Below are 103,521 nucleotides of genomic sequence, written 5' to 3' on the forward strand. Positions count from 1 at the left end.
GCCGCGGCACCGGGTGGTGCGGCGGCCCTCGCCGTCGTCCTCGGGCAGGCCCGTCGCCGGGCGCTGTCCTACCGGGGCTATCCGCCGCCCCCGAAGAACCCGCCGTTTCCGTTGCCGTTCCCGCCGTTCCCGGTACCGTCCGTCGTTCCGTCGGTCGTGCCGGTGGTATCGGTTCCTTCGGTGGTCCCGGCCGTATCGCTTCCGTCGGTCGTCCCCTCGGTGGTCCCACCGTCGTCCGTACCGGCGTTGGTTCCGCCGTTGTCCTTGCAGTCCGGCGAGCCCCAGATGCCGCAAGTGGTACTCGGCGTGGGGGTCGGGGAAGAAGGCGTCGGCGACGGGGACATGGTCGAAGGTTCGGCGGAGGGCGTCGGGGAAGCGGTGATGGTCGGCGTCGGCGTCGGGCTGGCCGCACCACCGCCGTACATCTTGTCGCCCCACGGCTGCGGCTTCGGGAAGTTCTTGACCTTCTGGCCCTTCATGGCGGCGGCCATGTAGTCGTGCCAGATCTGCGCGGGGAACGAAGCACCGTGGATCTGCTCCTCGCCACCCGTGCCGTACATCTTGAGGAACTCGCGCTCCTTGTTCTTCTCGTCGTCGTCCAGACGGAACATGCTGATGGCGGTGGACAACTGCGGGGTATAGCCGACGAACCACGCCGACCGGTTGCCGTCCGTGGTACCCGTCTTCCCCGCCACGTCACGGCCGGGCAGCTGCGCCGGCGTACCAGTACCGTTCTCGACGACGTTCTTCAGCACATCGGTGACGTTGTCCGCGATGATCGGATCGAGCGCACGATTCGGCTTCGAGTCGTGCTGGTAGACCGGCGCGCCCTTCTTCATGACCTTGGTGACCGAAAAGGGGTCGCGCTGCATACCACTGGTGGCGAACGTCGCGTACGCGCCGGCCATCCGGATGGCGCTCGGCGAGGACGTACCGATGGAGAACGACGGAACGGTCGAATCAGCCATGTAGTCGTCGTCGCGCAGCCCGACGGCCATGGCGACGTCCTTCACCTTGTCGGTGCCGACGTCCATACCGAGCTGTACGTAGGGGGAGTTGGCGGACTGCTCCATGGCGTACCGCAGATCGATGTCGCCGTATGACTGATCGCCGTCATTGGTCTGTCGCCACTGCTCCCCCTTTTCGTTCTGCCACACCTCGCCGTTGTACTGCGTGATCTTCAGCAGGTTGTCGCCGTTGTAGATGCTCTTCGGGGAGACCGGCGTGCGTTCCGACTCGCTCTGGTCCGCGTCGAGCCCGGGGTTGCGCTTCCCGTACTGCATCGCGGCCGCCAGCACGAACGGCTTGAAGGTCGAGCCGACCTGCGCACCGGTCGGATCGGCGTTGTTGGTGTAGTGCTGCGTCGCGTCCCGGCCGCCGTACGTGGCGACAATGGCACCGGTGCTCGGGTCGACCGACGCGCCGCCGAACTGGACGTGGGTGTCCTTGGTGGGGCGCTTCTTCGCGTCGATGTTCGCGGCGTCCACGTCCTCGACAGCCTTCTTGAGCTGCTTGACCTTCTTCTCGACGAAGGTCGTGTGGATCTCGTACCCGCCCTGGGCGAGTTCGTCAGAGGTGATGTCGGTGTTGTTGAGTACGTACGACTTGGCGAGGTCGACCAGGTATCCGGTCTGACCGCCCAGCTGCGCGTTCTTACGGGGCGACACCGGCATGGGGAACTCGTCGTACGTGGCGCGCTCCGCCTCCTCCATCCTGCCGTCCTTGACCTCCTCGTCAAGGATCCACTTCCAGCGGTCCTCCGCCCGCTTCCGGTTCTTCTCCTTCGTGGCCTTCACAGAGTCGACTTCCGGGACACCGGCCGGGTCGAAGTAGGTCGCGCCCTTGAGCAGCGTGGCCAGGAAGGCGCACTGGCTCGGGTCCAGGTCCGTGGCGTCCTCTTTGTAGTACGTACGGGCCGCGGCCTGAAGTCCCCAGGCGCCACGGCCGTAGTACGAGACGTTGAGGTAGCCGGCCATGACTTCGTCCTTGTCCATCTCGCTGCCGACCTTGAGCGTGATGAAGAGTTCCTTGAACTTCCGGCTGAGGGTCTGGTCCTGGTTCAGCCTCGAGTTCTTCACGTACTGCTGGGTGATGGTCGAGCCGCCCTGGGTCTCACCGCCCTTGGCCATGTTGAACACGGCTCGGGCGATACCCATGGGGTCGATGCCCTTGTCGTCGTCGAACGACTTGTTCTCGGCCGAGATGACGGCATCCCGCATGGCCTCAGGGATCTGCGCGTAACTGATCTCCTGGCGGTTGACCTCACCACCGGTGGCAACCAGCTGCGTGCCGTCGGCCCAGTAGTAGACGTTGTTCTGCGCTCTGGCCGCGTCACTGACCTTGGGCGGCACGACCATCGCGTACGCGACCCCGGCCACGCCCATCAGAACGCCGAGGAAGCTGAGACACACCCCGGAGACGAGCTTCCACGACGGCACCCAGCGGCGGAAGCCGTACTTCCCGTAGCGCGGGTAGTCGATGAAGCGCTTCTTGCCCGGGCGGCCTCCTGCGCCACCCCGGCCGCGGCCGGGGCCTTCGTGGCCGCCACCGCCGCCTCCACCGCGACGGCGGCCACCGCCGCCGGCTCCGGAGCTGAGCTCTTCGGCGTCTCTGCGGCGTCCGCCGCCGCGCTGGGCGGCGCGGCGGGCCTCGGCGCGGCTGCCGTACTGGCGTTCCTCGCCGTACGAGTCGGAAGGTGATTCATTGGCAACTCTGCGTGACGGTGTTTCGCGACGTCCTGCAGGCTGGGCGGCTCGTCTGGCCGCGGCGCGTCCGCCACCTTGCGGTTGCGACGTTTTGCGACGGTGCTCGCTCATGGAACGACTACTCCTCGGGCAGGCGAGAGCGCCTGGAAGCGGCAGTTGAGATCCGGTCCCCCCGAATTACGGACAAACCCTGCGGAGGGCTCACCCGCAGCGCATCCGGCAGTCCGCGAAGACTGACGCTCGGGAGCGCCGCACGGTTCCCGGTGGTCTGCATGCCGCCCAGACTACGCACGGCCAAAACGCATCTAGCGCCGAAGTTCACCCCAAATGACGCAAGTCGCTTCCTACGAATTGGTGATGTGACGCCGCTCACGAAGGCTGCCCTTGTCGAAGCAGGCCGACCGATCTATCGTGCTGATGTATCGAGTCGATACATCAGCACGGCATAAGTTCCACTCAAGAGCTCCGCGGGAGCGTCCGGAGAAGGAAGAGGAGGCGAAGGTGAGCAGACGCTCAGGCATCCTCGAATTCGCCGTACTCGGCCTCCTCCGCGAATCCCCGATGCACGGGTACGAGCTGCGCAAGCGCCTCAACACCTCGCTGGGGATCTTCCGCGCCTTCAGTTACGGCACCCTCTACCCCTGCCTCAAGACGCTGGTCGCCCATGGCTGGTTGATCGAAGAACCGGGAAATGCTCCGGCAGAGCTTCCTCCCACCACGGGCCGGGCGGTCGCTCCCGCGTCTTCACTCGCAGGGCGCCGGGCCAAGATCGTCTATCGGTTGACGGCAGAAGGTAAGGAGCACTTCGAGGAGCTGCTCTCGCACACCGGCCCGGACTCCTGGGAGGACGAGCACTTCGCCGCTCGTTTCGCCTTCTTCGGGCAGACGGAGCGAGAAGTGCGGATGCGTGTGCTGGAGGGCCGCCGCAGCAGGCTCGAGGAGCGTCTCGAAAAGATGCGCGCCTCGCTCGCCCGCACCCGTGAACGACTCGACGACTACACGCTTGAGCTGCAGCGACACGGCATGGAGTCCGTGGAGCGCGAAGTGCGCTGGCTGAACGAGCTCATCGAGAGCGAGCGCTCGGGACGGGACCAGCGAAGGTCCCCGACCGAGGGTTCGCCTCAACAGGACACATCAGGAGAGACGGGCGGCCTGCCCCGGCACCGGGATTCCACCCGGCCGGATCCGTCCGACGACACCACCAAGTGAAAACCCCGCAGGTCCGCAAGGTCTCAGCGGGGAACACCGAGAACACACAGGGAGCAATCGGCATGGGTTCGGTTCGCGTAGCCATCGTTGGTGTAGGCAACTGCGCCGCCTCGCTGGTGCAGGGCGTCGAGTACTACAAGGACGCCGATCCGGCCGGCAAGGTGCCCGGTCTGATGCACGTCCAGTTCGGCGAGTACCACGTCAGCGATGTCGAGTTCGTCGCCGCCTTCGACGTCGACGCGAAGAAGGTCGGCCTCGACCTCGCGGACGCCATCGGCGCCAGCGAGAACAACACCATCAAGATCGCCGATGTGCCGAACACGGGCGTGACCGTTCAGCGCGGCCACACCCACGACGGTCTGGGCAAGTACTACCGCGAGACGATCGAGGAGTCCGTCGAGGCCCCGGTCGACATCGTCCAGATCCTCAAGGACAAGCAGGTCGACGTCCTCGTCTGCTACCTGCCCGTCGGTTCCGAGGTCGCTGCGAAGTTCTACGCGCAGTGCGCCATCGACGCCAAGGTCGCGTTCGTCAACGCTCTCCCGGTCTTCATCGCCGGCACCAAGGAGTGGGCCGACAAGTTCACCGAGGCCGGTGTCCCGATCGTCGGCGACGACATCAAGTCCCAGGTCGGCGCCACCATCACGCACCGCGTGATGGCGAAGCTCTTCGAGGACCGCGGTGTCATCCTGGACCGCACGATGCAGCTGAACGTCGGCGGCAACATGGACTTCAAGAACATGCTCGAGCGTGAGCGCCTTGAGTCCAAGAAGATCTCGAAGACGCAGGCCGTCACCTCGCAGATCCGCGACCGCGAGATGGGTGCGGACAACGTCCACATCGGCCCGTCGGACTACGTGGCCTGGCTGGACGACCGCAAGTGGGCGTACGTGCGCCTCGAGGGCCGCGCGTTCGGCGACGTTCCGCTGAACCTCGAGTACAAGCTCGAGGTCTGGGACTCCCCGAACTCCGCCGGTGTCATCATCGACGCCGTGCGTGCAGCGAAGATCGCCAAGGACCGCGGCATCGGTGGCCCGATCCTCTCGGCGTCCTCGTACTTCATGAAGTCCCCGCCGGTGCAGTACTTCGACGACGAGGCCGCCGCCAACGTCGAGAAGTTCATCTCGGGCGAGCTCGAGCGCTAGTCCGAAGCTCTCTGACCTGCTTGTTTGCCCTCATCGGGCATCCATAGCGAGCAGCACCAAGGCGCCGCCCCCACCTATCCGGTGTGGGCGGCGCCTTGGTATGCGTCGGTCTTCTGCGCTCTTCGGCGGGCTGAGTTCCTTGATCATCTCCCAGATTTCTCCCCGCCTAGGTGGACGGTCTCCCGATTCGGCCAGGCTCGTACCGCGTGCCGGCGGCGGCCGCGCGCACCTGCCGCTGCTCCTCCTCGCGCAGCACGCAGCTGCCGCACATGACGAGGACGACCCCTCGGATGGCGGCGATGGGAGTGACCATCCGCTGATCGTCGTGGCATCGGAAGCACGTCCCGCCGGGCTGCCAGTCGTACGGCTCGAGGATCGCGCCTGGCGAGTACACAGCCGGTTCGGGATCCGCCTCACCGCCACCTGCCTCCGGATGTGGGGAGTGGGGCGTAGTCGGTAGCCACGCAGGCCGCGCCGGGCCATCCCGGGTGCGATGCGGGCGCCCGATCCAGTCGGGCTGGTCCGTCACTGCTGAGCTCTTTCGTTGAAGTCGGGCCTATTCGACCCATCCTCCAGTATCGAACGTTTATGCGATAACGCAAGATCAAGCAATTTGCCTGGCCAGGCAATGACAATACGTGACGATCGGGATTCCTTGGGCAAATGCCGATCAAGCCGCAGCCCGAGTGGGTGCTCTCCCAGCGGCGCACAGTCGGCGACCGCATCCGAGCCGCTCGCCTTGCTGCGAACCTGTCTCAGATGCGCCTCGCCACCATGCTCGGCGTAGACCACCGCACGATCCACCGCATCGAGCACGGCACCAGTGATCCCGGCCTCGGCCTGCTACTGATGCTCTCGAATGCCGTCGATGTCCCTCTGGCCGAACTGATGCGGGAGTAGCCCCGCCCGCGGCTGGCCGGCGTCAGCCACGGGCGGGAGTTTCAGCGGTCGCGCCGTGCCGCAGCCAGCCGATCCGCTCGGGTTCGCTGGAGCCAGATCAAGTTCTCCAGGACCGAGTTGCGCTCCGCTCGCCGAGGTGCTGCGGGCCGCTCAGGTGCCGGGGTGTCAGTCGCGGTGGTCTTGGTGGTGGTCATGAGCTCTCCCGGTGGCAGCGGCAGGCGCAGTGCAGGCGCTCGATCACGCGGCCGCCCACGGTGACGGTGTGCGGCCCAGCGCAATGCCGGTGCCCTCCCGCCCAGTCGGAGGCCGTGGCACTCCGGCACTCTGGAGACCGGTAGGCAGCCTTCGGCCGCTCGTCCAATGTGGTCACCGAGCTCATCCGAAGTGCTCCGCCCCGATACGCGGACCCGTCTGCGGGCCATACAGGTGGGCGTGCTCACGGCAGGCGTACACGCTGGTCCCAGCCCCGGACGAGGAATGCACCTCATCGACGGCGACCGGGTCGCGGGTCAGCTGTCCGTCGTGGCAGCAGTACTCAAGCTGTGGCAGTGCCTGTTCGCTCATGGTGGCCTCTTTCCGACCCGACTCGGCTAAGAGCACCATCGTCTGGAGGACATCCGACCGATCCGATATGCAGGCCCTATCACCCGGGCATATCGTGCCGGGATGAGTAGTCGGGGACTCTGGGCAGACGTCAAGCTGCGTGCCGCATGGGCACGCCAGGACTGGGCTGCCATCCTTCGCGAATACCGGCGCGCCGCGGGCTTATCGCAGCGCGGCTTGGAGCCGCTCGTTGGGCTTGCGCAGCCTGACATTTCCGCGATCGAGTCGGGCCGCAGGCAGGTGACGTCAGCCGAGGTGATGGCCCGCATCACCGAAGGACTCTCCGTGCCCCCAGAGTTGACCGCGGTTGCCAGCCGCCCCGATCTCGATGACTGGGCGCCGCCCGTAGAGCTTCGCGAACGGATCGCGCACGGGCACGCAACCGGCCGCACCGACCTGCGAACCGCCGACTGGATCGGCGAAGTCCTCGCCCAGCACCGTCGCGCCGAGGACGAGATCGGCGGACTCGACCTCTGGCCGGTCGTCCGCTCCCAGCTCGATGCCGTCACCCTGCTTATCCCCGGAACCACTGGGCCGGCCGCCGATCGGCTGATGCTCCTCGCCGCAGAACACGCGCACTGGCTGTCGTGGGTGGCGTGGCAGCAGGAGCGCACCGGGCCAGCGCTGGCGTGGATCGATGTGGCGCACGGGTGGGCGGTCGACGGCGGGCACACGGACATGGCGTCGTGGGTGCACCGCATCCGCTCGTACTACTCGCTCAAGCACGGCGACCCGGTGCGGGCGCTCCGTACCGCCGAGGCCGCCCGGCACACGGTCGGTCTGTCCCCGGCGGCAGCGTCGGTGGCCGCGCACCAGGCCGCTGCCGCCGCGGCTGCGCTGAGCGAGCGAAAGCGCGCGCGGCTCCTGGCCGACGAAGCGCTCGAACTAGCCCTCCAGGTACCCGACGAGGGCGACCGTCCGGGCTGGCTGTACTGGCTCGACCCTGTCCGCGCCATGCTGCAATCCGCAGACGCGGCTTACACCTGCCACGACTGGCAGGCCGCAGCAGACGGCATCCGTGCGGCCCTGCCAGGACTCACCGGGTACCCGCGAGACCAGGCGTACTACCAGGCGCGGATGGAAGATGCCCAGCGAAGGATCTAGTCCTCGACCGGGTCCATCTTGAGGACGCTGGGTGCGGCACCCGGTTCGAGCGTCTTCTGAATGGCGGCGTACACGTGGCCGAGTGCCGGCCCGAACGACACCATGGTTCCGCCGATCTCCCGGGGCTCCTCGGGATGGGGGTCCTCGATCTCGAAGACCTCTGTTCGCTTTTCGAGGTCGGCCGGCTCGTAGTCGTCCGGGCCGACACCGGGCGGGATGATGCTGTACGTGATCATGTACTTGAACGTGGCCATGGGTCCTGATCGTAGCGGCGGCCTCGGACATGGGGCGGCCCTCCGGGGAGTCGGGTCCGCGGAGGGCGCTCCGGCCAGAGTAGCGGCCCGAGTTGGGCAGCACCCCCTGGACGCACGAATATGCCCCCTGCCCAGCCCGAGGGCCAGACAGGGGGCAGCGCTCTATCCGCTGAGCATGGTGGCGAGGATGCCGCCGCCAGCACCGAGGGCGGCGGCCACGCCCGATGCCGTCCACACCCGACGCTCCAGCGCGGTGACGCGGATCGCCAGAGCGGCAGCCGCGGTCTCCGCCGCGAGGAGCCTTTCGCCGGTGTGCATGTTCCGCTCGACCAACACATCCAGTTTGCCGTCGAGCTGAGTCAGACCTTTGTCGAAGGTGCCGCGCATTCGCTCCAGCTCTACAGCCACCGACGGCCCCACAGTTGGGGCCTCCGGCGGCATCACTCGCGGTTCCGTACGGTCTCGGTGATGCCCGGTCCCTCCGTCCCGCCGGACGTGGCCACGGCGGTCAGCACCGCCAGGAGCGCGGCTCCACCAGCGAGCGACAGGCCATCCCCCCAGTCCGCGTGGATGAGTCCTACGGTGTCGAGACCGAGAGCGGCCACCAGGGCCTGCGCGCCGGTGCGGAGCGAGCGTTCGCCGGTCGCTGTCCAAAATGCCTTTGTGAACATGGTGTCGTCCTTTCAGGACCAGAGGAGGTGCCAGGTGAGGGGGCCGGGGTAGCCGTCGGCGTCGCCCCGGAGTTGCTTGTGGGAGCGCTGGAAGTCGGCGACGTTCTTGCGGTCGGCCTCGCCCCAGGACGTGGAGGGGCCGACGCGGTAGTGCCGGCCGAAGCCGCGGCGCACCAGCTGCTCGCCGAGCCGCTTGATCGCGGTGCTGGACTTGCCGGGCCCGAACGCGGCGCGGCCGGGGTACGGCGGCCGCGCGGGCGGTGCGGGCTTCGGCGGCTTGGGCTTGACCGGCGGGGCAGGCTTGTCGTCGTCCAGGCGCTCGTCGATCCGGTCCCGCATGTCGTCCATGGAGAATCCGCGCGGGTCGATCTTCCCGGGCTGCCACTCCCGGTGGCCGATCACCGACGGGGCGTCCCAGCCCATGAGGCGGCAGACTGCGGCCGCGGCCCGCTCGATCGCTTCGAGTTGGGCGGCGGGCCAGGGGTCCTTTCCGTCGCCGAAGTTTTCGCACTCGAAGCCGAAGAAGTGTCGGTTGCCGTCGGTGTTGGCCTCGTTGTCCTCGGGCGTCGGCTGCTCGGCGATGACGGCCTGGAGGACGTCGTCGTCGCCGAGGCCGGCGTGGTTGGTGCGGCCGTAGCCGACGAGGTGGACCCGGCCGTCCTTGGCGATCACGCCGTGGCAGAGCGGACCAGGCAGGCTCGCGTGACCGTCGCGGCAGAGTTCGACGGTGCGGGCGGTGCCCTTGGTCACGGTGTGATGGATCATCACGCCGTGAACCGGACCGAACGGGCCCTTGTGGTTGCGGTTGTGGGTACGCCAGTCGCCGACCTGGACGACGGTCAGGCCCTCATCCTGCAGGGCTCTGAGGAATGCGTCTGCGGACGGTGGTGCGGCCATGGGCTGTCTCCAGACATGGAAGAGGCCCCGGCCGTGTGGCTCGGGGCGGACAGGGCGGGGCAGGTCAGACAGGTGCAGGCGCAGGGACGTAGCGGCGGACAGTAAGGCGGCCGACCTGGTCGACGGTCAGGGTGTCGCCGGTCTGCCACGCAGTGCTGTGCGCGTCCGCGCGGAGAGCGACGACCATGCGGTGCCCGGCCGGCCAATCAGCAGGCACCTGGTACGGAACAGCGACGGGCAGGACGAGGTGGTGCAGGTCCCGGAAGACGTTCATGCCGACGCTGCCCGCCTCCTCGTCGAGGCGCCACCACGGGCCCGCAGTTCCCTCCCCGGAGTCACAGTCGTAGGCCCACAGGTGCGCGCCGACACCGACGGGGTAGGCCACGGGCGTGATGTCGTTGGTGACCTTGAACCAGGCGTCGACGTCCAACAGATCGCCTGCGTCCACAGGGACGACGACGCGCATGATGGTGACCCAAGTTGCTGCGGACAGGTCGACCTTCAGGCTGGTGGGGACAACCTCGTTCGTCGAGTGGAACCCGGTCAGTGCCAGGTCGGACGTGCTAATGATCGTCATAAGGCAGGCTCCACAATCAGCTCTCGGAGGACGATGGGTGTCAGCTGACGGGGCTTACCGAGATGGACCGGGCGAAGAGGTTGCCAGTCCCGGCAGCGACCATGCGGTGGCAGACGACGGCGTTGTACGTCGAACCCGGGGTCAGGCCGGAGACGATGAAGAACATGCCCGCCTGGACCCTGCTGGCAGCGCCGCTGACGTTGGGTGACTCCAGGCAGTTCTCGTTCAGCCCGTCCTGAACGACGGTGCCCGCGCCGAGCGTCCCCCCCGTGCGCAAGGCGAAGCCGACCTGCGCAGCGACCGCGGACGCCGGTTGGAAACGGGCGTGCCAGTCAACCCGGACCCGGCCCGTTGTAGGTGCGGTAAAAACGACGCCCACCACGGGAGTGCCGGACACGAACACGATGTCGGTGAAACCCGAGATGTCCGACGCGTCGTTGGCATACGGCACGGGTGGTGTGTCCAGGGCCTGGACCGTCGTCCCGGCCAGCAGATCAGGCATTGCGCCCCCTTCTCATAGTGCTCGAACCGTGGGCCGGGCCAGGCTGATTGGAGTCCCTGCCGCCTGGGCCTTGACGATGCCGTTCCGGGCGCGAACCACCGTGAACGTCTGCGGAGATGACGCCCCGCTGATCGCGGTGACAGACACCGTCTCCCCACCCACCGTCATCAAGATCGGCATGTTGCCCGCCGCCGTCGTCCACAACGGCCCCAGCGTCGTCGCCACCGACAGTGAAGTCGCCGACGATGTTGCAGACGAGGCCAACTGGCTGCCTGCGGTGTCCCGCTTGCCGCGCGCCGCGTCGTCCCGGATACCGATCTCCCAGGGGCCGGCGGGCGAACAGTTCGCCGCGATCGTCCACTCGTAGAGATCGAGGACCTCGGTGTAGCCGCGCATGTGCTGGTCAATCAGGCCCGGTGGCAGCCAGGGCGGCAGATCGGAGATGGTGAGCCGGTCGCCGATGTCCAGTTCGAGGACGTCGTCGATGAGGTGTGGTGCGGCGTGCAGCCACAGCATGATCGTGGGGTAGCGGGCCTCGTCCCAGGTGCCCAGGTGGACGCGCCAGGCGGCGATCTGATCGGGCTGTCCGTCGCTGTACAGGGCCAGCGTGATGGACTCGTCGTAGATGCCGACCCCGGCCGGGGGTGGCTGAGCGGACAGGGGCCCGGTTTCCGCGACGGTGCGCCCGGAGCTGCCGCCCAGCCTCGTGACCGTGACGTCGTTGCGTACACGCTGGTCGTCCTCGGTCGGCTCCAGAGGCGGCGGCACCTCACCCTCCGCCGTGTAGCTGAGGGCCAGGCCGACGCCCTGGTTGTAGAGGGACTGCCGGTCCCGGTACACCAGCCCCGTCCGGTCCAGGTGCTCGTACAGGACACCACCGTCGGCGGCCGCGGCCTCCTCGACCAGATCCAGGAGGGTGCCGGGGCGCTGAGGGCCCATGCGCTCCGAGGGCGTGGTGTAGTCCTCGCCCCGCCAGGAGAGATTGACCTGCGCGCCCTCCTCGGCGGCCAACCGGGCCAGCCGTGCTAGTGCGGTCTCGCCGTTGAAGCCGTCATCGGCGTCAGCGAAAATCCCGCTGCCGGGCGGTGCGGTCAGGGCGGCAGATGTGGCCGGGACATCGAACACCGCGAGGTGCCCAATGACCATGTCAGCCGTGCCGGCACCCCAGCCCCCAGACACCCCGCTCACCGCGCCCTGCGCCCCCACGAACCCGGTGCGTGCGATCCACAGACCGCCGTCCACGATGTTGCGCCAGGACACGTACAGGCGGCACGTGCCCGCGTCGTTGGCGGTGTAGACCGCCAGGCGATTCCACGTCGCCGAGAAATCGGCGAGCGCTGCGGCGTCGGTGTACGTGAACGCGGCGAGGACCGCACCGTCCGCGCCCTGCGCCTCGATCCGGACACCGGCAGTGCTGGCGTAGACGACGGCGGTACGCATGACGGACCCGGTGACGGCCACGCGCAGCAGCTCGGTCTGCAAAGCGGGCAGCGTCGGCAGCAGGTAGACGTGCTCGACCTGCCAGCCGCTGGCCGTGCTCTGCGGCACCGTGCCGCGCATCGACGATGGGCTGCCCAGTCGTGGCAGTGCCGATGAACCGCCGAGCGAGTCGTCGGCGGCGAAGTCGAAGCCAGTCACATTGAGGGGCGTCACCCCTGGCAGCGGGGAGTAGGCCGCCGTTGCCTCGGCGCCGTCCTCCATCGGCCAGTAGGCAATGAGATTGGGGTCGGACGGGATGCGCCGACGCAGCGTCGAGTCCAAAGCCTTCCGGCCCTGGCCCAGGCGCCGCGTCACCCCGGCCGCTTCGAGCGGTGTGTAGACGTCCTTCCCGGACACGTCCCATCGGGGCGGCCAGGAGGAGACCTCTCCGTGGAATCTGAACCGGCGGTCGCTGATTTCGGCGTCGGCTCCGAGAGTCCAGGTGCGTCCCGCAGTGTCCGTCCATCCGGTGACGCCCTCGGCCAGGGCCCGGACGTCAGGCGACGCAACGACGGTACCGCCGATCCCGGAACGGACCTCGGCCCGGTGCACTCGCCCCGCCACGGGTGTTACCCCCGTGGCGGCGACCGGTGCGATTTCCAACGTGGCTGTCCCGGCAAAGATGCTGGTCGCTGGGGTGTTGCTCAGCGAGTCGCCGATCTGAGTCCACGGACCGTCCATGGATGCGGCCCAGTAGAACCGGACGGTGAACCCGCCAGCGCCGTTGTCCGCGTCCAGGGTGGCCCGCAGCGCTGCGCGTTTCGGCAGCGCGGGAAGCGGCACCTGGGCAAAGATCGAGGCGCTTCCGGCGGGCGACCAGTTGAGGATGAGGACACCGTCGAGGAGCCGGAGCAGGTACGAGCGTTGGTTCGTGGCGGAGACCCACTTACCGATCAGAGACTGTGAGCCCGTCGAGTACCAGTCCACAGTTGCCTCGATCCGCAGGTCGAGATCCCCCACGATGTCGAGGGCAGCCGCATCCGGCGTGCGGGCGTAGGACGTGGCGCTGCCCTCAAGCGACAGGTAGGACTCCGGACCCTTCACCGACACCCGGATCGGTGTGTTGCGGCCGATCAGCCCGTAGTGCGGGCCCATCGGATTCTTCGGCGTGTACCGGCCGTCGCGGTTGTTCACGGTGAGGGAGCATCCCGACGGTTCGGTGCTGCTCGCCTCGTCGGGAGCTCCGCGGGCGATGGTGATCGGGTCGCGGGTGTAGACGTCCGTGCTGATGTCCGTCCACACCCCGCCGATCTGCAGCTCGGTCCGCACGTCCAGCGGTGTCTGGGGGAACGTCACGCCGTCGCCTCCTTCCCGTAGCCAAACGCCTTCTGCACGCTGCCTCGTCCGTCCTTGCGGACGATGCCGCGGATGAACCGCTTGCCCTCTTCCGCACCCACCAGCTCGATACGCACGGTCTGCGCACCGCCGCCCGCCATGAGGAGCGGGGCAGCTGGCCGGGCCAGCATCGGGCCGCCGGCCCCGGGTGGCGGCGGCGGTTTCACGCTGTCGGCCATGGCCTTGTCCAGCGGGGCCTGGCCGTCGGCCATGCCCGTGATGATTCCGGCGGGGATCATCGCCCCGACCTCGTCCGCCATGAGCGTCGACGGCGAGTGGATACCCAGGGCTTTTTTGATGCTGGCGGCCATGCCCTTGGCGATGCTGGCCATCTGCTTTTCGATGGCCTTCTGCTGGGACTTGAGTCCCTTGACCAGGCCACGGGCTGCCTGGATCCCAGCCCCGTACATGGCGGTCCCGGCGGTTGCCCCGGCCTGCCCTGCGGCGCCGACCAAGGCCCCCTGGGTGGCGTTGATCTGGCTGATCTGGCTCTTGGACGCGAGAGCCAGCGCGGTCGCTGCGCTGGAGCCTTGCTCAACTCCGGCCTGCGCGATCTGCGCGATCAGGTCGCTGCGGACGCCCTTCTTGCGGAGGGTCGCCAGCTGCGCGGCGAACTGCTTGGCCTGCGCCATTTTCTGCGTGAGGGTTGCGAGGATCGTCTGCGCGGTGACTGGACCACCGGTTGCGCCTGCGGTGATGTTCGCTGAGTCGAGGACGCCCTTCTTCACGTCCGCGGCGAGCTTGTCCCGTGCCTTGAGCTGATCGGACAGGGCCTTGGTCGCCGTCTTCATCCGGGCAGCGACCCGCACCTCCTGGTTGGCGAGCGCCACCAGGCGCTTGGATCCGGCGCCGATCTTGTCGAGCGCGGCGGACCGCTTCTTCCCCGGGGCCAGGCCGTCACGGACGATGTCCGCGAGTTTCTGCGCTGCGGACTTGACCTGCTTGGCCGACCCGGTGAGGCCTACGACGAGACCGCGCGCGATCCAACGCCCTTGTGCGGCGGTGACCTTGGACGGAGATGAGATCCCCAAGGCCTTGGCGATCGGCCCGGGAATCACCGACTTGGCGAACCCGATGACCTTGGACTTGATCCAGCCGCCCATGGCTTGGATGCCCTGCCACAGGCCCTCTACGACGTTCCGGCCCTTCTCCACGAGAAGCGCACCGAGGTCGCCGACGGCTCCCTTGATCTTGCCTGGGAGCCCGGACACGAACGCTGCGAGCTGCACGATCTTCAATGCGATCTGGAGCTTGAGCCGGTCCCAGGCTTTCAGCAACGCGGCAACGAAGTTGACCACCGTGTCGCGGATCGAGGTGCCAACGCTTTTGATCTTGCCCCAGATCCAATTCCACACTGCCCCCGTCATCGATTTGATCCGGTCCCAGTTCGCGACGATGAGGATGACCAGGCCCACGATGATGGCGATGACCCAGCCCACGGGGCCCATCGCGATCAGCCACTGTGCGGCCATGACGACGGCCCAGGCGACTGCCCGGGCGGCCATCATCAGGAACTGCGCGGCCGCGACCAGACCGGCACGGACCACCGCGGCGATCCACGTTCCGATCGATACGAGGGCGCTGCCTACCCACGCGGCGGCGGTCGTTGCCGCGGACAGCACGGCTGCCCCGGCGATACGGGCGTAGGCCATCAGTCCCATCGCCATCATCCGGGTCCAGTTCCCAATGACGGTCCAGCACGATGCGGAGATCACGGCGTGCGCGGCCGCGACCGCGGACGCGATCGTGGTGTAGGTGAACATCGCGACTTTCGTGGCGACGACCGCAACGGCCAGGGCGACGAACGCGTAACCGAGCGGCTTGACGACCGCCTTGTTGTCGGAGGCGAACGAGATGATCGCGCCGGTTGCCTGGCCGAGCTCCACCATCACGGTTCGTTTGAACTGCTCGAGCTGGGCGGCGTTCGTGCCGCCCATCGACTCCATCAGCCGGTCCATCGCACCGTCGGTCTTGTCCATGCCAGCGGCCGCCGCTGCAGCAGCGGGATCCAGCGCGTACAGGGCGTCGCCCATCACGTTCGCCGGGTCCCCGAACAGCGCGGCGGCCGCGTTGAGCTTGGTCTGTTCGTTCGACGTCCCGCGCAGGGCGTCGAGCGTCATCGACAGGGCCTCCTCGGCGGAGGCGCCCCCTGCTCCGATCTTCCGCGCCATGTCGCTCGCGCTCAGCCCGATCGACGTGTACGCGGCGTCAACTGCTGTGCCTCCGGCCAGGGCCCGCTCGCCGAACTGGCCGATGGCGTCGGCGACCTGGTCGGCGTCGCGCGCACCGCCCTGCAGGCCCTGCGCGATGAGCCCGGTGGCGGTCTGCCCGTCCAGGCCCACCCGGCGGAACTGGGTGGAGTACTCGTTGAACGTCTCGAGCAGGTCGCCGCTCTTGTCCGCGGCTGTGCCCAGGCCAACGGCCAGGATGTCCAGTGCCTCGTCGGCGTCGTCGGCCAGCCCGGTGCGGACCATCTGGCCGGCGGCGGCCGTCGCCATGGTCAGGTCCTGGTCGAAGGTTTTCGCCAGCGCCAGGGTCTTGGACGTCAGTCCTTCAAGCCCGCCCTCGGCCTGCGAGGTGTCGCCGATGTTGGCGTACACGCCCTTGACCGCGAGGTTGACCTCGTCGATCGTCTCGCCCCACGCGTCTTTGTAGACAGACGCGGAGACCTGTGCGACCTCGGCGGCCTCGGCCGGGCCGAGCTGCAGCTGCGCGGACAGCTTGGCCCCGGCGGCCTCCATGTCCAAGCCCTGCACGACGCTGGCGCCCAGGAGCGCAGCGAACCCAGCGCCGATGGTCGCGGCCGCCGTGTTGAACTTCTCGCCCATCGCGGACACTTCGGCCGAGGCGCGGTCCCGCGCCACGAGGTTGAACACCAGTGACGTGTCGCTCATGGCGGGCCCCGCTCTCTGTTCAGTTGTTCGCGGCCTCGTCGGTGGCCTGCTTGTATGCGTCCAGCCAGGACAGCACTGCGTCGGTCTGTTCTACGGTCATCAGCTGCCATTCCCACGGCCTGATCTTGAGCAGGTGGGCCGCGTTGCCGAGCTGCGCTACTCGGCGATCGGCAGCCCCGCTTTTCCCTCAGTCGAGGTGTCGTCGTAGGCGGTCTCGATCGCGGCATCGATCTTGATGAGCGAGGCCGCGAGTTCGTCACCGTGCTGGGTGTCGACGATGTTCTTGCGGATCTCCTCCCACTCCTGGCGGGAGTACTCCAGAGACAGTTCGTCCCACGCGAAATCGACGTCCTCGAACTTGGTCTTGGGGTGATCGCGGCGCAGGAAGGTGAAGAGGAGGGCGCGCCTGCATCGGGAGTTGCCCTGCAGGACGTCCTGGGTGAACTGGCTGAAGTTGCGTTCGGTGCGGCGCTCGATGTCCTCGCGCTCCACCGACATGAGCTTCTTCGGGTTGTAGTGCCAGCGGGTCGGCTCGTTCTGTCCGTCGGGCTCGTAGACGAGATACATCAGGCGTTTCCTTGTCGTGCTCGGGACGCGAGGCGGGCGGCCATGTCTTCCATGGCGTCGAGGACCGCGCGTCGGTGCTGGTCTGCGTCGTTCTGAAATGCCTCGTCGAACCACTCCCGTTTGCCGGTCTGGGTTCGCCACGGTTCGCGACCGTAGGAGAGGGTGCGCCATCCGCCGGAGCGGCGGTTCGTGCGCTTCGGGGCGTTCGCGAATCCACGCAACCCTGGTGTCTTGAAGGCTTTGACCCTGGCGCCAGACCACCGGCCGCCGAGCTTGACCTCGGGGCGGATCTTCTTGGCGATGGCTGACCGCAGGCCGGGCCCGGTGCTGGTACCGGATGAACCCATGGCCATGATTCCGGACTTGGCCTGCGCGGCGCCCGGGCGCAGGGCGTCGCGCATGTTCTTGGCCAGGTCCTTGCGCAGGGCTTTGCCGTCGGCCTCCTGGCGGATCGCTCGCACCAGGGCGTCAAGGCCCTCGTGCGTGACCTGCAGGTCGAACGGCGGGCCGGCGGCCATCAGACCGTGGCGCGGACCACCGCGCCCGAGGTGGGGTATCCGACCGAGACGGACGCCTCGTCGCCCACGCCGCCCTCGATGGGGTTCCATCCGTTGACGAGGACGTTGCCGGTCCACTCCGGGTTGGACGTGGACTTCACGGCGTTGTCCAGGCGGACCACGAACGGAACGACGGTGCCGAGCAGCGGCCACATGATCGAGTCGATCTTTGTTGCGGCGACGTCCTGCAGGAACTCGAGGCTGAGTTCGCCGCTCTTGAGCCCGCCGAGGACTTCCTTCCAGCCGAGGCTGGCGTAGGTGGTGACGTCCTTGTCCTCGACCTCCACCGTCACCTCGGCTTTGCGGGCGTACGCGCTGAGGTCGTTACCGCCGAGGCTGACGAACGCCGCCAGCAGAATCATCTTTGCCATGGTCGATCACCTGATTCCGAGAGAGACAGCGAACATGAACGAGGGGGTGGTGCCGGTCACCGTCCAGGCGATCCGGTAATACGTGTCCGTGATGGCGAGGCCGTCGGTACGCAGCGCCTGCCCACCGGGCGCGGTGGCCGCGGCGAACGAGCCGCGGGTGACCGGCGTGGTGAAGCCAGGCGCGTCGTCGGATTCGACGGTCACCGTGATGGAGGGGGCGGCAGTGCCCGCCACGGACAGGACGTGCAGGGCGGCATAGAGCCGCTTACCGGCGGGGACGGCGCCGAGCTGCAGCGCGGTGCCGGACCCGGCGGCGGTGCGGGCGAGGCCGGGCGGGTGCGCGATCTGTCCGCGCACCAGCGGCCACGAGGATTTGACCGTCCCGGACCACGGGGCGATCTCGCCGACGGCGTCACCGACCTTGTAGTCGGCGCGCATCCCCTGCACCAGGTAGGCCAGGGCTCCGACCACCGAGTCGGTGGGGCACACGGTGTACGGGCCGACTCCGCCGAGGTTGGCCCAGGAGGAGTTGTCGACCTTGGACGGGTCGCCTGCTTCCCACTGGCCCTCGGCCGAGATCTCGGCCGAGCCGAGCCCGCCGAGGACCTCCTTCCACCCGCCGCTGCGGTAGTTGGTGGAGTCCTTGTCTTCGATCTCCGAGGTGAGTTCGATCTTGTTGGAGGCGCCGGACAGGTCGGCGCCCGGAGCGAACAGGCGGGCGTCGAGCAGCACGAACTTAGGCACGGCTACCCCTCTCCGATGATCTTGATAATGAGTTCGGCGCCGATGTAGCTGGCGCCCTGGTGCTCGTACCAGCGGTAGCCCTGGACCCGCATCACGTGCAGGTCGTCTGCCAGGCCGCCCAGCGCGAGCTCGCCGGGCGCGCCGCGCGCGGCCTCGATTGCCGCCTTGAGGGAGCCGGGGCCGGAGCCGGACAGCATGGCGTCCAGGAGACGCTGCGCGGCCTCGTCGTCGGCCAGGCCGACCAGGACCCGGCACGTCAGCTCGACCACGTCCAGGCCCCGGTTCATGGCCCGGTCGAACTCCACCGAATACTCGCCACAGAAAAAGTGCGGTTCGGTCACCGCGTCCGGGGTGAACCCGGTGCACGTCAACTTGGCGGACACCGGGAGCACGACCGTGCTCGCAGCCTCCGCGATCGCCCCCCGCACGGCGGACATCTGCATCGGTTGCCCCTCCCTAGCCGAAGCCGTCGAGCACGTACTGCTCGATGAGATTCCAGACGTCCGGGTCGCGGCGGGACAGGCGCACCACGCCCCACTCGGCCGAGCCGGTCACGCCCTCCGGGCTGTCCTTGCGACGGAAGAGGCGGGCGGCCTGGATCAGCGCGGCCTGCTCGATGTCGTGCGGTACGGCCGGCCATCCGTAGCGGGCGGTGACCCGTACCCGCGATGTGCCGCCGCCCCAGCTGCCGCCCAGCCGGACGAGACCGGTCACCGGCCGCTCGTCCAGGAGGGCGTTGTCCGGGGTCGTCTCGTAGCCGGTCACCGGGGACCAGGAGGCACCGGAGCCGGTCTCGACCACGAGGCCGTCCGTACTGCCGACGTCGTCGACGAGCAGGACCTCGCCGTCGTCCTCGCAGACGGTGCGCCCGCCAAGCCGGTACGTGCGGGTGACCGGTGTCGGGTCGAGCCAGAACCTGCGGCCTGTGGTCTTGTCGATGCTGCGCGACGCTGAGGTCAGCGCCCGCTGTACGAGCGACAGCCGCGGGTCGTCGTCCTCGAGCTTGAGCATCAGGCGCAGCGTGGCCACGTCCGCGTAGTCCTGGGCCACCGGGGTTACCCGGCCTGGCGGCGCGCGGCAGCCGTCTTCTTGGCCGGCGGCTTGTCCTTCGTCTCCTGCGCCTCCTGCTCCAAGGTGGCTGCGGGAGCGGGCGTCTCAGCCGCGGTCTGCTGCGCCGGGTCCTCGGGCGTGCGGCCGGTCGGCTCGCCCTCGCCCTGGTCCTCGTCGTCGGTGTGGCCCAGGCGGTGCAGCTGGTCGTTGACCTGCTCGACCCGGTCGGGCTTCTTCTGCTGCTCGTACGAGGCGCGTTCGCGCAGCAGCGCGGCGATCATCGTCTGGTCCGAAGTGACCATGGTGTTTCCTCTCAGAAGATCGTGACGTCAGCGGTGTTCGTCACCGCGGTGTTCGCCGAGTACGTCAGGCGAAGGAAGCGCCACGGCGAGCCGGGGCGCAGGAGGCGGTGCGTGGTGCCGGCCGTCGTGATGGCGAACGTGGCGACCGACGGGGTTTCCGGGGTAGCCGGATCGGCGTACGCGGCGGGGAACCAGTTGGTGCCGTCCGCGCTGCCCTCGATCGCGTACGTGCACGTCGGGGTGGCGGCCACGGTGGTGGTGATGGTGAGCAGCGCGGGCCGCTCTGTGGAGGCGCCCCGGTCCACGATGTGGGTGGAGGCGCCGTTGCCGGTCTGGCTGGCGGAGATCCGGGCGGAGTTGGGCAGCCGGTCTCCGCCCAGTGCCTGCAGAGTTGCCATGGTCGTCCTCTCCCAAGGAGCGGCCCACGCGGACAGGCCCGGCCGCTCCGGGATGGGAGCGGCTGGGCCTGCCGTGTGGGGAGGGTCAGAACGCCGGAGTGACCAGGCCGGTGCCGGTCACCTTCTGCATACCGTTCGAGTACCGCCCGAAGGTGTACGCGAAGTAGGAGTAGGCGACCAGGAGCACGCCGAGGGTGGCGGCCTTGGCCTGCTCGGCGCGGATGAACATCGGTGCGCCCTCGTCCTCCCAGACGTGGCACTCAGCCGACGGGACCACGAACAGTTCGTCCTCGTTCGTGCCCACGCCGAGGTTCGTGGCGATGTTGTTGTCGACGACGACCTCGAGTCCGCAGGGCAGAACGCCGCGCGGACCGGACGCGTACGAGGACTGGGAGTTGGCCGTGCCCGCGGCCTGGACCGGGACGCCCGTCCAGTTGATCATCGGCCAGACCGACGACATCTGGCTGGACAGCCAGTACCAGCGGCGGCTGCTCATCACCGCGTGGGACGGCCGGCCCATGGCGAGCAGCGCAGCCTCCACCCCGCTCGCCGCCCCGAGGATCTTCGGGTACAGCTCGGCGCCGGTCGGGGTGCCATCGGTGTACGCGGTGGCCTGCGCCACGGCGGACAGGCCGGTGGATGCCTGGTTGATCAGGGTGTTGTCCATGACGGTCGCGACCCGGTTGAACAGGTCCTGCATCGTGACGTCCTCGATGCCGGTGCCTCGGTCGATCGCCTGCCGGGAGACGGTCTGCTGACCGGCCGCGGTCTGCACCGGGACGGTCAGGAGCGTGTCGTCCATGTTCGTCTCGGCGGTCGGGTCGTTCTCTGCGGCCTGCAGGGCGGCGGACGACGCGGTGGTGATCCGGCTGATGTTCACCGACATGCCGGACTCCGGCAGCGGGTGCCGGTTGCAGATGTCCGCGAACGGCCGGAGGTTCGCCGTGGCCGGGGCGTACATGTCGGTCAGGTACTGCGGCACGGTCAGACCGCTGAATGCGGACGTGCCGACGGCGCGCTGCAGGTACTCGGCCCGCTCCACACGCTCCTCGGCCATGTGCCTCGACAGCCTGCTCGAGGACTCCACGTCCTGGTAGAGGAACTGGCGGGAGACATCCATCAGGAACGACTTGCCGTGCGGGTCCTGGTCCTTGCGGTAGGTCCGCTCCTCGTTGCCGACCCGGGCGACCTGGTCGTACGAGGGGCGCCGCGCCTGCGTCGGCGTGACCGTCTTCGCCTCGGCCTGCCGCTCCATCTCCTCGGCCTTGATCTTGTTGGCGTTGGCCAGCTTGTTCTCGATGCCGGTCACGTCGCCCTTGGACTGGTCGCGGGCGGCGAACAGCTCGGCGACCCGCTCGTCCTCCTCGACCGTGAGCGAGGAACGGCCGTCCTGCTGGGCCTTGTCCAGGATGAGCTGGATCTCGGCGCCGCACTTCTTACCGCGCTTGTGCGCGGCCTCGAGCTCGACCTCGATCGAAGCGATCAGGTCGTCGATGGTTCCAGGCATGGTGGTGCCCTTCCGGTAGATCGGTGGAGTGGTGGTGTGCGGCGCGACCAGGTGGCCCGGGCGATCTGCCGGGCATGACGAGGTCCCGCCTCCGGGCGATCTGCCGGAGCGCGTGCCGTCGGTGGATCGGGGGTGGTGCTCAGTCCTGGCCGGCGTCGACCAGGAGCTGGGTGCGCAGCATGGTGATGGAGCGCCCCTGCGCGGAGGGTGCCGCCGGGGCCGGCGCGGGCGTCGGCGGCGGAGTGAAGGCCGGGGGCTTGGCGCCGAGGTCGGCGCGCGCGGTGAGGCGGGCGAGTGCTTCGCGTGCCATGAGTGGCGGCATGTTCGGGATCGACGCGAGGAAGTCCCCGGACCGGGCCGACACCGACGTGTGCGGGTTGGCTCCGTACGTCACCGGTCCGACATCACCGCGGTTCAGGTCGAATGAGTTGATGCGGTACTCGGTGTAGTCCGGGGACCACTGGCCCGAGGTGATGCGGAACATGAACGACTGCTCTCGCACGTCGTCGTCCTCGAGGGCCTGGACGAGCAGCTGCACATCGGCCCGCTTGGGGTTGAGCCACGCGCGCTGGCCGAGGCCCGCGTCGTCGGCCCACAGCTGCAGCCGCTGGTTCCTCGTCCCCGCCATGGGAGTGCCGGCGTGGTTGAACCGGAACACCACCTCCGGGTCGGCGGCGAGCGTGGCGTCTGCAGCGCCGTGGCTGACGACCTCGGTGTACGGCCCGTAGAAGTCGTACATCTCGTAGCCCTGCTCGAACGCCGAGGCGTAGCCCGAGACCTCGTACCACTCCTGATCCTCGCGCATCACCTTCTTCGCACGGAGCTGGGAGCGGAACCGGATCTCGGGGGACTCGGGCCGGTCGCGGGGCAGGGCGGTCGCCGGGGCGTTGGTGTCTGCGGCGGCGGACCGCGCGGCGGCGGCCTGCGCGCGCAGGGCGGTCATCGTGCTCATGGGGTCGTCCCTCCGGGGATCGCGGGTTGCGGAGCGGGCGTGGTGCCCTTGCCGAACAGCCGGTCGAACTCGGCCAGCTGGGAGTCGGTGAACGGCGGCCGGTCCTCGAGCTCGCGGGCCTCGGAGGGGGCGAGCTGCCGCGACTCGATCTGTGTGCGGAACATCGCGGCCCGGGCCTGCGGGTCCATGCGCAGCAGCGCGTCGCTGTTGAGCTTCACGAACCGGGGCCGGGAGGTCAGCGACGACAGCGCGTCCTCGCGGCGGATGATCGCCGGGCCGAGGCTCATCACGAGGAACTGCAGGTTGCGCTGCGTCATGTTGGCGTACGTGACGGAGCTTCCCGAAACGGCCGCGTCGATGAGGTCGCCGGGAGCGTCGAAGAATCTGGCGATGTCGCCGATGCCGTACCGCTTGGCCTCGATCCATTCCGGCCCGGCCGCCTCGGCCTGGATCATCTTGTATTCCCAGTCCTGCCCGGTCACGAACAGATCTTGGTTCGCGGTCGCCGCCTTGAACCGGCGCTTCGTCTCCTCGGCCTTCTCCGGGCTGACGGTCTTGGCGGTGTTCTTCAAGTGGGCCGAGGGCACGGCACCGTTGGAGAACCAGTCCAGGGCGAACTGCTGAATGGACAGGTACTCGCCGATGGACCAGGCGGCGAACGCCACCGGGGACAGCCCGACGTGCAGGCCGGACATCGTGTACTGCTTCTCGTGCCAGATGACCGACGGGTCGTACTCGGTGCTCCCGATCCGGTACTTGGCCAGCTTCCCCTTACGGACGATCACCGTGACCTCGGCGACGGGCACCAGCTCGATCCGGGACGGGAAGCCCAGCCCGTCCTTTGCGGTGATGATCCCGAACGCGTTGCCCGACCGGTCCAGGTCGAACTGAGTGCTGTACATCCACTCGAGCATCCCGACGTTCTCGCCGCCTGGGTTGACCAGCACGGGCGGCTTGGGCACCTCGACCTGGATGCCACCGACTCTGCGGTACACGTCAACCGGCATCGTCGACACGAGGTTGGCCCGCAGCCGCAGGCACGCCCACACCGCCGAGTTCCGCAGCGCGGTATCCGGCGTCACGGTCGCCGAGCCCGCACGCTGCGCCTGCCTCGTCGGGATCATCTGGTCAGCGGTCGGCGACGGCGTACTGCGGCGCGAGAACAGACTCACGTGTCCTCACCCCGCTTGCGTACGGCCGTGCCCTGCCGGGCGGCCAGGGACGAGCCGCCCAGGATGATGGCTCCGGCCACGGCCAGGCCCGCCCACCCGATGAGCGGGTATATCCCTGCGGCCGCGCCGGCCCCGATGAGCACCAGGCCCAGCACGTCCAGCCACGTCGTCATCCACTCACGCACCGTGCTGCTCCTCTCTGTCATGTGTCAGCCGATCGAGTCGAGGACGTCGTAGTCGTCCAGGACGAGCGGCCCCTTGGTCAGCAGCGCCCAGCGGGCCCACGTGACTGCGGCGAACGGTGCGGCGTCGGTGAGGCTGTTGGTGCGGTCGATCGTCCACGCGTCTCCGATGCGGCGGGACCTGGCTCCGTTGACCGACGCGGTCAGCGGGCTCTGGTCCAGGTGACGGGCGGTGTTCTGGTTCATGGCGTCGGCGATCTGCCCGCACGCCTCGGAGGCGTCACCGGACCGCAGGACCACCAGGTGCCCGCGGTGCGGTTGGTCCTTGTCCTCCGGCACCGTGATGCCCGCGGTCTGCAGGTCATCGATGAGCGAGGCCGCCGGAGAGCCGGACCCGGCCACCGCGACGACCAGCGGGTCCCACAACTCGGCGAGACGCTTCACCGCGGGTACGACCCAGGCGGTACCCGCCCGGCGGTCCATGACCTCCAGGTGCACCAGGCCGTCCTCCCGTACGGACGCCATCCCGATGGACGACCAGGCCCGGTCCTGCGACACGTCGATGGAGAACGCCATGTCCTCGCTCGACTGTGACGCGGTATCGACCAGGCCGGGCCACATCTTCTTCGGCACGTTCGGGTCCACGGGCGGCGTGGCCTTGCGGGTCCGGTTGAGATAGGCCCGGTCGAACGCGCCCGGGTCGGCGGCCATCTTCTCGAGCTCGGCGGCGATGATGTCCTCGCTCACCGTGTAGCCCAGCGCGGGCAGGCAAGCACGCCACGTCGCCGGGTCCGCACGGTCCATCTCCTCTGGGGCGAACCACTCGAAGTAGGCGGTACGCGGCCGCAGGCCGTTGGCCCACAGTGCCTCGATCAGGGCGCGGCCGGTCTTGCGCTTCCCGTTCAGCCACACCGACTTCTCCGTCCCGCCGGCGGACGCCCACCACAGCTGGGCCTTGAGCCGGGTCAGCATGGCCGGGCTGAACGCCTGCTCGAGCCGGTCGTCCTCGGCTGCGAACGCCTCGTCGATGACACCGAGATCCAACGCCGGACCGTGCCCAGCCGACTCGGTGTTCGCCGTGATCCCCAGCCGGGACCGGGTCCGCTTCCAGATGATCGCCTCGCTGCCGTTGGCCTTGCGGGAGGTGACCCGGCGGCTGAGCGGCGACGTCTCAATCGTGGCGAGGAACTCGTCCTCCCACCGCTTCCGGGCCATGATCCGGTTCTGCGCGGCGTAGATGATGTTCTGCCGCTGACCGGCCGCCATGCGGTGCACCATCAGCCCGAGGATCTGCTGAGTCTTGCCCTGCTGCCTCGGCACCGACAGCCCGACCTCCCGGTGGGCGAACACCCCGGTGGCCGGGTCGATCTCGAGCGCGACGTCCAGTACGTACCGCTGCCACGGCATCGGCGGGTAGCCGAGCTTCTCCATCACTCGCCATGCGGCCGGGCCGAGGGACTCGAACTCCGGGCGTCGCGGCGTACCCCAACGGGGCGGGCACGTCAGGCCGTACAGGTCCAGGCACTGCTGGGCGAACTCTGCCGGCGGCGCCCAGGTCTCAGATTCCTCCGAGGTCACCGAGGTCGTCATCGTCGTCGTCATCCACGGCACGCCCCTCTACCAACGCCGCCACCGTGGCCCGCAGCTCCCGCGCGAGCTGGGGGAGGATCTTGGCGTCGTTCGGTACGTACACCGAGGCGCCGCACTCCTCACAGGGGACAGGGTGGTGGCCGTCCATCTGGCGGGCCAGGCGGTGGGCCACCGCGGCGTGCGTCGGCTCCATGCCGACCAGGTCGCCCAGGTTCTCGATGTCGTCGGCGAGGGCGAGCTCCACCGGGCCGGTCTCGTTGCGCCGTCGTCGCGTCCGGGGGGCGGCGGTCTCGTCGGCGTCCGCTGCTGGCAGCAGGGCGGCGATGCCCACGCCGAACACCTGGGCCAGGGCGGCGATGTCGTCCACGTCGATGCGGCGGGCACCGGACTCGATCCGGCTCACGATCGGCTGGGACATCGGCCGGCCCGCCTGGGTGAGCCGCTCGGCGAGGTCGCGCTGCTCCCAGCCGCGGGCTTCACGCTCGGCCGCGACCGTTCGGGCGGCGTGATCTCCGGCCGCCCCAGCCTGGAATGCCCGGGATGCCACGCCGTGCCCCCGTTCGCCGCCCCATCGCAAGAACCGCATAAGCCCTGGTCAGCCCGGGGAGAGAAAAATAAAAGCTGGGCGCGGGGCTGGGAAAGGCCCGATTCCTAAAACTCCCGGCCGCCTGGGCGGCTGACCTGCGGCTCTATGGTCCAGCGGCCGTCACCGTGATGCTCGCCAAGCCATTCCGCACTGGGTATTTGCTTCCAGGGGATCCAGCCCGTGCTGTACCCGCAGTTGCAGGCAGCCAGGCCAAGACGCCCATGTTGCGCGTCCTGCCATCGTTCACCTGTGGCTTCATCGAGCGGTCCAGGACGGGTCTCGACCTGCCTGCACGAGGTGACCCGGTGCTCGGCGGTCCAGGGTCCGGGGGCTGCGGACCGAGGGGTGACGAGCAGCGCCTCGCGCTCCTCGGTCACTGGCCCTGTTCCCTCCGGGTTGGAGTAGGGCCGTCCCCCTCTGCGCAGGAGCGCGGTGTACCGGATGACGGGGCGGCCTTCGCTGTCCACGCCTTCGGTGACTGCGCTGTCGAGGGGGACGTCGTTGGGGTCGATGCCGTTGGCCTGCAGCCAGGCCACGGTCACCGCCAGGCCGGGGGTGCTGTCCTTCGGCATGGTGACCTCCTGGGTCAGGGTCCGGCGTACCAGTCGCGTGAGGTGACGAGGCGGGGCGTGTTGGTGTTCGCGCCCTTCTCGCCGTTGCAGTTGCGTCCGCAGGTGGGGCAGCGGGTGATGCCGTGGGCGGGCGCCCAGTTGTCTTGGTCCTCGGGGTCGGCGCCGGCCGTAACGGGGGTGACGTGGTCGACGACGTTGGCGCCGGGGTGGCCGCAGAGGTGACAGACGTCGTTGGCGGCGAGGAACGCCGCGCGTGCCTTGCGGTAGCCGTAGGCGGTGAGGTCGTCGCGGTCGGCCATCGTCAGCCAGCGCTCGTGTCCTGGTCCTCGCGGGTGACCTTGAGGCCCTCGCTCATGATCGTGGTCTGTGCTGCGTCCCTGATCAGGTCGTCGATCAGACCGGGATGAAGACCTCCTGCGGTTAGTTCGGCCCGGTAGGCGATCAGCTTCTGAGCGGTGGTCAGCTTCTGCGCGGTGGCCATCAGTGGGTCCTTGTCGTCAGCTACGAGGCGGTCGGGTTGGCGGCAGACGTACCAGTCGCAGGGCGAGCCTGCCTCTGTGTGCCAGCACTGCACTGCAGGGTCGTCGCTGTAGTCGTCCACGGGAGCCTCCTGCGGGTACAGCAGAGGCCCGGCCGGTGTCCGGTCGGGCCTCGTGTAGGTGGTGGGTCAGAAGTCGGGGCAGAGGTGCTTGTGCGCCGCCGCGTTGATCTTCTGGGCTGTCGCCAGGGTGCGCCCCTCGGGATGCGTCGGGCTGGTGAAGCGCTGCCTGGCGAGGGCGGCCTGCTTGGCTTCGTCCTTGGGCCAGTTGTGGATGGTCTGGCACTGGGTGCGGCCTCGGCTCGCCGCCTTGTCTGCCTTGCCGTGGGCGATGTCGCGGTCGATCGTGTTGAGCTCGGCGACGAACGCGGCTTCCTGTTCGGGAGTCGTGGCCGGGATGCCGGCGGCGGCCAGGACGCTGGCCCGCTGCTCGGCGGTGAGCGACGGCGGCGCGCTGGGCTTGGCCTCCGTGGGGCTCTCCCCGCTGCAGGCGGTGAGCGTGGCGAGCAGGCTGACGGTGATGAGTGCGGTGGTGGTGCGCATGGTGCCCCCAAGGGTGATGAGGGGGACATCATGGGGCGGCTGGGGCGCTCCTGTCAGGTGTTCAGCCGGCGGATCTGAGAGAGGAGCCGACCCTGCCTGACGTCCTTGATGCCGAGTAGGGCGCGAGCGCGGTAGCGGACCTGGAGCCACAGCAGTGTCATGCCAACCATGCTGTCATCCCATGCGCTTCAGGTGGAGCCAGCTCGATGCCTTGATGGTCGTGGGGGTGGCGTTGGAGACGGCCTGGGCCCATTGGACCGTGACCAGGCCGTCGGCCCCGGCGATGAGGCCACCGGCTGGTTTGACGATGACACCGGCTGCCGTCACGCCCATGGACGATGAGGCGCCGAAGTCGAGCCGCGTGAGGCGCACCGAGCCTGTGCCGTCTGTTGTGCCGAGCGTTGTGGCGGTGGGTGTCCAGCCGCCGACGGAGCCAGGTGGGGCGGTGATGGTGAGCATGAGGTCGCCTGCGGGGTCGCCGGTGGCGAGGAGGCAGCCCTCGATGCTGTAGGCGGCGCCTGCGGTGACGGTGAAGCTGAGGTGGTCGTCTGTCTGGACGACCGTGGAGGCGGTCACGCCCTCGTCGGTGAGCTTGTACGCGGTGCGGGTGACACCGACGGCGTCTCCGGTGGGGACAGTCCCGGGCAGTCCTTGGATGCCCTGGATTCCCTGCTCGCCGCGCGGCCCGGGCACGAGGACGTAGTCGCCGCTGTAGGGCTCGACTGGTGCGAGGGCTGCCAGGTCGACGGTCTCGCCGAGGGCGGTGGTGAGGAGGACGGGGTACGAGCGGGCGTCCGCGTCGTCGGGGTACTCGTACACGGTGTGCGTGTAGTCGGTGGGGTCGTACCCGGCTGCGTCGGCCGCAAGGACGGTCAAGGTCAGTACCCCGTCGACCCAGCGGGCTTTCGCGTCACCTTGGGCGATGTGGCCCAGCTCTGGGTTGGTGACGAGGGCTGGGGCGGGTCGGAGGACGATGCGGCCGCGCATTGGGCCGCCGTCGGGGTGGGTGCGGTCGTCGGTGATGGTGATCGTGGAGACACCTTCGGGCAGGGCCACGGGGACCACCTCCGATCAGGGGAGCGTGTCAGGCGCGCGATGCACTTGGGGCGGGCTGGGTGATGCCCACGAGGCGTAGGGCGCGGGCCCGCGTGGCGACTTCGGCGCGGGCGACGTCCGCCAGGCGGTACGTGGCGCGGCCGGTCTCGGTGAGGCCGTGGGCCTTGAGGTGGCCGCGGCTGGCCCACTGGCGGATGGTGGCGGGCTTGATGTGAGCCGCTCCTGCGGTGAGGGCCTGGCGGGCCCGGTCGGCGTGGCGGGCGGCCTCTGCGGTGGTGAGGTTGTCGACGTCCATGTGCCTCCGTCCGGGAACGCGAAAAGCCCCGGCCGGGGTGGCAGGGGCTTGATGGGCACAGGTGTGCTGCTGGCAAGAGTGTGACGCTGTTCTGCGATCTTGTCCAGCGAGACGCGGTGTGCCCCGCCGAGGAACTGTCCCGGGCGGGGCACTGATCCGAGTAGCAGCCATGCACTGGATGCTGCTGACGCTACGGCGCACCACTGACAACGGGCCTACGGGCGCCACGTCTCCTGGTAGTCGGGGTGGTCGGCGTACGGCAGGGCGAGCAGGCGGAGCGTGGGACAGCCGGTTCCGCCGCACAGCGTGCACTCGGCCTCGCCCCGGTGGGTGCAGGGCCCTCCCTCGTCGGCGCAGAACCCGTCCACCACGGTGTGGGGCGTGCTGTGCCAGCGCAGGATCTCCCGCTTGGCTTCGACCTCGCGGAGGACGCGGGCCGGGTCATGGCGGGCGATGTGGGCGGCGTCGCCCGGCTCAAGCGGGCCGATGGTGCGGTGGTGGTAGCCGGGCGGTGTCACGAACTCCCGGCTCCACACCCAGTCGCCCTGCGTCGCGGCGCGCGCAACCGCTTCGCCTTCGTCCAGTCGGTCGCGGAGGAACTGCACCAGGTCGTCCATGGGCTCATCCTCTCGCAGTGATGCCCCGTCCCCGTCTGCAGCGGGGGCGGGGCATCGGGCCGGGCGCTACCCGGCGTGCAGATTCCAGTGTGGCAGGCGGTCAGTGGCCGCAGCCGGGCTTCGTCCACCAGCCGCACGCCGCGCAGTAGTCGGCGGCGAGGGCGGCGGTGAGGCGTCGGAGAAATGGCATGGGTCAGGTCCTCTCGGTGTGGAGCACGGTGTGGCGTACGGGGTTGTCGGGGTCGTCGGTGATCACGTATGTGGCGTTGTTGTTGTTGCTCTGACCTGCGGCAACAACGGCAACAGGAGTGGTCTCGGAAGGGGGTTGGGGGAGTGGTGGGACGTCGTCCCGGTGGACGCCCTCGCGGCTGCTCTCCCCGGGGGCTCGCACTCCGGCCCGTACGCGGATGCCCACGCGGGCCAGGAGGGCGCGCACATCGCGGGTGGCCCACCGGGCCTGCTTGGGGCGTGCGGGGAGCGCCTTGGCGAGGGTCTTGAGCTGTACGCCGCCCGTGTCCTGCAGGAGGCCGTGCAGGAAGGGCGCGACGTCGTCTCGAGTGAGGGTGTCGGCAGGGTCCGCGGCGTTCGGCTGCTCCGGCTCCTGGCCCTGCTCGGTGTCGTCGCGCTCGGCCATGGCGATGGCGAACCCGGCGATGATCGAGGTGGCGGCCCAGGCGGCGGCGAGCGCCAGCAGGATGTCCGTGGTGTGGGGCAGGCCACGGATGAACCCGGCCGCCAGGACGAGGGCGAGGAGCCTGACGAGGACTCCCCCGGTACTGCGGCGCTGCGCAGCGGACGCGTTGGCCGGCGGCTGCTCCTGGTCTTCGTCGGTGGTCTCCTCGGTGGCCGGCGCCTGCTCCGGCTGCTCCACCGGGTCGGTGGGGCGTCCGGTCAGCCAGGTGAGGAAGTGACGGTAGATCCAGGCGGATCCGACCCATACGGCGGTCCAGAACCCGATCCAGTGCTTCATGGTCAGCCGCCGATCATCATGAAGAAGGCTGCGGCGAGCTGGCCAGGGACGGCCCATACGGAACCGTCACCGGCGGTGGGCCAGGTGAAAGCGGCGATCACGGAAACGACGGCCGCCCGTACCGGATTGAGCGGGGCGGTCAGCATGATGATGAGCAGCAGGAGGGACGCGGCGCCGATGCCGATCTCTCCGAACGGGCCGTCCCCGGTGCCGACGCCCAGGCCCGTCCAGCCCTGGCGTACGACCTCGTCGGCGTTGGCCCAGATCTTCCCGGCCGCGGTGTACGCGGTGCCCGCGAGGAAGGCGACGGTTCCGGCCTTCCCGGTGGTGAGCTTGATCCGGCCCTTGCCGATGACACCGAAGATGAGCAGCGCGGAGAGGCAGAGGGCGAGGCCGCCGGCGCCGAGGAAGCCCAGTGCGGCGCCGCCGCTGTTGGGTGCTGCGAGATACATGGCGGTGGACTCCTAGACGATGCCGGGCGCGTTGAGCGCCAGGGCGAGAGCGGCGGAGCAGACGGGGATGCGGGCGGCCCAGACGATGACGGGCCGGAGTGCGGGCGGGACGTACGGCAGGCCGGGCAGGTACGACGCGACGATGTAGGTGACGAGGCCGAGGGCGACGCCGGCGCCGGGAGCGGCGGGGCCTGCGTCGGCGATGAGCTCCCCCATCTCCGCGACCAGGCCGAGGAACCATCCGACGGCTGCGGCGCCGCCGTGGTAGGCGAGCCAGATGCGGCGGCGGTACAGCCGCTCCTGCGCCCGCTGGTCGGCCGGGTCGGGGACGGTCCAAGGCGGCGAGGCGGCCGTCGGCTGGTTGACGGTGACGTGGATGCCGGGCGCGGCCGCGATGGTGTCCTGCGGGTCCGGGGCGGGCTCCGGGGCGCGGTGGCCGAACGGACGGGGCGCCGTCTGCCACCACGGCAGAGCCTTCTCCGGCTGCTCCTCGGGGTCGTCGTCCTCGTCCTCGGGCTCGTCCTCGTCGTCGGTGGTGTCCGGCGGGGTCGGCTCGGGGATGACGTGGACCTGGACGAGCGGCTGCGGAGACTTCTCGTCGGCTGCGGGGCCGTCGATCATGCGGCGCAGCCGCAGCCGTAGCCGGGTCTCGCTGTCGGTCATGGGTGGGCCCTTCACGTGGATGCGGCTGCGGTCAGCCGGTGGATGCGAGTGCGGTACGGGTGCGGTCCTCGGCTGCAGCTGCGCGGATGCGGTCCTTGGCCACGGCGACGATGCGGGGGGACCTGCCCTGCCCGATGTGCAGTTCGCGCTGCAGCCGCCGCTGCGACAGGGGGCCGGTCTCGGCGAGTGCGATGGCCTGGGCGATGAGCTCCTCGTCGCCGGGCTGCAGTTCGAGCGCGGATGCGGTGCTCGGCTGCGGCTGCACCGGTGGCTGCGCATCCGCTGTGACCTCGCGGAGGGCCGGGAGCATCGGTAGGAGTTCGAGGTGCAGGCCGGTGCTACCGAGGGCGGGGACGGCACGGGGCCGGCAGATGACGGGGAGCAATTGGGCGCCCACGGGAACACTGTTGGTGGGTGTGGGGGGTGCGGTCGGCTGCGCATCCGGCTGCGGCTGCGGTGCATCCGGATGCACGCTCGTGGCTGCGGGTGCGGCCTCAAGTGCGAGTGCGGGTGCAGCCGGTGTCAGTGCAGCCGGAGGTGCGAGTTCGACCGCCTCGTCTGCGGCGGCGTCGAATGCGGTGTCCGCGTCCAGCTGCACGAGTGCGGGTGCATCCGGCTGCGACGGGGATGCGGGCAGGGGGCGGCCGTAGCGGGCGAGGCGCAGCTGCAGCCGATCCTCTACGGGTGCCGTCCACCGCCAGCTCCGCCCGTACGTGGCCTGCAGCCGGGCCCGGTAGATGAGCCGGTCCTGCTCGAGCTTGATGACCTGCTCGTAGCTGCGCAGCTCCCACAGCTTCATCCGGCGCCACAGCTTGAACGTGGGGACCGGAGAGAGGACCCAGCGGGTGAGGCGTACGCCGTCCATGTGCTTGTCGGCCGTGATGTCCGCGAGTCGGCCCACGGCATGGCGGCCGGCCTCCACGCTCATCACGAACAGGACGGGGATCACGGCGTGCATCCCGGTGCCGACCGGATCGGGCCACGCCACGGCAGCGTTGAACGCGATCGTCGCCGCGGTGAGGAGCCAGGCGGTGGGGCGCAGCATCGGGAAGGGGATGCGGAGCCACGCCAGGAGGAGATCGAGGGCCAGAAGGACGACGATGCCCGCGTCCAGGCCGATGGGGAACACGAGGGCGAAGCCACCGAATCCCTTGCGCTCGGCGAGGTGCCGTACGGCGGTGTAGGACCCGGCGAACCCGATCGCGGCCAGGGCGACGGTCAGCGCGACGACGGTGGCGACGAGGCGCCGTTGCAGGCGGGTGAGAACGGGGCGAGACGGCACGGTGGGCTCTCCCGGGAAGGGCGGCCGGGCACGCGTGTGGGCGGGCCCGGCCGTACGGGTGGTCAGCTGTGGCGAGCTCGGGCGGCGGCCTGGCGGGCCATCGCGTCGCGGGCGGCCGTACCGGAGACGGAGGCGTAGTCGGCCTGGCACGCCGCGACGGTGGCGGGCTCGGCGACGACGAGGGCCGGCGTCGGCGCGACGGTGACGGGCTGCGCCGCCGTCGCGCTGTCCTCGGTGGGCTCGCTGTCCTCGGTGGGCTCAGCCGTGGCGTTGCCGTTCTCGGCCGACTCGTACGGGGTGTACGTGACGGGGCGCCGGGCGGCGAGGCGGCCGAGGTACTCCGTGTCGAACGAGGCGTTGTCCGGTGCGGCGAGGACGGCCGCCACGCACAGGCGGACGCTGTCGGCGCGCTCCTCGAGGAGCCGGTGGTACGCGGCCTGGTCGCCAACGGTGGCGGGGGGCGGGACGTCCAGGGCGGTGGCCACGGCCTGCAGGAGCGCCAGGAGCTGATCGCGGTCGGCTGTGACGTCGCTCATCAGATGCTCCTCGTGGTGGCGTCGGCCGTCTTGAGGAGGCGCATTCCGTACTCGGCGCGGGTGATGGGGTCGGGGGTGACCGGCCAGTCGACGCGCGGCATGTGGCGGAGCAGGAGGCCCACGGCGGCGGCGGTGCGAATGGTGCCGAAGCCGTGGGCGTCGGCGGCGGCGCGGCCGGCGTACGCGAGGCGGGTGGCCTCTCGCATGGGCAGCGTCGGCTCGATCGCGCAGAGCGCCGTACCGATGGCCTTCAGCAGGGTGCGGGTGGGGTTGTCCATGGCGGTGCGGGCGCGCTGCAGCGCCAGGTTCATGTCGGGGGCCGAGTTCAATACGGCGGTGGCGCGGATACGATCGCGCATAAGTCATTCCTCCTGGTGGATCAGGTGGTCTGGCTGGCCCCGGCCGGAGCGGCTAACTCCGACCGGGGCCGTTGTGTTGGCAAGTACGACCGTACGGAATAGTTGCGTCGGGCGCAACTATTCAGGGAGGATGGCGCATGACCAAACGCGATCCGAGGAAGGAGGAGCAGCGCACAATGCTGACGTTTACGCAGGCGGCCGCGCGGCTCGTCGCCGACGAGCACGTGCGGAGCATGGGCCCGGAAGGGCTGAGAAAACTCGCGCGGACCGACCCGGAATGGCCCCTGACGGAGGACGACTACGGCGAGGCAGCTGGGGCTCGCACGGTTCCGTACGAGCGTGTCGTGGAGTACATCCAGACCAGGAGCAAGCGTCCGGGGCGCGGCCCCGCGAAACCGCCGGCCCCGCCCACGCAGTAAGAGCTGCGCCCCGCCCAGGAGTGTCGGGCGGGGCGCAGCCGTGTCTGCGGTCAACTTCCTTGACGCCTCACGCTGCCGCTGCGCTTTCACGCTGGGCGACCATCAGCAGCGCTACGCGGGCCAGGGCGGGCATCACCTCGGCCCGGTGCACGTCGTACTGCTCGAGGGTGAGGCGGACGTCGCAGACCTGACACGAGATGTGCAGCTCGTCCTCGCGCTCGACCAGGGCGAACGCGAGGCAGCCAGGGCACGGAGCGTCCCGCGCGGTACGGCGCGGCGTGGTGTGCGTGACCCACTGAATGCGACTCAGGAGCTCCTCGAGCTGGCCGTACATCTCCTCGACCCACGGCCGGGTCACGGCGTACGGCAGGTACGCCTGCAGCCAGGAGCACCAGGCCGGGATGCCCTTGCCGGTCCGCGGCCAGGCGTCCTGGCACCGGTCGATCCGGATGGTGCCGTGAGCGTCGTGGTGCACGGCCGGGATCTCGGAGGCCAGGTAGCGCGCCCACCCGGCGAGGAGCGCCGCGATCGGGATACCGCCGCTCTGGTCGCCGTGCGGGTCCTCGATCGGCACGGCGTGCCCAGGGCCCAGGAGGTCCAGGACGCGGACGTCGACGGGGAGCGGGGAGTGCGCACGGCCGCTCCCGCCACGCTGCGCCGGACCAGTCGTCGGCTGCAGGCAGTCCCGCAGCAGGGCGGCCTGCCTGGGCAGGGTGCGCAGCCACGTGTGCGCGCGGTACTCGCAGCCCTCGCACAGGTAGCGGTCCTCGGCTGTCACGTGGTGGCAGATGCGGCAGGTGTTGTCCATGGGCGTGCTCCGGTACAGGTCAGGTGGTGGCGGGGTCGGGGCCGGAGCAGCCGAGCTGCTCGCGGATGGCCCCGGTGTGGCGTGGATCGGTGCACGGCTGCGTGGGAGGCAGGCCCGTTTCAGCCGGCGCCTCGTCGGCCCACTCGATACGGCCGCCGCCGTACCCGGCCTGCAGGAGCTCGATGGTGCGGGCGCTGCTGCACAGTCCCCACTCCGGGTCGTCCATGACGAGGGCCCAGCCGTTGGGGTACTGGGCGCCGTCCAGGACCTGGCCGTGGCTCAGGTGGAGCCGGAAGCCGCGGGCAAAGGCGGCGGTCACGGGCCCACGACCGTGATGCAGGTGCCGCTCAGGCACAGGCTCTGACCCTCGGTGGCGTAGTGGACGTGCTCGCCCTGGTCGCGCAGCGTCTCGGCGGCAGCCCAGGCCCGGGCGGATTCGATCTCGTTCACAGCTGCTCCTTGGTGCAGTAGTGGGCAGTGACGCGGGGGTCGTTGTGGGTGAGCCAGCCGAGCTCGCAGCACCAGCTGTCCCACGGCTCAATGCCGGTGGCCATGTCGGCGAGCGCACGGCGGCGGGCCTGACGGTGGGCGGCCTGCAGCTGCTCGGCGGCGCGCCGCACCCAGGAGCACGCCTCGGCACACGCACCGGTGAGGACCAGGCAGACCAGCGATGCGGGCCACATGTCGGCCCGGGCGTACAGCAGGGCCAGGCCGCCGAAGGTGATGGCGGCCAGGCCGAGGGCGGCGTAACGCAGCCGGGCGGAGATCACTGGGCGCCGCCGGCCTGCGCCTCACGCCACGCCTGGACGACCGAGGCCGGGATGGACCCACGGCCCGAGACCGTGTGGCCGTTGGCCTTTGCCCACTCCCTGACCACGGCCTGGTCGTAGCCGGACGACTTCCGCCGGGGGCGCAGCTGCTCCCTCCGGTCCCGGAGCTCGGCAAGCTGGTCCAGGAGGCGCTGCTCCTCGGCGTCGGCCTGGGCGATCTCCTCGGCCTTGGCGTACAAGCCTCGGAGTTCCCGCAGGAGCGTCCGGGCCTGCTCACCTTTACGGGCGACGAACTTGGTGTCGTGGGCCTCGGCCCAGGCAAGGAGCTTGCCAACAGGGAGCGAGACGGCGCCGACGGGCGGCGCCTGCTGCTGACCGGAGGCAGGTGGTGTCTGCATGGGCTTCCTCTTTCTGGCGGTGGTGCGAGGGATCGGTGGTGCCGGGTGGTGCGGTGCGTCGGGGAGCTCCTCGGCCAGGAGCCGGTGAAGGGCGGCGATCGTCATGGGCGGCGGGTGTGTTCAGCACCGAGGCGGCGGGCACGGCGCCACCGGGTGACGGTGCGGCCGCTCACACCCGTGATGCGTGCGACCTCGGGGCCGGGCAGGCCGCGGTCGGTGAGGGCCAGGCCGACCAGGACCCGTTCGCGGCGCGTCATGCCGGGCAACAGCTGCTGCAGGTAGGCCGCCGCCGCGACGTCCTGCGGGTCCGCTGTCTGCCAGGCGTGGAAGTCGAAGTCCCGGTACTTCCGCCAGCGTTCGCAGTGCGTGGCGCACATCCGCTGGCGGACGGCGTCCCGTTCACACCGGGGGGCGAGGCACTGCACGGTGCCGTTCACGCTGTCCGCCAGGAGGCCGGCCGCGCTCCCGTGGTGCTGCGCTGCGCCGTACGGCTGCTGCGCCTGGGCGGCGGGGAACTGCAGGTCGCGTGATGCGGCATCGCCTGCCACTCGCCAGCCCTCGGCGCCGGGTGATCCTTGGTCAGGCTCCGTACGTACAGCAGCCCGTCCGGTCCCTGCATCACAGCGAGGTTCCCGTCAGCGGTGGGCTCGGCGTCGATCGGCTGCCGCCGGCCGTTGGCGGTGGTGAGCGCCCAGCAGATCCGGGCCCTGCAGCCCGTGCAGGTGGCGAGGTGGTGGCTGGCTGGCTTCATGCTGGGGTCCCTCCAGGGTCGGCAGATGCGAGGTGGGGCAGGGCCAGGGCGTGGCCGTAGAGGTAGATGGCGTGGGCCTGGCCGTGCTCGGCGATGGCCTGGCGGATCAGGTCGGGGGTCACGGCCGCGCGGAGCTCGTGCAGCTGCTCGCGGCCGAGCGTCGGGAGCTCCTCGCCGACGGCGGCCGGGATCGGCCACGACACGCTCACCGCCGCGGCCGCCACCGGCTCGGATGCCGACCGCACGGGCTGCTCCTCGGTCACCGGCTCCGGCTGCTGTGACCCGGCGGTGGTGTCCAGGCAGAGCTGGCAGGGCTCACCGGAGTGCCACAGGGTCCCGGACTCGCAGGCGGGCAGACCGCAGCCGCGGCGGACCAGGGCGGCGCCCAGGATCCAGCGGCCCGGGTCGCGAGGCGGCTCGGTCGAGGCGTAGCGGGCGGTGAGCCGCGCTGTGATGCGCTCCATGCCGATGCCCTGGGCGAGCTGGCGGCCGATCTCGGCGTCGATGCGCCGCAGCACCCAGGAGCTGATGCCGGGGAGCAGGTGGCGTACGGGCTCGAGGACGGCCCAGGACCGGCGGGTCAGGTGACCGCCGGTCTCGGCGGTCTGCGGCCTGCTGGTGTTGCTGCGCTTTTCGTCGTGACCCGCGCTGCGGAATGTCGGCCCGGCCGAGTTATCCACAGGGGCTGCGGGCTTACTACCTGCAGGGCGCCTACGGCGGATCCCACCACCCACCCGCGTCTTCGTCACCGGTCGGTCAGTCCTGTGGTCTTCCCTAGACGTGAGGGATCCGTCGTGATCGTCCGGACCGGATCCGTCATGGATGTCAGGGGCGACGTCCTCGAGCTGGACGGCCTGCAGCGGGTGCCGGTGGACCTCGTAGGCGTGGCGGGCCTGCAGCCCCTCACGGTGGTGGACGGTGACCCAGCCGGTGTCCTCGAGCTCCTGGAGGAGCCGGGCGGCCTGGCGCTTGCCGAGGCACTCGCCGGCCGACTTGCCGGAGTGGTGGTAGAGCATCGCGCCGAGGTCGCCGACGGCCAACGGCTGGTTGCGGACGGCGGCGTAGGCGATCAGGGCGTAGAGGCGCAGCAGGCGCGGTGAGAGGGCGTCGGCGGCCCGTACGGGGATCCAGACGAAGTGCTCGTCCTCGTCGGCCGTACGGACGATGCGGTGTGCGGACTGGCCTCGGCCGCCGGGCAGGGTGCGCCGAGTCGTGAGGACCTCGGTCAGGTTGTCGACGCCGTCAGGGTTCTGGAGGTCGTGCAGACCGCGCTCAGCCTCGGACTTGGACAGGCCGAGGTATTCGGCGATGACGCTCACTTTGGCGGTGCAGCCGTCGGTGCGCATGGCGAGCGCTGCGACCTTGATGTAGACGCTCAGGGCCGAGTCTCGGTACTGAGCGCCTACAACGATGCGCAGGGGAACGCGAACGCGTTGGCCACCGCCGGCGCGCGGCCGTGCCGATGCCGCGATGTGCGGCGGGCACGGCGCAGCAGCAGCGGGTGCTGCTGCGTACGCGACGGCGGTGGTCAACGGGTCTCCTGGGATACGGGGTTGGTCAGTTGCTGGTCTGGGCGGACTGCGTGGCCCGGGCGGCGGCAAGCTCGCTCTCCCAGGCACGGCGCGGCCCGATCAGTACGAAGTTCAGGGCGCGCTGGGCAAGGAGGCCGTAGGCGTACGCGGCGCCAGCCAGGCCGTCGCTGGCGTCGATGGCACGGAACATCTCTCCGGCCTCGTGCTCACTGACGTAGTCCCGGCCCGCCAGGTCCTCGGCGTACTCCGAGGAGCCCGCGCACCCCACCAGCACGTCGTAGGCGGCGTCCAGGGCCTGGCCCTCGACATAGGTGTCGAGACCGGGGATGTCCAGCAGGTGCTGCACAGCGTGGCCGTCGTCGTCGGTCTGGAACGCCACCACCGGCGGCTGTTCGCCGTTCTGCACCGACCGAATCGCCCATGCGGCGCCGGACGCGTACAGCAGGGCCGCCTCCTCGTAGCGGCGGTGCATCTCGGCCTCGGCCCGGTCGTACAGAGAGCTCAGGTCGGACAGTGCTTTCTCGTGCGGTTCCCGGGTGAGGGTCCGTCCGTACGCGTTGGTCCGGCCCTCAAGCGCAATGCGGCCCTCGTGGTTCCGGCGGCGGCCGAAGTCGACGGTGTCGACGGCCAGCTGGGCGGAGATGTGGGCGGTCTGGTACTCGCGGGCCGTCTCGTACAGCGCGTACACGCTGTCGAACAGCGACTCGGTCCAGTACTGAGTCTTGTCACGCATGGGTGGTGGTCCGATCGGTCGCGGGGCGGCCCGTCTTCTTCAGGCGGGCCATGACGGAGTTGGGGATGGTGAGGAGGAGATCGGCGGTCTCGTACCGGTCGGCGGGCCGGGTCTTGCGGAGCAGGCCGCGCGCGCGCAGAGCGGTGAGGGCGACGGCGACCTGGGCGACGTACAGGCTGGTGTCGTGGACGAGGCCGATCAGACGGGGCTGCTGGGCGATCTGCCCGGCGGGGTCCGCGTGGGTGGCGAGCGCGATCGCGACGAGGCGGGCGTGCGGCGGCAGCGAGGAGGAGAGCACCGCCTGCTCCCAGAGCGACCGGTACGAACGGCCGGCCACCGGCGGGGCCGGGGCGATCAGCTTCTGGTCGGCGGCCGTTGCGGGGGCGCGGCGCGGCATGAGCGCGGGCGTCGGGCGGGGGCTCGTCATGACGGTGGCTCCTGGTCCGTAGGCGGGTCGGTGGTGATCTGGTGGATGTAGGCCCCGGGCGGCCAACCGGGCCCGGGCGGGGACTCCGGCCGGCCTGCGTTCGCGGAGGGGGTGTGGGCGTCGCATTTCCAGCCGGTGAGATACCGGCGGGCGTAGGCGAGGCCGTGCCGTGCTCCCATGTCGTTGCAGGGGCGAACCGAGCCGCTCATACGGCGGTGACGAGATGGCGGCACTCGGCGCAGACCAGGCCGTCCGACGTCACGCGGTGCACGGTCTCGAGGTGTCCACAGTTGGGGCTGTCGCACGGCATCCACACGGTGCTGTCGAGCGGGACACCCCGGACCCAGCGGACGGCGGCGACCGCGAGCACGAACACGGTCACCGCCCAGCACAGAAAGCCGGTAAGGGTCGCGGCGATCACCAAGAGCGGGATCATGGGTTCCTCCTGCGGGTCGTACGGGCGGTGATACGGCGGTCCGCGGCCCAACCGACGGCTATCCAGCCGACGAGGCAGAGGCCGAGGGCGATGAGCGCGGCGAGGACCCAGGCCGACTCGGTCACGACGGGCAGGCGCGCGCTCCACGGACCGTGGCCTGCGCGTCGCGGAGGCGGCCGAGCGCGGCGGCAGTCGAGGCGGCCGACGGAGTGGACGTCGCGGCCCAGGCGGCCGTGTCCTTCTCCAGCTCGGCCAACTGCTGCTGCAGGCGGCTGACTTCGGTCTCCAGCGCGATCACTTGGTCGGGCTGACCAGGCATCGGAAACGGGGCGGTACCGGTGCGGAGCAGGCCCAGAGACATTGCGGTCGCGACGGCCTGCGCGGCGGACCGTGCGCCGAGTTGGCGGTACGCGGCCGCCCGGTGCGACTTCACGGTGTGCGTGGTAAGGCACATGCGGCGGGCAGTCGCTTCCACGGAGTCGCCCACGGCGAGGCCGACGAGCACGCCGATCTGCTGGTTGGTCAGCGTGCTCGCGGGGCTGGCCTGCGGCATGGCGAGGGCGGCGGCCGCCAGGGCGGCTACGTCCGCCACGGTGATCGGCATGTCGCGCTCCTCGGCGACGGCCAGAAGGCGGGCGGTGACAGCGTCCTGCGCGGGGTGCATCACGGTGCACCTACCGGTCGGGTCGCCTCGATCTCCGTGACGTGGACGAGGTGGCCACTGCCGAGCATGTCGTGGCCGTAGACGACCTGGTCGTCCAGCGGCAGCTGACCCAGCGACGACCGGACCGCGTAGGCCAGTGCCGACGGGTTGCCTTCCACAAACATCCAGGACGTGCCGCCGAACACGATGTCGGCCCAGTCCTCGACACGGAACTGGAGCGGGGCGCCGTAGTCGTGGCGGGGCAAGGACGCGGCGGGCAGCACCGTGACGATCTGGCCGGCCTGCGGGTGAGCAGTGGTGTGCTTCATGCCGATCGCCTGCGCAGTCGCTGGAGGAACACGGCGAAGGTGCGGGGTGTCGGCTGTTGCTGGGCGAGGGCCGGGCCGTGGCAGGCGGTGATCGCGGAGCGGAGCTCGGCCGAGGTGGCCGGGCGCGGCTCCGGGATCAGCGGCCCGTAGATCGAGTAGACGAGGGACAGGACCATCGGCGTGTCCTCGCCGCGCTGCATGAGCGGCTCGTCGACCGACGCTCCGCCGGGGCCAACCACCGGCTCCCAGGAACCGATCCACGTCCAGCGGGCGCCGTAGACGTCGATCCACGTGCGGGTCAGATCGAACACGGTGCCATCGAGCACCCATGTGGTCTGCGGTGTGGTCGTCATGCCGCCACCTGCTCGGATGCCGCGTCGACCAGCGTGTACGCCTCGAACTGGATGCCGTTCACCGTGCCCGTGGCGCCGACGCGGATGAAGGGCGACTCGTCGCCGTTGCGGCCCTCGGTCACGGTGCCGCCGAAGTGCGCGGCGAACTCGTGTACGGCCTCGGGGGACTGGTGGAAGACCCAGCAGATCAGAGGGCCCTCATGCCACTCCGCCAGCCGGATAGTCGTGTGGATCGGGAGAGCCGGTGTCGTGCTCATCATCTGTTCGCTGGTGGCCAAGGCGTCCATATAGGCGTCGCGGCGGGCCAGTTCGGTGACGATGCGGGCGCGGGACGCCTCGGCGCGGCAAGTCGGCTCATCGATGCCGGCGAACTCCCGGAGGTCCGGGTTCTGCTCGAGGACCCTCCACCGGTAGGAGTCGGTGTACGTCATCGGCGGGCGGGTCAGGAGCAGCGTCCAGGGGCGTTCGCCCTCCGGCTGCGTCGCGGCCGCGAGTGCTGCGGTGATCCGGGAATGGGTAAGGTGCTTCACGGTGCCCTCGATCTCTGTCGTTGAGGTGTGCCGGTTGAGGGGCTGTCACGGACCAGGCCCGGTCCGGGCGGCCCCGTTTTCAGATCGAGGCGGCCTGGCGGCGGGGGAGTCGCGCGACGAGCTGCAGGGTGGCGGCCGGTGCGGCCGGCCTCCGGCGCTGAGCGATCACGTCGGGCTCCTCCGGGACCGCAGTGGTGGTGTGCAGCGCGAGGAGCTGGGCGTACTGCTCATCCGTGAAACGCCACGCTCCAGCCGCCTTGACGGCGTCGACGCGTCCCTTGCGTGCCTGTTCCTTGACCCACCACGTCGACACCTGTAGCGAGTCCGCGATGGCCTCGGGCGTGTGGAGCTGCGGCAGGGCGGACATCAGGCGCTCCGAACCAGGCACTGCTGCTCCTGCGCCGTGATGTATTCGGCCACCGCGTCCTCGCGCGCCACGACCCGGCCGCCGATCTTGAAGCACGCCGGGCCACGTCCGGCCACGCGCCACTTCCGGAACGTGGCGGGAAGGATGCCCAGGCGGGAAGCGATTCCCGGTCCGGACGGGGTGTCTGCGATATAGATCAGACCGGGTGGGGGGCTCGTGCGTGTGCGCATGGCTCGTCCTCTCGTGACACGACAGCGGGTGAATCCGATTTCACAGACAACTCGTTCTGTTTCGGAGACGCAGGCGGCGCGAAAAGGACGAGCACTGCGACTCCGAGCGCCTCCACGAGGGCATGGGCGGTCTCCATTTCGCACGTACTCATATGCCCGCTGACCAGATGACCGACCGTGGCGGGAGGCAGGCCCGCAGCGTCTGCAAGTGCACGGACACTGAACGGGGCACCCCGCCCGGGGTGCTCCATGACCCAGAGCAAGATGCCTCGGTCGCGAAGCTGGTAGCGAACTCTCACGGTGGCTCCAAATCAGAACGTACTGGCTACGTTCGGGAACACATAACCACAGGCGTAGACGTTTCGTCTACGAATTCGAACGGCCGGTTGTGGCGTTTCCGTGAAAGTTGACTCAGCGGTACCTTGTTCCGTAGACGATTCGTCTGTGAATCGGGATGGTTGTACGCGCTGACCAGCCACTTTGAAGAGAGCCCGGTGGTCACACTGAGACAGACAGGCCAGACACATAGGCGCTGGGCAGGCGCAGAGAGGCAGCCATGGCAACGGATCCCCCAACCCGTCGTGACACCGACACCGAGATCCCATCTCGGCTAGTACAGGAGATGGACGCCGATGATTTGAGCCAGATGGTGCGAGAGGCCAACGACGCCGGCGCGTCGTACCAAGACATGGCGGACCGGTCCGAGGCGGCAGGTCAGCCGATCTCGAAGCCGTACTTCCAGAAGCTCGCGACGAACGCCGTCACCTCGGCGCCGTCAAAGGAGCGGCTGAAAGGCATCGCGGCTGGACTGGACAAGCCCCTGCAACTGGTCAAGCGCGCCGCCTCGCGCCAGTTCCTCGACTACGAGGGGCGCGAGCTAAGCAACTTCTCGGACGACGCGCGCGTGATCGTTTCCCACCTGGCTGGCATGAGCGCCGAGGACACCCGGCGGTGGCGGGCCATGATCGAAGCTGACGAGCGCGCACGTCAACAGGAATAGGTCATTCATACCTGTTCTTGATCACGCCCTGTCTATGTATCGTGACCGAACACGCGGTCGAGGAAAGCGCGTTCGGCATATGCACGGGGAGGGTTACGTGATCACGTTCAGGCTTGCAGAGAGCGACCTGCCGGGGCCGGCCTACGTAAAGGTCTACCGCGGAGGCATGACGTACGTGCTCAACCGAGGGATGTTCTTGCCCGAGCAGGCGGCCGCCCTCACCGCGGCGTCGCAGCTGGCTCTTAAGACTGTGGCTCACTTCCAGATGTGGAACGGCGAGATCGTGGAGCTCGGCCTCCCGGTTGACGAGCCGTCCCTGCTGCACCAAGTACGGCAGCGCTGAGCATCCGCCTGGCGCTGCGGGGGCGCTCAGGAGGACGACATGGGGTACGGGGAAAAGCGCGGCGACTACCACCGCGCCCGGTACAAGATCCAGGATGGAAAGCCGTACGGCACGGTCAAGGACGATGACGGCAATACGATCCGCTTCCGCACGAAGCGGGAAGCGGAGCAGGCCGCCGACGCCGCCGAAGTGGCGGTCCGTGCTGGCACCTACGTTGACCGCTCTGCCATCCCCACCTTCGCCGAGTACGTCAACCAGTGGTGGGCAGGCCAGGAGTTGGCCCCGTCGACCATGCAGAACTACCCCAGTCACATCCAGGGCCACCTGCTCCCCACGTTCGGGGACATGCTGATCACGTCGATCACCCGGGCTGACGTAGAGGCGTGGCAGAAGAACCAGCGGGCTGACTACGCCCAGTCCAGCGTGACGACGTACCGCAGCGTCCTGCACCTGATCCTGCAGGACGCTGTCGAGGACGTCCCCGCGATGGGGGCCAACCCTGCAGCGCAGCGACGCGGCCGTGGGCGCCGCGCTGGACGCTCGAAAGGGCGTGGCCCTGAGAAAGTGGTCACCGATCCCCTGGGCGCCCTCCTTGTGGCCGAGCGGGCGGCCATTCTCTCCGGCCGCGACGACGAGTTCGTAGAGACGGTCACCACCACCTACACAGGCATCCGGTGGGGCGAGGCCGTCGGTCTCGACAGGGCGTACGTCAGGCCCTCAAGCATCCAGATCGAGGAGCAGCTGTACGAGCTGGACGATGGCACCATGGTCCGCTGCCCGCCGAAGGACGACAGCTACAGGACCATCGACACCCCTCGGTTCCTGTCCGCGCTTCTGACCGACCACCTGCGTCGTACGTCTCCGAGCGCCTGCCCCTGCCACGGAATGCGCACGGTCTTCCGCGCGGCCGGCCTCCGCCAGGAGCTCCGCGTCCCGCGCGCCCGTATCGCGGAGCGTGCCGGTGTCTCGGCGGCCACGGTGTCCCGCGTGCAGAACCGGCCGGAGATGACCAGCCAGGCCACCCGCGACCGCGTGCGCTCCGCCATGGCGGAGCTGGGCGTGGTCGAGGACGTCGGCACGGACCAGCTGGTGCCGCACTGGAGTCGGGACGACCACAGGCACCGGATTTTCGCGCCTGCCGCGTCGGGCTGGTATCCGACGAAGGGCGCCGGCCATGCCGCCCACCCGGTCTGCGTGGTGGCGGGTGAACAGTGGCCTGGTGCCGTGGTGCGAGGTCGGTGGTCCGGCACGCAGGCGACCGCGTGCTGGGTGCCGGTGGCGGCCGGGCTCACCAACCACGGCCTGCGGCACTGCCACGCAACGTGGTTGGAGGATCTCGGGGCGCCCAAGGTGCTCATCGATGAGCGCATGGGGCACATGGACGGATCGGTGTCCGCACGCTACAAGCACGTCACCCAGGGAATGCGCGACAGAACGATGGCAGGGCTGACCGACATGTGGGAGCAGTCACTGACCGCACGGGCAACTCTGACACCCCGCTCCCCGGTGGCGGTGCTCGATCGGCTCCTGCAGGAGCACACGTCGCGGCACCTTCTCTCCCAGAATTCTCCCCAGAGGGTCATCTCCCAGACGCTCCGCCGTATGGGCACCACCGCTGACCTGCATATTTCCAATTGGGTCGCATAGCAAGCGACTTACTACTTCATGAAGTCCCCGCCGGTGCAGTACTTCGACGACGAGGCCGCCGCCAACGTCGAGAAGTTCATCTCGGGCGAGCTCGAGCGCTGAGCAGCCGTTCACGGCGCACAGCCTGACCGGGGCGATGAGCGTTAGCGCTCCTCCCCTTCCACACGTTGAGGGCCCCTGGGCAATCCGCCCAGGGGCCCTCAACGTGTGTGACGCTTGCTCACATGCCTGTCGTGCGTGATCTGCGCGTACTCCTGCGCCTTCGGTACTTCCGTCGTCTTCTCGCCGTACGGCTTCTTTCCCAGTCGGCCGACGGCGTCTACCAGGTCGCTCTCGCCACGCACGTCGTCTTCTCCCCGGAGAACCAGGCGACGCCCGGCGCCATCGCCTCCGCCATGGCGGTGCTGCTGCTGCCGTACTCCTTCGTCGGCCCTTTCGCCGGCGTCCTGCTGGACCGCTGGCCACGCCGTCAGGTCTTCCTGTACGGGAATCTGCTCCGCGCGGCACTCGCCTGCTGCACGGCCCTGCTGATCCTCAGTTCCGTACCCACCTGGCTCTTCTACGTCTCCGCCCTCTGCGTCACGGCAGTCAATCGCTTCGTGCTCGCCGGTCTGTCGGCGGCGCTCCCACGCGTGGTCGACGCCGACCGGCTCGTCGTCGCCAACTCCCTCTCGCCGACGGCCGGCACGCTGGCAGCTACTGCGGGCGGGGGGCTCGCCTTCGCCGTACGACTGCTGGCCGACGGGTCCGATTCCGCGGTGGTCCTGCTGGGAGCAACGATCTACCTCGTCTCGGCCGTGGTTTCGCTGAGCCTGCCGCGGCGACTGCTCGGTCCGGATACGGACGCAAGCCATCTACGGCTCCGCGAGGCACTGGCCACCACCACCCGTGGGCTCGCGGCCGGGCTGCGCCATCTGGCCGAACGGAAAGACGCAGCCCGCGCTCTGGGCGCCATGACCGTGATGCGCTTCTGCTACGGGGCTCTGACAGTGATGGTGCTGATGCTGTGCCGGTACGCATGGTCCGACACCGAGTCCGACGGGCTGGGCCTGCTGGGGCTGGCGCTGGGAGCCTCCGCAGCGGGGTTCTTCGTGGCCGCGGCGATGACTCCCTGGGCCGTGGGACGCCTGGGCCGGTTCGGCTGGATGGCGCTGTGCGCAGGCGCCGCCGCCGTCCTGGAGCCGGCGCTGGGCTTGTCGTTCGCCCTCAGGCCGATACTGATCGCGGCGTTCGTACTCGGACTTGTCACGCAGGGAGCGAAGATCGCCACGGACACGGTGGTGCAGACATCGGTGGACGATGCCTTCCGCGGCAGGATCTTCGCGCTCTACGACGTGCTCTTCAACGTCGCCTTCGTCGTCGCCGCTGCACTGTCCGCTCTGCTGCTGCCTGCTGACGGGCGGTCGGTCACCGTGGTGACCGGAGTGGCTGTCCTCTTCGCGGCTGTCTCCGTTGCGACGTTCCGATGGAGACGCGTCAAGGGAGTGCCGGGCGGGACTCCCTAACGCCGAGGGGCGCTGTTTCACGTGAAACAGCGCCCCTCGATGCGTCCGGTGCTGGTCATGTTTCACGTGAAACATGACCAGCACCGGCCTCAGCTCTGTGTGGCCCACCACTCCTTGAGCGCGGCGATTGCCGTACCGCGCTCCATCGGCCCGTTCTCCAGCCGCAGCTCCAGCAGGAACGTGTACGCCTTGCCGATCGCCGGCCCCGGACCGACACCCAGGATCTCCATGATCTCGTTGCCGTCCAGGTCGGGCCGGATCGAATCAAGCTCCTCCTGCTCCTGCAACTGGGCGATGCGCTCCTCAAGGCCGTCATACGTCCGCGAGAGAGCGCTCGCCTTGCGCTTGTTCCGCGTCGTGCAGTCCGAGCGGGTCAGCTTGTGCAGACGCTCCAGGAGGGGGCCGGCGTCGCGCACGTACCTGCGAACCGCCGAGTCGGTCCACTCCCCGTCGCCGTAGCCGTGGAAGCGCAGATGCAGCTCGACGAGCTTCGCGACGTCCTTGACCATGTCGTTGGAGTACTTGAGATCGGTCATCCGCTTCCTGGTCATCTTCGCGCCGACCATTTCGTGGTGGTGGAAGGAGACGCGGCCGTCCGTCTCGAAGCGACGAGTCCTCGGCTTGCCGATGTCGTGCAGCAGGGCGGCAAGCCTCAGTACGAGGTCGGGCCCGTCCTCTTCGAGGTCGATGGCCTGCTCGAGGACAGTCAGCGAATGCTCGTAGACGTCCTTGTGACGGTGATGCTCGTCACTCTCCAGCCGCAGCGCGGGAAGCTCCGGCATCACATGGGCTGCCAGGCCCGTGTCGACCAGGAGCCCCAGCCCCTTGCGCGGGTGGGCGGAGAGGAGCAGCTTGTTGAGCTCTTCCCGGACCCGTTCGGCCGAGACGATCTCGATCCGCCCAGCCATGTCCGTCATCGCTGCGACCACGTCAGGGGCGACCTCGAAGTCCAGCTGCGCGGCGAACCTCGCCGCACGGAGCATGCGCAGCGGGTCGTCGGAGAAGGACTCCTCCGGGGTTCCAGGGGTGCGCAGGACGCGCTCCGCGAGGTCCTTCAGGCCGCCGTGCGGGTCGATGAACTCCTTCTGCGGCAGCGCGACGGCCATCGCGTTGACCGTGAAGTCGCGGCGCACGAGGTCTTCCTCGATGGAGTCGCCGTAGGAGACCTCGGGCTTTCGCGAGGCCCTGTCGTACGCCTCCGACCGGTATGTCGTAACTTCGACCTGGTATCCGTCCTTCTGGGACCCGACAGTGCCGAAGGCGATCCCGACCTCCCACACCGAGTCCGCCCACGGCCGGACGATCTTGAGTACGTCCTCGGGGCGGGCGTCGGTCGTGAAGTCCAGGTCGTTTCCGAGCCTGCCGAGCAGCGCGTCGCGGACCGAGCCACCGACCAGGGCGAGGCTGAACCCGGCCTCCTGGAATCGGCGGGCGAGGTCGTCGGCGACCGGGGACACTCGCAGCAGTTCACTGACTGCGCGGTGCTGCACCTGGCTCAGTGCACTGGCGTTGTCTTCGTTGGCGTTCGGCACAACAGAAAAGGGTACGTGCACCGACCGGCCCGGGCGTCATTGTTTCTTTTGACCCTGCGAGACTCTCCCGATCATGTGGCGCAGTCCCCAGCACTTTGCTCCGGCGCACATCGTTACCATGCGGGGACGCAGAGACCGACAACGATCAGCAGTTGACGACGACGAGGGACGGGTAGGCGCGTGGCCGAGGCGGCAGACTTTCAGGGGATGAGTCCCGCTCCTGCCCGCCGGTGGCTGCGGCGCACAGCCTCCTTGCTCATCGGGGCACCGCTGCTGGCCGGCCTCCTCGGCGGCCCCACGGCTCCCGCGGCGCAGGCAGCGCAACCGGCGAAGGCTCCCACCGGCTCCACCACCGTCGCAGTGTCGCTCGACACACTGAGCCCCAGCGCGCCGGTGAAGGGGGACACCCTCACCGTTTCCGGCACCCTGACGAACAACGGCAGGGAGACGATCACCAGCGCGACGGTCGATCTGCGAGTGGGCCCGAAGCTGTCCGGCAGGACCGCGATCGACGATGCCGCCAAGCGCACCGGCTACGTACCGGGAGCCGATCCGGCTCCGCTCGGCGGCAAGTACACGGTGAAGACCGCGAATCTGCGGTCCGGGCTCAGCCAGGACTTCGAGCTCTCCGTGCCCGTCAGCAAACTGCCGTTGGACGAAGCAGGCGTCTACCAGCTCGGCGTCTCGCTCTCGGGCCAGACTGCCCGGGCGCGCTATGACCAGGTGCTGGGCATCCAGCGCACCTTTCTTCCCTGGCAGCCCAAGGAAAGCGACGCCAAGACCAAGCTGACCTACCTCTGGCCGCTCATCTCCTCGGCCCATGTCAGCGCCGAGACGGGCTCGGACGAACAGCAGACACCGGTCTTCTCCAACGACGACCTCGCGGCCGAGCTCGCCCCGGGCGGCCGGCTCGAACAGCTGGTCTCGCTGGGCCGTCGGCTCCCGGTGACGTGGGTCATCGACCCGGATCTGCTGGCCACGGTCGACGCGATGACGAAGAACTACCGGATCAAGGTCGGGGACACCACGGTCGCGGGAAAGAACCAGGACGTCGCCAAGCAGTGGCTGACGGCACTGGAGACGGCGGTGGAGGACGGCAAGGTGGTCGCGCTGCCGTTCGCCGACCCCGATCTGGCATCGATCGCGCACCGCGGCAAGAGCGTCTCGGGCACCCTCAGCCACCTGCAGACCGCCACCGAAGTGGCGGGTTCGACGGTGGAGACGATCCTCCATGTGAAGCCGTCCACCGACTTCGCCTGGCCGGTGGAGGGGGCGGTCGATCCATCGATCGTCGACGTCGCCACCTCGGCCGGCGCGCACAACGTGATCGCCCGCAGCGACAGCCTCGCCGAAACCGGCAGCCTTCTCTACACACCGACCGCGGCCCGGCCGATCGGCGGCGGCACCACTGCCGTCGTCGCTGACTACCGGCTCTCGACGGCGTTCAAGGGCGACATGTCGCATGCCGGGGACTCCACGCTCGCCGTCCAGAAGTTCCTGGCACAGACGCTGGCGCTCACGGAGCAGGACCCCGAGAAGCAGCGCAGCATCGTCGTCGCCCCCCAGCGGACCCCCAGCGCCTCCCAGGCGCAGTCGATGGCCGACTCCCTGCACGCGCTCATCGACGAGCGCTGGACACAGCCTCTCGACCTGACGGCCGCGGCCGAGGAGAAGCCCGACGCGCAGGCGACGAGCAAGGTGCCCCGGTCCTCCCAGTACCCGAAGAAGCTGCGCGGCCAGGAACTCCCCACCCAGGCGTTCCAGGACATCAGGACGACCAAGGACTCGCTCAACAGCTTCCAGGTCATCCTCACCCAGCCCGACCGGGTGGTGACTCCCTTCGGTAACGCGATCAACCGCTCCATGTCGACGTCATGGCGCGGCAGGCCTCTGGAGGCGCAGCGGTACCGTGACGCGGTACGCACGTATCTGCGCAGTCTCACCACCGAGGTCCAGCTCATTGCGAAGTCGGACGTCACCCTGTCCGGCCGGAGCGCGACGATTCCCGTCACGGTCCAGAACAAGCTGGTGCAGGGCGTCGACAACCTGGTCCTCCGACTGACCTCGGAAAACGCGACCCGCCTGAAGCTCAACGACGACGGCGCCGTGGCGGAGCAGCCCGTCAAGATCGCGGGCGGCCACAGCCAGTCCGTGAAATTCGACGCCGCTGCCAACGTCAACGGGCAAGTGCAGGTCACAGCACGGCTGTTCACCGAGGACGGCACACCGTACGGCGAAGAAATGACCTTCACGGTGAAGGTCTCGGAAGTCACGCCGACCGTGCTGCTCGTCATCGCCGGTGGACTGCTGCTGCTGGTCCTGGCAGGCATCAGGATGTACACACACCGCAAGCGCACCATCGCAAGCGACACAACGGAGGACAACGGCGGCGAACCCGAGCAGCCGAGTGACCCGACGCCGGACACTGGTCCGGAAAGCGGGGACCCGTCAGGAACGGGTGAGAAAGTGGACCGTTGAGCGATGTCTGTCGGGCCGGTCGGCCGGGGACGATGAGGTGGGGTTTCGATGAACGCGCCATACGACGGTGACCGCGGCCAGGGCGCGGGTGGAGGTGGGTCCTCCGGCGGGCCAACGGTCCCTCCGGGCGGCCACGAGAGCCCGACGCCCCCCGATCCGTATCTTCAGCACGCCTTCGACCACGATCCCTACCAGGCCCAGGATCTCGCGGCCCAGGACCCGGTGACCGAAGCGCTCTACGACCGCGCCTCGCACCCGCCGTCGCCCCCGGGCACGTTCCAGGAGCCGCAGCCCCTTTACCAGCAGCCGCCTGCGGCCCAGTACGCCCCCGATCCCCGGCTGTGGGCCCAGACACCCGCCCCGGAGCCCTCGGGCCCCTCCCGGCACCTCCCGTACGGCGACAACGCGGCGACCACCCAGTTCGTCGGAGTGGACGACCTGGTCACCCGCGCGTCCGACGACCGCGAGGAACCGGATGCCTTCGCCCACCTCTTCCGGGACCAGGAAGGCTCGGGAAAGCCCCCGGGTCCGCCTGAGCCCGAACCGTCTCCGGCTCCCGTACCGCCCAAGTCCGGCGGCCGGGCCTCCAGCCTGCTGAAGTCCAGTGCGCTGATGGCGGCCGGCACCCTGGTGTCGCGGCTCACCGGTTTCGTACGCAGCCTGGTGATCACCGCCGCGCTGGGTGCGGCATTGCTCGGTGACGCCTTCACCATCGCGTACACCCTGCCCACGATGATCTACATCCTCACCGTGGGCGGCGGACTGAACTCGGTGTTCGTCCCGCAGCTCGTCCGGTCCATGAAGGAGGACGAGGACGGCGGCGAGGCATTCGCGAATCGTCTGCTGACCCTCGTGATGGTCGCCCTCGGTGTGATCGTCGTGCTCGCGGTGTTCGCCGCACCGTGGCTGATCGGCATGATGTCGCGGACGATCGCCACCGATGCCGCCGCCAACAGCGTGGCCGTCACCTTCGCCAGGTACTGCCTGCCGACCATCTTCTTCATGGGTGTCCATGTCGTGATGGGCCAGATCCTGAACGCCCGCGGGAAGTTCGGCGCGATGATGTGGACCCCGGTCCTCAACAACGTCGTCATGATCTTCACGTTCGGTCTGTTCATCTGGGTCTACGGCACCTCGGGCGAGTCCCACATGGGTGTGGAGACGATCCCCGCGGACGGCGTCCGGCTCCTGGGCATCGGCACGCTGCTCGGCCTGGTCGTCCAGGCTCTTGCGATGATTCCGTACCTGCGGGAGGCGGGCTTCCGCTTCCGCCCGCGCTTCGACTGGAAGGGCCACGGGCTCGGAAAGACGATCAAGCTGGCCAAGTGGACCGTCCTGTTCGTCCTGGCCAACCAGGCGGGCGTGCTGGTCGTCACCCAACTGGCGACCTCGGCTGGTGCGGCATCCGGCACGGACGGCACGGGTTTCCTCGCCTACTCCAACGCCCAGCTGATCTGGGGCATGCCTCAGGCCATCATCACCGTCTCGGTCATGGCCGCTCTGCTCCCCCGTATCTCCCGGGCCGCCCATGACAACGACCCCGGTGCGGTCCGCGACGACATCTCGCAGGGGCTGCGCAACTCGGCCGTGGCCATCGTGCCGGTCGCCTTCACCTTCCTGGCGCTCGGCCTGCCCATGTGCACCCTGCTGTACGCGTCCAGCGGCACCGAAGCCGCCCGCTCCATGGGCTTCATCCTGATGGCGTTCGGTCTCGGTCTCATCCCGTACTCCGTGCAGTACGTCGTGCTGCGTGGCTTCTACGCGTACGAGGACACCCGCACCCCCTTCTACAACACCGTCATCGTCGCCGCGGTCAACGCAGCCGCCTCCGCCCTCTGCTACGTGGTCCTTCCGGCCCAGTGGGCAGTCGTCGGCATGGCCGCCTCGTACGGGCTGGCCTACGCAGTCGGCGTCGGTATCGCCTGGCGCCGGCTGCGCAACCGGCTGGGCGGCGACCTGGACGGCGCCCACATCGTGCGCACCTACGCCCGCCTCTGCCTGGCAGCGGTGCCTGCGGCCATTGTCGGCGGCGGCGTCGGATTCGCCCTCCTGATGGCTCTCGGCGAGGGTGCTCTCGGCTCGCTCGCCGCCCTGGTCTGCGGCGGCATCGTGCTGCTGGGAGTCTTCTTCCTGGCGGCGAAGAAGATGCGCATCGAAGAACTCAACGGCATGGTCGGCATGGTCCGGGGGCGACTCGGACGCTAAAGGGGAGCCGGGCCGCACAACCATCGCCGGACACCGCGTGTCGTGCATAGCGCCGGAGTGTGGGCACAATTGGCGTGACTGTGCAGAGCCGGCTGGCATCGCTCAACGGATGGGGAGGCAGGAACGACGGTGGCGGAACGTAGCACGGCTGCCGTCGACGTGGCCGACAACAGCGGCGACGAGCCGCTGACCGCCAAGGCGGACGAGGCCACGACCGACGGGACCGCGGAACCCCAGGACGCAGCAGGCGTGAGCCCCAAGGACGCGGCCGGTGGGCCAGAGGGCTCGCGTGCCATTCCCCCGGCGCCCGATGTGCACAGTGGCCACAAACTCGCCGGCCGCTATCGCCTCGAAGAGTGCGTCACCCGTCTGGACGGATTCAGCAGCTGGCGCGCTGTGGACGAGAAACTGCGCCGTGCGGTGGGGGTGCATCTCCTCCCCGCGGACCACCCGCGAGCCCGCTCCGTGCTGGCCGCCGCCCGATCCTCCGCTCTGCTCGGCGACCCGCGCTTCGTGCAGGTACTGGACGCCGTCGAGGAGGACGACCTCGTTTACGTCGTCCATGAATGGCTTCCGGACGCCACCGAGCTCACCGCTCTGCTGGCCTCGGGGCCGATGGAGGCCCACGACGCCTACCAGCTCGTCAGCCAGATCTCGCAGGCGATGGCAGCCGCTCACCGTGAGGGCCTCGCGCATCTGAGGCTCACACCTGGAGCCGTGCTGCGCAGTTCGACCGGGCAGTACCGGATTCGCGGCCTCGCCGTGAACGCCGCCCTGCGCGGCGTCACCGCGGAACGCCCGCTGCGCACGGACACCGAAGCCATCGGAGCGCTGCTCTACGCCGCACTGACCCATCGTTGGCCCTACGAGAACGATGCCTACGGGCTTTCGGGGCTCCCCAAGGGCGTCGGGCTGATCGCCCCCGACCAGGTGCGGGCCGGGGTCCACCGCGGGCTCTCGGAAATCGCCATGCGGGCGCTCGCCAACGACGGCGCGACCGCCTCCCGGCAGGAACAGCCCTGCACCACGCCGGACGAGCTGGCGAAGGCCGTCGCGGCCATGCCGCGCATCCTGCCGCCGGAACCGACGTTCACCGCACCACCCGAGTACCAGCGCACGACCTACCAGCAGGGCACCTACGGACGCCCCTCGTCCCGTCCGAACCATGCGACACAGCCCGTCATGGCGCCGCCGCCCCCGCTGCAGAGCCGCACCGGCAGGGCCCTGAAATGGGCCGTGTCCGCCCTTCTGATCGCGGCGCTCGGTCTGGGCAGCTGGCAGCTGGCCGAGACCGTCCTCGACCGGGGCAAGGACCCCGTGGACCCGGGCACCAGCCAGACGACCCCGGACGACGACGACAAGAAGAACGAGGCGAACGAAACCGGCAAGCCCATCGCCATCGCCGGTGCCAGGGACTACGACCCGCTCGGTGCGGACGGCTCCGAGAAGCCCGCCGCGATAAAGAACGTGCACGACGGTGATACCACCACCTTCTGGCACACCGACGGCTACTTCAGCGCCGACTTCGGCAGGCTCAAGGAAGGCGTCGGAGTCGTTCTCGACCTGGGCAAGGTCCAGCAGGTCGGAACCGTGGACGTCTCCTTCCTCGGAGGCACCACCTCGGTCGAACTCCGAACGACGGAAAGCTCGTCCGTGCCGGCACTTCCCGGTGGTTTCACCAAGGTCGCCGACGGATCAGGTACGAAGGTGTCGCTCAAGCCCGACGAACCGGTGAAGGCGCGGTACGTTCTGGTCTGGCTGACCAATCTGCCGCTGAGCGACGACGGTAGATTCCGCGGCAAGGTTTCGGATATCAAAATCACCAGCTGACGGCACCAGGGGAGGGGGCTCACCGTTGGACAACGCCAGATTCGCCGACACGAACGACCAGGACCTCCTGGCCCAGCACGTCGCAGGCGAACCGGACGCCTTCGGCGAGCTCGTACGGCGTCACCGTGACCGGCTCTGGGCCGTGGCCCTGCGCACGCTCGGCGACCGCGAGGAAGCAGCAGACGCGGTACAGGACGCCCTGATCTCCGCCTTCCGCGCTGCCCACACCTTCCGAGGCCAGTCCGCGGTCACCACGTGGCTGCACCGCATCACCGTCAATGCCTGCCTCGATCGCGCGCGCAAGGCCGCCTCCCGGAAGACAGCCCCGGTCGACGACGCCGATCGGCTCGATCAGCTCCTGGAACCCCACGAGTCCGCCGAGGCACCCGCCGAACGCCAGGATCTGCACCGCGAGCTCCTGGCCGCCCTGGCCAAACTGCCGGTGGAACAGCGCGCCGCGCTCGTCCTCGTCGACATGCAGGGCTATCCGGTCGCCGAGGCCGCCCGCATCCTCGACGTCCCGACCGGCACCGTGAAAAGCCGCTGCGCACGGGGACGCGCCAGACTGGTCCCCATGCTCACTCATCTCCGCGGTGATGCCAGGGATAGCGGCGACCTCACCGTGGGAAGGAACCGCACGCAGGGGACATCCGTCCCACCGGCGTCGGGACCTAGAGATGCAGGGGCAAGTGATCCTGCTGCTGCGAAGGGAGGAGGTGGGCGCTCGTGACTTCCACGGCCGACACGGATCAGCACCCGGACGTCTCGGAGATCTCAGATCTCACGGAGGGGCTCCTCTCCGCCTCCCGCACAGCGGACGTCCGTCATCACATCGACGGATGTGCGCTCTGCGACGATGTCCTGAGCTCACTCGAAGAGATCCGCAGCCTTCTCGGAACGCTGCCCGGCTCCCCACGGATGCCCGACGACGTCGCCGGCCGTATCGATGCCGCACTCGCCGCCGAAGCACTCCTGAACGCCACCGCGCCCGCTGAGGCGACCTCTGTTTCACGTGAAACAGAACCCGCAGCCGAGGAATCAGCCGGCTCCAAGCCCAGCCCGACAGACCGCCCTGCAGGGCGCCCACGGGGCGCGACCGGTCCCAGTCGTCGTCCCGCCCGCCGTCGGCGCCGGACGGCCGTGCTCGGTGCCGCGTTCGGCGCAGCCGTTGTCGGCGTGAGCGTCTTCCTGTTGCAGTCGGTTCAGCCTTCTCAGAACTCGGATTCCTCCAAGATGGCGGACAGGAGCTCAAGCGCGGCCGAGGACAGTACGCGCACCTACGCGGAAGGCACTCTGGAGCGTCGCGTCGACGCCCTGCTGAGCAGCGCGACGGCTTCGGAGCGACCGGGCGGCGAGAAGCGGGAACCGACCGTCGACTCCCAGTTGACCCCCGAGGTCTCGTCTGCGGACCCCTCGGCGCCCAGGAATCCTCTGCGCACGCCCGCCGTGTATGTCCCCTCCTGCGTACAGCAGGGCACCGGTCGCACCACCCCGCCCCTGGCCGTGGAACAAGGCATCTACCAGGGAACCGACGCCTACCTCGTCGTCCTGCCCCACACATCGGACGCCTCGCGCGTACAGGCATATGTCGTCGATGCGGCCTGCGTGGACGCCACTCCTGCGGCAAAGGGAACGTTGCTCCTCACTCACTCCTACGCCCGCTCCTGAACTCCGCGCCGAATGCCGCGGCACGTCGGGGAATGCATGGCCCGTAGGATCCGTTGGGTGGGGTGAGAGTCGTTGAACCGGCCCCAGTAGGCAGTAGGCAGTCTGCAGAGACGAGGAAGACACCCGTGAGCGACGTCCGTAATGTGATCATCATCGGTTCCGGGCCGGCGGGTTACACCGCCGCCCTGTACACGGCTCGCGCGTCGCTGAAGCCGCTGGTGTTCGAGGGCGCCGTCACCGCCGGTGGTGCTCTGATGAACACCACCGACGTGGAGAACTTCCCGGGCTTCCAGGACGGCATCATGGGCCCCGAGCTCATGGACAACATGCGCGCACAGGCCGAGCGCTTCGGTGCGGAGCTCATCCCCGACGACGTGGTCGCCGTCGACCTGACCGGTGACATCAAGACCGTCACCGACACCGCGGGCACGGTCCACAGGGCCAAGGCCGTCATCGTCACCACCGGTTCCCAGCACCGCAAGCTCGGCCTGCCCAACGAGGACGCCCTCTCCGGACGCGGCGTCTCCTGGTGCGCAACCTGCGACGGGTTCTTCTTCAAGGACCAGGACATCGCTGTGGTGGGCGGCGGCGACACGGCGATGGAGGAAGCAACCTTCCTTTCCCGCTTCGCCAAGTCCGTCACGATCGTCCACCGCCGTGACTCCCTGCGTGCCTCCAAGGCCATGCAGGAGCGCGCATTCGCCGACCCGAAGATCAAGTTCGCCTGGGACAGCGAGGTCGCCGCGGTCCAGGGCGAGCAGAAGCTTTCCGGTCTGACTCTGCGTAACACCAAGACGGGCGAGCTCTCCGAGCTCGCGGTGACCGGCCTGTTCATCGCAGTGGGCCACGACCCGCGCACCGAGCTCTTCAAGGGCCAGCTCGACCTGGACGACGAGGGCTACCTCCAGGTCGAAGCACCCTCGACGCGCACCAACCTGTCGGGCGTGTTCGGCGCCGGAGATGTCGTCGACCACACCTACCGGCAGGCCATCACCGCCGCCGGTACCGGATGCTCCGCCGCGCTCGATGCCGAACGCTTCCTTGCCGCGCTCGCCGACGAGAAGCTCGCCGAACCGGAGAAGACCCCCGCGGTCTGACCCACGGCACCCCCACCCCACACCCCCGCGAAGTTAAGGAGGCCGCCGTGGCCGGCGACCTGAAGAACGTGACCGACGACACCTTCGACGAGGTAGTCCTCAACAGCACGAAGCCCGTACTGGTGGACTTCTGGGCCGCTTGGTGCGGTCCGTGCCGTCAGATCGCCCCCTCGCTGGAGGCAATCGCGGCTGAGCACGGGGACCAGATCGAGATCGTCAAGCTCAACATCGACGAGAACCCGGCCACCGCCGCCAAGTACGGCGTGATGTCCATCCCGACGCTCAACGTCTACCAGGGCGGCGAGGTCGCCAAGACCATCGTCGGCGCCAAGCCGAAGGCCGCGATCCTTCGCGACCTCGAAGCCTTCATCGGCGAGTAGTAGGCAGCGCACTCTGTTTCACGTGAAACGGGCCCACCCCTCGGGGTGGGCCCGTTTCTGTATGTGCGCCGGTCTGCTCAGAGAGGCCGCAGCGCAGGCTCCTTCTGAACAGCTCCCAGCAACCTGTCCAAGGCCAGCTCGACGTCTTCCTTCCAGGACAGCGTCGTCCGCAGTTCCAGTCGCAGACGTGGGTACTTGGGATGCGGCCGTACGGTCTTGAAGCCGACCGCCAGCAAGTGGTCCGCCGGCAGGACACAGGCCGGTTCTTTCCACCGTGCGTCCCCGAACGCCTCGATCGCCTTGAACCCGCGCCGCAGCAGATCCTTCGCAACCGTCTGCACCAACACCCGGCCCAGCCCCTGCCCCTGATAGCCAGGCAGGACCAAGGCGGTCATCAGTTGCACCGCGTCGGGCGACACAGGGCTCGTGGGAAACGCGGTCGCGCGGGGCACATAGGCAGGCGGCGCGTAGAGAACGAAGCCGGCCGGCACATCGTCCACGTAGACAACTCGGCCGCAGGAGCCCCACTCCAGCAGAACCGCGGAGATCCAGGCTTCCTTCTCCAGTTCGGGCCTGCCCGCCTTTACCGCAGCTTCCCCGCTGACCGGGTCAAGCTCCCAGAAGACACACGAGCGGCAGCGTCTGGGGAGATCCGGAAGGTTGTCCAAGGTGAGCGGTACGAGCCGACGCCCCATGAAGGCGGTTCCTCACTTCCTACGCCCGCCGCACCACGTGCGGCTGCCAGCGCACTCCGTTCACGAAACAAGCTGCCGAAGAACCCTCCGACGGCCCCCAAGCCCAAGCCCACTGTCACCAGCCGGCTGCGGCTCACTGTTCGCATACCCCCGACCTCCTCCGAGGTGGCATCAAGGTGGGTGCGCCATACCAGAACGCATCGTATCCACCCAGACGTCCCACGGGAACCGGGAAAGAGCAAAGGGCGGGCCGTGGTCCGGAATTCGCCTGGACCACGGCCCGCCCTCAGTTCGATCCGGGAGATCAGTCCTCGTCGCCCTCGGCAGGCTCTTCGGAAAGTCCTCGGTCCAGCACACGCCCCTCGCCCGGTGCGAGGCTGCCGAGAATGCGGTCCAGATCCTCCATCGAGGCGAACTCGACGACGATCTTGCCCTTCTTCTGACCGAGGTCGACCTTCACCCGCGTCTCGAAGCGGTCCGAGAGCCGGGTGGCCAGATCACTCAGAGCCGGGGACAGCCGACCACCCGCCCGCGGGCCCTTCGGCTTGGCAGAACTCGTAGGAGTGGACCCCAGGAGAGTCACGATCTCCTCCACCGCCCGCACCGAGAGCCCTTCGGCGACGATGCGGTGGGCGAGCCGGTCCTGCTCCTCGGAGTCCTCCACCGACAGCAGCGCCCGGGCGTGACCGGCCGACAGCACGCCCGCCGCGACCCTGCGCTGCACCGGCGGCGAGAGCCGCAGAAGACGCAGTGTGTTGGAGACCTGCGGACGGGACCGGCCGATCCGGTCAGCGAGCTGGTCGTGCGTGCACTTGAAGTCCCTCAGCAGCTGGTCGTACGCCGCCGCCTCTTCCAAGGGGTTCAGCTGAGCACGGTGAAGGTTCTCCAGCAGCGCGTCGAGAAGCAGCTTCTCGTCGTCGGTCGCCCGGACGATCGCGGGAATCCGCTCCAGGCCGGCCTCACGGCACGCCCTCCATCGCCGCTCACCCATGATGAGCTCGTAGCGGTCCTCCGCCACCTTGCGCACCACGACGGGCTGGAGGAGACCGACCTCCTTGATCGAGGTGACCAGCTCGGCGAGAGCATCCTCGTCGAACACCTCACGCGGCTGCCGGGGATTTGGAGTGATCGACCCCAGAAGAACCTCGGCGAAGTACGCTCCGGCCGCATCCCTCATCTCGGCCGCCGACTCCGGCTCCGTGGGGGCGCTGGGTTCCGGCACCACCGGAGCAGCAGGCAACGTGGTCACCTTGGCCGCGGCCACACCGCGCTCGGCGGTGAGTATCGGAATCGCGCCCGCCCCGGACCCGGGGGACCCGACCTGCCGCTCCTGCGGTGCAGCGGGGATCAGCGCACCGAGCCCACGTCCCAGCCCTCTTCGACGCTCACTCACTGGATGCCCTCCGAAACGCTCTGCTGGCTGTTCTGACTGCCCGTCTGGGCGTGCTGGGCCTCGTAGTGCACCCCGACGCCCCTCAAGGCGATCTCACGGGCCGCCTCGAGGTACGACAAGGAACCGCTGGACCCCGGGTCGTACGTCAGCACCGTCTGCCCGTAGCTCGGCGCCTCGGAAATGCGCACCGACCGCGGAATGCTCGTCCGTAGCACCTCCTTGCCGAAGTGCGTGCGCACCTCCTCCGCGACCTGGGAAGCGAGTCGGGTCCTGCCGTCGTACATCGTGAGCAGGATCGTCGACACATGCAGATCCGGGTTGAGGTGTCCTCGCACCAGGTCGACGTTCCTCAGCAGCTGCCCCAGCCCCTCCAGCGCGTAGTACTCGCACTGGATGGGGATCAGCACCTCGGCTCCGGCAACGAGAGCGTTGACCGTCAGCAGACCGAGCGAGGGCGGGCAGTCGATGAGGATGTAGTCGAGCGGCTGCTCGTACGCCTGGATCGCCCGCTGCAGTCGGCTCTCCCGTGCCACGAGTGACACCAGCTCGATCTCCGCACCGGCGAGATCGATGGTGGCAGGAGCACAGAAGAGACCTTCGATGTCCGGGACGGGCTGGACCACTTCGGAGAGCGGCCTGCTGTCGACGAGGACGTCATAGATGGAGGGGACTTCGGCGTGGTGGTCGATCCCCAGAGCCGTGGAGGCGTTCCCCTGCGGGTCGAGGTCGACCACCAGGACGCGAGCACCGTGAAGTGCCAGGGAGGCTGCAAGGTTGACCGTGGAGGTCGTCTTGCCCACCCCGCCCTTCTGGTTGGCCACCACCATGACGCGCGTCTGGTCAGGGCGGGGCAGACCCTCGCCGGCGCGGCCGAGGGCCTCAACCGCCAGCTGGGCCGCACGACCGATGGGTGTGTCGTCCATCGGAGGCGGTGTTTCACGTGAAACACCCTCCCCCGCAGACTCGGTTCGGGGACCGGGGACCGGATCGGTCATCGGTCCCGCGATGTTGGCGTCGGACCGCAAGGATTCACTCTCCTCGACTTCAGGCTCGCAATGAGCAGAGCCTGCCATGCTTTCGGGGTCGTGAACCAGCGAGGCCCGCTCTTCTGTGGATGAATCCACTTCTGTGGACAACTCGGCAGCCCGTACGAGCTTGCGCTCGCGCGGCGTGGCAGCCGCACGACCGCGGCTGATGATTCCCTGCAGCAGAGAGCGACGTTTCACGTGAAACACGATGCCTGCGAAGCGCCGTCAGCCCTCTACGACACTCCGCACCAGGTACGTATGGCTGCTTGTATGGAGCATCACTGATAGAAGGTATGAACTGTACGTAACAGCCCGAAACGCCCAGTCACGACCGAGTCCGGGCTGCGATTCAGCGGCGTCGGCGGGTGCGGCTGACCCTCGCGGCCTTGGCCCTCTTTGCGGCGAACCTCACACCGCCAGGGCTCTCCCCGACCACCACGCGCACCACTGTGGTCGTCGGATCGACCACGCCCTCACCGACGTGCAGCACCTCGGTCTCCACCACCCCGAGCTTACTGAGCGCCGCGCGAGCCCCGTTGATCTCCTCCTCGGCGGTGTCGCCCTTGAGCGCCAGCATCTCCCCGTACGGACGCAGCAACGGAACGCCCCATCCAGCGAGGCGGTCGAGCGGAGCCACGGCGCGAGCCGTCACGACGTGCACCGGCTGCAAGGTACCGAGAACCTCCTCGGCCCTGCCTCGCACGACCGTCACATGATCAAGCCCCAGCAGCTCGACGACTTCCTGGAGAAAATTGGTCCGCCTCAGCAGCGGCTCCAGCAAGGTGATCTTCAGGTCCGGCCGCACCAGGGCCAGGGGGATACCGGGAAGACCCGCCCCGGAGCCCACGTCGCAGACCGTGACACCCTCCGGAACCGCCTCGGAGAGCACCGCGCAGTTCAGCAGGTGCCGCTCCCACAGCCGCGGTACTTCGCGCGGACCGATCAGCCCTCGCTTTACCCCCGCGTCCGCAAGCAGTTCCGCGTACCGGACAGCCTCTGGGAAGAGCTCACCGAATACCGCCTGCGCCTCCTGAGGCGCCTGGGGGAGCTCTGCTGCCTCCGTCACGGGGACCGTCCTTCCGTACCGCACTAGCGCACTGTGGGTGGCTGACTATCAGGCTGACAAAGATCGGCCCCGCCTGCGAACAGACGGGGCCGACAGTACAAGGGTCCGGTCAGGCCGGCAGAACGACGACGAAGCGCTGCGGCTCCTCGCCCTCCGACTCGCTGCGCAGACCTGCTGCCGCGACCGCGTCGTGCACGACCTTGCGCTCGAACGGCGTCATGGGGTCCAGTTTCACCGGCTCACCGGAGCTCTTGACCTCGTCCGCGGCCTTGGCGCCCAGCTCGGCGAGAACCTCACGCTTCTGGGCCCGGAAGCCGCCGATGTCCAGCATCAGACGGCTGCGGTCACCGGTCTCCCGGTGGACGGCGAGACGCGTCAGCTCCTGCAGCGCCTCCAGCACCTCACCGTCACGCCCCACCAGCTTCTGCAGATCACGCGCCGACTCGCTGATGATCGAGACCGCCGCCCGGTCCGCCTCGACGTCCATGTCGATATCGCCGTCGAGGTCGGCGATGTCGAGCAGGCCCTCAAGGTAATCGGCCGCGATCTCACCCTCCTGCTCGAGGCGGGTCATGGTGTCGCTGCCCTCAGCGGCCGTGGTAACGGTGCCTTCCGTCACGGATGCACTCCTTCTTACTTCTTGGACGGGTGCTTGGGCCGCTGCGGGCCCTTGCGCTGTCCGGACTTGGCTTGGCGTGAGGAGCCGGAAGCGGGCTTGCCCGCCGGCTTCGGCTGGTCGTCCTGTGCTGCGTCCTGCGAGTCGTCCCGCTTCTCCAGCGAGGTCTTGGCCTCCGGCTCGGTGGAGTCGGATTCCTTGGCCCCGCCGGGCTGGGCCCCACCCGTGTGACGCTTCGCCTTGGTCTGGCGCTTGGGCTGCTGGCGCTTCGGCGCGGGAGCACCCTCCGCCTCGGCGATCGCGGCGTCGCTCTTCGCGACGGTGCCGTCCTCCTGCGCCGCGAGACCCAGCTTGGCCAGACCGGTGATGAACTTGCGCTCGATGTCGTTACGGTCCGCGCCCTTGGCCACGACCCGCTTTACGGTGTTGCGCCGCGTCCGGCCGCGTACCTGCTTATGAGTGGTGACGCTCTTCAGCAGACGCCCCAGGTACTGCTCCTGCGCCTTGCTGCCCGGCGTCGGGTTCTGGTTGATCACGTACATCTGCTGACCCATGGTCCAGACGTTGGTGGTCAGCCAGTACACGAGGACACCGACGGGGAAGTTGATGCCCATCACAGCGAAGATGATCGGGAAGATGTACATCAGCATCTTCTGCTGCTGCATGTACGGGGTCTTCACGGTCAGGTCGACGTTCTTCGTCATCAGCTGGCGCTGCGTGAAGAACTGCGAAGCCGACATCATCACGATCATGATCGCGGTGACGACGCGAACGTCGGTCAGCGAGGCGCCGAGCGCCTGGACCTTCTCTTCGCTGTCCATGAACTTCGCGGCCAGCGGAGCGCCGAAGATGTGCGCCTGACGTGCGCTGTCCAGCAGCGGCTGGTCGATTTCGCCGATCGTCTTGCCCGAGGCGATGGACGAGAGCACGTGATACAGGGCAAAGAAGAACGGGGACTGCGCCAGGATGGGAAGGCACGAGGAGAGCGGGTTGGTACCCGTCTCCTTGTACAGCTTCATCATCTCTTCGGACTGACGCTGCTTGTCGTTCTTGTAGCGCTCCTGGATCGCCTTCATCTTCGGCTGGAGCACCTGCATGTTCCGGGTGGACTTGATCTGCTTAACGAAAAGCGGGATCAGACAGATCCGGATCAGGACCACCAGGGACACGATGGACAGGCCCCAGGCCCACCCCGTGTCATCACCGAAGATCGCCCCGTACAACTTGTGGAACTGGACGATGACCCAGGAAACGGGCCACGTGATGAAGCTGAACAGACTGGCAATCGTGTCCACTAATCAGGCTCCTTGAGCTTTGGGCGAGGTCTCTGTGGCCGAGCTCAGAGGTTCGGAGGCCGATCCCCTGGGAGGCACATCAGCGGCGGAGTCCCCGCCCTTGCCGCCGCGCACAGCGTTGCGCAGCAGTTCGTGCCAGCGCGGACGCTTGCGTGGCGGGACATGATCCACACCGCCGGGTGACCACGGATTGCATCGCAGGATGCGCCATGCGGTCAGCGCCGTTCCCTTGATCGCACCGTGCCGGTCGATCGCCGTATATCCATAGTGGGAACACGACGGGTAGTAGCGGCAGACAGGCCCGAGAAGTGGGCTGATCGTCCACTGATACAGCTTGATGAGAGCCAGCAGCGGGTACTTCATCGCGCGCCCCCTCCCAGGAGCCGCTGAAGGGCGGCATCCAGGTCTCGGGCCAACTGTGCATGCTCGGCGTCGCCCGATCCGGGCAGCGCTCGTACGACAACAAGGCTACCGGGGGGCAGCTGAGCCAGCCGTTCGCGGACCAGATGGCGAAGCCTTCGCTTCACCGCAGTGCGTACGACCGCTCCACCCACAGCTTTGCTGACAACGAAACCCGCACGCGGCGGGGGAGCACTCTCCCCAGTCACGTGCGGGTCCGTTGAACCGCTGCTTAGATGGACGACGAGTAGCGGGCGACCAGCCCGGCGTCCTCGTCGTACCGCGGTCGCGAAGTCCTCGCGCCGCCTCAGCCGATTCTCGGTAGGCAGCACGTCATGGACCTGTTAGCGATCAGGCGGACAGGCTGCTGCGGCCCTTGCCACGGCGGTTCGCGAGAATCGCACGGCCGGCACGGGTACGCATACGCAGGCGGAAACCGTGGGTCTTGGCGCGACGACGGTTGTTCGGCTGGAAGGTGCGCTTGCTCACTCGGGGGCTCCAGAAATGATCGTGTATTGGCGGGACATCGCCTGGCTGTCACCGTGCGCCCACGAGGAACTCGCGTAAACGCCTTAGTGCACCGCTTCACAATCACAGATCGTGATCTTTGCCCATCGGAGGCAGGCGGCAGCAGCCATCGACAACTCGACCTGGTCACGGTACGCGCGGCTGCGCCATCCGGTCAAACCGGCCCCGCGCAACCCCCCGCTGTGCACAGCCTGTGGACAACAACTTGAACCGTGCGGGTCGGCCTGACTACCGTGGCTGAACTCCGGTTCTTTTCCTTCCCGACTGCCGGGCCTCACCCGACCCGACCCATCCCGTCCCGAGAACCACACATTCGTGGGACCTGCGAGAGAGCGTGCCCTGTGGCTGACGTACCTGCCGATCTTGCCGCAGTGTGGCCACGCGTGCTGGAGCAACTGCTCGGGGAGGGGCAGCAGGGCATCGAGCCGAAGGACAAGCAGTGGATCGAGCGCTGCCAGCCCCTGGCCCTGGTCGCCGACACCGCACTGCTCGCCGTCCCCAACGAATGGGGCAAGCGCGTCCTGGAGGGCCGGCTCGCGCCGCTCATCAGCGAGACGCTCACCCGTGAGTGCGGCCGTCCGATCCGTATCGCGATCACCGTCGACGACTCGGCGGGCGAACCGCCGTCCCCGCCGGCGCCCCCGATGCATCAGTCGCACCAAGGCCAGCAGTCCCACCGCTACCAGGGGCCGCAGCGCGACGACCCCCAGCACGAGGACTCCTACGACAATTACGGCCGCCGGCCCTCCGACGACGGCATGCCCACGGCTCGTCCGGCCTACCCGGACTACCAGCAGCAGCGTCCCGAGCCCGGCGCCTGGCCGCGGACCCAGGACGACCTCTCCTGGCAGCAGCCCCGGCACGGCGGCTACCAGGACCGCGATCCGTACGCGAACCCGCGCCCCCAGCAGCCGCAGCACGACTACCGGCCCCAGCCGCCGGAGCGCCAGGGCTACGAACAGCAGCGCCCCGACCGCCACGACATGCAGGAGTCGCAGCCCCAGCACCGCCAGAACGGCCCCGGCACCGGGCGCGGCGGCGGTGGTCCCGGCACGATGGGCGGACACTCGTCACCCACGCCGCGCCCCGGCGAGCCGCAGGCCCGGCTGAACCCGAAGTACCTCTTCGACACGTTCGTCATCGGTGCGTCGAACCGGTTCGCGCACGCCGCGGCCGTGGCCGTCGCCGAGGCCCCCGCGAAGGCGTACAACCCCCTGTTCATCTACGGGGAGTCGGGGCTCGGCAAGACCCACCTGCTGCACGCCATCGGGCACTACGCACGGAGCCTCTATCCGGGGACCCGGGTGCGGTACGTGAGCTCGGAGGAGTTCACCAACGAGTTCATCAACTCGATCCGCGACGGCAAGGGCGACACCTTCCGCAAGCGCTACCGCGACGTGGACATCCTGCTGGTCGACGACATCCAGTTCCTGGCGAGCAAGGAGTCGACGCAGGAGGAGTTCTTCCACACCTTCAATACGCTGCACAACGCGAACAAGCAGATCGTGCTGTCCTCGGACCGGCCGCCCAAGCAGCTGGTGACCCTCGAGGACCGGTTGCGCAACCGTTTCGAGTGGGGTCTGACCACCGATGTGCAGCCGCCCGAGCTGGAGACGCGCATCGCGATCCTCCGCAAGAAGGCGGTCCAGGAGCAGCTCAACGCCCCGCCCGAGGTGCTGGAGTTCATCGCCTCCCGCATCTCGCGGAACATCCGGGAGCTGGAGGGCGCCCTGATCCGGGTGACCGCCTTCGCCAGCCTCAACCGGCAGCCCGTCGACCTGGGACTGACCGAGGGCGTACTGAAGGATCTGATCCCGGGCGGTGAGGACGCGGCACCCGAGATCACCGCGCCGGCCATCATGGCGGCGACCGCCGACTACTTCGGTCTGACGGTGGAGGACCTCTGCGGATCGTCGCGCAGCCGAGTGCTGGTGACAGCTCGCCAGATCGCCATGTATCTGTGCCGCGAGCTGACGGACCTGTCCCTGCCGAAGATCGGCGCCCAGTTCGGCGGCCGTGACCACACGACGGTGATGCACGCGGACCGGAAGATCCGTGCGCTGATGGCGGAGCGGCGCTCCATCTACAACCAGGTCACCGAGCTCACCAACCGCATCAAGAACAGCTGACAGCCTGGGCTTCGGCCCCTGCTACGACGAAGAGGGCGCCCCGGGAGGACCGTAAATGGCCTCCTGGGGCGCCCTTCGTCGTGCCAGGGAGCCTCAGGAGAGGCCCAGGGACGGTTCAGGAACGGCCCAGGAACGGCCTGGGAAGACTCCTGGAGCCGCCCGAAACCGCTCGCGACCACCCGGCCGACCCACTCTTCCGCGTCCCCGCTGTTCGAATACGGCCTCGCGGAGGGCACTTCTCCACAGATCTACGGGGAATCCACCGTCCACAGCCTGGGGAATACAAAGTTGTCCATAATGCGTCCACAGGACCGACTGCCGATACTCCATCAGGCCAGGTCAGGTGGCTGGGGATTTGTGGTCAACGATGATCCACAGCCTGTGGACAACTTATTCGTCCACAGGGGGCCGTTGGGGTTGTCCACCGACGGCCCACAGGCTGGATGATGTTGTCCCCAACTTCTCCACACCCCTGTCCACTGTTCGGCAACGCAACACACGCTCTCACCGTCCGGAGTGAAAGGCGTCACACCAAGGGGGCCGGTTGGGCTGTGGGGAACCGGGGTAAAGCTGGGGACAGCCCTGGGGAGAAGTGACCGGCTCCTGTGCATCGGGTGTGCAGAACTTTCGTGTGTCCACAGAAGCCCTCAGTTGTCCACCGGTGCCGCCCACAGGGTCGGTGGACAAAAAACTGTGTCTGACCTGCGAAAACGACGTTATCCACGGTTTCCACAGGCCCTACTACTACTGCCACACATAGTTAGCCAGGAATCCGCTTCGAAGTGGGGCCTGTGCACAACTTCGGCCGGGCCGCTCCGGACCTCTTCTCGCGACTTGACCCCGAGCAGCAACGAGTGTCGGTGCCGTACGTCAGACTGGACCCCGGCGTCCTCCCCAGCCCCACGGCAGGAAGACCCCGATCAGACGACGAAGGCCAGCAGGGCGAGCGAGCAACAGCAGGAGGCGGTTCCGGTGAAGATCCGGGTGGAGCGCGATGTACTCGCGGAGGCGGTGGCCTGGGTGGCCCGGAGCCTCCCGGCCCGTCCGCCGGCGCCCGTTCTCGCGGGCCTTCTTCTGAAGGCTGAGGACGGAGCCCTCAGCTTCTCGAGCTTCGACTACGAGGTCTCGGCCAGGGTCTCGGTGGACGCGGAGATCGACGAGGACGGCACGGTGCTCGTCTCCGGCAGGCTGCTCGCCGACATCTGCCGCGCCCTTCCGAACAGGCCGGTGGAGATTTCCACAGACGGTGTACGGGCGACCGTGGTCTGCGGCTCCTCGCGATTCACACTCCACACCCTTCCTGTGGAGGAGTACCCGGCGCTGCCGGAGATGCCGACCGCGACCGGCACCGTTCCCGGTGAGGTTTTCGCCTCGGCCGCCGCCCAGGTCGCCATCGCCGCGGGCCGTGACGACACCCTCCCCGTCCTCACCGGCGTCCGGATCGAGATCGAGGGCGACACCGTCACCCTCGCCTCCACCGACCGCTACCGCTTCGCGGTCCGTGAGTTCCTGTGGAAGCCGGAGAACCCGGACGCCTCGGCGGTGGCTCTCGTGCCCGCCAAGACGCTCCTGGACACCGCCAAGGCGCTGACCAGCGGTGACACGGTCACGCTCGCGCTGTCCGGTTCCGGCGCCGGTGAAGGGCTGATCGGTTTCGAGGGCGCGGGGCGGCGTACGACAACGCGTCTGCTCGAAGGCGACCTGCCGAAGTACCGGACGCTGTTCCCCACCGAGTTCAACTCGGTCGCGGTCATCGAGACCGCCCCGTTCGTCGAGGCCGTCAAGCGTGTGGCCCTCGTCGCCGAGCGGAACACCCCGGTGCGGCTCAGCTTCGAGCAGGGCGTGCTGATCCTGGAGGCCGGTTCCAGTGACGATGCACAGGCTGTGGAGCGCGTCGACGCCGTGCTCGACGGTGACGACATCTCGATCGCCTTCAACCCGACGTTCCTGCTGGACGGGCTCAGCGCGATCGACTCCCCGGTCGCCCAGCTCTCCTTCACGACGTCCACCAAGCCCGCCCTGCTGAGCGGCCGTCCGGCCGTCGACGCGGAGGCGAACGACGCGTACAAGTACCTGATCATGCCGGTCCGCCTCTCCGGCTGATCCGGCGATCGGGACCTGTCACGGCAGCATCCGGCGGGCACGCTCAGCGCTGAGCAGGCCCGCCGCGCTGTCCCCGGCCGGGCGTAGGCTCGGCCTTGGGTACGAATCGGCACAACGCTTAAGGAATCTCTGATGGAGCTCGGTCTCGTCGGCCTCGGAAAGATGGGCGGCAACATGCGCGAGCGCATCCGCCGCGCAGGCCACACCGTCATCGGTTACGACCGCAACCCGGATGTCTCCGATGTCCAGAGCCTCGAAGAGCTCGTGGGCAAGCTGAAGGGCCCGCGGGTCGTCTGGGTGATGGTCCCGGCGGGTGCCGCGACCCAGTCCACCGTCGACGAGCTGGCGGCCCTGCTGTCACCCGGCGACATCGTGGTCGACGGCGGGAACTCCCGCTGGACGGACGACGAGAAGCACGCGGTCGAGCTGGGCATCAAGGGCATCGGCTTCGTCGACTGCGGAGTCTCCGGTGGCGTCTGGGGCCTGGAGAACGGCTACGCGCTGATGTACGGCGGCGACGCCGAGAACGTCGCGAAGGTTCAGCCGATCTTCGACGCCCTCAAGCCCGAGGGTGACTTCGGCTCCGTGCACGCCGGCAAGGTCGGCGCCGGGCACTTCGCGAAGATGGTTCACAACGGCATCGAGTACGCCATGATGCAGGCCTACGCCGAGGGCTGGGAGCTCCTGGAGAAGGTCGACTCCGTCACCGACGTGCGCGAGGTCTTCCGCTCCTGGCAGGAGGGCACGGTCATCCGTTCCTGGCTGCTCGACCTGGCGGTCAACGCGCTGGACGACGACGAGCACCTCGACAAGCTGCGTGGTTTCGCCGCAGACTCCGGCGAGGGCCGCTGGACGGTGGAGGCCGCCATCGACAACGCGGTGCCGCTGCCCGCGATCACCGCGTCGCTCTTCGCGCGGTTCGCCTCACGTCAGGACGACTCCCCGCAGATGAAGATGATCGCCGCGCTGCGCAACCAGTTCGGCGGCCACGCGGTCGAGAACAAGAAGTAGATCGAGCAGCACCAGCACGGAGCAGGAAATCGGGAGGTCGGCGCACATGCACGTCACGCATCTCTCGCTGGCCGACTTCCGCTCGTACGCCCGGGTCGAGGTTCCTCTCGACCCGGGCGTCACCGCGTTCGTGGGCGCCAACGGCCAGGGCAAGACGAATCTCGTCGAGGCCATCGGCTATCTCTCGACGCTCGGCAGCCATCGTGTCTCGTCCGATGCGCCGCTGGTGCGGATGGGGGCGGAGCGGGCGGTCATCCGGGCCGCCGTCACCCAGGGCGAGCGTTCGCAGCTGATCGAGCTCGAACTCAATCCGGGGCGGGCGAATCGCGCCCGGATCAATAGGTCTTCGCAGGTCAGGCCCCGTGACGTGCTGGGCATCGTACGGACCGTGCTGTTCGCTCCGGAGGATCTGGCCCTGGTGAAGGGCGATCCCGGGGAGCGCCGCCGTTTCCTCGACGAGCTGGTCACCGCGCGTTCGCCGAGGATGGCGGGGGTCCGTTCCGATTACGAGCGGGTGCTGAAGCAGCGCAACACCCTGCTGAAGTCCGCGGCGATGGCGCGCAGGCACGGTGGCCGTTCGATGGACCTGTCGACGCTGGATGTCTGGGACCAGCACCTGGGCCGCGTGGGTGCCGAGCTGCTGGCGCAGCGGCTGGATCTGATCGCCACGCTGGAGCCCCTCGCGGACAAGGCGTACGGGGATGTCGCACCGGGCGGCGGTCCCGTGACCCTGGAGTACCGGAGCTCGATCGGTGCCGGGGTGGAGCCCGCGCGGACACGCGATGAGCTGTACGAGCAGGTGATCGCCGCGCTCGCGGAGGTCCGTAAGCAGGAGATCGAGCGGGGCGTGACCCTGGTCGGTCCCCACCGTGACGATCTGCTGCTCGGGCTGCGTGGAATGCCGGCCAAGGGCTACGCGAGTCATGGCGAGTCCTGGTCGTACGCGCTGGCGCTGCGCCTGGCCTCGTACGAGCTGCTGCGCTCCGAGGGCAATGAGCCGGTGCTGATTCTGGACGACGTGTTCGCGGAGCTGGACGCGCGGCGCCGGGAGCGCCTGGCGGAGCTGGTGGCTCCGGGCGAGCAGGTGCTGGTGACGGCCGCCGTGGACGACGACGTTCCGGGCGTGCTCGCGGGCGTGCGCTACGGGGTGTCCGCGGACGGGGTGGAGCGGGTATGAGCAGCCGCAGAGGGACGTCCGGGGCCTCGGGGCCCCGTGCGGGTGGTTCCGAGCCCTCGCTGGACTCCATGGGTGAGCCGGATGTACGTGAACGAGCGGCGAAGCAGCCGGAGGTCTCCGGGGTCGATCTGGCGCGTGTGGCCCTGCGGGCGGCGAAGGAGCAGGCGCGTGCGCGTGGTGCTGCGGCGCAGCAGAAGAAGCAGGCCAGACGAGGCGGCGGGCTGCGTTCTGGGGCACGGTCCGACGGTCGTGATCCGTTGCCGCTGGGTTCGGCGATCAACCGGCTGATCACCGAGCGCGGGTGGGAGACGCCTGCGGCGGTGGGCGGGGTGATGGGGCGGTGGCCGCAGATCGTGGGCGACGATCTGGCGAACCACTGCGTGCCGTTGCGGTACGACGAGGCTCCGGCCGAGCGTGTGCTGACCGTGCAGTGCGATTCCACGGCGTGGGCGACGCAGCTGCGACTGCTGGCTCCGCAGCTGGTCGCTCGGCTGAACACGGACCTCGGGCACGGCACGGTGCGGGTGATCAAGGTGCTGGGGCCGACAGGTCCGCAGCGCCGCTTCGGTCCGTTGCGGGCACCGGGAAGTACGGGCCCTGGGGATACGTACGGCTGAGCTGGGGTTTTCCCGCTCCGTGGTGGTGGTGCCCCGGCCTGTGCCGGGGCTTTTCGCTTCGTCTCCCCTACGGCGGGGCCCCACTCCCGGTGCTGTCCGCTGCTCCCAGGTTGTGTCGTTATGTGGTGGTTGGCGGCCGCCGGTCGGTGCGCGGTGTCCCTCACCGTAGTGGGAGGTTGACAGGCCGAAGCGCTCAATGCCCGTGTGAGCCTCCTTGGGCCCCTTCCCGGATATGGGGAGTCGGTAGGCGCTGGTTCAGGGCGGCACATGCGGACTCAGGTACCGGCAAACCCCCATTCATGTCGGCGCTACCGGTAGACTGGTGGCTAATCCCGTCCCTGTACGGGATTCGTCGCTACAAGCCGAACGACGCAGCCGCTCCCGCCTGTCCGGAGAACGGCCTGTGCTGTGCCAGAAAGGGCGCTTCGTGGCCGATTCCGGCAACCCCAACGAGAAAAACCCGTCCACAACCGGTGAGAACGGCGAGGTCACGTCTTCGTACGACGCCAGTGCGATCACCGTGCTCGAGGGCTTGGACGCGGTCCGCAAGCGGCCTGGCATGTACATCGGTTCCACCGGTGAGCGCGGTCTCCACCACCTCGTGCAAGAGGTTGTCGACAACTCGGTCGACGAGGCGATGGCCGGGCACGCGGACACCATCGACGTCACGATCCTCCCCGACGGCGGGGTGCGTGTCATCGACAACGGCCGTGGCATCCCGGTCGGCATCGTGCCGTCCGAGGGCAAGCCGGCCGTCGAGGTCGTGCTTACCGTTCTGCACGCGGGCGGCAAGTTCGGAGGCGGCGGCTACGCCGTCTCCGGTGGTCTGCACGGCGTCGGCGTGTCCGTCGTCAACGCCCTGTCCACGCGGGTGGCCGTGGAAGTCAAGACGGACGGCTACCGCTGGACCCAGGACTACAAGCTCGGTGTCCCGACAGCCCCGCTGGCCCGTCACGAGGCCACTGAGGAGACGGGGACGACCGTCACCTTCTGGGCCGACGGAGACGTCTTCGAGACCACCGACTACTCCTTCGAGACCCTCTCGCGCCGCTTCCAGGAGATGGCGTTCCTCAACAAGGGGCTCACCCTCAAGCTGACGGACGAGCGTGAGTCGGCGAAGGCGACGGCGGGTGCGGACAGCGTCGACGCGGTCGAGGTTCCCGAGGAGGAGCCCGTCCGGACGGTCACGTACCACTACGAGGACGGCATCGTCGACTTCGTGAAGTACCTGAACTCCCGCAAGGGCGATGTCATTCACCAGTCGGTGATCGACATCGAGGCCGAGGACAAGGAGCGACTCCTCTCGGCCGAGATCGCGATGCAGTGGAACACGCAGTACACGGAGGGGGTCTACTCCTTCGCCAACGCGATCCACACGCATGAGGGCGGTACGCACGAGGAGGGTTTCCGTGCGGCGCTGACCTCTCTGGTCAACCGGTACGCGCGCGACAAGAAGCTGCTGCGCGAGAAGGACGACAACCTCACGGGTGAGGACGTCCGCGAGGGTCTGACGGCGATCATCTCGGTGAAGCTTGGCGAGCCGCAGTTCGAGGGCCAGACGAAGACCAAGCTGGGCAACACGGAGGCCAAGACCTTCGTGCAGAAGGTCGTCCACGAGCAGCTGACGGACTGGTTCGACCGGAACCCCAACGAGGCCGCCGACATCATCCGTAAGGGCATCGCCGCGTCGACCGCCCGGGTGGCGGCCCGCAAGGCCCGTGACCTGACCCGCCGCAAGGGGCTCCTGGAGAGCGCCTCGCTGCCGGGCAAGCTCAGCGACTGCCAGTCCAACGACCCGACGAAGTGCGAGATCTTCATCGTCGAGGGCGACTCCGCCGGTGGTTCGGCGAAGTCGGGCCGTAATCCGATGTACCAGGCCATCCTGCCGATCCGAGGCAAGATCCTGAACGTCGAGAAGGCCCGGATCGACAAGATCCTGCAGAACACCGAGGTCCAGGCCCTCATCTCGGCTTTCGGTACCGGGGTCCACGAGGACTTCGACATCGAGAAGCTCCGCTATCACAAGATCATCCTGATGGCGGACGCCGACGTCGACGGCCAGCACATCAACACCCTGCTGCTGACGTTCCTGTTCCGCTTCATGCGACCGCTGGTCGAGGCCGGGCACGTGTATCTCTCGCGCCCGCCGCTCTACAAGATCAAGTGGGGCCGGGACGACTTCGAGTACGCGTACTCGGACCGTGAGCGCGACGCCCTGGTCGAGCTCGGCAAGCAGAACGGCAAGCGGACCCGGGAAGACTCGATCCAGCGCTTCAAGGGCCTCGGCGAGATGAACGCCGAGGAGCTGCGCATCACCACGATGGACCAGGACCACCGGGTGCTCGGCCAGGTCACGCTGGACGACGCGGCGCAGGCCGACGACCTGTTCTCGGTGCTGATGGGTGAGGACGTCGAGGCACGGCGCTCGTTCATCCAGCGCAATGCCAAGGACGTCCGCTTCCTCGACATCTGAGTCGGCCGTACAAGCAAGCCGCAGCTCGAAAGGACTTTGACCAGCAATGGCCGACGAGAACACCACTGTCACACCCGAAGAGGAGCCCGGTGTCCCGGGCATCGGTATGCGTGTCGAGCCCGTCGGGCTCGAGACGGAGATGCAGCGCTCCTACCTCGACTACGCGATGTCCGTCATCGTGTCGCGTGCCCTGCCGGACGTGCGGGACGGGTTGAAGCCCGTCCACCGCCGCGTGCTGTACGCGATGTACGACGGCGGCTACCGGCCCGAGAAGGGCTTCTACAAGTGCGCCCGTGTCGTCGGTGACGTCATGGGTACGTACCACCCGCACGGCGACTCCTCGATCTATGACGCGCTCGTTCGACTGGCGCAGCACTGGTCGATGCGCATGCCGCTCGTGGACTCCAACGGCAACTTCGGTTCTCCGGGCAACGACCCGGCCGCGGCGATGCGGTACACCGAGTGCAAGATGATGCCGCTGTCCATGGAGATGGTCCGGGACATCGACGAGGACACCGTCGACTTCAAGGACAACTACGACGGCCGTAACCAGGAGCCGGTCGTCCTCCCGGCGCGTTTCCCGAACCTGTTGATCAACGGCTCGGCGGGCATCGCGGTGGGTATGGCCACCAACATTCCGCCGCACAACCTGCGCGAGGTCGCGGCCGGTGCGCAGTGGTATCTGGAGCACCCTGAGGCTTCGCACGAGGAGCTGCTGGACGCGCTGCTCGAGCGGATCAAGGGCCCCGACTTCCCGACGGGCGCGCTCGTCGTGGGCCGCAAGGGCATCGAGGACGCGTACCGCACGGGCCGCGGCTCCATCACGATGCGGGCGGTCGTGGCGGTCGAGGAGATCCAGGGCCGCCAGTGCCTGGTCGTCACGGAGCTTCCGTACCAGACCAACCCCGACAACCTCGCGCAGAAGATCGCCGACCTGGTGAAGGACGCCAAGGTCGGCGGCATCGCGGACGTCCGCGACGAGACGTCCTCGCGCACCGGTCAGCGCCTGGTCGTCGTACTCAAGCGTGACGCGGTCGCCAAGGTCGTACTGAACAACCTGTACAAGCACACCGACCTGCAGACGAACTTCGGCGCGAACATGCTGGCGCTCGTCGACGGTGTGCCGCGCACGCTGTCGATCGACGCGTTCATCCGGCACTGGGTGACGCACCAGATCGAGGTCATCGTCCGGCGTACGAAGTTCCGCCTGCGCAAGGCCGAGGAGCGGGCGCACATCCTGCGCGGTCTGCTCAAGGCGCTGGACGCGATCGACGAGGTCATCGCACTCATCCGGCGCAGCAACACGGTGGAGATCGCGCGTGAGGGCCTGATGGGCCTCCTGGAGATCGACGAGATCCAGGCGAACGCGATCCTGGAGATGCAGCTGCGCCGACTGGCCGCGCTGGAGCACCAGAAGATCACCGCCGAGCACGACGAGCTCCAGGCGAAGATCAACGAGTACAACGCGATCCTGGTCTCGCCCGAGCGGCAGCGGCAGATCGTCAGCGAGGAGCTGGCGGCGATCGTCGAGAAGTTCGGCGACGACCGGCGTTCCAAGCTGGTGCCCTTCGACGGTGACATGTCCATCGAGGACCTGATCGCCGAGGAGGACATCGTCGTCACGATCTCTCGCGGCGGCTATGTGAAGCGCACCAAGACGGACGACTACCGCTCGCAGAAGCGCGGCGGCAAGGGCGTGCGCGGTACGAAGCTCAAGGAAGACGACATCGTCGACCACTTCTTCGTGTCGACCACGCACCACTGGCTGCTGTTCTTCACGAACAAGGGCCGGGTCTACCGGGCGAAGGCGTACGAGCTCCCGGATGCCGGCCGGGACGCGCGTGGTCAGCACGTCGCCAACCTGCTGGCCTTCCAGCCGGACGAGCAGATCGCCGAGATCCTGGCGATCCGCGACTACGACGCCGCGCCTTACCTGATCCTGGCGACGAAGGGCGGTCTCGTGAAGAAGACCGCGCTCAAGGACTACGACTCCCCGCGCTCCGGCGGTGTCATCGCGATCAACCTCCGGGAGACCGAGGACGGCAGCGACGACGAACTGATCGGTGCGGAGCTGGTCTCGGCCGAGGACGACCTGCTGCTCATCAGCAGGAAGGCCCAGTCGATCAGGTTCACCGCGACGGACGATGCGCTGCGCCCCATGGGCCGTGCCACCTCGGGCGTCAAGGGCATGAGTTTCCGCGAGGGCGACGAACTGCTCTCGATGAATGTTGTCCGGCCGGGTACGTTCGTGTTCACTGCCACCGACGGTGGGTACGCGAAGCGGACCCCTGTCGACGAGTACCGCGTTCAGGGTCGCGGTGGCCTGGGTATCAAGGCCGCCAAGATCGTGGAGGACAGGGGCTTGCTCGTCGGTGCGCTGGTGGTGGAGGAGACGGACGAGATCCTCGCCATCACGCTCGGCGGCGGTGTGATTCGCACGCGAGTCAATGAAGTCAGGGAGACGGGCCGTGACACCATGGGCGTCCAACTGATCAATCTGGGTAAGCGCGACGCCGTCGTCGGCATCGCGCGCAACGCCGAGGCCGGTCGCGAGGCTGAAGAGGTCGATGGGACCGATGATGCCGAAGGCGAGACGGTCGAGGCTCAGGCCGAGAGCGTGGTCGAGGGCACTGCCGAGGGCACGGAGCCTTCGGCCGGGTAGCACGAGGAGTAGAGCGTGAGTGGAGCCACGGGCGCCGGTTCGGACGCTTCCGGAGCTGGAGCGAACGGTGCCCGTGGCCCTGCCACGGACTCCCAAGGGGGCACTGTGACGGACACTCGGGGGCCACAGCCCCAGTACGAGGGTTACGCGACCGGGCCGTTGCCCGGTGAGCGCGAGCCCGCGCAGGGGCAGGCGGGCCCCTACCACCCGCCGCAGGCCTACGCGGCGCCTGTGGGCGGCCCGCAGGGCGAAGACGGCACCATGGGGGGCGCGCAGGCCACGCGCCGGCCTCGGACGGGCGCACGGACCACTCCGCGTACGCGCAAGGCGCGTCTGCGGGTGGCCAAGGCCGATCCGTGGTCGGTGATGAAGGTCAGCTTCCTGCTCTCCATCGCGCTGGGCATCTGCACGGTGGTCGCGGCCGCGGTCCTGTGGATGGTGATGGACGCCATGGGCGTCTTCTCCACCGTGGGCGGCACGATCAGCGAGGCCACCGGTTCGAACGAGAGCAACGGCTTCGATCTGCAGTCGTTCCTGTCGCTGCCGCGGGTCCTCGTCTTCACCTCGGTCATCGCGGTGATCGACGTGGTGCTGGCCACCGCGCTGGCGACGCTGGGCGCCTTCATCTACAACTTGTCGGCCGGCTTCGTGGGCGGAGTCGAGCTCACTCTGGCCGAGGACGAGTAGCGCGCCAGGTATCGATTTTGGGACTGGCCCCGACGTGCGCTAATCTTCAGAAGTCAGCGCACAGCGCGGCGGGGCTATAGCTCAGTTGGTTAGAGCGCATCCCTGATAAGGATGAGGCCACAGGTTCAAATCCTGTTAGCCCCACCAGTAGTACAAAGGCCCCCAACCATTCGTGGTTGGGGGCCTTTGACGTTCACTGGGGAGCCGTTGGTGTGTGCGTGGGGCTGTGGGTAATCACGTGGGACCTTTGGCGATCACGGTGCACCGCAGCCGACCGCGGGTCCCGTTGTTGGAGCGGAGTGGAGCGGGGGACGCGGGCTCAGGGGGCGTGGACGCGTGGACGCATGGAAAAGGCCCCTGTCCGGTGTGAACCGGACCTGGGGCCCTGTGTCGGTCGTGTGCGCCTCTCAGCGCTCTCGGTGCCCTCAGGGCGGGAGAAGCGAGGAGTCGCCCGCCGGGGCGCCGTGGGTGGTGCGTGCGCCGTCAGTGGTGACCGTGGCGTCCGTCGTGTCTGGGGACAGATGCCGGGTGGCCGGCGAGGAGCCGTGGGCCTCGGCGCGGATGCGCTGCTTCATCGTGGGCGGAAGCGCCCTGTCACGCGGAAGGGTCCATCGCACGGCCGGGGCTGTCGGGGTTGCCGCGATGGCACCCGTGTGCTCCTGGGTCGTGACCGTCGGCTCGGCGGCCGTGGCGTGGCTGGTGGCGAGCCCCAGTGTCGCGAGGATCGCGAAGAAGGCGGTGATGAAGGCGGTCCAGATGCTCTTGACCTTGAAGGTGCTCATGGCCCCTCGCTTTCAGGTGGTCCGGTTTGCTTACCTTTCCGATGATGTGGATTCGGCCCGCGATTTCGGCGACCGACGCCCCCGGTACGCAGATCTTCAGATGAACACCACTCGTATGGTGCAACCGGTCCGGAAAATGCCGTTTTCGGTGGTCGGGCGAGGTCGATGGCCGGGCGGCAGTTGCGTTCCAGGCAGGTCACCGATCGGTATCGGCCGGTGTGTATAGTCGAGCGGCAGAAGTCCCTTACGCCAAGGAAAGACGAGGTCGCGCGGTGAAGAAGCTTCTCCTGGTCGCACTGGCTGCCATCGGCGGGCTCCTCGTGTACCGCCAGATCCAGGCGGATCGCGCCGAGCAGGACCTGTGGACGGAGGCGACCGACTCCGTGCCCGCAGGTTCGGGTGTGTGAGACGGAACAGTCCGTTGCGAGCCCCGGTCGCTGAGCGGCCGGGGCTTCGTGCTGTCCGGGGGCCCTGGCTGCTGTTGCGGGAACGTGACGACGGTGCTCTTGAGTTCGCCTACGCAAATCGCTAGCTTGCGAGAGCAAACAAGCTGCGATTTCTGCCTAGGGGGGGCACGGGTGACGGCACGTAAGCACCGCCGCACTGCAACGGCAGGGGTGTTGATCGGCGGGGCGTTCCTCGCCCTGATGGCAGGAGTGCTGCCGGCCGCGGCGTCGGCGCCGGCCGTCGACGATACGAGCGGTTCCGGTGGCAGCAGCCTTGTCATGGTGCTCGATTCGTCCGGCTCCATGGGTGACGACGACGGCGCGGGCAGGACCCGGATGGAGTCCGCACGTGCGGCCGTCGGCACGGTGGTCGATGCCCTGCCAGACGGGCATCCCACCGGCCTTCGGGTCTACGGGGCCGACCGGCCGCAGGGCTGTACGGATACCCGGCTCGTACGGCCTGTCGAGAAGCTGGACCGGGCCGCCGTCAAGAAGGCCGTGGCGGCGGTGCGGCCCCGAGGCGACACCCCCATCGGACTGTCCCTGCAGAAGGCCGCGGAGGATCTTCCCGAGCCCTCCGGCGGCGCCATCGGCACGCGTACCGTCCTGTTGATCTCCGACGGCGAGGACAACTGCGGTACGCCGCAGCCCTGTGAGGTCGCCGAGCAGCTCGGCAAGGACGGGACCGGGCTGCGGATCGACACCGTGGGCTTCCAGGTCGAGGGCGCGGCCCGCGAGCAGCTGGAGTGCATCGCGCGGGCGGGCAACGGGCGTTACTACGACGCGCCGGATGCCGCGGCACTGGCCAGGCAGCTTCAGCGGGCGGCGCAACTCTCCGCGGACGGTTACCGGTTGAAGGGCGAGCGGGTCGCGGGCGCCGTCACCCGAGACAAGGCCCCCACCCTCACGCCCGGGCAGTACCTGGACACGATCGGGCCGGGCGAGAAGCGGTACTACGCCGTCGGCCTCGACGCCGTGTCCACGGTGGACTTCGCGGCGACGGCCGTGCCGCAGCCCGGAGCGGCGGTCGACACCTTCGACGGTCTGAGCACCAGCATCGCGTACGGCACGGACAGCAACTGCGCCACCAATACGGAGCACTTCTACCAGCGGGAGGGAGCGACCCCGCTGACTTCGGCCGTCTCCCGTATCCGTTCGGCGGACGGCACCCGCAGCTGCGACGAGGCGGGCCGGTACTGGTTGGTGGCGGAGCGGAAGAGCAAGAAGGGCTCGGACGCGGCGCGTTGGCCGATCGAGTTGCTGTACGGGGTGGAGGCGCCGCTCGCCGGTGGCGTGACCCCGGCCCAGTCGCAGCCGGAGTACGGAGCCGGTGGCAAGAAGGCCGTACTGCCGGCCGGGGACCCGCGTGAAGTGCGGGGCGGCACCGGTTTCAACGATGCCGAGGAGCTCGGCCAAGGGGTGTGGCGGGACCGGATCCTGCCGGCGCAGACCCTTTGGTACAAGGTCCCGGCCGGGTGGGGTCAGCAGGTCCGCTACGACGTGGAGTTCGCCAACGAGCCGACGGTGAAGGACGTGTCCGGCACCTATTCGTACGGCGGGACGGAGCTGTTCACCCAGGCCCGCTTCCCCCTCGGTAAGGGGAGCGGTGAATTCACTTCGACGGCGCTGTACAGCGGTCGTCCCGCGGCGATCAGGATGGGGTCGGTCCCGGTCGCCTGGACCAACCGTTACGAATCCCGCTCGGTCGTCCAGCCGGTCCACAGCAAGGGCGACTTCTACATTGCCGTGACGCTGGGCGCGAAGGCCGCGGAGATCGCCGAGAATCCGCAGATCGGCTTCGTGCTGAGAGTGGCGGTCCTCGGGGACGAACTGGCCGGTCCGCAGCACGGTGCGCCTGTCCTGGCGGGGAAGTCCACCGGCGGACAGGGCGAGAAGACGGACAATCAGGGCAATTCCACTGTGGCCGAAGACAGCGGCGGTACGGGCGGGGCAGGATGGACCGGCATCGCGGCCGCTGCCGGAGCGGGCGCCGTGGTGGCTGTGATCGCGGGACTCGTGTTTGTACGCAGTCGGCGCAGGGCGGCCACGCAGACGACGAGGGGAAGCGCGTGAAAAGGCAGCGCAACAGGGGCCGGGTGACGCTCGCGTCCATCGCGGCGATGTGCGCGGTGGCGGCGCTGCCGGGTCAGGCGCACGCGGCCGACGACCCGGCTCCGTACGCCTTCGACCCCGACGCGAAGACGGTACGGGGCACGGAGACCAACGCCGAGGCGTCGGAGCTGACGTCCGGTTCGGTCTACAGGAGTGCGATCAAGCCGGGCCAGAAGCTGTACTACCGGCTGAACCTCGACGACGAGACCAACGCCTACGTCTCCGCGGTGGTGGTGCCCGAGTCGGGCGGCCAGGTCGCCTACGGGGACGGCATCACCGTCAGCATCAGGGACGTCGACGATACGCAGTGCAGCTCGGAGGACGCGATCTTCGGTTCGGCGGAATTCGCCCGCCCGATCGCCGCGTACGCGCACCGGATCGTCGAGAAGGGCAACAGCACCTGCAGGGAAGGCGGTGAGTACAACGTACTGATCGAGCGGAAGAGCAACGCCACGTCGTCTCCCGCCGAGTGGGACCTGGAGCTGCGGTACGCGTCGGAGCCGGCGGCGAAGGCCGCGGACGCGCAGGCGACCGAGGCACCGGAGAACTGGTCATCGGCCTCGCCCACACCTCCCACGGGCAAGCAGAAGCGGGCCGGCGGCAGCAGTTTCTACGACGCAACCGGTCTGGAGACCGGTGAGTGGCAGGACAACATCGCGCCCGGTCAGACGCGTTTCTACCGGGTGCCGGTGGACTGGGGACAGCAGATCTTCGCCAGCGCCGCGCTCAGCAACAACACCAAGTCGACCGAGTACATGGGCAACGCGCTCGCGCTGTCGCTGGAGAATCCGGTCCAGGGCCATGTCGATGACGCGACGCTCTCCTACTCGGGGGAGCCGGCCTCCGCCGCCCTGGACCCGCTGCCTCCGGTGGACTACCGGAACCGGTTCGGCTACGCGTCCGATGTCAGCGCCATGCGGTTCGCCGGCTGGTACTACCTGTCGGTGACGCTGAGCCCGAAAATCGCGAAGTTCTACGGCGACGAGGCGATTCCACTGAGGCTGAAGGTCAGTGTCCGCAATGACGCGAAGGCTTCGCCGTACGCGGGTGCGGCCGGCGTCTTCGGCGTCAGCGACGAGGACAAGGACATGGCGAAGAGCGGGCAGAGCGCTCCGCAGGCGGCTCAGAGCGACACGATGAAGCTGGTGGCTGCAGCCGGGATCGGCGCGGGCGCCGTGCTGCTGCTCGGGCTCGGGGCATGGACGCTGCTGGCCAGGCGCCGCACGGCTCCTGCGGCTGTTCCGCCGGGCGCGGGCGGTCAGCAGCCGCCGTACGGCGGTCCGCCGCAGACCTGGTAGGCCGGGGGCTCCGGCTGCCGGTCCCTTGGCCGTCGGCCGTCGGCCGTCGGCCGTCGGCCTGCGGATCAGGCCTGGGTCAGTGCCCAGATACCCACTGCGAAACAGAGCAGAGCGACGAGCAGGACCGGGATCGCCACCTTCGGGGGCGGTCCCGGACGTGTTTGGCGGGCGGGTGCGCCGTGGTGCGGGGAGGCGGCCGGTGAAACCGGCGCGGCGGGATGGGGAACCTGCGGGCGCTGGGCGGTGTAAGCACGAGTAGGAGACGGATCGTGCTGCACCGCGGTGGTGGGGGCCTGGGCGAGATCCGGCGCGGCAGCAGGGAAGGGGGAGCCCGTATGCGGCTGGAGCGGAGAGTGCGGGGCTGCCGGCTGAGCCGTGTGGGGCGGTGTCGCGGTCTGCTGGGGAGGCGGCGCAAGGTGGAAGCTGCCTGTCTCCGACATGGGCGCGGGGACGGGCGTGGGCGGGCCGGACGGCTGGGTGCCGGAAGCCGGGGAGTACGGCTGGGGGTGCGGCTGCTGTGTGTAGGGCTGCTGAGCGGAGTGCTGTGGGGCCTGCGTGTCCTGCTGGGGGTTCTGGGCCGCGTGGTGCTGCGTACCGGCCTGGAGGGGCGCCTGCTCGGGCGTCTGGCGGGCGGTGAGGGGGCCTGCGGGGCCGAATCCGGCCGGCAGCGGCCCGATCTGGTCGAAGACCTCTACCGGCTCCTCGCCCTCGGCCGGTTCCGGCAGCATCTCGACCGCCGCGGTGAGGGCCTTGCGCGCGCCCGTGGCCGTCCGGAAGCGGGCCTGCGGGTCCGGTTGCAGCAAACCGGCAAGGACCTGCCACAGCGGCTCGGGGATTCCCTGCGGGGCGCTCGGAGTTCCGTACGAGGCGAAGTGCTCGACGAGGGCCTGGGAGTCGGGCTTCTTGCCCTGGAGCAGATAGAGCGCGACGAGACCGACCGCGAACAGGTCGGCGGGGAAGTCGGGCTCGGCGCCCATCATTTGCTCGGGTGCGAAGTAACCGGGAGTGCCCACCACGTAGTTGGTCTCGGTCAGGCGTGGCTCGCCCTTGCGCATCGAGATACCGAAGTCGGAGAGCCGCAGATGCGGCCTGCCCGTTCCGGTGGCCTCCATGAGGATGTTGGCCGGCTTGATGTCGCGGTGCACGACGCCTTCCGCATGCACCGTCGACAGCCCGGAGAGAAGCTGATCGAGGAGCATGCAGACGAAGCGCGGGGGCAAGGGGCCGTAGTCACCGATGACATGGGCCAGCGAGCCGCCGCTGACGAGGTCCATGGTGAACAGGACTTTGTCGTCGTCGGCGGCCCAGCTCGCGGGAGCCAGCACATGGGGGTGCTCGATCCGCAGTGCCTGCTCGCGTACGAAGCGCAGCAGCGTATGAGCGTCGCTCTGCTGAAGGACCTTGGCCGCCACATAGCGGCGGCGGCGGTGGTCCCACGCACGCCAGACGGCACCGACCCCACCGCGTCCGATCGGATCGATCAGTTCGTACCGACCAGCGAAGACCTCACCCATTGCGCTGCGTCCGCTCCCAGTTCTGTTTCGGCTCGTGCCCGGTTCCAGGGAGTTGACTCCCGGCCCAGGTGCTTAGCTCTGATGTCCTTCGTAGTGCGCGACCGCGTCGGCGGTGCGCCCGGCGCCGTACACCTTGAGGAACTCTGCCAGTTCCGGGTGGGTCGGGGCGAGGGAGTCCGCCGCATCGATGATGTCGCCAGCCGCGGCGACCGACCGCAGAAGGGACTGGATCTCGCGCACGACGCGCCTGACGGTCGGTGCTCCGCCCGTGGTCGAGGTCTGGCCGGTGGAGGTCAGGACCGACCCGCCCTGCGACTTCTTGATCTCTTCCATCCGGTCGGTCGCCTCTCCCGCACTGACACTGCCGTCCGCGACCTGGCTGGCCAATTCCTGGAGCGCCTGCACCCGCTGTACGACCGCGGGGTTGCCGATCTTGGCGCGCTGGCCGCTCATCAGCTGGGAGAGCATGGGAGCCGACAGCCCGAGCACCGCGGCGAGCCTGGCCTGGTTCAGGCCGAGATCATCGATCAGCCGACGGAAGAGCGCCCCCAGCGGCTCTCCGTACCAACTGCGCTGAAGCTCTCTGGCTCTCGCCGTCGCCTCTTGCTGCGCTGCGTCCATTGCGTCTCCCCTTCGCTGCGGCTTCGCTGCTGCGAACCTCGTCGTGCATCTTACGGAGAGTGGTTGCCGACGGGGAGTCCCAATCCTTTTGCAGGATTCAGGGGGTCACCCGGTACTCTGGTCTGCGACGGTCGCCGCGACACGGACGTGTTCGGTGCTGTCCCCTTTTCGGGGCCTTAGCTCAGTTGGTAGAGCGCTGCCTTTGCAAGGCAGATGTCAGGAGTTCGAATCTCCTAGGCTCCACGCGATTAGACCCCTCTGACCTGCGGGAACGCGGTCAGGGGGGCTTTTTTGTCCCGATTTTGTGTGCTGACATGTCGGCATGGTGGTGCTGACGAGCTGTGGTCAGAGGCCTGAGTTCCGGGGAATCTCGGGGTTTGCTGCTCGCCGCTGCTTCCCGTGGATCTCCTGGGCTCAGCCGGGATGGTGGTGCGGAAACAGAGGGGCTGCGTGGGCTGGGCTGGTGGCGGGCTGGGCTCTGGCCGGTGGTGCGTCCTGCCTGATGCGCGTGCTGAGGCAATGCGAGCCGGGCGGCGGTGGGCCTGTCCGGCCCTGCCCCGCCAGGGAGTGCCGCAGGCGGGCTCGCCGAGCGCGGCGTGACCGTGGTCAGTGGGCCGGCAGCGGGGATCGACACCGCGGCGCACGGCACGGCCCTCGCTGTCGGTGGCCGCACCGTCGGCGTCATCGGCACCGGCCTGCGGCGCTCTTATCCCCCGCAGAACGCCCGGCTGCAGCAGGAGATCGCTGAACGCGGGCTGCTGCTCTCCCAGTTCTGGCCCGACGCGTCGCCATCGAAGGCCTCGTTTCCCCATGCGCAACGCGGTGATGAGCGGCTACAGCCTGGCGACCGTCGTCGTTGAGGCTGCTTACCGCAGCGGGGCCCGCATGCGGGCTCGCCTCGCCCTGGAGCACGGGCGCCGCGTGTTCCTCATGCGTCCTCTCATGACGCATGAGTGGGCACGGGAGTACGCGTCGCGGCCGAACACCACCATCATTGACGGCCCTGACGACGTCTTTGCTGAACTCGACTCCCTCGTCCCCGCCACGGGCGAGCTCACCTGGGCGTAGACGGCGGCCGCGGGTGGCATCCGTCATCGGGCTGTCCGCCCGGTGTGCCGACTTCCTCGTCCACCCTCTGCTGTCCGGGCCGGGTGTCTGCCAGATCTGCCACGGCCGGTGAATGCCGGCTATCCCACCACGCCAACGAACTGTGGCGCTACAAGAACGCTCAGGGCCTTGAACGGCAGCATTTCCGTATGGTGCTGGCGGCCGTGCTGTGGCGCTTTCTCACCGCGCATGAACCCTGCATCAGGGCTGGTTGCGCGGCGCCTTCTTTTGACACCGTCACCACGGTGCCCAGCACCGGTGGACGCACCGACCACCCGCTGCGCGACATGGTGGCCGGCACGGTCGGCCCCACCCGTGACCGCGACACCCGCCCAGCCCCGCGAGCGCGTCCTCGCCGTGGAACTGCGGGACCCGGTCGCTGGTGCCCGCGGAGTGGTGGTTGATGTACGTGCCCTCGGCGATGATCAGTCCCACGCCCCGGTCGAAGGAGCCGGCACCGGCCCGGCAGCCGCCCAGGGCGAGATCTGGCCGTACTGCGCTTCGACCGGGTGCAGGTCATCGCGGACCTGGACGGCTGAGCCCGCGGGGAGTGCGCCGCGGTGCGCGCTCATCGTCCGTACGACAGCCCTTGTCCTCCGAACGGAGGACAAGGGTCCGCCTGGTCGGTCGTACCGGCGCAGACCCCGCCGCTGGAAGGCTGGAGGCATGAATCAGACAGCGGTAAGCGTGCGGGGGCTGCGCAAGGCGTATGGCGGCTTCGCCGCCGTCGACGGCCTCGACCTGGACATCGCCCGCGGCGAGGTCTTCGGTCTGCTCGGCCCGAACGGAGCGGGCAAGAGCACGACGGTGGAGATCCTGGAGGGCCACCGCAACCGGGACGGCGGCGAGGTCTCCGTACTCGGGGAGGACCCGGGCCGGCCGAGCCGCCGGTGGCGGTCCCGGATCGGGATCGTCTGGCAGAACGAGGTCACCCCCAGCGAGCTCACGGTCGCCGAGACCGTCCGGCACTTCGCCGGGTACTTCCCGAACCCGCGCAACCCCGACGAGGTGATCGAACTGGTGGGCCTGGCCGAGAAGGCGAAGGCGCGGGTGGCAGGGCTGTCCGGTGGTCAGCGCAGGCGCGTCGACGTCGCCCTGGGCGTGATCGGCAATCCGGAGCTGCTCTTCCTCGACGAGCCCACCACCGGCTTCGACCCGGCCGCGCGCCGCCAGTTCTGGGATCTGATCCGGCTGCTCGCCGACGGTGGTACCACGATCGTGCTCACCTCCCACTACCTCGACGAGGTCGAGGCGCTGGCCGACCGGCTCGCCGTCGTATCCAAGGGACGTGTCGTCGCCGTCGGCACCCCGGCCACGCTCGGCGGCCGCGCCCACTCCAAGGCCACCGTCTCGTGGACCGGCCCCGACGGCCGCCACGACCATCTCACCGACACCCCGGCTGCCGTGGTGCGCGAGCTGGCGAACTGCTTCGGTGGTGAGGTCCCCGAACTCACGGTCACCCGGCCGTCCCTGGAAGACGTCTATCTCAGCATGATCGAGCAGGAGGCAGCAGCATGACGCAGACGACAGCCGACGCCGGGGTCGTGACCCGAGGCGTCCCGCGCACCGAAGCCCGGCTGCCCGGCGCCTTCCGGCTCGGACTCCTGCGCGGTGGCATCGAGATCAAGCAGTTCTTCCGCGCCCGCGAGGCCGTGGTCTTCACTTTCGCCCTGCCCGCCGTGCTGATGTGCCTGTTCGCCTCGATCTTCAAGGGCAAGGTCGAGGGCACCGACATCACCGTCTCGCAGCTGTACGTCTCCGCGATGCTCGGCGCCGGCCTGATGGCGACGACCTTCCAGTCGCTGGGCATCAGCATCGCCAGCGAGCGCGACGAGGGTGTGCTGCGCCGACTGCGCGGCATGCCGATGCCGCGCAGCTCCTACTTCCTGGGCAAGTTGTGGCTGGTCCTGGTCAGCGGAATCGCCGAGACGGTCCTGCTGATCGTCGCCGGTGTCACCCTGTTCGACCTGGAACTGCCCACCGACCCCGCCAAGTGGCTGACTTTCAGCTGGGTGTTCCTGGGCGGCCTGACCGCCTGCTCCCTGCTCGGCATCGCGATGAGCAGTGTGCCGCGCACCGCCAAGAGCGCCACCGCCGTGATCACCCTGCCGTTCCTGGTCCTCCAGTTCATTTCGGGCGTCTTCATCTCCATCGACAGCATCTCCGGCTGGATGCTGAAGGTGGGTTCGTTCTTCCCGCTGAAGTGGATGTGTCAAGGTTTCCGTGGAGTCTTCCTCCCTGACCAGGCGAAGGCCCTGGAGCAGGCGGGAGACTGGGAGTACGGCCGGATCGCCCTGGTGCTGGCCGCCTGGTGCATCGGAGGACTGGTCCTGTGCCTGACGACCTTCCGCTGGAAGAGCCGACGCGACGGATGACGGCGCCCGTGGAGTACAACGCGCGGGGCGTGCACGTCTGGCAGCGGGACGCACCCAGATGGGATCTGTACTTCGGCGTCGTCCTGGTCGTCACGGAGATCTTCCTGTGGCTGTCGGACGGCCGGGGGCACACCCCGCGGATGTACGCCGCCGCACTGGTGCTGCTCGCCCTGCCGCTGTACCTCCTCCTCGGCCGCCCGGCGATGCGCAACGACCCGGAGAACTCGCCGCGGACCATGGCCTACATCTGCGGGGCCGCCGTCCTGTTCGTCCCGGCGGCGGTCCTCGACCAGGAGGCGACCATCGCGATGTTCGCGCTGGGGCCGCAGTGCTTCATGCTGCTGAGCATCCGCCGGGCGATGCTGTCGATGCTCGTGATCAACTTCATGCCACTGATCGGCTGGAGCGCCCTCTGGCACGACCAGTACCAGCGGCTGCTGCAGTTCAGCGTGCTGACGGTGCTCATCACCGCGTTCTCCCTCGCCTTCGGCGGCTGGATCCAGCGCATCGTCGACCAGAGCCGGGACCGGGCGGAGCTGATCCGGCAGCTCGACGAGAGCCGCGACGAGGTGGCGCGACTGTCCGCCGCCCACGGGGCGCTGAGCGAACGGGAAAGACTGGCCCGGGAGATCCATGACACCCTGGCCCAGGGCTTCACGAGCGTGATCATGCTCAGCCAGGCGGTGGAGTCGGAACTCGACCACGACCTCGAACAGGCGCGCCGCCACGTCGAGCTGGTCAAGGAGACGGCCCGGGAGAACCTCGCCGAGTCCCGTACCCTGGTCGCCGCGCTCAGCCCCGCCCAGCTCGACTCCGCGTCCCTGGAGGAGGCTGTGCGCCGGCTCGCCGAGCGGCTGGCCGCGGAGCTCGGTGTGGCCATCACCGTTCATGTCGAGGGCACGCCGAGGCGGCTGCCGCCGGCCGTGGAGGTGGTTGCGCTGCGCACCTGCCAGGAGGCGCTGGCCAACATCCGCAAGCACGCACATGCCCGTGAGGTCGCCGTCGCCCTTGCCTATGCCGCTGACGGTCTGGAGCTCACGATCGTCGACGACGGCCGCGGTTTCGACCCGGCGGCCCGGAGCGGGGGGTACGGGCTGCCCGGTATGCGCGCCCGCGTCTCCGAGATCGGTGGCACGGCCAAGGTGTGCAGCGCCCCGGGCGAGGGCACCGAGCTGACCATCCGGCTGCCGGTGGCCGCGAGCCCCGACGGTATTTCCGCCGACCTGGGCGAACGCCTCGAACCGGCTGGCCCGAGCCGCTCCGCAGCCCGGCCCGCGAACACCCGCACGACGCCCGCAACGGACCTGGAGACCACCCGATGATCCGCATTCTGCTCGTTGACGACCACCCTGTGGTGCGGGAGGGCCTGCGCGGGATGCTGAACGCCGAACCCGACCTCGACGTCGTCGGCGAGGCGTCCTCCGGCCCGGAGGGCGTCGTGTTCTGCGGCCGGCTGCAGCCGGACATCGTGCTGATGGACCTGCGGATGCCGGGCGGCGACGGCGTCGACGCCACCGGCGAGATCCTGGCCGCCCACCCCGGCATGCGGGTGGTCGTGCTGACCACGTACGAGACCGACCGCGACATCCTGCGTGCGGTGGAGGCGGGAGCGGTCGGCTACCTGCTCAAGGACGCCTCACGCGGGGAACTCGCCGACTCGGTGCGGGCCGCTGCCCGGGGCGAGACGGTACTCGCCCCCTCGGTTGCCGCGAAGCTCCTGTCCCGGCTGCGCGGCGGCGAGCCGGAGCGTCCGCAGCTGTCGGACCGCGAACTGGAGGTGCTCCGGCTGGTCGCCAAGGGCTACACCAACGCCGAGGTCGGGCGCCGGCTCTTCATCAGCGACACCACGGTCAAGACGCATCTGCTGCGCGCCTTCGGCAAACTCGGCGTCTCCGACCGTACCGCCGCGGTCACCCGCGCCATGCAGCACGGGCTTCTCACCCCGTAGTCCTGAACGCCCGCCCCCCGGCCCCGGGATCAGGATCCGGACGCGGCCGTCCAGCCCTGGGCCATGGCGAGCCGCGGGGCGCCGTAGTCCCCGTCCTTGAGCCGCAACGGGAGGTCGGAGCGCCCCTCGACGCTGAGCTTCCGGTAGACGCGGGTGAGATGCTGCTCCACCGTACTCACCGTTATGTACAGTTTCCGCCCTATTTCCCGGTTCGAATGCCCCACGGCAGCGAGCGCCGCGACTCGTCGCTCGGCGTCGCTGAGCGACTCGGAGCCGTCGACTGCGGTCCCGGTCTCCGGCTCGGCCGCGTTCTCGGCCGAGTCATGGGTGGACAGCAACCGCTGGCACAGCTGCTCGGCGCCGCAGTCCTGGGCGACCTGCATGGCGCGCCGCCCCATCATGCGGGCGCGGTTGAACTCCCCGAAGTGGTGGTCGGCCCGGCTGAGGTCGGCGAGCGCGCAGACCAGCTGCACCCGGTCGCCCGATTCCTGCAGCAGGTCGATGGCCTCGCGCAGCAGCAGCGGCCGTTGCTTCGGGTCCCTGGCCGCGGCCAGCACCCGCAGACTCATCCCCCGGGTACGGGGGCCGTTCGAGCCCGGCATGGCCAGCTGTTCGGTCACCAGGTCCGTGGCCGCCTCACGCCGGTTGAGGCTGAGCTGGACCTGTGCGCTGTCGCTGCGCCAGGGCACCAGCGCGGCCAGATCGAGATCCCACTCGTTCATCAGCTCGCCGCAGCGCTGGAAGTCCGCGAGCGCGGCCTGCAGCCGGTTGGTGGCCAGATAGTGGTGGCCGCGGGCGTGCAGGTACTTGAGGGCGAACCGGCTCTGGAATATGGCCTCGGGCACGACCTGCCGGACCAGCTGGGACACCTCCTCGTGCTTGCTCATCGCGGTCTGGGCGAGCATCAGCACGGCGAGCGGGTAGCCGATCGCAACACCCCAGCAGTTCGGGGAGATCAGCCGCAGCGCATCGCGGGCCCAGCGTTCGGCGGTGGGCAGATCGCCCTGGCGCAACGCGATCTCCGCACGGGCCCCGCTGAGCAGCGCCTCCCAGCTGGTCGCGCGCCGGGCCCGCGCCTCGCCGAGGAAGACGTGGCACCACGGCGCCGCCTTGTCCGGCCGGTCGGCATGGATGAGTGCGCTCAGGGCGGCCATGACCGAGGCCAGGGTGCTGTCGGAGAGGGTGCAGCCGGCGAGCACCTGCTCAGCCCATCCGATGGCCTTCTCGCTCGGTCCTTCGGTGAGGACGGAGCTGAGCGCGGCGCATGCGGTCAGGGCGGGATGACTCGGAATGGAGATCAGCCCGGCGCCCCGCTGGTCCTGCGGGAGTCGCTCGGCGCGCTGGGCGGCGGCTTTGTCCGCGAGCCGGTCGAGCACCGGTGACTGCCCCAGATACAGCCACGGTTGCAGGGTCTGGAGCTCGGCGACGATCTGCGGATCGGAGGTGCCGGCCGATTCGTGGAGCCACTCCAGGGTCTCCCGGGCTTCGTCGGTCCGGCCGCGCCAGAGCAGGAACCTGGTCACAGTGACCGCGTCCCGGGCTTCGAGGTGTCCGGCGAGGAGGGCCTGCCGAAGGGGGGCGAGGTGCCGGGCCGCGGCCGAGGGCTGGGCGCGCCACTGCAGCCGGGCGAGGGCCATGGTGAGCTGTGCCTTGTGCCGCTCGTCGGTGCAGGAGCGCTGTGCCAGTTCCAGGCATTCCAGGGCGAAGTCCACCTTGTCCTGGGTCAGTGCCTGCTCGGAGGCGTCCTGGAGGACACCGACCGCCCACTGCTCCTGGATCTGCCCCGCGGCCACGAATTGCTCGGCCACACCGATCGCGACGATACCGCTGTCATGCAGGAGCTGGGCCGCCCGCAGATGCAGCCTGACGCGGTCGTCCAGTGCCATGGTGTCCAGGACCGCGACGTTCACGGCCGGGTGCCGGAAGCGGTCCTCCTTGAGCAGCCCGGATCTGCTCAGAGTCCCTACGATCTGGGCGGCCGACTCCGGCTTCATACCGATCAGTTGACTGAGCAGCGCAGGGGTCGCCCACCCGCCCAGCATCGCCATTCCACAGGCGACCTCGATGGTGCTCCTGTCCCACCGGTACAGGCAGGTGAACACGGCCTGACGGAATGAATCCCCGGTGAGCGGCTTGCTCGACAGGGTGTCCGAGCCCCCGGACAGCCGGACCATGCCGTCTTCGGCCAGACCGCGCAGCAGGAGAGGGTTGCCGCCGCTGACGTCGTGGTAGGCAGGGGCGAGCTGCTCGGCGGTCGTCTCGTCGAGGAACTCGCCCAGCACCGCGGCGACGCCGGCTTCGGACAGCGGGCGCAGCTGGATGCGGTGGCAATTGGGCAGGCGCAGCAGTTCGGCGCGGAAGGCGGGGTGGGTGGGCTGGGAGGCGCTCCACTCGTTGAGGATCACCAGGAGTCTGCCGGAGTGCAGGCGGCGCAGCAGGAAGAGCAGGATCTGCAGCGAGGGGCCGTCCGTGTACTGGATGTCGTCGATGCCGATGACCACCGTGCGGTCGGCGGAGAGGGTCATCAGCGTCGAGAACAGGCTGCGGGCGAGGCGAGCTGCTGTCTGCCTCATGGTGACCGGTTCGTGGCCGGGGGAAGGGGTGGGGAGGGCGTCCTCCGACAGCAGCGTGTTCACCTGCTCGACGATCGGCGCGGGTAGCGCCGGATTGCAGAAGAGCTGCCCGATGACACCCAGCGGGAGGGTCCGTTCCGCGTGGGAGCTTGTCGCGGTGAGCAGAAGGGCTCCGGAGGCGACCGCTTCCTCGGCGAACTGGTGCAGCAGCTCGGTCTTGCCGCTGGCCACGGCTCCGGTGACAAGCACTACGTGCGACTTGCCCTGGTCGCACTGCTTGATGATGTCCTGAAGACGGCCCATCTCAGAACATCGTTCGACGAATGGCATCAAGCTTCCCCCGTATAAAAGCTTCAAAAACTTGACCGGTCCTGCTGATTTTTTTTACAATTCTTTAGCCGCTATTTGCATCGGCTTGAAGAGGAGTGACGTTTTTGAGAATCTATCTCAACGTCAAGCCTATTCGATTTCGCGTGCGCCTTACGCGAGGTGAACGCTCGGTGTCGCTCCCAGTGGAGCTGACGAACCGTCAAGGTGCTCTGCAGGCCGATTCAGGCCTGCTTCCACGGTGACAACAGACGTAGAGAACGCGGAAGGTGGTTGCGTGATGTATCACGCAACCACCTTTTTTTACTGGACTCCGTCCGCGCGCCGCAGGGCTTCTGACCCTGCGGCCTCGGTCAACGCTTCGCGGATGCCGCCCCGTTGCTCCGGATGAACGACGCCACGGCCGACGGCGTCGAGTGCGAGAAGATGTCGGGTAGCCGGATATGCGCTCCGGTCATCTCCTCGATACGCTGCACCAGCAGCACCCCGAGCAGTGAATGCCCGCCGTGGGTAAAGAAGTTGCTCTCGCCGGTGATGTCGCCCCGGCCGAGCACCTTCTGCCAGAGCGTGATCAGCTCGGCGACGAGCGCGTCCTCGTGATCCGCCGCAGCATTCGTTCCGGGGCCGGGAACATCGGCACGACGCCGTGCCGCGATACGGGTCAACTCCGGGTAGTCCACCTTCTGACTGGTGTTGGTCGGAAGCGCATCCAGCACGACGAATTCCTGCGGCACCGAAGACCGCGGGAGCCGCTCGGACGCGTACTCCCACAGCGCCTCGGTCACCGCCTTGCCTGCCGCCGACTCGACGAAGGCGACGAGCACCGCGTCGGCGCCGGTGTCCCCGACCAGGACCACGGCACAGGCCCGGACATCGGGATGGCCGGCGAGCACCGCCTCCAGTTCGCCGAGTTCGATCCGTACCCCGCGCAGCTTGATCTGACGGTCCGACCGCCCCAGCACCTCCAAGGTGCCGTTCGCCAGCCAGCGCGCCCGATCCCCTGTGTGGTAAAAGCGACCGAGCTCGGCGTGCTCGCTGAAGCGCTCCGCCGTCAGCTCCGGCCGGCCGTGATAGCCCGCGGCCACCCCGCCGCCGGCGATGCACAGCTCCCCGGGCACCAGCAGCGGCAGTTCGCGTCCCTCGGGGTCGGCCACGAACACCTGGGTGTCGCGAATCGGCCGTCCGGCACTGACGTGCTCCAGAGCGGGATCGTCGAGGAGTCCTGAAGTCGACCAGATCGTGGTCTCCGTCGGCCCGTAGACGTTCCGCAGGACACAGCCGGTCGCGATCAGATCCCGCGCCAGTGCGGCGGGCAGCGGTTCGCCGCCGCACAGCACGTTCCGGCCCGCGAGCTGCCCGCCGACGGCCTCCAGCACCAGCCGCCAGGTGGTCGGGGTGGCCTGCACGGTGCGGATCCGGTGCCGCTCCATCAGCGACGCCAGGACGACGCCGTCGGTGCGCGCCTCGTCAGGGGCCACCACCAGACGCCCGCCCGACACCAGCGGCAGGAACAGCTCCAGCGCCGAGATGTCGAACGTGAACGTCGTCAGCCACAGCGTGCTCTCGCCCGGCGTGGCCGCCAGCTCGTCACGAAAGTGCTCGATCAGGTTGGCCAGGTTGCCGTGGGTGAGCCGGGTGCCCTTCGGCAGCCCGGTGGAGCCCGAGGTGTAGATCAGATACGCCAGATCGTCCGCGCCGATCTCCTCGGCGCCCACCGCGGCCTCGCCGCCCGTCACGTCCTCGATGGCGGCCATCGCGGCGACGGTCACCCCGGGAGGGGCCGGGACGGTCACTCCGGGGGCGTGCAGCACCGCCCGCGCCCCCGAATCCTCGAGCTGGTACGCGACCCGGCGCTCCGGATGCTCCGGCTCGACCGGCAGATAGGCAGCGCCCGCCAGCCATACGCCGAACACCGCCGCCGCCAGCTCCGCGCTCCGCGAAGCCGCCACCGCCACCACATCGCCGGAGCCGATCCCGGTCTCCGTCAGCTGCCGCGCGGTCCGCGTGGCGGCGTCCCACACCTGCGCGTACGTCACCGCGCGCGCGCCGTCCTGCACGGCGACGGCCTCCGGCGCGGTCCGCACCCGGTCGGCGAACGCGGCCAGGACACCCGGCGCACGGCCCGCGTCCGGATGCCCGGACCGGTTCGATGCGGCGATCACCGCGCGGTCCCTCCCGGACCACACCGCAACCTCACCGACCGGCCGGTCCAGGTCCTCGGCGACCGCGAGCAGCAGCGCCTCGTACCGCTCGATCAGCAGCTCCACCTCGGCCCGGTCGAACGCCCCCGTGTGGTACGCGGTCCGGATCCGGATCCCGTCCTCGGACGGCAGGATAAAGAACTCCAGGTCGAACTTGCTGAACCCGTTCTCGACCGTCAGAAAGCGCGCCGTCATCCCGGAGAAGTCGAACGCCGGCACTTCCACTCCGGGCACGTAGTTGAACACGTGCTGGAAGAGGGTGTTACGCCACGAGCCCGCACGGTCCACCTCCAGCAGCAGCGAGTCGACCGGCACATCGGCATGCGAGATCGAGTTGAGGAAGACACTGCGGGTGGTCCGCACCAGCTTGCCGAAGCCCTCGGCCGGATCGACCCGGGAACGCAGCGGGACCACGTTCACGTGGTAGCCGATGGCCGCGGCGTCCGCGGGCCCGCGGCTGTTCACCGGGGAGCCGACGACCAGGTCGGGACCGGCGCCGTGCCGCGCCAGCAGCAGATAGTAGGCGGCGAGCAGCACGACCGCCTCCGGCGCCCGCAGATCCTTCTGCAGCCGCCGTACGACCTCCACGGCCTCGGCGGAGAGCGAACGTACCACCGTGGCACCGACCAGGTCCGGATGGTCACCGGCCTCCGAGCCCAGCCACAACTGCGGCTGCACGGTCCCGAAATCGTGCAGTTGCTTGCGCCAGAACTTCAGGCTCCGCTCGGTCGGCTCCGGATCCGAGGCGGCCGGGACCACCCCGCGCAGCGACTCCTCCGGCTCGTTCCCGGAAGTGAACGCACCGTACGCCGCCGCGAACTCCATGAACAGCGTGGTCGTCGAGATGGTGTCGAACACCAGGTGATGCAGGGCGACACAGAACACATCGCCCCGGGCGCCGTGGAACACCTGGGCACGCAGCAGCGGCTCGCCGTCCATCGCGAACGGCGCGCCCACATACGCGGTGAGCACCGCGTCGAGCCCGTCACCGCTCTGCCCGTCCTCGGGCAGCTCCGACTCGGTGAGGACGACCTTCACACCCTCGGCGTCCAGCACCCGCCTGGACAGCCCGGAGTCCGTGCCGGTGAACACCGTGCGCAGCACCTCGTGCCGACGCACCAGGAAGGTCAGCGCGTCCTGGACGACGGAGGGCAGCAGCCGGCCATCGACCTCGAAGGCAAGACAGAGATTGTTGACCCCGGCGCCGGGGACGAAGCGCTCCAGCAGCCACAGCGCTTCTTCTTTGCGGCTCGCGGCTGTCGTCATGCGGAGGCCCGGCCCAGCAGCTCGGTCACGGCCCGCGCGCACTCTTCGCTGCTCAACAGCTGGGTGTGGTGGACATCCAGCCGCAGCTCGTTGCCGACCAGGCCGCCCCGCTCGGTCGCGGACACCAAATGCAGGCCGCTGGTCGTCGTGGACGAGCTGATCGCGGTGGCCCGCTTCCAGCCCGGCCGCGGATCCAGCTGCGCCCCGGCAACCAGGTACCGGGCGAAGGAATTGAATACCTCGATCAGGCCCGCCCCGTACTTCGGATCGATCCCCGCCTTGGCGAAGCCCTCGTCGCCGATCTTGCGGTAGAGCCCGCTCACGGCGTCCAGCAGCAACTCGATGTCGTGGCCGTTCTCCGCGTACACCCGCTGCGCACCGGCGTGCATCCGGGCCGTCTCCTCCGGAGAGAAGAAGACGGAGAAGCGGTCGATGGCCCGTACGAACTGCGTGTGCAGCGTCAGAGCGGTCGGCACCTCGGGGTCGAACATGATGATCTCGGGTGCCCGGCCCTGCCATTCGGCGATCCCGTCGGTCAGGGCACCGACGAAGGCCGCCCCTGCGCAGAAGCTCAGGACGGCTCGGACCTCAAGATTGCTTTCGCGAACGCCATCGAGCCAGCGCTCCACGTACTCCCGGCCGGACACCCTTCCCTTCCCGTCAGCCGGCGGGAGGGTCTCCCAGACCGCCAGCGAGGGGTCGAGCAGCGGGGCGAAGTCGGAGAACCCGGCCTCACCCCGACCGGACATCGGGAAGTCGGCGGCCAGCACGACTTCGCCGGAGCTGCCGTTGTTATGCACTCTCCATCCATCGAGATCCTGCATAACTCCCCTTTTCTAAATCGGGCACCACTGCGTAAGAATTGAGTAGCCAGGGTATGGAGGGGGGAAGAGCGCCAGGCACCCCTAGTGCGCCCCTGATGTCCCCCTATTTACGCCCCCCTGGACCGCCATCCGCGAATTCCCGCGCTCAGGAGCCGGTAAGTGCCTGACTAGGGGGAACCCAGGGGCGCACTAGGGGTTGGTGCGCTACACAACGCCATTTACCGTTGCGACTGATTCTTTAAACGCGTTCTGAATTAGCTTCAGCAGCTTCATATGAATGCTCGGCGGTGGGGGCTTAGGTGTCGGACGGGTCAAACGAGAAGAAACTCCTCGACTACCTGAAGCGGGCGACAACTGACCTGCGGGAGGCGCGCAAGCGACTCCGTGAGGTCGAGGACCAGCACCGCGAGCCGATCGCGATCGTCGGCATGGCCTGCCGCTTCCCCGGCGGCGCCACCTCCCCCGAAGAGCTGTGGCAGCTCCTCGCGGCAGGCGGTGACGCTACCTCCGGGTTCCCCGTGAATCGCGGCTGGGATGTCGATGGGCTCTATGACCCGGACCCTGACAAGCCCGGGACGACCTATTCGGTCGAGGGCGGCTTCCTGCACGACGCGGCGGAGTTCGACGCGGACTTCTTCGGGATCTCGCCGCGTGAGGCGCTGGCGATGGACCCGCAGCAGCGACTGTTGCTGGAGACCTCGTGGGAGGCCTTCGAGCGCGCGGGGATCGACCCGGTGTCGATGCGCGGCAGCCGCACCGGCGTATTTGCAGGTGTGATGTACCACGACTACGCCGCCCGTCTCCACACCGTGCCGGCCGACGCCGACGGTTATCTCGGCAACGGCAGCGCGGGCAGTATCGCGTCCGGCCGGGTCGCCTACACCCTGGGTCTTGAGGGTCCGGCGGTGACGGTGGACACGGCGTGTTCGTCGTCGCTGGTCGCCCTGCACTGGGCGATCCAGGCGCTGCGCCAGGGCGAGTGCGAGATGGCGCTCGTCGGCGGCGTCACCGTGATGTCCACCCCCGACACCTTTGTGGAGTTCAGCCGGCAGCGCGGCCTGTCACCGGACGGCCGCTGCAAGGCGTTCGCGGCCGCGGCGGACGGCACGGGCTGGGGCGAGGGCGCCGGCATGCTGCTGGTGGAACGCCTGTCGGACGCCCGGCGCAACGGCCACCCGGTGCTGGCGGTGGTGCGCGGCTCGGCCATCAACCAGGACGGCGCCAGCAGCGCGCTCACCGCGCCGAACGGCCCCTCGCAGCAACGCGTGATCCGCCAGGCTCTGGTCAACGCCCGGCTCTCGGCCACCGAGGTCGACGTGGTCGAGGCGCACGGGACCGGTACCCGGCTGGGTGACCCGATCGAGGCGCAGGCGCTGCTGGCGACGTATGGGCAGGGCCGGGGCGAGGGGGGCGAGCCGTTGTGGCTGGGGTCGTTGAAGTCGAATCTGGGGCATACGCAGGCCGCGGCGGGTGTCGCTGGTGTGATCAAGATGGTCATGGCGATGCAGCACGGTGTGCTGCCCAAGACCCTGCATGTGGATGAGCCGTCGCCGCAGGTGGACTGGGCCGAGGGTGCGGTGGAGTTGCTGACGGAGGCCAGGGAGTGGCCGACGGAGGCGGATCGTCCGCGTCGTGCGGGTGTGTCGTCGTTCGGGATCAGTGGCACGAATGCGCATGTGATTCTGGAGCAGGCGCCGGAGGCCGAGGCTCCTGCCGCGGGTGATGTCGAGCTGCCGGTGGTGCCGTGGGTGGTGTCGGGCAAGACGCCGGAGGCGCTGGCCGAGTCGATCGAGCAGCTGCGTGAGGCCGGGGCGGACCTGAATCCGGTGGATGTCGGGTTCTCGCTGGTGACGAGCCGTTCTGCTTTCGAGCACCGGGCTGTGGTGGTCGGGTCGGAGACGGTGTCGGGCCGGGTGCTGGGTGGCAAGTTGGCGGTGTTGTTTACGGGTCAGGGTGCGCAGCGGGTTGGTATGGGCCGTGAGCTGCACGCCACCTTCCCGGTGTTCGCGGCGGCGTTTGATGAGGCGTGTGGGGCGCTGGGGCTGGATCCGGCGGTGCTGGATGAGGCCGGGCGGTTGGATCAGACGCAGTTCACGCAGGCCGCGCTGTTTGCGGTCGAGGTCGCGTTGTTCCGGTTGGTGGAGTCGTGGGGTGTGCGACCGGACTTTGTCGGTGGGCACTCCATCGGTGAGCTGGCTGCCGCGCATGTGGCGGGTGTGTTGTCGCTGGAGGATGCGGGCAGGCTGGTCGCCGCTCGTGGTCGTCTGATGCAGGCGCTGCCGGCGGGTGGGGCGATGGTGTCGCTCCGGGCGGCCGAGGACGAGGTCAGGCCGCTTCTGACTGATGGTGTGGACATCGCGGCGGTCAACGGCCCTGGGGCTGTGGTGATTTCCGGTGATGAGGTTGCCGTTCTGGCGGTGGCCGGGCAGTTTGAGAAGTCGAAGCGGCTGACGGTCTCGCACGCGTTCCACTCCTCCCGGATGGACGGGATGCTGGCGGACTTCCGGAAGATTGCGGAGTCGCTCACGTTCCGGACACCGAAGATCGCGATGACCGGTGAGGTGACGTTGCCGGAGTACTGGGTGCGTCATGTCCGTGAGGCGGTCCGTTTCGAGGACGAGGTCAAGGCCCTGCATGCTGAAGGGGTTCGTACGTTCCTGGAGTTGGGTCCGGGTGGTGTGCTGACAGCGATGGCGCAGGACTGCCTGCCCGACATCGACCCGGACACGGTTGCCTTCATCCCCGCGCTGCGCAAGAACCGTCCCGAGCCGGAGGCCGTGGTTTCCGCTCTGGGCCGGGTCCACATCACCGGGAACACGGTCGACTGGCCGGCGTTCTACGCCGGGACCGGTGCTCAGCGCGTCGACCTGCCCACGTACCCCTTCCAGCGCCAGCACTACTGGCTCGATGCCCCGTCGGCCTCGGGGAGTTCATTGCTGGATCCCGGGGTCGCGGTGCCGGAGGGGCATCTGTTCACCGGCCGGGTGTCGTTGCAGAGTCACCCCTGGCTGGCTGATCACGTTGTCGCGGGTGTCGTCCTGCTGCCCGGCGCCGCGTTCGTGGAGCTGGTGATCCGGGCGGGTGACGAGGTTGGTTGTGATCTGCTCGACGAGTTGACGTTGGAGGCGCCGCTGGTCCTGCCGGAGCAGGGCGCGGTTGAGCTGCGGGTCCTGGTCGCCGAATCGGACGAGACCGGCCGGCGCGCGCTGAGCGTGCACGCGCGGTTCGGGGACGAGGCGTGGACGCGGCACGCCTCCGGTGTGCTGGCCGTAGGCGCCCCGGCGCCGGGATCCGGGCCGGTGGAGTGGCCGCCGGCGGGTGCGCAGCCGGTGCCGGTGGACGGTCTGTACGAGGGGTTTGCTGCGGTGGGGCTGGCGTATGGGCCGGTGTTCCAGGGGCTGACGGCTGCCTGGCGCAGGGGTGATGAGGTTTTCGCCGAGGTCGCTCTGCCCGAGGATGCGGACAGCGAGGCGTTCGGGCTGCATCCGGCGCTGCTGGACTCCGCCCTGCACGCCATCGGGCTGGCCGGCGGTGCGGACACCGAACAGGCCGAGCTGCCGTTCGCCTGGAGCGGGGTCTCGCTGCACGCGACAGGAGCCGCGGCACTCCGGGTGACGGTTTCACCGACGGACAACGGAGCTTCGCTCTCGCTCGCGGACGCCACCGGCGCCCCGGTCGCCTCCGTCGCCTCCCTCGTGCTGCGGCCGGTCGACGGCGAGCAGCTGCGCCGGTCCCGCTCGCAGGCCGGGGATGCGTTGTACTCGCTCGACTGGGTGCCCGTGGCGCTGCCCGACGCGGCGGCCGGCGTCCCGGACTTCGAGCTGCTGTCCTTCATGCCGTCCGGCGAGGGCGACGGCGGTGACGTGGTTGCGGCCGCGCACGCCGCCGCACACAAGCTGCTGTCCTCGGTGCAGAGCTGGCTGGCCGACGACCGGTCCGCCACGTCGACCCTGGTGGTCCTCACCGAGGGTGCCGTGGCCGCCGGACCTGCCGAGCACGGCAGCATGGATCTGGAGCACGCCGCGGTGTGGGGCATGGTGCGTTCGGCGCAGGCGGAGAACCCCGGCCGTATCGTCCTGGCCGACGTGGACACCGACCCGGAGTCCCGGGCGGCCCTGCCGCGCGCGCTGGCCTCCGGCGAACTGGAGTTGGCGCTCCGGCACGGGGCAGCGCTGGCGCCGCGCCTGTCGAAGACGCTGCTGACGGTGCCCGACCGGCCCGTCGACTGGCGTGCTGCGGACGGCACGGTCCTGGTGACGGGCGGCACCGGTGGTCTGGGTGCGCTGGTGGCTCGTCATCTGGTGGCTGAGCATGGTGTGCGGCGTTTGTTGCTGACCAGTCGCCGGGGCGTGGATGCCCCTGGTGCGGTCGAGTTGCGGGCCGAACTGGCGGGGCTGGGTGCCGAGGTGACGGTGGCGGCCTGTGATGTGGCGGACCGGGATGCGTTGGCCTTGTTGTTGGCCGAGCATCCGGTCACGGGTGTGGTGCATACCGCCGGTGTGCTGGACGACGGTGTCGTCGGTGCGCTGACCCCGGAGCGGCTGGACGTGGTGTTCCGGCCGAAGGTGGATGCCGCGTGGCATCTGCACGAGCTGACCCGGGACCTGAACCTCACGGCCTTTGTGCTGTTCTCCTCCGCGGCCGGCGTGCTGGGCAGCGCCGGTCAGGCCAACTACGCGGGTGCGAACACCTTCCTGGACGCGCTCGCCCAGCACCGGCGCGCGGCCGGGCTGCCCGCCGTCTCCCTGGCCTGGGGTGCCTGGGCGCGGACCGGTGGCATGCTCGGTGAGCTGTCCGCGGCCGACGCCAAGCGGATGACCCGCGAGGGGTATGTGCCGCTGTCCGACGAGGACGGGCTGGCCCTGTTCGACGCGGCCGTCGGCGGCGCGGGGACCGGTGCCGACGACGCGGGTGCCGCGCTGCTGGTGCCTCTGCGCCTCAACCGCGCCGCGCTGGCCGCCGCCCCGGCGGGCGTGCCGGACAAGCTCCGGGGCCTGCTGCGCACCTCGGTCCGGCGCGCGGCGAACACCGGTCCGGAGAACGGCGGCGCGCTGCACCAGCGCCTGCTGCGGCTGTCGGACGCCGAGCGCGAGGCGCTGCTGCTGGACCTGGTGCGTACCCAGGTGGCGGCAGTGCTGGGTTACGCCGGACCGGGCGACGTCGCGCCGGGCCGGCCGTTCCAGGAGCTGGGCTTCGACTCGCTGACCGCACTGGAACTGCGCAACCGGCTGGGAGTGGCTGCCGGGCTGCGGCTGCCCGCGACCCTGGTGTTCGACTACCCGACGCCCTCGGCCCTGGCCGACCACCTGCGTACCGAGATCCTCGGCGAAGACCGAGTCCTGGCGGCAGCCGTGGCACCGGCACCGGCCGTCGACGACGATCCGATCGCGATTGTGGGGATGAGCTGTCGGTTCCCGGGCGGGGTGTCGTCGCCGGAGGAGCTGTGGGACCTGCTGTCCGCGGGCGGGGACGCGATCACGGACTTCCCCGTGAACCGGGACTGGGACATCGACGGTCTCTACGACCCCGACCCCGACAAGCCCGGCAAGACCTACTGCCGCTCGGGCGGCTTCCTGCACAACGCCGCCGACTTCGACCCGACGTTCTTCGGGATTTCGCCGCGTGAGGCGGTGGCGATCGATCCTCAGCATCGTTTGTTGTTGGAGGCGTCGTGGGAGGTGTTGGAGCGTGCGGGGATTGA

Annotated in this window: 107 protein-coding genes and 2 tRNA genes; 36 read left to right on the forward strand and 73 right to left on the reverse strand. The window is 68.9% G+C overall.

Features of this window, described 5'->3' with window-relative positions; genetic code table 11:
* Window positions 1–77: 77 nt before the first annotated feature.
* Window positions 78–2,816 (reverse strand): transglycosylase domain-containing protein, encoded by a 2,739-nt coding sequence (locus tag ACFT7S_RS28095; protein ID WP_382736563.1) that lies wholly within the window; start codon window positions 2,814–2,816, stop codon window positions 78–80.
* A 390-nt stretch (window positions 2,817–3,206) separates the two neighbouring features.
* Here ACFT7S_RS28095 and ACFT7S_RS28100 point away from each other — a divergent pair, with 390 nt between their 5' ends.
* Complete coding sequence (locus ACFT7S_RS28100; protein WP_382736565.1) at window positions 3,207–3,914, forward strand: helix-turn-helix transcriptional regulator; 708 nt, start codon at window positions 3,207–3,209, stop codon at window positions 3,912–3,914.
* Between the two features lie 62 nt (window positions 3,915–3,976).
* Window positions 3,977–5,059, forward strand: coding sequence for an inositol-3-phosphate synthase (locus ACFT7S_RS28105; RefSeq protein WP_382736566.1), 1,083 nt, complete (start codon window positions 3,977–3,979; stop codon window positions 5,057–5,059).
* A gap of 166 nt (window positions 5,060–5,225) precedes the next feature.
* Here the strand turns inward: ACFT7S_RS28105 and ACFT7S_RS28110 are convergent, their stop codons facing one another.
* Window positions 5,226–5,372 (reverse strand): hypothetical protein, encoded by a 147-nt coding sequence (locus ACFT7S_RS28110; RefSeq protein WP_382736568.1) that lies wholly within the window; start codon window positions 5,370–5,372, stop codon window positions 5,226–5,228.
* 350 nt (window positions 5,373–5,722) lie between these two features.
* Between ACFT7S_RS28110 and ACFT7S_RS28115 the strand changes: the two genes are divergently transcribed.
* Window positions 5,723–5,959 carry a helix-turn-helix domain-containing protein gene (locus ACFT7S_RS28115; RefSeq protein WP_382736569.1) on the forward strand — a complete coding sequence of 79 codons (237 nt, stop codon included), beginning with the start codon at window positions 5,723–5,725 and terminating at the stop codon, window positions 5,957–5,959.
* A 375-nt stretch (window positions 5,960–6,334) separates the two neighbouring features.
* Here the strand turns inward: ACFT7S_RS28115 and ACFT7S_RS28120 are convergent, their stop codons facing one another.
* Window positions 6,335–6,523 carry a hypothetical protein gene (locus tag ACFT7S_RS28120; RefSeq protein WP_382736571.1) on the reverse strand — a complete coding sequence of 63 codons (189 nt, stop codon included), beginning with the start codon at window positions 6,521–6,523 and terminating at the stop codon, window positions 6,335–6,337.
* Window positions 6,524–6,625: 102 nt separating this feature from the next.
* Here ACFT7S_RS28120 and ACFT7S_RS28125 point away from each other — a divergent pair, with 102 nt between their 5' ends.
* A complete protein-coding gene (locus tag ACFT7S_RS28125) occupies window positions 6,626–7,666 on the forward strand; it encodes a helix-turn-helix domain-containing protein (RefSeq protein ID WP_382736573.1) in 1,041 nt (346 codons plus the stop codon).
* On the opposite strand, the gene ACFT7S_RS28130 is transcribed toward ACFT7S_RS28125, so the two are convergent.
* From ACFT7S_RS28130 to ACFT7S_RS28300, 35 genes are all read right to left on the reverse strand, one after another.
* Complete coding sequence (locus tag ACFT7S_RS28130; RefSeq protein ID WP_382736575.1) at window positions 7,663–7,920, reverse strand: hypothetical protein; 258 nt, start codon at window positions 7,918–7,920, stop codon at window positions 7,663–7,665. The genes ACFT7S_RS28125 and ACFT7S_RS28130 overlap by 4 nt on opposite strands.
* Window positions 7,921–8,082: 162 nt before the next feature.
* Window positions 8,083–8,328 carry a hypothetical protein gene (locus tag ACFT7S_RS28135; protein WP_382736577.1) on the reverse strand — a complete coding sequence of 82 codons (246 nt, stop codon included), beginning with the start codon at window positions 8,326–8,328 and terminating at the stop codon, window positions 8,083–8,085.
* Window positions 8,329–8,360: 32 nt separating this feature from the next.
* Window positions 8,361–8,591, reverse strand: a complete 231-nt coding sequence (locus tag ACFT7S_RS28140) for a holin (protein ID WP_382736579.1) — start codon at window positions 8,589–8,591, stop codon at window positions 8,361–8,363.
* A 12-nt stretch (window positions 8,592–8,603) separates the two neighbouring features.
* Window positions 8,604–9,488, reverse strand: a complete 885-nt coding sequence (locus tag ACFT7S_RS28145; protein WP_382736581.1) for a peptidoglycan-binding protein — start codon at window positions 9,486–9,488, stop codon at window positions 8,604–8,606.
* Between the two features lie 64 nt (window positions 9,489–9,552).
* Window positions 9,553–10,065: a hypothetical protein gene (locus ACFT7S_RS28150; RefSeq protein WP_382736583.1), complete on the reverse strand. Its 513-nt coding sequence runs from the start codon at window positions 10,063–10,065 to the stop codon at window positions 9,553–9,555.
* A gap of 40 nt (window positions 10,066–10,105) precedes the next feature.
* Window positions 10,106–10,567, reverse strand: coding sequence for a hypothetical protein (locus tag ACFT7S_RS28155; protein ID WP_382736585.1), 462 nt, complete (start codon window positions 10,565–10,567; stop codon window positions 10,106–10,108).
* Window positions 10,568–10,579: 12 nt separating this feature from the next.
* On the reverse strand, window positions 10,580–13,342 hold the full coding sequence (locus ACFT7S_RS28160) for a hypothetical protein (protein ID WP_382736587.1): 2,763 nt from the start codon (window positions 13,340–13,342) through the stop codon (window positions 10,580–10,582).
* Window positions 13,339–16,275: a phage tail tape measure protein gene (locus ACFT7S_RS28165; protein ID WP_382736589.1), complete on the reverse strand. Its 2,937-nt coding sequence runs from the start codon at window positions 16,273–16,275 to the stop codon at window positions 13,339–13,341. The genes ACFT7S_RS28160 and ACFT7S_RS28165 overlap by 4 nt, the downstream gene beginning before the upstream one ends.
* Before the next feature lie 156 nt (window positions 16,276–16,431).
* Entirely contained in the window at window positions 16,432–16,842 is a 411-nt protein-coding gene (locus ACFT7S_RS28170) for a hypothetical protein (RefSeq protein ID WP_382736591.1), read from the reverse strand.
* Complete coding sequence (locus ACFT7S_RS28175; RefSeq protein ID WP_382736593.1) at window positions 16,842–17,360, reverse strand: hypothetical protein; 519 nt, start codon at window positions 17,358–17,360, stop codon at window positions 16,842–16,844. The genes ACFT7S_RS28170 and ACFT7S_RS28175 overlap by 1 nt, the downstream gene beginning before the upstream one ends.
* Complete coding sequence (locus tag ACFT7S_RS28180) at window positions 17,360–17,770, reverse strand: hypothetical protein (RefSeq protein ID WP_382736595.1); 411 nt, start codon at window positions 17,768–17,770, stop codon at window positions 17,360–17,362. The genes ACFT7S_RS28175 and ACFT7S_RS28180 overlap by 1 nt, the downstream gene beginning before the upstream one ends.
* Window positions 17,771–17,776: 6 nt before the next feature.
* Window positions 17,777–18,514 (reverse strand): hypothetical protein, encoded by a 738-nt coding sequence (locus ACFT7S_RS28185; RefSeq protein ID WP_382736597.1) that lies wholly within the window; start codon window positions 18,512–18,514, stop codon window positions 17,777–17,779.
* A gap of 2 nt (window positions 18,515–18,516) precedes the next feature.
* Window positions 18,517–18,957, reverse strand: coding sequence for a hypothetical protein (locus tag ACFT7S_RS28190; protein WP_382736599.1), 441 nt, complete (start codon window positions 18,955–18,957; stop codon window positions 18,517–18,519).
* Window positions 18,958–18,970: 13 nt separating this feature from the next.
* A complete protein-coding gene (locus ACFT7S_RS28195) occupies window positions 18,971–19,564 on the reverse strand; it encodes a phage gp6-like head-tail connector protein (RefSeq protein ID WP_382736601.1) in 594 nt (197 codons plus the stop codon).
* 5 nt (window positions 19,565–19,569) lie between these two features.
* The gene (locus tag ACFT7S_RS28200; protein ID WP_382736603.1) at window positions 19,570–19,866 is read right to left on the reverse strand and encodes a hypothetical protein; all 297 of its coding nucleotides are present in this window, start codon (window positions 19,864–19,866) and stop codon (window positions 19,570–19,572) included.
* A gap of 11 nt (window positions 19,867–19,877) precedes the next feature.
* A complete protein-coding gene (locus tag ACFT7S_RS28205; protein ID WP_382736605.1) occupies window positions 19,878–20,264 on the reverse strand; it encodes a hypothetical protein in 387 nt (128 codons plus the stop codon).
* An 85-nt stretch (window positions 20,265–20,349) separates the two neighbouring features.
* The gene (locus ACFT7S_RS28210) at window positions 20,350–21,771 is read right to left on the reverse strand and encodes a phage major capsid protein (RefSeq protein ID WP_382736607.1); all 1,422 of its coding nucleotides are present in this window, start codon (window positions 21,769–21,771) and stop codon (window positions 20,350–20,352) included.
* 139 nt (window positions 21,772–21,910) lie between these two features.
* The gene (locus ACFT7S_RS28215) at window positions 21,911–22,723 is read right to left on the reverse strand and encodes an HK97 family phage prohead protease (RefSeq protein WP_382736609.1); all 813 of its coding nucleotides are present in this window, start codon (window positions 22,721–22,723) and stop codon (window positions 21,911–21,913) included.
* Window positions 22,720–23,895 carry a phage portal protein gene (locus tag ACFT7S_RS28220; RefSeq protein WP_382736611.1) on the reverse strand — a complete coding sequence of 392 codons (1,176 nt, stop codon included), beginning with the start codon at window positions 23,893–23,895 and terminating at the stop codon, window positions 22,720–22,722. Before ACFT7S_RS28220 ends, ACFT7S_RS28215 begins: the two co-directional genes overlap by 4 nt.
* The gene (locus tag ACFT7S_RS28225) at window positions 23,892–24,080 is read right to left on the reverse strand and encodes a hypothetical protein (protein WP_382736613.1); all 189 of its coding nucleotides are present in this window, start codon (window positions 24,078–24,080) and stop codon (window positions 23,892–23,894) included. Before ACFT7S_RS28225 ends, ACFT7S_RS28220 begins: the two co-directional genes overlap by 4 nt.
* Window positions 24,081–24,104: 24 nt before the next feature.
* Window positions 24,105–25,679, reverse strand: a complete 1,575-nt coding sequence (locus ACFT7S_RS28230) for a terminase (RefSeq protein WP_382736615.1) — start codon at window positions 25,677–25,679, stop codon at window positions 24,105–24,107.
* The gene (locus ACFT7S_RS28235) at window positions 25,636–26,214 is read right to left on the reverse strand and encodes a helix-turn-helix domain-containing protein (protein ID WP_382736617.1); all 579 of its coding nucleotides are present in this window, start codon (window positions 26,212–26,214) and stop codon (window positions 25,636–25,638) included. The genes ACFT7S_RS28230 and ACFT7S_RS28235 overlap by 44 nt, the downstream gene beginning before the upstream one ends.
* Window positions 26,215–26,318: 104 nt before the next feature.
* Window positions 26,319–26,825 carry a hypothetical protein gene (locus ACFT7S_RS28240; RefSeq protein WP_382736618.1) on the reverse strand — a complete coding sequence of 169 codons (507 nt, stop codon included), beginning with the start codon at window positions 26,823–26,825 and terminating at the stop codon, window positions 26,319–26,321.
* A 14-nt stretch (window positions 26,826–26,839) separates the two neighbouring features.
* Window positions 26,840–27,124, reverse strand: a complete 285-nt coding sequence (locus tag ACFT7S_RS28245; protein WP_382736620.1) for an HNH endonuclease — start codon at window positions 27,122–27,124, stop codon at window positions 26,840–26,842.
* A gap of 2 nt (window positions 27,125–27,126) precedes the next feature.
* Window positions 27,127–27,426, reverse strand: a complete 300-nt coding sequence (locus tag ACFT7S_RS28250) for a hypothetical protein (protein WP_382736622.1) — start codon at window positions 27,424–27,426, stop codon at window positions 27,127–27,129.
* Between the two features lie 66 nt (window positions 27,427–27,492).
* Entirely contained in the window at window positions 27,493–27,906 is a 414-nt protein-coding gene (locus ACFT7S_RS28255) for a hypothetical protein (RefSeq protein ID WP_382736624.1), read from the reverse strand.
* A 174-nt stretch (window positions 27,907–28,080) separates the two neighbouring features.
* On the reverse strand, window positions 28,081–28,962 hold the full coding sequence (locus ACFT7S_RS28260; protein ID WP_382736626.1) for a hypothetical protein: 882 nt from the start codon (window positions 28,960–28,962) through the stop codon (window positions 28,081–28,083).
* Window positions 28,963–28,990: 28 nt separating this feature from the next.
* Window positions 28,991–29,257, reverse strand: a complete 267-nt coding sequence (locus tag ACFT7S_RS28265; protein ID WP_382736628.1) for a MerR family transcriptional regulator — start codon at window positions 29,255–29,257, stop codon at window positions 28,991–28,993.
* 215 nt (window positions 29,258–29,472) lie between these two features.
* Window positions 29,473–29,874, reverse strand: a complete 402-nt coding sequence (locus tag ACFT7S_RS28270) for a DUF6221 family protein (protein WP_382736630.1) — start codon at window positions 29,872–29,874, stop codon at window positions 29,473–29,475.
* A 193-nt stretch (window positions 29,875–30,067) separates the two neighbouring features.
* Window positions 30,068–30,844, reverse strand: coding sequence for a hypothetical protein (locus tag ACFT7S_RS28275; protein WP_382736631.1), 777 nt, complete (start codon window positions 30,842–30,844; stop codon window positions 30,068–30,070).
* A gap of 2 nt (window positions 30,845–30,846) precedes the next feature.
* Window positions 30,847–31,296: a hypothetical protein gene (locus ACFT7S_RS28280; protein WP_382736633.1), complete on the reverse strand. Its 450-nt coding sequence runs from the start codon at window positions 31,294–31,296 to the stop codon at window positions 30,847–30,849.
* A gap of 12 nt (window positions 31,297–31,308) precedes the next feature.
* A complete protein-coding gene (locus tag ACFT7S_RS28285; protein WP_382736635.1) occupies window positions 31,309–31,959 on the reverse strand; it encodes a hypothetical protein in 651 nt (216 codons plus the stop codon).
* Window positions 31,960–31,990: 31 nt separating this feature from the next.
* Window positions 31,991–33,241, reverse strand: a complete 1,251-nt coding sequence (locus ACFT7S_RS28290; protein WP_382736636.1) for a DUF2637 domain-containing protein — start codon at window positions 33,239–33,241, stop codon at window positions 31,991–31,993.
* 62 nt (window positions 33,242–33,303) lie between these two features.
* Window positions 33,304–33,777 carry a hypothetical protein gene (locus tag ACFT7S_RS28295; RefSeq protein ID WP_382736637.1) on the reverse strand — a complete coding sequence of 158 codons (474 nt, stop codon included), beginning with the start codon at window positions 33,775–33,777 and terminating at the stop codon, window positions 33,304–33,306.
* Window positions 33,777–34,136 carry a hypothetical protein gene (locus ACFT7S_RS28300; RefSeq protein WP_382736638.1) on the reverse strand — a complete coding sequence of 120 codons (360 nt, stop codon included), beginning with the start codon at window positions 34,134–34,136 and terminating at the stop codon, window positions 33,777–33,779. Before ACFT7S_RS28300 ends, ACFT7S_RS28295 begins: the two co-directional genes overlap by 1 nt.
* 137 nt (window positions 34,137–34,273) lie before the next feature.
* Between ACFT7S_RS28300 and ACFT7S_RS28305 the strand changes: the two genes are divergently transcribed.
* Window positions 34,274–34,555 carry a hypothetical protein gene (locus ACFT7S_RS28305; RefSeq protein ID WP_382736640.1) on the forward strand — a complete coding sequence of 94 codons (282 nt, stop codon included), beginning with the start codon at window positions 34,274–34,276 and terminating at the stop codon, window positions 34,553–34,555.
* A 67-nt stretch (window positions 34,556–34,622) separates the two neighbouring features.
* Here ACFT7S_RS28305 and ACFT7S_RS28310 read toward each other — a convergent pair whose 3' ends face one another.
* The 18 genes from ACFT7S_RS28310 to ACFT7S_RS28395 form a co-directional block, all read right to left on the reverse strand.
* Window positions 34,623–35,363, reverse strand: a complete 741-nt coding sequence (locus ACFT7S_RS28310; protein WP_382736641.1) for a hypothetical protein — start codon at window positions 35,361–35,363, stop codon at window positions 34,623–34,625.
* 19 nt (window positions 35,364–35,382) lie between these two features.
* Window positions 35,383–35,682 (reverse strand): hypothetical protein, encoded by a 300-nt coding sequence (locus tag ACFT7S_RS28315; protein ID WP_382736643.1) that lies wholly within the window; start codon window positions 35,680–35,682, stop codon window positions 35,383–35,385.
* On the reverse strand, window positions 35,679–35,813 hold the full coding sequence (locus ACFT7S_RS28320) for a hypothetical protein (protein WP_382736644.1): 135 nt from the start codon (window positions 35,811–35,813) through the stop codon (window positions 35,679–35,681). The genes ACFT7S_RS28315 and ACFT7S_RS28320 overlap by 4 nt, the downstream gene beginning before the upstream one ends.
* Window positions 35,810–36,133 (reverse strand): hypothetical protein, encoded by a 324-nt coding sequence (locus ACFT7S_RS28325; protein ID WP_382736646.1) that lies wholly within the window; start codon window positions 36,131–36,133, stop codon window positions 35,810–35,812. Before ACFT7S_RS28325 ends, ACFT7S_RS28320 begins: the two co-directional genes overlap by 4 nt.
* On the reverse strand, window positions 36,130–36,531 hold the full coding sequence (locus ACFT7S_RS28330) for a histone-like nucleoid-structuring protein Lsr2 (RefSeq protein ID WP_382736648.1): 402 nt from the start codon (window positions 36,529–36,531) through the stop codon (window positions 36,130–36,132). Before ACFT7S_RS28330 ends, ACFT7S_RS28325 begins: the two co-directional genes overlap by 4 nt.
* A 101-nt stretch (window positions 36,532–36,632) precedes the next feature.
* On the reverse strand, window positions 36,633–36,968 hold the full coding sequence (locus tag ACFT7S_RS28335; protein ID WP_382736650.1) for a helix-turn-helix domain-containing protein: 336 nt from the start codon (window positions 36,966–36,968) through the stop codon (window positions 36,633–36,635).
* Window positions 36,965–37,282: a hypothetical protein gene (locus tag ACFT7S_RS28340; RefSeq protein WP_382736651.1), complete on the reverse strand. Its 318-nt coding sequence runs from the start codon at window positions 37,280–37,282 to the stop codon at window positions 36,965–36,967. The genes ACFT7S_RS28335 and ACFT7S_RS28340 overlap by 4 nt, the downstream gene beginning before the upstream one ends.
* Window positions 37,279–38,814, reverse strand: coding sequence for a hypothetical protein (locus tag ACFT7S_RS28345; RefSeq protein ID WP_382736653.1), 1,536 nt, complete (start codon window positions 38,812–38,814; stop codon window positions 37,279–37,281). The genes ACFT7S_RS28340 and ACFT7S_RS28345 overlap by 4 nt, the downstream gene beginning before the upstream one ends.
* A 25-nt stretch (window positions 38,815–38,839) precedes the next feature.
* Entirely contained in the window at window positions 38,840–39,547 is a 708-nt protein-coding gene (locus ACFT7S_RS28350; RefSeq protein ID WP_382736655.1) for a hypothetical protein, read from the reverse strand.
* On the reverse strand, window positions 39,540–39,974 hold the full coding sequence (locus tag ACFT7S_RS28355) for a hypothetical protein (RefSeq protein ID WP_382736657.1): 435 nt from the start codon (window positions 39,972–39,974) through the stop codon (window positions 39,540–39,542). Before ACFT7S_RS28355 ends, ACFT7S_RS28350 begins: the two co-directional genes overlap by 8 nt.
* Window positions 39,975–40,179: 205 nt before the next feature.
* On the reverse strand, window positions 40,180–40,410 hold the full coding sequence (locus ACFT7S_RS28360; protein ID WP_382736658.1) for a hypothetical protein: 231 nt from the start codon (window positions 40,408–40,410) through the stop codon (window positions 40,180–40,182).
* Entirely contained in the window at window positions 40,407–40,535 is a 129-nt protein-coding gene (locus ACFT7S_RS28365) for a hypothetical protein (protein ID WP_382736659.1), read from the reverse strand. The genes ACFT7S_RS28360 and ACFT7S_RS28365 overlap by 4 nt, the downstream gene beginning before the upstream one ends.
* Window positions 40,532–41,074, reverse strand: coding sequence for a helix-turn-helix transcriptional regulator (locus ACFT7S_RS28370; RefSeq protein ID WP_382736661.1), 543 nt, complete (start codon window positions 41,072–41,074; stop codon window positions 40,532–40,534). The genes ACFT7S_RS28365 and ACFT7S_RS28370 overlap by 4 nt, the downstream gene beginning before the upstream one ends.
* On the reverse strand, window positions 41,074–41,382 hold the full coding sequence (locus tag ACFT7S_RS28375) for a hypothetical protein (RefSeq protein ID WP_382736663.1): 309 nt from the start codon (window positions 41,380–41,382) through the stop codon (window positions 41,074–41,076). The genes ACFT7S_RS28370 and ACFT7S_RS28375 overlap by 1 nt, the downstream gene beginning before the upstream one ends.
* Window positions 41,379–41,735 (reverse strand): phiSA1p31-related protein, encoded by a 357-nt coding sequence (locus ACFT7S_RS28380; protein WP_382736664.1) that lies wholly within the window; start codon window positions 41,733–41,735, stop codon window positions 41,379–41,381. Before ACFT7S_RS28380 ends, ACFT7S_RS28375 begins: the two co-directional genes overlap by 4 nt.
* Window positions 41,732–42,265 (reverse strand): hypothetical protein, encoded by a 534-nt coding sequence (locus tag ACFT7S_RS28385; protein ID WP_382736666.1) that lies wholly within the window; start codon window positions 42,263–42,265, stop codon window positions 41,732–41,734. The genes ACFT7S_RS28380 and ACFT7S_RS28385 overlap by 4 nt, the downstream gene beginning before the upstream one ends.
* A 79-nt stretch (window positions 42,266–42,344) precedes the next feature.
* The gene (locus ACFT7S_RS28390) at window positions 42,345–42,653 is read right to left on the reverse strand and encodes a DNA-binding protein (protein WP_382736668.1); all 309 of its coding nucleotides are present in this window, start codon (window positions 42,651–42,653) and stop codon (window positions 42,345–42,347) included.
* A complete protein-coding gene (locus ACFT7S_RS28395; protein WP_382736670.1) occupies window positions 42,632–42,862 on the reverse strand; it encodes a helix-turn-helix transcriptional regulator in 231 nt (76 codons plus the stop codon). Before ACFT7S_RS28395 ends, ACFT7S_RS28390 begins: the two co-directional genes overlap by 22 nt.
* A gap of 622 nt (window positions 42,863–43,484) precedes the next feature.
* On the opposite strand from ACFT7S_RS28395, the gene ACFT7S_RS28400 reads away from it, so the two are divergent.
* From ACFT7S_RS28400 to ACFT7S_RS28415, 4 genes are all read left to right on the forward strand, one after another.
* Window positions 43,485–43,862, forward strand: coding sequence for a hypothetical protein (locus ACFT7S_RS28400; RefSeq protein WP_382736672.1), 378 nt, complete (start codon window positions 43,485–43,487; stop codon window positions 43,860–43,862).
* A 97-nt stretch (window positions 43,863–43,959) separates the two neighbouring features.
* The gene (locus ACFT7S_RS28405) at window positions 43,960–44,205 is read left to right on the forward strand and encodes a hypothetical protein (protein ID WP_382736674.1); all 246 of its coding nucleotides are present in this window, start codon (window positions 43,960–43,962) and stop codon (window positions 44,203–44,205) included.
* A gap of 39 nt (window positions 44,206–44,244) precedes the next feature.
* On the forward strand, window positions 44,245–45,852 hold the full coding sequence (locus ACFT7S_RS28410; RefSeq protein ID WP_382736676.1) for a LacI family DNA-binding transcriptional regulator: 1,608 nt from the start codon (window positions 44,245–44,247) through the stop codon (window positions 45,850–45,852).
* A gap of 224 nt (window positions 45,853–46,076) precedes the next feature.
* Window positions 46,077–47,357, forward strand: a complete 1,281-nt coding sequence (locus ACFT7S_RS28415) for an MFS transporter (RefSeq protein WP_382736678.1) — start codon at window positions 46,077–46,079, stop codon at window positions 47,355–47,357.
* An 89-nt stretch (window positions 47,358–47,446) separates the two neighbouring features.
* Here the strand turns inward: ACFT7S_RS28415 and ACFT7S_RS28420 are convergent, their stop codons facing one another.
* Complete coding sequence (locus ACFT7S_RS28420) at window positions 47,447–48,889, reverse strand: CCA tRNA nucleotidyltransferase (protein WP_382736680.1); 1,443 nt, start codon at window positions 48,887–48,889, stop codon at window positions 47,447–47,449.
* Between the two features lie 180 nt (window positions 48,890–49,069).
* Here ACFT7S_RS28420 and ACFT7S_RS28425 point away from each other — a divergent pair, with 180 nt between their 5' ends.
* From ACFT7S_RS28425 to trxA, 7 genes are all read left to right on the forward strand, one after another.
* Window positions 49,070–51,367, forward strand: coding sequence for a DUF6049 family protein (locus ACFT7S_RS28425; protein ID WP_382736682.1), 2,298 nt, complete (start codon window positions 49,070–49,072; stop codon window positions 51,365–51,367).
* A gap of 48 nt (window positions 51,368–51,415) precedes the next feature.
* Entirely contained in the window at window positions 51,416–53,572 is a 2,157-nt protein-coding gene (gene murJ, locus ACFT7S_RS28430) for a murein biosynthesis integral membrane protein MurJ (RefSeq protein WP_382736684.1), read from the forward strand.
* Between the two features lie 129 nt (window positions 53,573–53,701).
* Window positions 53,702–55,402, forward strand: coding sequence for a serine/threonine protein kinase (locus ACFT7S_RS28435; protein WP_382736686.1), 1,701 nt, complete (start codon window positions 53,702–53,704; stop codon window positions 55,400–55,402).
* Between the two features lie 25 nt (window positions 55,403–55,427).
* The gene (gene sigM, locus ACFT7S_RS28440) at window positions 55,428–56,132 is read left to right on the forward strand and encodes an RNA polymerase sigma factor SigM (protein ID WP_382736688.1); all 705 of its coding nucleotides are present in this window, start codon (window positions 55,428–55,430) and stop codon (window positions 56,130–56,132) included.
* Complete coding sequence (locus tag ACFT7S_RS28445; protein ID WP_382736690.1) at window positions 56,129–57,070, forward strand: hypothetical protein; 942 nt, start codon at window positions 56,129–56,131, stop codon at window positions 57,068–57,070. The genes sigM and ACFT7S_RS28445 overlap by 4 nt, the downstream gene beginning before the upstream one ends.
* Window positions 57,071–57,195: 125 nt before the next feature.
* On the forward strand, window positions 57,196–58,167 hold the full coding sequence (gene trxB / locus ACFT7S_RS28450) for a thioredoxin-disulfide reductase (protein ID WP_382736691.1): 972 nt from the start codon (window positions 57,196–57,198) through the stop codon (window positions 58,165–58,167).
* A gap of 47 nt (window positions 58,168–58,214) precedes the next feature.
* The gene (gene trxA / locus ACFT7S_RS28455) at window positions 58,215–58,547 is read left to right on the forward strand and encodes a thioredoxin (protein WP_382736693.1); all 333 of its coding nucleotides are present in this window, start codon (window positions 58,215–58,217) and stop codon (window positions 58,545–58,547) included.
* 77 nt (window positions 58,548–58,624) lie between these two features.
* Here the strand turns inward: trxA and ACFT7S_RS28460 are convergent, their stop codons facing one another.
* The 9 genes from ACFT7S_RS28460 to rpmH form a co-directional block, all read right to left on the reverse strand.
* Window positions 58,625–59,242, reverse strand: a complete 618-nt coding sequence (locus ACFT7S_RS28460; RefSeq protein ID WP_382736695.1) for a GNAT family N-acetyltransferase — start codon at window positions 59,240–59,242, stop codon at window positions 58,625–58,627.
* Window positions 59,243–59,546: 304 nt separating this feature from the next.
* Window positions 59,547–60,635: a ParB/RepB/Spo0J family partition protein gene (locus ACFT7S_RS28465; protein WP_382736697.1), complete on the reverse strand. Its 1,089-nt coding sequence runs from the start codon at window positions 60,633–60,635 to the stop codon at window positions 59,547–59,549.
* Entirely contained in the window at window positions 60,632–61,708 is a 1,077-nt protein-coding gene (locus ACFT7S_RS28470; protein ID WP_382736698.1) for a ParA family protein, read from the reverse strand. Before ACFT7S_RS28470 ends, ACFT7S_RS28465 begins: the two co-directional genes overlap by 4 nt.
* 304 nt (window positions 61,709–62,012) lie before the next feature.
* Window positions 62,013–62,729 carry a 16S rRNA (guanine(527)-N(7))-methyltransferase RsmG gene (gene rsmG / locus ACFT7S_RS28475; protein ID WP_382736700.1) on the reverse strand — a complete coding sequence of 239 codons (717 nt, stop codon included), beginning with the start codon at window positions 62,727–62,729 and terminating at the stop codon, window positions 62,013–62,015.
* Between the two features lie 109 nt (window positions 62,730–62,838).
* The gene (locus ACFT7S_RS28480) at window positions 62,839–63,348 is read right to left on the reverse strand and encodes a protein jag (RefSeq protein ID WP_382736702.1); all 510 of its coding nucleotides are present in this window, start codon (window positions 63,346–63,348) and stop codon (window positions 62,839–62,841) included.
* 14 nt (window positions 63,349–63,362) lie between these two features.
* The gene (gene yidC, locus ACFT7S_RS28485) at window positions 63,363–64,640 is read right to left on the reverse strand and encodes a membrane protein insertase YidC (protein ID WP_382736704.1); all 1,278 of its coding nucleotides are present in this window, start codon (window positions 64,638–64,640) and stop codon (window positions 63,363–63,365) included.
* A 3-nt stretch (window positions 64,641–64,643) separates the two neighbouring features.
* On the reverse strand, window positions 64,644–65,003 hold the full coding sequence (gene yidD, locus ACFT7S_RS28490; RefSeq protein WP_382736706.1) for a membrane protein insertion efficiency factor YidD: 360 nt from the start codon (window positions 65,001–65,003) through the stop codon (window positions 64,644–64,646).
* Window positions 65,000–65,371, reverse strand: a complete 372-nt coding sequence (rnpA, locus tag ACFT7S_RS28495) for a ribonuclease P protein component (protein ID WP_185299719.1) — start codon at window positions 65,369–65,371, stop codon at window positions 65,000–65,002. The genes yidD and rnpA overlap by 4 nt, the downstream gene beginning before the upstream one ends.
* Window positions 65,372–65,390: 19 nt before the next feature.
* A complete protein-coding gene (rpmH, locus tag ACFT7S_RS28500) occupies window positions 65,391–65,528 on the reverse strand; it encodes a 50S ribosomal protein L34 (protein ID WP_003967884.1) in 138 nt (45 codons plus the stop codon).
* A gap of 380 nt (window positions 65,529–65,908) precedes the next feature.
* Between rpmH and dnaA the strand changes: the two genes are divergently transcribed.
* The 9 genes from dnaA (at window position 65,909) to ACFT7S_RS28545 (ending at window position 78,573) form a co-directional block, all read left to right on the forward strand.
* A complete protein-coding gene (dnaA, locus tag ACFT7S_RS28505) occupies window positions 65,909–67,696 on the forward strand; it encodes a chromosomal replication initiator protein DnaA (protein ID WP_382736709.1) in 1,788 nt (595 codons plus the stop codon).
* A gap of 972 nt (window positions 67,697–68,668) precedes the next feature.
* Entirely contained in the window at window positions 68,669–69,799 is a 1,131-nt protein-coding gene (dnaN, locus tag ACFT7S_RS28510; protein ID WP_382736711.1) for a DNA polymerase III subunit beta, read from the forward strand.
* A gap of 132 nt (window positions 69,800–69,931) precedes the next feature.
* A complete protein-coding gene (gene gnd / locus ACFT7S_RS28515; RefSeq protein ID WP_362844775.1) occupies window positions 69,932–70,810 on the forward strand; it encodes a phosphogluconate dehydrogenase (NAD(+)-dependent, decarboxylating) in 879 nt (292 codons plus the stop codon).
* A 46-nt stretch (window positions 70,811–70,856) separates the two neighbouring features.
* Window positions 70,857–71,987, forward strand: coding sequence for a DNA replication/repair protein RecF (gene recF, locus ACFT7S_RS28520; protein ID WP_382736713.1), 1,131 nt, complete (start codon window positions 70,857–70,859; stop codon window positions 71,985–71,987).
* Between the two features lie 68 nt (window positions 71,988–72,055).
* Window positions 72,056–72,604 (forward strand): DUF721 domain-containing protein, encoded by a 549-nt coding sequence (locus ACFT7S_RS28525; protein WP_382736747.1) that lies wholly within the window; start codon window positions 72,056–72,058, stop codon window positions 72,602–72,604.
* Window positions 72,605–73,007: 403 nt separating this feature from the next.
* On the forward strand, window positions 73,008–75,077 hold the full coding sequence (gyrB, locus tag ACFT7S_RS28530; protein ID WP_382736715.1) for a DNA topoisomerase (ATP-hydrolyzing) subunit B: 2,070 nt from the start codon (window positions 73,008–73,010) through the stop codon (window positions 75,075–75,077).
* A 46-nt stretch (window positions 75,078–75,123) separates the two neighbouring features.
* Window positions 75,124–77,739 (forward strand): DNA gyrase subunit A, encoded by a 2,616-nt coding sequence (gene gyrA, locus ACFT7S_RS28535; protein ID WP_382736717.1) that lies wholly within the window; start codon window positions 75,124–75,126, stop codon window positions 77,737–77,739.
* Window positions 77,740–77,844: 105 nt separating this feature from the next.
* Complete coding sequence (locus ACFT7S_RS28540) at window positions 77,845–78,426, forward strand: DUF3566 domain-containing protein (protein WP_382736719.1); 582 nt, start codon at window positions 77,845–77,847, stop codon at window positions 78,424–78,426.
* A gap of 70 nt (window positions 78,427–78,496) precedes the next feature.
* Window positions 78,497–78,573: transfer RNA gene (locus tag ACFT7S_RS28545), tRNA-Ile, on the forward strand.
* A gap of 278 nt (window positions 78,574–78,851) precedes the next feature.
* Here ACFT7S_RS28545 and ACFT7S_RS28550 read toward each other — a convergent pair.
* Window positions 78,852–79,208 carry a DUF6344 domain-containing protein gene (locus ACFT7S_RS28550; protein WP_382736721.1) on the reverse strand — a complete coding sequence of 119 codons (357 nt, stop codon included), beginning with the start codon at window positions 79,206–79,208 and terminating at the stop codon, window positions 78,852–78,854.
* Window positions 79,209–79,480: 272 nt separating this feature from the next.
* Between ACFT7S_RS28550 and ACFT7S_RS28555 the strand changes: the two genes are divergently transcribed.
* The 3 genes from ACFT7S_RS28555 to ACFT7S_RS28565 all read left to right on the forward strand — a co-directional run bounded on the left by ACFT7S_RS28555 (window position 79,481) and on the right by ACFT7S_RS28565 (window position 83,064).
* Window positions 79,481–79,615, forward strand: coding sequence for a DLW-39 family protein (locus ACFT7S_RS28555; protein WP_003958712.1), 135 nt, complete (start codon window positions 79,481–79,483; stop codon window positions 79,613–79,615).
* A 240-nt stretch (window positions 79,616–79,855) separates the two neighbouring features.
* Window positions 79,856–81,727 carry a VWA domain-containing protein gene (locus ACFT7S_RS28560; RefSeq protein ID WP_382736749.1) on the forward strand — a complete coding sequence of 624 codons (1,872 nt, stop codon included), beginning with the start codon at window positions 79,856–79,858 and terminating at the stop codon, window positions 81,725–81,727.
* Window positions 81,724–83,064 (forward strand): hypothetical protein, encoded by a 1,341-nt coding sequence (locus ACFT7S_RS28565; RefSeq protein WP_382736723.1) that lies wholly within the window; start codon window positions 81,724–81,726, stop codon window positions 83,062–83,064. Before ACFT7S_RS28560 ends, ACFT7S_RS28565 begins: the two co-directional genes overlap by 4 nt.
* Window positions 83,065–83,129: 65 nt before the next feature.
* On the opposite strand, the gene ACFT7S_RS28570 is transcribed toward ACFT7S_RS28565, so the two are convergent.
* Window positions 83,130–84,578, reverse strand: a complete 1,449-nt coding sequence (locus ACFT7S_RS28570) for a serine/threonine protein kinase (RefSeq protein WP_382736724.1) — start codon at window positions 84,576–84,578, stop codon at window positions 83,130–83,132.
* Between the two features lie 72 nt (window positions 84,579–84,650).
* Window positions 84,651–85,199: a DNA-binding protein gene (locus ACFT7S_RS28575; protein ID WP_328911234.1), complete on the reverse strand. Its 549-nt coding sequence runs from the start codon at window positions 85,197–85,199 to the stop codon at window positions 84,651–84,653.
* A gap of 170 nt (window positions 85,200–85,369) precedes the next feature.
* On the opposite strand from ACFT7S_RS28575, the gene ACFT7S_RS28580 reads away from it, so the two are divergent.
* The 3 genes from ACFT7S_RS28580 to ACFT7S_RS28590 all read left to right on the forward strand — a co-directional run bounded on the left by ACFT7S_RS28580 (window position 85,370) and on the right by ACFT7S_RS28590 (window position 86,267).
* Window positions 85,370–85,442, forward strand: a tRNA-Ala gene (locus ACFT7S_RS28580).
* A 353-nt stretch (window positions 85,443–85,795) separates the two neighbouring features.
* Complete coding sequence (locus ACFT7S_RS28585; RefSeq protein ID WP_382736726.1) at window positions 85,796–86,059, forward strand: DNA-processing protein DprA; 264 nt, start codon at window positions 85,796–85,798, stop codon at window positions 86,057–86,059.
* On the forward strand, window positions 86,025–86,267 hold the full coding sequence (locus ACFT7S_RS28590) for a hypothetical protein (protein ID WP_382736728.1): 243 nt from the start codon (window positions 86,025–86,027) through the stop codon (window positions 86,265–86,267). The genes ACFT7S_RS28585 and ACFT7S_RS28590 overlap by 35 nt, the downstream gene beginning before the upstream one ends.
* 464 nt (window positions 86,268–86,731) lie before the next feature.
* Here the strand turns inward: ACFT7S_RS28590 and ACFT7S_RS28595 are convergent, their stop codons facing one another.
* The gene (locus tag ACFT7S_RS28595; RefSeq protein WP_382736729.1) at window positions 86,732–86,878 is read right to left on the reverse strand and encodes a hypothetical protein; all 147 of its coding nucleotides are present in this window, start codon (window positions 86,876–86,878) and stop codon (window positions 86,732–86,734) included.
* Window positions 86,879–86,972: 94 nt separating this feature from the next.
* Here ACFT7S_RS28595 and ACFT7S_RS28600 point away from each other — a divergent pair, with 94 nt between their 5' ends.
* The 4 genes from ACFT7S_RS28600 to ACFT7S_RS28615 are packed head-to-tail and all read left to right on the forward strand — an operon-like array spanning window position 86,973 to window position 90,629.
* Window positions 86,973–87,824, forward strand: coding sequence for an ABC transporter ATP-binding protein (locus tag ACFT7S_RS28600; protein ID WP_382736731.1), 852 nt, complete (start codon window positions 86,973–86,975; stop codon window positions 87,822–87,824).
* Entirely contained in the window at window positions 87,821–88,681 is an 861-nt protein-coding gene (locus ACFT7S_RS28605; RefSeq protein WP_382736733.1) for an ABC transporter permease, read from the forward strand. The genes ACFT7S_RS28600 and ACFT7S_RS28605 overlap by 4 nt, the downstream gene beginning before the upstream one ends.
* Complete coding sequence (locus tag ACFT7S_RS28610) at window positions 88,639–90,003, forward strand: sensor histidine kinase (protein ID WP_382736735.1); 1,365 nt, start codon at window positions 88,639–88,641, stop codon at window positions 90,001–90,003. Before ACFT7S_RS28605 ends, ACFT7S_RS28610 begins: the two co-directional genes overlap by 43 nt.
* Entirely contained in the window at window positions 90,000–90,629 is a 630-nt protein-coding gene (locus ACFT7S_RS28615; RefSeq protein ID WP_382736737.1) for a response regulator, read from the forward strand. Before ACFT7S_RS28610 ends, ACFT7S_RS28615 begins: the two co-directional genes overlap by 4 nt.
* A gap of 29 nt (window positions 90,630–90,658) precedes the next feature.
* Here ACFT7S_RS28615 and ACFT7S_RS28620 read toward each other — a convergent pair whose 3' ends face one another.
* The 3 genes from ACFT7S_RS28620 to ACFT7S_RS28630 all read right to left on the reverse strand — a co-directional run bounded on the left by ACFT7S_RS28620 (window position 90,659) and on the right by ACFT7S_RS28630 (window position 97,796).
* Window positions 90,659–93,532: an AAA family ATPase gene (locus tag ACFT7S_RS28620; protein WP_382736739.1), complete on the reverse strand. Its 2,874-nt coding sequence runs from the start codon at window positions 93,530–93,532 to the stop codon at window positions 90,659–90,661.
* 350 nt (window positions 93,533–93,882) lie between these two features.
* The gene (locus ACFT7S_RS28625) at window positions 93,883–96,996 is read right to left on the reverse strand and encodes an amino acid adenylation domain-containing protein (RefSeq protein ID WP_382736741.1); all 3,114 of its coding nucleotides are present in this window, start codon (window positions 96,994–96,996) and stop codon (window positions 93,883–93,885) included.
* The gene (locus ACFT7S_RS28630) at window positions 96,993–97,796 is read right to left on the reverse strand and encodes a hypothetical protein (protein ID WP_382736743.1); all 804 of its coding nucleotides are present in this window, start codon (window positions 97,794–97,796) and stop codon (window positions 96,993–96,995) included. Before ACFT7S_RS28630 ends, ACFT7S_RS28625 begins: the two co-directional genes overlap by 4 nt.
* Before the next feature lie 323 nt (window positions 97,797–98,119).
* On the opposite strand from ACFT7S_RS28630, the gene ACFT7S_RS28635 reads away from it, so the two are divergent.
* A partial coding sequence (locus tag ACFT7S_RS28635; protein ID WP_382736745.1) for an SDR family NAD(P)-dependent oxidoreductase occupies window positions 98,120–103,521 on the forward strand: 5,402 nt, incomplete at its 3' end.

The sequence above is a fragment of the Streptomyces sp. NPDC057136 genome, assembly GCF_042670885.1.
Taxonomy (GTDB): Bacteria; Actinomycetota; Actinomycetes; order Streptomycetales; family Streptomycetaceae; genus Streptomyces.

Bases quoted from the DNA above. Each gene is read 5' to 3' on its own strand.
- ACFT7S_RS28095 (WP_382736563.1), bottom strand. From the start codon at position 2,816: ATGAGCGAGCACCGTCGCAAAACGTCGCAACCGCAAGGTGGCGGACGC.
- ACFT7S_RS28105 (WP_382736566.1), top strand. From the start codon at position 3,977: ATGGGTTCGGTTCGCGTAGCCATCGTTGGTGTAGGCAACTGCGCCGCC.
- ACFT7S_RS28110 (WP_382736568.1), bottom strand. From the start codon at position 5,372: ATGGTCACTCCCATCGCCGCCATCCGAGGGGTCGTCCTCGTCATGTGC.
- ACFT7S_RS28115 (WP_382736569.1), top strand. From the start codon at position 5,723: ATGCCGATCAAGCCGCAGCCCGAGTGGGTGCTCTCCCAGCGGCGCACA.
- ACFT7S_RS28120 (WP_382736571.1), bottom strand. From the start codon at position 6,523: ATGAGCGAACAGGCACTGCCACAGCTTGAGTACTGCTGCCACGACGGA.
- ACFT7S_RS28125 (WP_382736573.1), top strand. From the start codon at position 6,626: ATGAGTAGTCGGGGACTCTGGGCAGACGTCAAGCTGCGTGCCGCATGG.
- ACFT7S_RS28130 (WP_382736575.1), bottom strand. From the start codon at position 7,920: ATGGCCACGTTCAAGTACATGATCACGTACAGCATCATCCCGCCCGGT.
- ACFT7S_RS28140 (WP_382736579.1), bottom strand. From the start codon at position 8,591: ATGTTCACAAAGGCATTTTGGACAGCGACCGGCGAACGCTCGCTCCGC.
- ACFT7S_RS28145 (WP_382736581.1), bottom strand. From the start codon at position 9,488: ATGGCCGCACCACCGTCCGCAGACGCATTCCTCAGAGCCCTGCAGGAT.
- ACFT7S_RS28150 (WP_382736583.1), bottom strand. From the start codon at position 10,065: ATGACGATCATTAGCACGTCCGACCTGGCACTGACCGGGTTCCACTCG.
- ACFT7S_RS28155 (WP_382736585.1), bottom strand. From the start codon at position 10,567: ATGCCTGATCTGCTGGCCGGGACGACGGTCCAGGCCCTGGACACACCA.
- ACFT7S_RS28165 (WP_382736589.1), bottom strand. From the start codon at position 16,275: ATGAGCGACACGTCACTGGTGTTCAACCTCGTGGCGCGGGACCGCGCC.
- ACFT7S_RS28170 (WP_382736591.1), bottom strand. From the start codon at position 16,842: ATGTATCTCGTCTACGAGCCCGACGGACAGAACGAGCCGACCCGCTGG.
- ACFT7S_RS28175 (WP_382736593.1), bottom strand. From the start codon at position 17,360: ATGGCCGCCGGCCCGCCGTTCGACCTGCAGGTCACGCACGAGGGCCTT.
- ACFT7S_RS28180 (WP_382736595.1), bottom strand. From the start codon at position 17,770: ATGGCAAAGATGATTCTGCTGGCGGCGTTCGTCAGCCTCGGCGGTAAC.
- ACFT7S_RS28190 (WP_382736599.1), bottom strand. From the start codon at position 18,957: ATGCAGATGTCCGCCGTGCGGGGGGCGATCGCGGAGGCTGCGAGCACG.
- ACFT7S_RS28200 (WP_382736603.1), bottom strand. From the start codon at position 19,866: ATGGTCACTTCGGACCAGACGATGATCGCCGCGCTGCTGCGCGAACGC.
- ACFT7S_RS28205 (WP_382736605.1), bottom strand. From the start codon at position 20,264: ATGGCAACTCTGCAGGCACTGGGCGGAGACCGGCTGCCCAACTCCGCC.
- ACFT7S_RS28210 (WP_382736607.1), bottom strand. From the start codon at position 21,771: ATGCCTGGAACCATCGACGACCTGATCGCTTCGATCGAGGTCGAGCTC.
- ACFT7S_RS28215 (WP_382736609.1), bottom strand. From the start codon at position 22,723: ATGAGCACGATGACCGCCCTGCGCGCGCAGGCCGCCGCCGCGCGGTCC.
- ACFT7S_RS28230 (WP_382736615.1), bottom strand. From the start codon at position 25,679: ATGACGACGACGATGACGACCTCGGTGACCTCGGAGGAATCTGAGACC.
- ACFT7S_RS28240 (WP_382736618.1), bottom strand. From the start codon at position 26,825: ATGCCGAAGGACAGCACCCCCGGCCTGGCGGTGACCGTGGCCTGGCTG.
- ACFT7S_RS28245 (WP_382736620.1), bottom strand. From the start codon at position 27,124: ATGGCCGACCGCGACGACCTCACCGCCTACGGCTACCGCAAGGCACGC.
- ACFT7S_RS28255 (WP_382736624.1), bottom strand. From the start codon at position 27,906: ATGCGCACCACCACCGCACTCATCACCGTCAGCCTGCTCGCCACGCTC.
- ACFT7S_RS28265 (WP_382736628.1), bottom strand. From the start codon at position 29,257: ATGGACGTCGACAACCTCACCACCGCAGAGGCCGCCCGCCACGCCGAC.
- ACFT7S_RS28270 (WP_382736630.1), bottom strand. From the start codon at position 29,874: ATGGACGACCTGGTGCAGTTCCTCCGCGACCGACTGGACGAAGGCGAA.
- ACFT7S_RS28275 (WP_382736631.1), bottom strand. From the start codon at position 30,844: ATGAAGCACTGGATCGGGTTCTGGACCGCCGTATGGGTCGGATCCGCC.
- ACFT7S_RS28280 (WP_382736633.1), bottom strand. From the start codon at position 31,296: ATGTATCTCGCAGCACCCAACAGCGGCGGCGCCGCACTGGGCTTCCTC.
- ACFT7S_RS28285 (WP_382736635.1), bottom strand. From the start codon at position 31,959: ATGACCGACAGCGAGACCCGGCTACGGCTGCGGCTGCGCCGCATGATC.
- ACFT7S_RS28295 (WP_382736637.1), bottom strand. From the start codon at position 33,777: ATGAGCGACGTCACAGCCGACCGCGATCAGCTCCTGGCGCTCCTGCAG.
- ACFT7S_RS28300 (WP_382736638.1), bottom strand. From the start codon at position 34,136: ATGCGCGATCGTATCCGCGCCACCGCCGTATTGAACTCGGCCCCCGAC.
- ACFT7S_RS28305 (WP_382736640.1), top strand. From the start codon at position 34,274: ATGACCAAACGCGATCCGAGGAAGGAGGAGCAGCGCACAATGCTGACG.
- ACFT7S_RS28310 (WP_382736641.1), bottom strand. From the start codon at position 35,363: ATGGACAACACCTGCCGCATCTGCCACCACGTGACAGCCGAGGACCGC.
- ACFT7S_RS28330 (WP_382736648.1), bottom strand. From the start codon at position 36,531: ATGCAGACACCACCTGCCTCCGGTCAGCAGCAGGCGCCGCCCGTCGGC.
- ACFT7S_RS28340 (WP_382736651.1), bottom strand. From the start codon at position 37,282: ATGAAGCCAGCCAGCCACCACCTCGCCACCTGCACGGGCTGCAGGGCC.
- ACFT7S_RS28350 (WP_382736655.1), bottom strand. From the start codon at position 39,547: ATGCGTGACAAGACTCAGTACTGGACCGAGTCGCTGTTCGACAGCGTG.
- ACFT7S_RS28355 (WP_382736657.1), bottom strand. From the start codon at position 39,974: ATGACGAGCCCCCGCCCGACGCCCGCGCTCATGCCGCGCCGCGCCCCC.
- ACFT7S_RS28360 (WP_382736658.1), bottom strand. From the start codon at position 40,410: ATGATCCCGCTCTTGGTGATCGCCGCGACCCTTACCGGCTTTCTGTGC.
- ACFT7S_RS28370 (WP_382736661.1), bottom strand. From the start codon at position 41,074: ATGCACCCCGCGCAGGACGCTGTCACCGCCCGCCTTCTGGCCGTCGCC.
- ACFT7S_RS28375 (WP_382736663.1), bottom strand. From the start codon at position 41,382: ATGAAGCACACCACTGCTCACCCGCAGGCCGGCCAGATCGTCACGGTG.
- ACFT7S_RS28380 (WP_382736664.1), bottom strand. From the start codon at position 41,735: ATGACGACCACACCGCAGACCACATGGGTGCTCGATGGCACCGTGTTC.
- ACFT7S_RS28395 (WP_382736670.1), bottom strand. From the start codon at position 42,862: ATGCGCACACGCACGAGCCCCCCACCCGGTCTGATCTATATCGCAGAC.
- ACFT7S_RS28400 (WP_382736672.1), top strand. From the start codon at position 43,485: ATGGACGCCGATGATTTGAGCCAGATGGTGCGAGAGGCCAACGACGCC.
- ACFT7S_RS28410 (WP_382736676.1), top strand. From the start codon at position 44,245: ATGGGGTACGGGGAAAAGCGCGGCGACTACCACCGCGCCCGGTACAAG.
- ACFT7S_RS28415 (WP_382736678.1), top strand. From the start codon at position 46,077: ATGCCTGTCGTGCGTGATCTGCGCGTACTCCTGCGCCTTCGGTACTTC.
- murJ (WP_382736684.1), top strand. From the start codon at position 51,416: ATGAACGCGCCATACGACGGTGACCGCGGCCAGGGCGCGGGTGGAGGT.
- ACFT7S_RS28460 (WP_382736695.1), bottom strand. From the start codon at position 59,242: ATGGGGCGTCGGCTCGTACCGCTCACCTTGGACAACCTTCCGGATCTC.
- ACFT7S_RS28470 (WP_382736698.1), bottom strand. From the start codon at position 61,708: ATGGCAGGCTCTGCTCATTGCGAGCCTGAAGTCGAGGAGAGTGAATCC.
- yidD (WP_382736706.1), bottom strand. From the start codon at position 65,003: ATGAAGTACCCGCTGCTGGCTCTCATCAAGCTGTATCAGTGGACGATC.
- gnd (WP_362844775.1), top strand. From the start codon at position 69,932: ATGGAGCTCGGTCTCGTCGGCCTCGGAAAGATGGGCGGCAACATGCGC.
- recF (WP_382736713.1), top strand. From the start codon at position 70,857: ATGCACGTCACGCATCTCTCGCTGGCCGACTTCCGCTCGTACGCCCGG.
- ACFT7S_RS28525 (WP_382736747.1), top strand. From the start codon at position 72,056: ATGGGTGAGCCGGATGTACGTGAACGAGCGGCGAAGCAGCCGGAGGTC.
- gyrA (WP_382736717.1), top strand. From the start codon at position 75,124: ATGGCCGACGAGAACACCACTGTCACACCCGAAGAGGAGCCCGGTGTC.
- ACFT7S_RS28550 (WP_382736721.1), bottom strand. From the start codon at position 79,208: ATGAGCACCTTCAAGGTCAAGAGCATCTGGACCGCCTTCATCACCGCC.
- ACFT7S_RS28560 (WP_382736749.1), top strand. From the start codon at position 79,856: ATGGCAGGAGTGCTGCCGGCCGCGGCGTCGGCGCCGGCCGTCGACGAT.
- ACFT7S_RS28570 (WP_382736724.1), bottom strand. From the start codon at position 84,578: ATGGGTGAGGTCTTCGCTGGTCGGTACGAACTGATCGATCCGATCGGA.
- ACFT7S_RS28575 (WP_328911234.1), bottom strand. From the start codon at position 85,199: ATGGACGCAGCGCAGCAAGAGGCGACGGCGAGAGCCAGAGAGCTTCAG.
- ACFT7S_RS28590 (WP_382736728.1), top strand. From the start codon at position 86,025: ATGAGCGGCTACAGCCTGGCGACCGTCGTCGTTGAGGCTGCTTACCGC.
- ACFT7S_RS28595 (WP_382736729.1), bottom strand. From the start codon at position 86,878: ATGAGCGCGCACCGCGGCGCACTCCCCGCGGGCTCAGCCGTCCAGGTC.
- ACFT7S_RS28600 (WP_382736731.1), top strand. From the start codon at position 86,973: ATGAATCAGACAGCGGTAAGCGTGCGGGGGCTGCGCAAGGCGTATGGC.
- ACFT7S_RS28605 (WP_382736733.1), top strand. From the start codon at position 87,821: ATGACGCAGACGACAGCCGACGCCGGGGTCGTGACCCGAGGCGTCCCG.
- ACFT7S_RS28615 (WP_382736737.1), top strand. From the start codon at position 90,000: ATGATCCGCATTCTGCTCGTTGACGACCACCCTGTGGTGCGGGAGGGC.
- ACFT7S_RS28620 (WP_382736739.1), bottom strand. From the start codon at position 93,532: ATGCCATTCGTCGAACGATGTTCTGAGATGGGCCGTCTTCAGGACATC.
- ACFT7S_RS28625 (WP_382736741.1), bottom strand. From the start codon at position 96,996: ATGACGACAGCCGCGAGCCGCAAAGAAGAAGCGCTGTGGCTGCTGGAG.